The 82,523-nt window shown below is 71.8% G+C and carries 73 protein-coding genes and 1 tRNA gene; 48 read left to right on the top strand and 26 right to left on the bottom strand.

Annotation, left to right across the window (positions count from 1 at the left end; genetic code table 11):
• The 5 genes from ACH65_RS01540 to ACH65_RS01520 all read left to right on the top strand — a co-directional run.
• The coding region (locus ACH65_RS01540) for a DNA-processing protein DprA (protein WP_049620808.1) at nt 1-587 on the top strand (587 nt) is incomplete at its 5' end.
• Nucleotides 588-738: 151 nt separating this feature from the next.
• Entirely contained in the window at nt 739-3,225 is a 2,487-nt protein-coding gene (locus tag ACH65_RS01535; RefSeq protein ID WP_049620807.1) for a DNA topoisomerase I, read from the top strand.
• Nucleotides 3,226-3,798 carry an L-threonylcarbamoyladenylate synthase type 1 TsaC gene (gene tsaC, locus ACH65_RS01530; RefSeq protein WP_049620806.1) on the top strand — a complete coding sequence of 191 codons (573 nt, stop codon included), beginning with the start codon at nt 3,226-3,228 and terminating at the stop codon, nt 3,796-3,798.
• Between the two features lie 131 nt (nt 3,799-3,929).
• Nucleotides 3,930-5,297 carry an AMP-binding protein gene (locus tag ACH65_RS01525; RefSeq protein WP_049620805.1) on the top strand — a complete coding sequence of 456 codons (1,368 nt, stop codon included), beginning with the start codon at nt 3,930-3,932 and terminating at the stop codon, nt 5,295-5,297.
• A gap of 67 nt (nt 5,298-5,364) precedes the next feature.
• Nucleotides 5,365-5,994 (top strand): HAD family hydrolase, encoded by a 630-nt coding sequence (locus ACH65_RS01520; RefSeq protein ID WP_049620814.1) that lies wholly within the window; start codon nt 5,365-5,367, stop codon nt 5,992-5,994.
• 30 nt (nt 5,995-6,024) lie between these two features.
• Here ACH65_RS01520 and blaOXA read toward each other — a convergent pair whose 3' ends face one another.
• On the bottom strand, nt 6,025-6,870 hold the full coding sequence (gene blaOXA, locus ACH65_RS01515) for a class D beta-lactamase (protein WP_049620804.1): 846 nt from the start codon (nt 6,868-6,870) through the stop codon (nt 6,025-6,027).
• Nucleotides 6,871-7,016: 146 nt separating this feature from the next.
• Between blaOXA and purD the strand changes: the two genes are divergently transcribed.
• The 3 genes from purD (at nt 7,017) to ACH65_RS01500 (ending at nt 11,589) form a co-directional block, all read left to right on the top strand.
• Entirely contained in the window at nt 7,017-8,315 is a 1,299-nt protein-coding gene (purD, locus tag ACH65_RS01510; RefSeq protein WP_049620803.1) for a phosphoribosylamine--glycine ligase, read from the top strand.
• 66 nt (nt 8,316-8,381) lie between these two features.
• On the top strand, nt 8,382-9,533 hold the full coding sequence (locus ACH65_RS01505; protein WP_049620802.1) for a lactonase family protein: 1,152 nt from the start codon (nt 8,382-8,384) through the stop codon (nt 9,531-9,533).
• A 181-nt stretch (nt 9,534-9,714) separates the two neighbouring features.
• On the top strand, nt 9,715-11,589 hold the full coding sequence (locus tag ACH65_RS01500; RefSeq protein ID WP_049620801.1) for an MFS transporter: 1,875 nt from the start codon (nt 9,715-9,717) through the stop codon (nt 11,587-11,589).
• 59 nt (nt 11,590-11,648) lie between these two features.
• Here ACH65_RS01500 and ACH65_RS01495 read toward each other — a convergent pair whose 3' ends face one another.
• The 8 genes from ACH65_RS01495 to ACH65_RS01460 all read right to left on the bottom strand — a co-directional run bounded on the left by ACH65_RS01495 (nt 11,649) and on the right by ACH65_RS01460 (nt 16,616).
• A complete protein-coding gene (locus ACH65_RS01495) occupies nt 11,649-12,512 on the bottom strand; it encodes a hypothetical protein (RefSeq protein ID WP_049620800.1) in 864 nt (287 codons plus the stop codon).
• 74 nt (nt 12,513-12,586) lie between these two features.
• A complete protein-coding gene (nudC, locus tag ACH65_RS01490; protein ID WP_049620799.1) occupies nt 12,587-13,540 on the bottom strand; it encodes an NAD(+) diphosphatase in 954 nt (317 codons plus the stop codon).
• A gap of 10 nt (nt 13,541-13,550) precedes the next feature.
• Nucleotides 13,551-13,919, bottom strand: a complete 369-nt coding sequence (gene erpA, locus ACH65_RS01485) for an iron-sulfur cluster insertion protein ErpA (RefSeq protein WP_049620798.1) — start codon at nt 13,917-13,919, stop codon at nt 13,551-13,553.
• Nucleotides 13,920-13,977: 58 nt separating this feature from the next.
• Complete coding sequence (locus ACH65_RS01480) at nt 13,978-14,403, bottom strand: bactofilin family protein (protein ID WP_049620797.1); 426 nt, start codon at nt 14,401-14,403, stop codon at nt 13,978-13,980.
• 1 nt (nt 14,404) lies between these two features.
• A complete protein-coding gene (locus ACH65_RS01475) occupies nt 14,405-15,142 on the bottom strand; it encodes a DUF6776 family protein (RefSeq protein ID WP_049620796.1) in 738 nt (245 codons plus the stop codon).
• A gap of 92 nt (nt 15,143-15,234) precedes the next feature.
• A complete protein-coding gene (gene bfr, locus ACH65_RS01470) occupies nt 15,235-15,705 on the bottom strand; it encodes a bacterioferritin (protein ID WP_049620795.1) in 471 nt (156 codons plus the stop codon).
• A 110-nt stretch (nt 15,706-15,815) separates the two neighbouring features.
• Entirely contained in the window at nt 15,816-16,025 is a 210-nt protein-coding gene (locus ACH65_RS01465) for a (2Fe-2S)-binding protein (protein ID WP_082190081.1), read from the bottom strand.
• A gap of 45 nt (nt 16,026-16,070) precedes the next feature.
• Nucleotides 16,071-16,616 (bottom strand): RNA pyrophosphohydrolase, encoded by a 546-nt coding sequence (locus tag ACH65_RS01460; protein ID WP_049620793.1) that lies wholly within the window; start codon nt 16,614-16,616, stop codon nt 16,071-16,073.
• A gap of 168 nt (nt 16,617-16,784) precedes the next feature.
• Between ACH65_RS01460 and ACH65_RS01455 the strand changes: the two genes are divergently transcribed.
• From ACH65_RS01455 to ACH65_RS01375, 17 genes are all read left to right on the top strand, one after another.
• Nucleotides 16,785-16,861, top strand: a tRNA-Met gene (locus ACH65_RS01455).
• A 60-nt stretch (nt 16,862-16,921) separates the two neighbouring features.
• The gene (gene queD, locus ACH65_RS01450; protein ID WP_049620792.1) at nt 16,922-17,284 is read left to right on the top strand and encodes a 6-carboxytetrahydropterin synthase QueD; all 363 of its coding nucleotides are present in this window, start codon (nt 16,922-16,924) and stop codon (nt 17,282-17,284) included.
• A gap of 327 nt (nt 17,285-17,611) precedes the next feature.
• On the top strand, nt 17,612-17,977 hold the full coding sequence (locus tag ACH65_RS01445; protein ID WP_049620791.1) for an ATP synthase subunit I: 366 nt from the start codon (nt 17,612-17,614) through the stop codon (nt 17,975-17,977).
• A gap of 5 nt (nt 17,978-17,982) precedes the next feature.
• Complete coding sequence (gene atpB / locus ACH65_RS01440) at nt 17,983-18,816, top strand: F0F1 ATP synthase subunit A (RefSeq protein ID WP_049620790.1); 834 nt, start codon at nt 17,983-17,985, stop codon at nt 18,814-18,816.
• A gap of 62 nt (nt 18,817-18,878) precedes the next feature.
• A complete protein-coding gene (atpE, locus tag ACH65_RS01435; RefSeq protein ID WP_049620789.1) occupies nt 18,879-19,157 on the top strand; it encodes a F0F1 ATP synthase subunit C in 279 nt (92 codons plus the stop codon).
• Between the two features lie 77 nt (nt 19,158-19,234).
• Complete coding sequence (locus tag ACH65_RS01430; protein ID WP_049620788.1) at nt 19,235-19,705, top strand: F0F1 ATP synthase subunit B; 471 nt, start codon at nt 19,235-19,237, stop codon at nt 19,703-19,705.
• Between the two features lie 3 nt (nt 19,706-19,708).
• The gene (locus tag ACH65_RS01425; RefSeq protein WP_049620787.1) at nt 19,709-20,239 is read left to right on the top strand and encodes a F0F1 ATP synthase subunit delta; all 531 of its coding nucleotides are present in this window, start codon (nt 19,709-19,711) and stop codon (nt 20,237-20,239) included.
• Between the two features lie 60 nt (nt 20,240-20,299).
• Nucleotides 20,300-21,850 carry a F0F1 ATP synthase subunit alpha gene (atpA, locus tag ACH65_RS01420; protein ID WP_049620786.1) on the top strand — a complete coding sequence of 517 codons (1,551 nt, stop codon included), beginning with the start codon at nt 20,300-20,302 and terminating at the stop codon, nt 21,848-21,850.
• 111 nt (nt 21,851-21,961) lie between these two features.
• Nucleotides 21,962-22,894, top strand: coding sequence for a F0F1 ATP synthase subunit gamma (gene atpG, locus ACH65_RS01415; RefSeq protein WP_049620785.1), 933 nt, complete (start codon nt 21,962-21,964; stop codon nt 22,892-22,894).
• Between the two features lie 77 nt (nt 22,895-22,971).
• Entirely contained in the window at nt 22,972-24,384 is a 1,413-nt protein-coding gene (gene atpD / locus ACH65_RS01410; protein WP_049620784.1) for a F0F1 ATP synthase subunit beta, read from the top strand.
• Between the two features lie 103 nt (nt 24,385-24,487).
• Nucleotides 24,488-24,916 carry a F0F1 ATP synthase subunit epsilon gene (locus ACH65_RS01405; protein WP_049620783.1) on the top strand — a complete coding sequence of 143 codons (429 nt, stop codon included), beginning with the start codon at nt 24,488-24,490 and terminating at the stop codon, nt 24,914-24,916.
• Between the two features lie 183 nt (nt 24,917-25,099).
• On the top strand, nt 25,100-25,627 hold the full coding sequence (locus ACH65_RS01400) for a hypothetical protein (protein ID WP_049620782.1): 528 nt from the start codon (nt 25,100-25,102) through the stop codon (nt 25,625-25,627).
• Between the two features lie 61 nt (nt 25,628-25,688).
• The gene (gene glmU, locus ACH65_RS01395; protein ID WP_049620781.1) at nt 25,689-27,056 is read left to right on the top strand and encodes a bifunctional UDP-N-acetylglucosamine diphosphorylase/glucosamine-1-phosphate N-acetyltransferase GlmU; all 1,368 of its coding nucleotides are present in this window, start codon (nt 25,689-25,691) and stop codon (nt 27,054-27,056) included.
• Between the two features lie 365 nt (nt 27,057-27,421).
• Nucleotides 27,422-27,691 (top strand): phosphopantetheine-binding protein, encoded by a 270-nt coding sequence (locus ACH65_RS01390; RefSeq protein ID WP_049620780.1) that lies wholly within the window; start codon nt 27,422-27,424, stop codon nt 27,689-27,691.
• 135 nt (nt 27,692-27,826) lie between these two features.
• Nucleotides 27,827-28,129 carry an ApeI family dehydratase gene (locus ACH65_RS01385; RefSeq protein WP_049620779.1) on the top strand — a complete coding sequence of 101 codons (303 nt, stop codon included), beginning with the start codon at nt 27,827-27,829 and terminating at the stop codon, nt 28,127-28,129.
• Nucleotides 28,126-29,085: a lysophospholipid acyltransferase family protein gene (locus ACH65_RS01380; protein WP_049620778.1), complete on the top strand. Its 960-nt coding sequence runs from the start codon at nt 28,126-28,128 to the stop codon at nt 29,083-29,085. The genes ACH65_RS01385 and ACH65_RS01380 overlap by 4 nt, the downstream gene beginning before the upstream one ends.
• 94 nt (nt 29,086-29,179) lie before the next feature.
• The gene (locus tag ACH65_RS01375) at nt 29,180-29,614 is read left to right on the top strand and encodes a hotdog family protein (RefSeq protein ID WP_049620777.1); all 435 of its coding nucleotides are present in this window, start codon (nt 29,180-29,182) and stop codon (nt 29,612-29,614) included.
• Here ACH65_RS01375 and ACH65_RS01370 read toward each other — a convergent pair.
• The 3 genes from ACH65_RS01370 to ACH65_RS01360 are packed head-to-tail and all read right to left on the bottom strand — an operon-like array spanning nt 29,599 to nt 32,386.
• Entirely contained in the window at nt 29,599-30,402 is an 804-nt protein-coding gene (locus ACH65_RS01370) for a glycosyltransferase family 2 protein (protein WP_049620776.1), read from the bottom strand. The two genes, ACH65_RS01375 and ACH65_RS01370, sit on opposite strands and share 16 nt — an antisense overlap.
• Entirely contained in the window at nt 30,399-31,190 is a 792-nt protein-coding gene (locus ACH65_RS01365) for a beta-ketoacyl synthase chain length factor (RefSeq protein ID WP_049620775.1), read from the bottom strand. Before ACH65_RS01365 ends, ACH65_RS01370 begins: the two co-directional genes overlap by 4 nt.
• Nucleotides 31,187-32,386 (bottom strand): beta-ketoacyl-ACP synthase, encoded by a 1,200-nt coding sequence (locus ACH65_RS01360; protein ID WP_202594121.1) that lies wholly within the window; start codon nt 32,384-32,386, stop codon nt 31,187-31,189. The genes ACH65_RS01365 and ACH65_RS01360 overlap by 4 nt, the downstream gene beginning before the upstream one ends.
• 204 nt (nt 32,387-32,590) lie before the next feature.
• Between ACH65_RS01360 and hemF the strand changes: the two genes are divergently transcribed.
• On the top strand, nt 32,591-33,493 hold the full coding sequence (hemF, locus tag ACH65_RS01355) for an oxygen-dependent coproporphyrinogen oxidase (RefSeq protein ID WP_049620774.1): 903 nt from the start codon (nt 32,591-32,593) through the stop codon (nt 33,491-33,493).
• Nucleotides 33,494-33,577: 84 nt separating this feature from the next.
• Here the strand turns inward: hemF and ACH65_RS01350 are convergent, their stop codons facing one another.
• Nucleotides 33,578-34,231 carry a DUF4097 family beta strand repeat-containing protein gene (locus tag ACH65_RS01350; protein WP_064504794.1) on the bottom strand — a complete coding sequence of 218 codons (654 nt, stop codon included), beginning with the start codon at nt 34,229-34,231 and terminating at the stop codon, nt 33,578-33,580.
• Nucleotides 34,232-34,371: 140 nt separating this feature from the next.
• Here ACH65_RS01350 and gpmA point away from each other — a divergent pair, with 140 nt between their 5' ends.
• Together gpmA and ACH65_RS01340 are read left to right on the top strand one after the other, a co-directional pair.
• Nucleotides 34,372-35,115, top strand: coding sequence for a 2,3-diphosphoglycerate-dependent phosphoglycerate mutase (gpmA, locus tag ACH65_RS01345; RefSeq protein ID WP_049620812.1), 744 nt, complete (start codon nt 34,372-34,374; stop codon nt 35,113-35,115).
• Between the two features lie 109 nt (nt 35,116-35,224).
• Nucleotides 35,225-35,767, top strand: coding sequence for a CcdC protein domain-containing protein (locus ACH65_RS01340; RefSeq protein WP_049620772.1), 543 nt, complete (start codon nt 35,225-35,227; stop codon nt 35,765-35,767).
• Here the strand turns inward: ACH65_RS01340 and glnK are convergent.
• Nucleotides 35,764-36,102: a P-II family nitrogen regulator gene (gene glnK / locus ACH65_RS01335; protein ID WP_049620771.1), complete on the bottom strand. Its 339-nt coding sequence runs from the start codon at nt 36,100-36,102 to the stop codon at nt 35,764-35,766. The genes ACH65_RS01340 and glnK overlap by 4 nt on opposite strands.
• A 192-nt stretch (nt 36,103-36,294) precedes the next feature.
• On the opposite strand from glnK, the gene ACH65_RS01330 reads away from it, so the two are divergent.
• From ACH65_RS01330 to ACH65_RS01320, 3 genes are all read left to right on the top strand, one after another.
• On the top strand, nt 36,295-36,549 hold the full coding sequence (locus ACH65_RS01330) for an accessory factor UbiK family protein (protein WP_049620770.1): 255 nt from the start codon (nt 36,295-36,297) through the stop codon (nt 36,547-36,549).
• Between the two features lie 151 nt (nt 36,550-36,700).
• Nucleotides 36,701-38,200, top strand: a complete 1,500-nt coding sequence (locus ACH65_RS01325; protein WP_082190080.1) for a YifB family Mg chelatase-like AAA ATPase — start codon at nt 36,701-36,703, stop codon at nt 38,198-38,200.
• A 241-nt stretch (nt 38,201-38,441) separates the two neighbouring features.
• Entirely contained in the window at nt 38,442-40,241 is a 1,800-nt protein-coding gene (locus ACH65_RS01320) for a cation:proton antiporter (RefSeq protein ID WP_049620768.1), read from the top strand.
• Between the two features lie 118 nt (nt 40,242-40,359).
• Here ACH65_RS01320 and aceA read toward each other — a convergent pair whose 3' ends face one another.
• Both aceA and aceB read right to left on the bottom strand, forming a co-directional pair.
• Complete coding sequence (gene aceA / locus ACH65_RS01315; RefSeq protein ID WP_049620767.1) at nt 40,360-41,661, bottom strand: isocitrate lyase; 1,302 nt, start codon at nt 41,659-41,661, stop codon at nt 40,360-40,362.
• A 39-nt stretch (nt 41,662-41,700) separates the two neighbouring features.
• Nucleotides 41,701-43,332 (bottom strand): malate synthase A, encoded by a 1,632-nt coding sequence (aceB, locus tag ACH65_RS01310; protein ID WP_049620766.1) that lies wholly within the window; start codon nt 43,330-43,332, stop codon nt 41,701-41,703.
• 123 nt (nt 43,333-43,455) lie between these two features.
• On the opposite strand from aceB, the gene ACH65_RS01305 reads away from it, so the two are divergent.
• On the top strand, nt 43,456-44,484 hold the full coding sequence (locus ACH65_RS01305; protein ID WP_049620765.1) for a LysR family transcriptional regulator: 1,029 nt from the start codon (nt 43,456-43,458) through the stop codon (nt 44,482-44,484).
• A gap of 128 nt (nt 44,485-44,612) precedes the next feature.
• Here the strand turns inward: ACH65_RS01305 and ACH65_RS01300 are convergent, their stop codons facing one another.
• The 8 genes from ACH65_RS01300 to ACH65_RS01265 form a co-directional block, all read right to left on the bottom strand.
• On the bottom strand, nt 44,613-45,245 hold the full coding sequence (locus tag ACH65_RS01300; protein ID WP_049620764.1) for a LysE family translocator: 633 nt from the start codon (nt 45,243-45,245) through the stop codon (nt 44,613-44,615).
• Nucleotides 45,246-45,260: 15 nt separating this feature from the next.
• Entirely contained in the window at nt 45,261-45,854 is a 594-nt protein-coding gene (locus tag ACH65_RS01295) for a 1-acyl-sn-glycerol-3-phosphate acyltransferase (protein ID WP_049620763.1), read from the bottom strand.
• Nucleotides 45,851-46,273 carry an alternative ribosome rescue aminoacyl-tRNA hydrolase ArfB gene (gene arfB, locus ACH65_RS01290; RefSeq protein WP_049620762.1) on the bottom strand — a complete coding sequence of 141 codons (423 nt, stop codon included), beginning with the start codon at nt 46,271-46,273 and terminating at the stop codon, nt 45,851-45,853. The genes ACH65_RS01295 and arfB overlap by 4 nt, the downstream gene beginning before the upstream one ends.
• A gap of 219 nt (nt 46,274-46,492) precedes the next feature.
• The gene (locus tag ACH65_RS01285; RefSeq protein ID WP_049620761.1) at nt 46,493-47,191 is read right to left on the bottom strand and encodes a pseudouridine synthase; all 699 of its coding nucleotides are present in this window, start codon (nt 47,189-47,191) and stop codon (nt 46,493-46,495) included.
• 217 nt (nt 47,192-47,408) lie between these two features.
• Nucleotides 47,409-49,058 (bottom strand): ubiquinone biosynthesis regulatory protein kinase UbiB, encoded by a 1,650-nt coding sequence (ubiB, locus tag ACH65_RS01280; protein ID WP_049620760.1) that lies wholly within the window; start codon nt 49,056-49,058, stop codon nt 47,409-47,411.
• Complete coding sequence (locus tag ACH65_RS01275) at nt 49,055-49,705, bottom strand: ubiquinone biosynthesis accessory factor UbiJ (protein WP_049620759.1); 651 nt, start codon at nt 49,703-49,705, stop codon at nt 49,055-49,057. The genes ubiB and ACH65_RS01275 overlap by 4 nt, the downstream gene beginning before the upstream one ends.
• 70 nt (nt 49,706-49,775) lie before the next feature.
• Entirely contained in the window at nt 49,776-50,240 is a 465-nt protein-coding gene (locus ACH65_RS01270; protein WP_049620758.1) for a tRNA (cytidine(34)-2'-O)-methyltransferase, read from the bottom strand.
• A 36-nt stretch (nt 50,241-50,276) separates the two neighbouring features.
• Nucleotides 50,277-50,486, bottom strand: a complete 210-nt coding sequence (locus ACH65_RS01265) for a hypothetical protein (protein WP_049620757.1) — start codon at nt 50,484-50,486, stop codon at nt 50,277-50,279.
• Nucleotides 50,487-50,750: 264 nt separating this feature from the next.
• Between ACH65_RS01265 and ACH65_RS01260 the strand changes: the two genes are divergently transcribed.
• Complete coding sequence (locus tag ACH65_RS01260; protein WP_049620756.1) at nt 50,751-53,633, top strand: M16 family metallopeptidase; 2,883 nt, start codon at nt 50,751-50,753, stop codon at nt 53,631-53,633.
• Nucleotides 53,634-53,727: 94 nt separating this feature from the next.
• A complete protein-coding gene (locus tag ACH65_RS01255) occupies nt 53,728-54,138 on the top strand; it encodes a DUF4156 domain-containing protein (RefSeq protein WP_049620755.1) in 411 nt (136 codons plus the stop codon).
• A gap of 381 nt (nt 54,139-54,519) precedes the next feature.
• On the opposite strand, the gene ACH65_RS01250 is transcribed toward ACH65_RS01255, so the two are convergent.
• Entirely contained in the window at nt 54,520-55,575 is a 1,056-nt protein-coding gene (locus ACH65_RS01250; protein WP_049620754.1) for an aldo/keto reductase, read from the bottom strand.
• A gap of 106 nt (nt 55,576-55,681) precedes the next feature.
• Nucleotides 55,682-56,671 (bottom strand): aldo/keto reductase, encoded by a 990-nt coding sequence (locus ACH65_RS01245; protein WP_049620753.1) that lies wholly within the window; start codon nt 56,669-56,671, stop codon nt 55,682-55,684.
• A gap of 152 nt (nt 56,672-56,823) precedes the next feature.
• Here ACH65_RS01245 and ACH65_RS01240 point away from each other — a divergent pair, with 152 nt between their 5' ends.
• The 14 genes from ACH65_RS01240 to ACH65_RS01175 form a co-directional block, all read left to right on the top strand.
• Nucleotides 56,824-57,741, top strand: coding sequence for a LysR family transcriptional regulator (locus ACH65_RS01240; RefSeq protein ID WP_049620752.1), 918 nt, complete (start codon nt 56,824-56,826; stop codon nt 57,739-57,741).
• A 195-nt stretch (nt 57,742-57,936) separates the two neighbouring features.
• Nucleotides 57,937-59,118, top strand: coding sequence for an MFS transporter (locus ACH65_RS01235; RefSeq protein ID WP_237561412.1), 1,182 nt, complete (start codon nt 57,937-57,939; stop codon nt 59,116-59,118).
• The gene (locus ACH65_RS01230; protein ID WP_064504793.1) at nt 59,115-60,194 is read left to right on the top strand and encodes a LacI family DNA-binding transcriptional regulator; all 1,080 of its coding nucleotides are present in this window, start codon (nt 59,115-59,117) and stop codon (nt 60,192-60,194) included. Before ACH65_RS01235 ends, ACH65_RS01230 begins: the two co-directional genes overlap by 4 nt.
• 20 nt (nt 60,195-60,214) lie before the next feature.
• Entirely contained in the window at nt 60,215-61,384 is a 1,170-nt protein-coding gene (locus tag ACH65_RS01225; RefSeq protein ID WP_049620751.1) for an L-dopachrome tautomerase-related protein, read from the top strand.
• 40 nt (nt 61,385-61,424) lie between these two features.
• Nucleotides 61,425-61,724, top strand: a complete 300-nt coding sequence (locus ACH65_RS01220) for a putative quinol monooxygenase (RefSeq protein ID WP_049620750.1) — start codon at nt 61,425-61,427, stop codon at nt 61,722-61,724.
• Between the two features lie 40 nt (nt 61,725-61,764).
• Complete coding sequence (locus ACH65_RS01215; protein WP_049620749.1) at nt 61,765-62,343, top strand: PPC domain-containing DNA-binding protein; 579 nt, start codon at nt 61,765-61,767, stop codon at nt 62,341-62,343.
• An 11-nt stretch (nt 62,344-62,354) separates the two neighbouring features.
• On the top strand, nt 62,355-63,182 hold the full coding sequence (locus ACH65_RS01210) for an aldo/keto reductase (protein WP_049620748.1): 828 nt from the start codon (nt 62,355-62,357) through the stop codon (nt 63,180-63,182).
• 2 nt (nt 63,183-63,184) lie between these two features.
• Complete coding sequence (locus ACH65_RS01205) at nt 63,185-64,384, top strand: MFS transporter (protein ID WP_053096109.1); 1,200 nt, start codon at nt 63,185-63,187, stop codon at nt 64,382-64,384.
• 122 nt (nt 64,385-64,506) lie between these two features.
• Nucleotides 64,507-65,853, top strand: a complete 1,347-nt coding sequence (locus ACH65_RS01200) for an amidohydrolase family protein (protein ID WP_049620746.1) — start codon at nt 64,507-64,509, stop codon at nt 65,851-65,853.
• Nucleotides 65,854-66,044: 191 nt separating this feature from the next.
• Nucleotides 66,045-66,761 (top strand): gluconate 2-dehydrogenase subunit 3 family protein, encoded by a 717-nt coding sequence (locus ACH65_RS01195; RefSeq protein WP_049620745.1) that lies wholly within the window; start codon nt 66,045-66,047, stop codon nt 66,759-66,761.
• 16 nt (nt 66,762-66,777) lie between these two features.
• A complete protein-coding gene (locus ACH65_RS01190) occupies nt 66,778-68,553 on the top strand; it encodes a GMC family oxidoreductase (protein WP_237561411.1) in 1,776 nt (591 codons plus the stop codon).
• 10 nt (nt 68,554-68,563) lie between these two features.
• On the top strand, nt 68,564-69,961 hold the full coding sequence (locus tag ACH65_RS01185) for a cytochrome c (RefSeq protein WP_082190078.1): 1,398 nt from the start codon (nt 68,564-68,566) through the stop codon (nt 69,959-69,961).
• 266 nt (nt 69,962-70,227) lie between these two features.
• Nucleotides 70,228-71,922: a ShlB/FhaC/HecB family hemolysin secretion/activation protein gene (locus ACH65_RS01180; protein ID WP_064504792.1), complete on the top strand. Its 1,695-nt coding sequence runs from the start codon at nt 70,228-70,230 to the stop codon at nt 71,920-71,922.
• 51 nt (nt 71,923-71,973) lie between these two features.
• On the top strand, nt 71,974-82,523 hold a 10,550-nt coding region (locus ACH65_RS01175), incomplete at its 3' end, for a two-partner secretion domain-containing protein (protein ID WP_049620742.1).

Raw genomic sequence — 82,523 nt, 5'->3', positions numbered from 1 at the left:
CGCTGGCCCGGCGCATCGCCGACCAGGGCGTGCTGGTGAGCGAGTTCCCGCCCGGCACCGCGGCCCGCGCCGACCACTTCCCGCGCCGCAACCGGCTGATCGCGGGGTTGGCGCTGGGCACGGTGGTGGTGCAGGCCGGGTTGATGTCCGGCTCGCTGATCACCGCCCGCCTGGCGGTCGAGCAGGGGCGCGAGGTGTTCGCCCTGCCCGGCTCGATCGACAGCCCGCTGGCGCGCGGCTGCCACCGGCTGATCCGCGACGGCGCGCGGTTGGTGGAACAGCCCATGGAGGTGATCGAGGCGCTGGCGCCGGCGGCCCGGGCGCTCGGCGGCGAACTGGCCGAGCGGCTCGCCGCGGGCGCCGCCGGGCCATCCGCCGGCCCCCCCGCGGGCCCGTCCGGCTGGCGGGACGACCCGGATTACCGGCGCCTGCTCGACGCGCTCGGCCACGACCCGGTGCCACTGGACGACCTGGTGGCGCGCACCGGCCAGGGCACCGCGGCGCTGTCCTCGATGCTGCTGATGCTGGAGCTGGAAGGCATGGTCGAGGGCCTGCCCGGCAACCGCTACCAGCGCCTGCCGGGCTGATCGTGTGAACAGACTTTAAAGCGCCGCCGGCGGCAGCCGTGCGGTGCGCCTTCACGCCGCATGGCTTGACAGTCGTCGCGGGCGCATGGCTCAACTAAATATATATGGATGTCCGCCGCCCATGCGTCGGAGTCCCTCTCTCGGATACCACATGGCCAAAAACCTCCTCATCGTCGAGTCGCCCGCCAAGGCCAAGACGATCAACAAATACCTCGGCAAGGACTTCCAGGTCCTGGCCTCCTACGGCCATGTGCGCGACCTGGTGCCGAAGGAGGGCGCGGTGGACACCGCGCACGACTTCGCCATGAAGTACGAGGTGATCGACCGCAACCAGAAGCACGTGGACGCGATCGCCAAGGCGGCCGCCGCGGCCGACGACATCTACCTCGCGACCGACTTGGATCGCGAGGGCGAGGCGATCTCCTGGCACATCAGCGAGATCCTCAAGGCCCGCGGCCTCACCGCCGGCAAGCATCTGCACCGCGTGGTGTTCTCCGAGATCACGCCCAAGGCGATCAAGGCCGCGGTGGCGCAGCCGCGCCAGCTCTCGCACGACATGGTGGACGCCCAGCAGGCGCGCCGCGCGCTGGACTTCCTGGTCGGCTTCAACCTCTCCCCGGTGCTGTGGCGCAAGGTGCAGCGCGGCCTCTCCGCCGGCCGCGTGCAGAGCCCGGCGCTGCGCATGATCGTGGAGCGTGAGGAGGAGATCGAGGCGTTCAGGGCGCGCGAGTACTGGAGCGTGGAGGCCCAGCTGCGCCATCCGGATGCCGACTTCAGCGCCCGCCTGACCAAGCTCAACGGCAAGAAGTTCGAGCAGTTCGACCTCACCAGCGAAACCACCGCGATGGCCGCGCGCGCGGCGCTGAAGGAGGCCGCCGCCGGCCGCCTCACCGTCAGCGACGTGGGCAGCAAGGAGCGCAAGCGCCGCCCGGCGCCGCCGTTCACCACCTCCACCCTGCAGCAGGAGGCGGCGCGCAAGCTCGGCTTCTCCACCAGCCGTACGATGAAGGTGGCGCAGGGCCTGTACGAGGGCGTGAGCCTGGGCAGCGAGGGCAACGTCGGCCTCATCAGCTACATGCGTACCGACTCGGTGGCGCTGGCCGACGACGCGGTGGCCGAGCTGCGCCAGCTGATCGCGCGCGACTTCGGCACCAAGGCGCTGCCGGACCACCCGCAGTTCTACAAGGCCAAGTCGAAGAACGCGCAGGAGGCGCACGAGGCGATCCGTCCCACCTCCGCGCTGCGCACGCCGCGCGAGGTCGCCGCCTTCCTCACCGACGAGCAGCGCAAGCTGTACGAGCTGATCTGGAAGCGCACCGTGGCCTGCCAGATGCTTCACGCCACCCTCAATACGGTGTCGGTGGACTTCGACCTCCACAACGTCGCCGGCGGCCCCGCCGCCTTCCGTTCGACCGGTACCACCGTGGTCGATCCGGGCTTCCTCGCCGTGTACGAGGAGGGTCGCGACAGCAAGAGCGCCGAGGACGACGACGAAGGCCGCCGCCTGCCCCGGCTCAGCGTGGGCGAGCAGGTGGCGCTGTCCGACATCCTGGCCGAGCAGCACTTCACCGAGCCGCCGCCGCGCTATTCGGAGGCCAGCCTGGTCAAGGCGCTGGAGGAATACGGCATCGGCCGCCCGTCCACCTACGCCAGCATCATCCAGGTGCTGCTCAACCGCGAGTACGTGCTGCTCGACAGCCGCCGCTTCAAGCCCACCGACATCGGCCGCGCGGTGGGCAAGTTCCTCACCCAGCACTTCACCCGCTACGTGGACTACGACTTCACCGCCAAGCTCGAGGACGAGCTGGACGCGGTGAGCCGCGGCGAGGAGGCCTGGGTGCCGCTGATGCGCCGCTTCTGGCAGCCGTTCAAGCAGCAGGTGGAGGAGAAGACCGAATCGGTCGACCGCAGCGAGGCCACCGGCGCGCGCGAGCTCGGCAGCGATCCGAAGACCGGCAAGCCGGTGTCGGTGCGGCTGGGCCGCTTCGGGCCCTACGCCGCGATCGGCACCAAGGACGACGAGGACAAGCCGCAGTTCGCCTCGCTGCGTCCCGGCCAGAGCATGCACACCCTCACGCTGGAGGAGGCGCTGGAGCTGTTCAAGCTGCCGCGCAAGCTCGGCGCCTCGCCGGAAGGCGACGAGGTGACGGTGGGCGTGGGCCGCTTCGGCCCGTTCGTGAAGCAGGGCAGCACCTACGCCTCGCTGAAAGCCGAGGACGATCCCTACACCATCGAGCTGCCGCGCGCGCTGCAGCTGGTGCAGGAGAAGCTGGAGGCCATCGCCAACCGCGTGATCCAGGACTTCGGCAATGGCGTGCAGGTGCTCAACGGCCGCTACGGCCCGTACATCACCGACGGCGAGAAGAACGCGCGCATCCCGAAGGATCAGGACCCGAAGCTGCTCACCGAGGCGCAGTGCGCCGAGCTGCTCGCCGCGGCGCCGGTCAAGAAGGGTGGCCGCTTCGCCAAGAAGACGGTGGCCAAGAAGGAGCCGGCGGTGAAGAAGGCGGCGGCCAAGAAGGTCGCGGCGAAGAAGGCGCCGGCGAAAAAGACCGCCGCCAAGAAGACCGCCGCCAAGAAAGCCTCCACCAAGAAAGCCGCTGCCAAGAAGGTCGCCGCCAAGCACGCCGGAACCTGAGTGCCGCGCCGCTTCGCCCTGGCCGAGCTGGACGCCGCCGCCGCGCTGCTGCGCGCCGGCGGCGTGCTGGCCTGCCCCACCGAGGCGGTCTACGGCCTGAGTTGCGATCCGCACAACCGCGAGGCCTTCGAGAAAGTGTTCGCGCTCAAGGGCCGGCCGCCCGGACAGGGCGTGCTGCTGATCGCCGCCGCCTTCGAGCAGGTGGCGCGCTACATCGACCGCGCGGCCGTGCCCGAGGCGGTGATGGCCGAGGTCGCGGCGAGCTGGCCCGGCCCCCACACCTGGGTGTTTCCGCGCTCTGACCACGTGCCCGGCTGGGTCGCCGGCGCGCATGCGGGCATCGCGCTGCGGGTGACCGCGCACGCGCCGGCCGCCGCGCTGTGCCGTGCCTTCGGCGGCGCCCTGGTCTCCACCAGCGCCAACCCCCACGGCGCGCCGCCGGCGCGTTCGGCCGACGAGGCGGCGGCTTATTTCGGCGACGCGCTGGACGGCGTGCTCGACGCGCCGCTGGGCGGCCTGGCGCGGCCCACCACGATTCGCGATGCGCTCACCGGCGCTATCATCCGTGGCTGACCCGGCCGGCGCGCAGCGCGACGACGGCGGCGGCAGGGGGGAGTGCCACAGCATGAAGGCCACGATCCGGCGCCGCCCCGGCCGCCGACGGTGGCCGGCCATGGACGAAGGAATGGAAGCGAGGACATAGCGTGGCGATCGTCTACGACACCTACCAGCACGAAGCGCCGGCGCGGCTGCCGCTGCTGCATGCGCCGGACCCGACGCGCGTGCTGGCTTGGCGCGCCGGGCGCGCGGTCGGCGTGGCCGAGTTCCTCGCCCACGTGCGCGCCGTGGCCGCCGCCCTGCCCGCTGCCGGCGCTGCGGTGAACCTGTGCGAGGACCGCTACGCCTTCCTGGTCGCCTTCTGCGCCCTCGCCCTGCGCGGCCAGGCCAACCTGCTGCCGCCCTCGCGCGCCCCGCAGGCGGTGGCCGAGGTGATGGCCGCCCATCCGGGTTGCTATGCGCTGGGCGAACGCGCGCTCACCGCCGCACCGCCGGGCTACCAGCGCCTACCGCCGCTGGACGAGATGGCGCCCGCCGCCGTCGGTGACTGGCCGCAGCTGCCGGCCGGGCAGGTGGTGGCGGTCAACTACACCTCCGGCTCCACCGGCAAGCCGCGCGCCAACGTGAAGACCTGGCGCGCCCTCCACGCCGACACCGCTGGCAACCGGGCCATGCTGCAGGCCGTGCTGGGCGCGCGCTTCGAGCTGGTCGCCACGGTGCCGCCGCAGCATATGTACGGCATGGAGACCTCCGTGCTGTTGCCGCTGTTGAGCGACGTGGGCGTGCATGCCGGGCAGCCGTTCTTCCCCGCCGACGTGGCCGCGGCGCTGGCCGAGGTGCCGGCGCCGCGCCTCCTGGTCACCACGCCGGTGCACCTGCGCGCGCTGCTTGCCGCCGAGGTCGCGCTGCCGCCGCTGGCGGCCGTGCTCTCCGCCACCGCGCCGCTGCCGGTGGAACTGGCGCAGGCCGCCGAGGCGCGCTACGGGGCGCCGGTGCGCGAGATCTTCGGCTCCACCGAGACCGGCGCCATCGCCAGCCGGCGCACCGCGACGGAAGAAGCCTGGACGCCCTACGCCGGCGTCGCCCTGCACCCGCAGCCCGACGGCACCCTGGTCGAGGCGCCGCAGCTGGCCGCGCCGCTCGTGCTGGCCGACCTGGCGAGCCTGGCCGACGACGGCCGCTTCCGGCTGCGCGGCCGCCAGGCCGACTTGCTGGAGATCGCCGGCAAGCGTGCCTCGCTGGGTGATCTCACCCGCCGCCTGCTCGCCGTGCCCGGCGTGCGCGACGGCGTGGTGGTGCAACTGGATGAAGCCGACGCGATGGGCGTGCGCCGCATCGCCGCGCTGGCGGTGGCGCCGGGGCTGGACGAGCACGCCATCCTTGCCGCGCTGCGTGGCGCGATGGACCCGGTGTTCCTGCCGCGTCCGCTCAAGCTGGTCGAGGCGCTGCCGCGCAACGAGACCGGCAAGCTGCCGCGCGCGGCGCTGCTGGCCCTGCTGGGCGGGCGGGCCTGATCTCCCCGAGAACGCACGCCGCGCCCGCGTGGCCGGCGCCGATGCCACCCTGCGGAGCCGCCGCGCCGTGAACCTCGCCCTGTTCGATTTCGACGGCACCATCACCACGCGCGCGATGTTCGCCGACTTCCTGCACGCCGCCGTGCCGCCGCGGCGGCGCCTGCCCGCGCGGATCGTGCTGGCGCCGCTGGTCGCCGGCTACAAGCTCGGGCTGGTGCCCGGCAACCTGATCCGCGCCAGCGCCGTGCGCGTCGGGCTCGCCGGCCTGCCCGAGGCCGTCGCCGTCGAACATGGCCGGCGCTTCGCCTCGGCGGTGTTGCCCGGCGTGCTGCGCGAGATCGCGCTCGAGCGCATCGCCTGGCACCGGGCGCAGGGCGACCGCGTGATGGTCGTCTCCGGCGCGCTCGACGTCTACCTGTCGCCCTGGTGCCGCCAGCACGGGCTCGAGCTGATCTGCTCGGAACTGGAGGTCGAGGGCGGCGTGCTCACCGGCCGCTACCGTGGCGCCCAGTGCGTGGGCCCCGAGAAGGCGCGGCGCGTCGCCGAGGCGTGCGACTTGTCGGCGTATCCCGAGGTGTACGCCTATGGCGACACCCGGGAAGACTTCGACCTGCTGCGCCTCGCCCACCACCGCTACTTCCGCTGGCAGGCGTGGCCCGGGCCCGCGGCCGAGCCAGCCGCGGAGCGGGCCGGCTGAACTCGCCGGGCCCGGCGGCCGGGCGAGGGTTCAGCCGCCAGTGGCCGGCAAGGCGCCCAGCTGCGCCAGCAGCCGCTTCGCCAGCGGCACGCGCTGGGCCGCGTCGCCGGCCTGCGGCAGGTCGATGTTCATGGCGAAGAACCAGCGCCGCCCGCCGCGCTCCACCCAGCCGACGTACCAGCCCAGGTCCTCGTGCGCCGCGTTCTGCGCCGCACCCGTGCCCCAGCCGGTCTTGGCGTGCAGCACGTAGCCGGGCGCGGACTCGGTGATGCTGATGCGCCGCACGGCCTCCTGCGCGCGCGGGGAGAACGGCAGCGTGCCGTCGGCCAGCCGGCGCAGGAAATCCACCTGCTGCGCGGCCGAGATGCGCAGCCGGCCGCTGAGCCAGAACTGGTCGATGCCGCCGCCGAGGTCGCGGTTGCCGTAGCCGGCCTTGTCGAGCCAGGCCTGCATGCGTTGGGTGCCCGCGCGCCGCGCCACCTCCTGGTAGAACCACACGGTGGAATAGCGCATGCCGCTGGCCAGGGAGTTGTCGCGGTTCCACTCGGCCATGGGCGCGCCGCCGACGGTACGCACCTTACCGTCCCAGCGGATCACCTCGAACTCGTCCTTCACCGCGCCGGTGTCCAGCGCCACCAGCGCGTTGAACAGCTTGAAGGTGGAGGCCGGCAGGTAGGCGCGGCGGGCGCGTTCGGCATCCGCCACCAGCCAGGCGTCGGCCCGCTCGTCGTAGACCAGCAGGGTGCCCTTCACGTGCGCCTCGGCGAAGGCGGCCCGCCAGGCCGGCTGCTCGCGCCAGGGCGGGGCGGCGCGGGCGGCGAAACTGGCACCGGCGAAGGCGAGCAGGCAGAGGGCGAGCGAGGCGTAGCGTTTCATCGGAAATCTCCACGGCATGGGCGCGGCGCCGAGCCTAGGCCGCCGCCGCGGCAGCGGTGGGGTGCGGATCTGGCCGTACGCAGGCACACACCCGGTACAATGCCGCGCTGCGCCATCCGGCGCGACCCCATCCGGCGGAGCGAGGCATGAAAGTACTGGTGATCGGCAGCGGCGGCCGCGAGCACGCGCTGGCGTGGAAGCTCAAGCAGTCCACGCGGGTGAGCGAGGTGATCGTGGCACCCGGCAACGCCGGCACGGCGCGCGAGCGCGGCCTGCGCAACGCCGAGGTGGCGGTGACCGATCTGGACGGCCTGCTCAAGCTGGCCAAGGCCGAGAAAGTCGCGCTCACCGTGGTCGGCCCCGAGGTGCCGCTGGTGGCCGGCGTGGTGGACAAGTTCCGCGACGCGGGCCTGCGCATCTTCGGGCCCCGCGCCATCGCCGCGCAGCTGGAAGGCTCCAAGGCCTTCGCCAAGGATTTCCTGCTCCGCCACAACATCCCCACCGCGCGCTACGCGGTGTTCACCGAGCTGCATCCCGCGCTGGCCTACGTGCGCGAACAGGCCCATCAGAGCGGCGGCACGCCGATCGTGATCAAGGCCGACGGCCTCGCCGCCGGCAAGGGCGTAGTGGTGGCGCTGACCCTCGCCGACGCGGAACTCGCGCTGCACGACATGCTCGGCGCGCACGCCTATGGCGACGCCTCCGCGCGGGTGGTGATCGAGGAATTCCTCGAAGGCGAGGAGGCCAGCTACATCGTGATGAGCGACGGCCAGCACGCGCTGCCCATGGCCTCCAGCCAGGACCACAAGCGCCGCGACGAGGGCGACCTCGGCCCCAACACCGGCGGCATGGGCGCCTACTCGCCCGCGCCGGTGGTCACGCCGGCGGTGGAGCAGCGCATCCTCAAAGAGGTGATCGAGCCCACCCTGCGCGGCATGGCCGCCGAGGGCGCGCCCTTCATCGGCTTTCTCTACGCCGGCCTGATGATCGACAAGCGCGGTGCGCCCAAGGTGATCGAGTTCAACGTGCGCTTCGGCGACCCGGAGACGCAACCGATCATGTTGCGCCTGAAGTCCGACCTGGTCGAGCTGGTCGAGGCCGCGCTGGACGGCGAACTTGAGCGCACCCATGCCGTCTGGGACCCGCGCCCGTCCATCGGCGTGGTGCTGGCCGCCGGCGGCTATCCCGGCAAGGTGCAAAGCGGCGACGTGATCGAGGGCCTCGACGCCGCCGTGGGCACCGACGTGAAGGTGTTCCACGCCGGCACCAAACTGGATGCCGAGGGCCGTGCCGTCACCGCCGGCGGGCGCGTGCTCACCGTCTGCGCGCTGGGCAAGGACATCGCCGCCGCGCGCGAGCACGCCTACGAGGCGGTGGCGAAGATCCGCTTCAACGGCGGCTTCTGCCGCCGCGACATCGCCCACCGCGCGCTGCGCCGCGGCTGAGCCGTTTCCCGACCCGCGACGGCCGGTCGCCGCCGGGTCGCTCCACTCCTCTCGCAAGGCCATGCCATGAAAGCTCTGCTCGCCGTCGTCTCATGCCTAAGCCTGGGCCTGGCCGCCACCGCGGCCCACGCCCAGGTGGTGGTCTCCGCCAACGACGCGCACTCGGTGCTCAACCCCGAGGCCAAGCAGGTGCTGCCGCAGCCGCTGCACGCCGACACGCTCTCCGTGCTGGCGCCGGACGCGCAGGGGCGCTGGCGCGTGCGCGCGAGCGTCGAGGTGCCGACCAGCGTGGTCGGCCCGCCGACCGCGGTGACGGTGTCGGCGGACGGCCGCATCGCGCTGGTGGCTTCCGCCTCGCGCGCGGACGACGCCAGGCAGGCCATCACGCCGGACGATCGCCTCAGCGTGATCGACCTCGCCGGCGCCGCGCCGCGCGTGGTGCAGCAGGTGCATGCCACGCCCGGCGCCACCACCGTGCGCATCACGCCGGACGGCAGGCACGTGCTGGTCGCCGGCGGCGTTTCCGGCACGCTCTCCTGGTACCGCTTCGACGGGCAGCGGCTGAGCGAGGGCCAGGTCATCGCGCTGCCGGGTGAGCCGGGCTTCCCCGCCGGCCTCGCCATCCTGCCGGACGGCCGCCACGCCCTGGTCAGCCTGTGGAAGGGCGACCGCGTGCATGTGCTCGATCTCGACGGCGACACGGTGCGCGTGGAGCCCGAGCCGATCGCCCTGCAGCCCGGCCCGTGGACCATCCGCCTCACGCCCGACGGCCGCTACGCGGTGATCAACCTGCTCGGCCATGGCGAAGGCAAGCCCGGCGGCCTCGCCGTGCTCGACCTCGCCGCCCGGCCTTATCGCGTGGTGCAGACGGTGGCCGTGCCCAACGCGCCGGAAGGCACCGACATCTCGCCCGACGGCCGCTACCTCGCCGTGGTTTCGCAGAACGGTTCGGCGATGCCGCAGCAGAGCCCGCTCTACCACCCGCGCGGCGTCGTCACCGTGTTCGCCCTCGCCGACGGCCACCTGACCCGGCTCGCGCAGGCGCCGGGCACGCTGTGGCCGCAGGGCCTGGTGTTCACGCCCGACGGCAAGCGCATCCTGGTGCAGGGCGTGATGGACCGCTCGCTGCGCACGCTGGGCTGGGACGGCAAGGCGCTCACCGTGCAGGGCGACGCGCCGCTGCCGGGCGGCGGCGCGGACATCGAGCGCCAGCGCTGAGCGGGAGCGCCGGCCGCTGGCGTGGCGGCCGGCGAAGCGCGCGCTTCGGTTCCGGCCGCCATTCGGCCCGCGGCGGTGCACGGGGCGGACCTCGTCGCGCTCGCGCCCAAACCGCCATGCCGGCGCTGGACGGCAACGCATTCACGCTACGCTAGCGACTACTTCCAAGCCCAAGGCGCGTATGAGCCAATTCGCCCTGCTCGGCAGCCGCCGCTTCGCGCCGTTCTTCTGGACCCAGGCGCTCGGCGCGTTCAACGACAACGCCTTCCGCAACGCGATGGTGATGCTGGTGGCGTTCCAGATGGGGCTGGGCGAGCGCACGGTGGCGCTCTACACCAACTTCGCGCCGGCGCTGTTCATCCTGCCCTTCTTCCTGTTCTCGGCCAGCGCGGGGCAACTGGCGGAGAAGTTCGAGAAGACGCGCATCATCCGCGCGGTGAAGTTGTTCGAGATCGCGGCGATGGCGGTGGCGGCGGTGGGCTTCTACACGCACCACGCCGCGCTGCTGCTGGTGGTGCTGTTCCTGATGGGACTGCATTCGACGGTGTTCGGGCCGATCAAGTACGCGATCCTGCCGCAGGCGCTCGCGCCCGCGGAACTCGTGGGCGGCAACGGCCTGGTGGAGATGGGCACGCAGCTGGCGATCCTGGTTGGCATGATCGTGGGCAGCGCGCTGATGCTGATCGCGGGCGCGGGGCCGGTGGTGGTCTCGCTGGTGACGATGGCGGTGGCGGTCGGCGGCTACCTCGTCAGCCGGCGCGTGCCGCCGGCGCCGGCCACCGCGCCGCAGCTCAAGCTCAACTGGAACCCCTTCAGCGAGACGGCGCGCGTGCTGGCGCTCACCCGCGCCGACCGCGCGGTGTGGAACGCGGTGCTCGGCATCTCCTGGTTCTGGTTCTTCGGCACCGTGCTGGTGGCGCAGTTGCCCACCTACACGCGCGGCACGCTGGGCGGCGACGGTTCGGTGAACACGCTGGTGCTCACCCTGTTCTCGATCGGCACCGGCGTGGGCGCGCTGCTGTGCGAGCGCATCGGCGGGCGGCGGGTGGAGATCGGCCTGGTGCCGCTGGGCGCCTTCGGCCTCACCGTGTTCGGGGTGGACCTGCACTTCGCGCGGCACGGCGCCGCGGTGGCGCAAGGCCTGGACTGGCTGGCCTTCCTGGGCCAGCCGGGCAGCTGGCGGGTGGCGCTGGACCTCGCCCTGATCGGCCTCTCCGCCGGGCTCTACGTGGTGCCGCTGTTCGCCTACGTGCAGGCGCGCGCGCCGCGCGAGCGGCTCTCGCGCGTGATCGCCGGCAACAACATCGTCAACGCGCTGCTGATCGTGCTGGCCGCCGGCTTCGGGCTGGGGCTCGGCGCATTGGGGCTGGAGGCGACGCAGATCTACCTCGCCGTCGCGCTGCTCAACGTGGCGGTGGCGGCCTATATCTTCGTGCTGGTGCCCGAGTTCGTGATGCGCTTCATCACCTGGGTGCTGGTGAACACGTTCTACCGGGTGCGCGTGGACGGCCTGCGCCACGTGCCCGAGGAAGGGCCGGCCATCCTGGTGTGCAACCACGTGAGCTTCATGGACCCGCTGCTGCTGATGGCCAGCCTGCGGCGGCCGGCGCGCTTCGTGATGCACTACAGGATCTTCAACCTGCCGCTGCTCAACTTCGTGTTCCGCACCGCCAAGGCGATCCCGATCGCGGGGCAGCAGGAAGATCCGGCGGTGCTGCAGCAGGCCTACGAGGCGATCGACGCGGCGCTCGCCGACGGCGAGCTGGTGTGCCTCTTCCCCGAGGGCGGGCTGACCCGCGACGGCGACGTGGCGCCGTTTCGGCCGGGCGTGCTGCGCATCCTCGAGCGCCGCCCGGTACCGGTGGTGCCGATGGCGCTGCGCGGCCTGTGGGGCAGCGTGTGGAGCCGGCGCGACAGCATGCTGCATCGCGCGCGCCTGCCGCGGCGCTTCCGCGCGCGGGTGGAGCTGGTGGTGGATGCGCCGGTGGCGCCCGCGCAGGTGCGCATCGAAGGGCTAGAGACGCGGGTGCGCGAATTGCGCGGGGCGATGGCTTGAGGGATGCGTTCACGCGCGCGCCGCTTTGGCGCGGTGCCGGACGGCGGTGCCGCGGACGATCAGTTCGCCCAGCCGCCCAGCACCACCAGCGCCACCACGCACAGCCACGCCAGCAGGGCGCGCAGGAAGGTGCTGCGCATGCGCCGCAGTTCCAGCAGCGGATCGGCGCGCTCTTCGGTGTAGCCGTCGCCGCCCTCGATCTCCATCGCGATGTCGGCACAGGCGGCGTCGCCGAGGAAGCCCGGCTCCTGCCGGTACCAGCTGGTCGGCCCGGCCGTCTCGTGCCAGCGGCGCCAGGCGCCGATCACCGTTTCCCAGTGGCCAACCAGGGCCAGGGTGAACACCAGCAGCTGCGCGGGCAGCCAGTCCAGCGCGTTGGCCACGTAGCGCGCGTGCGTGGCGCCGTCGGCCGAGGCGCCGTCGTCGCGGCCCAGCGTCTGCGCCAGCCGGTACAGCAGCGCGCCGGCCGGGCCGAGCACGAAGAACCAGAACACCACGCCGAAGCGCCGGCGCAGCGCCGCCATGGCGATCACCTCGCCCACCGCATGGGCGTTCCAGACGACCTGCCCGCCCGGTTCCGCCAGCCGTTGCACGGCGGCTTCGCGTCCAGGCGGGTCGCCGGCCTGCAGGACCGCTTCGAGGTCGGCCTCGAACTCGCGCGGGCCGAAGCTGTAGAGCAGCACCAGCACGCCGAACAACAGTTGCACGAACTCGCCCAGTGGCGCGCGGCCGAACAGCCAGTCCAGCAGCAGGCACAGCAGCACCGGCGGCAGCAGGGCGAGCAGCACGCGGCCGCGGCCGGCGGTGTCGTCCAGCTGCCGCACCCAGCGGCGGAACAGCGGATCGTCGCGGCGCTGCGCGAGCTGCGGCAGCATGTGCAGCAGGCCGAGGGTGATCAGCACGGCAAGCAGGGGGACGGCCATGGTCGAAACTCCCGGGGGACGCGCTCCATTGTAGGGAGCCGGCGGCCTGATGCGCGACCGCACGGTGCGGCAGGTCAGCGCGCGACGAGCGTATCCAGCTCCAGGCCGGCGCGCTCGCGCAGCCAGTGCGCGATCAGCTGGTAGGACACCGACAGCCGCGTCGGCGTGAGCAGGCTGCCGTCGGCGAGGCCCGCGGCGATCTGCTGCGGCGTGAACCAGCGCGCGTCTTCCAGCTCGCTGTCGCGCAACTGGATGTCGCGCGAATGCGCGGTGGCGGTGAAGCCGACCATCAGCGAGGCAGGCAGCGGCCAGGGCTGTGAGGAGTGGTAGTGCACGGCCTCCACCCGCACGCCCGATTCTTCCGCCACCTCGCGGCGCACGGCGTCTTCCAGCGATTCGCCCGGCTCCACGAAGCCGGCCAGGGTGGAATAGCGGCCGGGCGGCCAGCCGGCCTGGCGGCCGAGCAGGCAGGCGCCCTCGTGCTCCACGATCACGATGATCGCCGCGTCCGTGCGCGGGAAGTGCAGCCGGCCGCAGGCCGCGTTGGTGCACCGCGCGCGGTGGCCGGACGCCACCAGCACCAGCGGCGCGCCGCAGTAGGCGCAATAGCGCGTCTCGCGCTGCCAGTGGGCCAGGCCCTTGGCGTAGGCGAACAGGCCGGCCTCGGCCGCCGGCAGCAGCAGGCCGGCGTCGCGCAGGCCGATGCGGCGGGCGCCGAGCGCGGCGGTGAGCGCGTCCGCCGGATGGGCGTCGTCGAGTGCGAGCAGGAAGTGCGGACGCCCCTCGGCGATGCCGAGCAGGCTGGCGGGAAGGTCGGCGAACAGGGCGCGGCGCTCGTTCGCATCGAGCCAGCGCAGGGCTTCGCGTTCCGCCAGCAGCCAGGTTTCGCCGGCCGGGTCGAGCAGCAGGTAGCGCGCCTCGTCCGAGAGCGCCTGCGCCTCCACCCAGTCCAACTCGTCGCGCCGCTCGGCGACGCGGTCGAGGACCAGGCTCAGCCCGGCGAAGGTGTTGGGGCGCAACGGAGCCATCCGCGCCGGATCAGATCGAGAACGAGGAGCCGCAGCCGCAGGTGGTCTTGGCGTTGGGGTTGCGGATCACGAATTGCGAGCCGGAGAGGTTCTCGGTGTAGTCGATTTCCGCGCCGGTGAGGTATTGCAGCGAGAGCGGGTCCACCAGCAGGGTGACACCGTCGCGCTCCAGCGCGAAGTCGTCCTCGGCCCGGGCCTCGTCGAAGGTGAAGCCATACTGGAAGCCCGAGCAGCCGCCGCCGCTGATGTACACGCGCAGCTTGAGGTCGGGGTTGCCTTCCTCGACGATCAGTTCGTGCACTTTGCGCGCGGCCGCCTCGGTGAACACCATGGGCGCGCCGCTGGAGCGGTAGTCGGGGATCGAGAGCAGGGTTTCCATAGGAGGGATATGCGGCTGCGGCGGGCAAGCTCAAGCTCGGGCGAGCAGGATAGCGCGTTCAGGCCGGCACGGCTTCGTCCAGCGCCGGGGCGGGCAGTTCGCGGCGGCCCTCCTCGGCCTGGTGGGCCATGCGCCCGTTGACCTGGGCGCCGGCGGCCATCTCCAGCGTGCGGTAGTGCACGTCGCCGGTCACCCGTGCCTGCGGCGCCAGTTCCAGCCGCGTGCCGGCATGGATGTCGCCCTGCACCAGGCCGTTGATCACCGCCTGCGGCACGCGGATCTCGCCGATCACCTGGCCGTGCTCGCTCAGCGTGAACACCGCCTCCCCGCCCTCGGCCAGCACCGCGCCCTCGACGCGCCCGTCCAGGTGCAGCGTGCCGCTGAAGCGCAGGTCGCCGTGGATCGTGGTGCCCTGGGCGATCAGGCTGGTGTCGAGGCTGCCGGACGTGCCGGACGGGCGTTCGCTGCGTTTGCGCTGAAGCATGTCAAATCCCCTGGGTGGTCGGTTTGTCGCCGATGGCGTCGCGCCAGGCGATCACGCGGTCGAGCGCGGCATCGCCATCGGCCTGGGCGCGGATGTGCAGGCGCAGCGGCTGGAAGTCGGCGGGCAGCACGAGCGTGGCGTGCAGCTGCTGGAAATACTTGAAGCGGAACGGCAGGCCGTCCTTCTGCGCGGCGTCGCCCAGCGCGGGCCAGTCCAGCTGTTCCACGCGGTTGCCGCGCATGCCTTCCACGCCGACCCGCAGGCGGCCGCTGACTTCCTCGCCGCGCTTGGCGTTCTGGCTGAGGTTGAGCGCGAGGTTCCAGCCGCGCGAGCCGGCCACTGGCTCCAACTGCGTGGCCTGCACGTCGAGCCCCTGGCGCTGCGCGTCGCCGCCCACCAGCTTGGCGTAGAAGCCGAGGTCGGTGCGCAGGCCGCCGATCTCGGCTTCGCGCTCGGCCAGCGCGTCGCGCAATGCCTTGGTGGCGATGGTGTTGACCTGCTCGGCGCGCTGCAGGTTGATCACCTGCTGCTTGAGGGTGTCGTTCTCGGTCGCCAGTTGCTTCAGTTCGTGGTGGTCGACGGCGGCCGGCGTGGTGCGCCAGGCCAGCGTGCCGGTGACGAGCGCGGTGAGCAGCAGGCTGCCCAGCCAGGCGGCGCCCAGCCATCGCCGGCGGCGGCGCAGGGCGTGGTCATCGTGCGGGCGCACGACGTAGCGCGGCGGTGGGCGGCGTGAGGCCATCGGGGCTACCCGGCGAAAAAAATCGGTATAGCCCGGCCGTGACGAAAGCGTCAAGGAACGGCCGCACGCTTCCGCGCGGCCGTTGGCGCAGGTCAGTCGCCGACCTTGCTCAGCAGGTAGCGTTCGGCGCCGATGTCCTTGACCACGCTGAACTGCGTTTCCAGCCAGTCGATGTGGTTCTCCTCATCGTGCAGGATGGCCTTGAAGATGTCGCGGCTGACGTAGTCGGCGATGCCCTCGCTGTGCGCGATCGCCGCGCGCAGGTCGGCGGTGGCGAGCATCTCCAGGTCCAGGTCGCCCTGCAGGCATTCGAGCACGTTCTCGCCGATGCGCAGCTTGCCCAGCGTCTGCAGGTTGGGCAGGCCGTCGAGGAACAGGATGCGCTCGATCAGCTTGTCGGCGTGGCGCATCTCCTCGATCGATTCCTTGTACTCGTGGTCGGCCAGCTCCTGGTAACCCCAGTCCTTGAACATGCGGGCGTGCAGGAAATACTGATTGATCGCGGTCAACTCGTTGTAGAGCACCTTGTTGAGGTACTCGATGACCTTGGCGTCCCCTTTCATGGGCGCGTCTCCTTGGAAGCGTTTTGTCGGCGGAGACTAGCGCATGGTGCGAGGGCGCGGCGGAACGAGAATGCTTCCGCGCGAGGGCGGAAGCGATCCGCGGGCAGGCTTCAGGCGGGGACGACCGGCAGCGACAGTGGCACCGTCTGCGCCATCGCCTGGTCGAGGCAGGCACGTGCGGCCGATTCACAGGTGCCGCAGCAGTCCGAGCAGCCGGTGCGCGCCTGCAGCTCGCCGAAGCTGCGTACACCCTCGGCCGCGGCGCGGCGGATGTCGTGGTCGGTGACGGCGTTGCACAGGCAGATGTACATGCCGTGCATTGGACTGTGAATGCGAATGATTGTCAACAACCCCTGGCGAGACGTTCAGGCAGCAGCACAGCCGCCGCCGTGGTCCGTCTGTTCGCGGCGCGGTTGGCTGCCCAGCTGGACTTCGAGCAGGGCCTCCACCACCGGCGCGAAATGGCGTAGTGCACGCTCGTACACGCTGCGCTTGAAGTTGACCACGTGGGTGGCCGGATACCAGAAATCGACCCAGCGCCAGAGGTCGAACTCGGGCTTCTCGCAGCCGTCCAGCTGCAGGGCGTTTTCCTCGCCGACCAGGCGCAGCAGGAACCACACCTGCTTCTGCCCGATGCAGACCGGGCGCTGGTGGTGGCGCACGTAGCGGCTGGGCAGGCGGTAGCGCAGCCAGCCGCGGGTGTTGGCGACCACCTCGACGTGATGGGGGGAGAGGCCGGTTTCTTCCTTCAGCTCGCGGTACATCGCTTCCAGCGGCGTCTCGTCGCTGCGCATGCCACCCTGCGGGAACTGCCAACCGTCGCGGTTGACGCGGCGCGCCCAGAACAGGCGACCGTCTGCGTTGAGCAGCACGATGCCTACATTCGGGCGGTAACCATCCACGTCGATCATGTCGCCTCCTCGGCCGGCCGAGGCCGCGAAACGGCGGCGGCCTCGTCACACGAAACGATTCAAGCACAGCCCACCGAAAGGCGGCAAGCCGAGGCTTGAATGTCGACCGTCTCTCGACTAGACTGAGCGGCTCTGTGCGGACCCATTGCGGTCTGCAGTGAAGTTTCTGGCTATGTAGCTCAGCCGGTTAGAGCACAGCACTCATAATGCTGGGGTCGGTGGTTCGAGTCCACCCATAGCCACCATCGTTTCCGGGTCCGCCTTGCGCGCACCCTTCCGGTCCGTCCGGCTGCTGGATCGGCGCCATGCACATCTTCAAGGTTTTCCAGATCGAGGCCGCCCACCGGCTGCCCAATGTGCCCGCCGGGCACAAGTGCGCGCGCCTGCACGGCCATTCCTTCCGCATCGAGATCCACGTCGCCGGCGAGCCGGATGCGACGACCGGCTGGGTGATGGATTTCGCCGACGTCAAGGCCGCCTTCGCGCCGCTGTTCGAGCAACTCGACCATCGCTACCTCAACGACATCGAGGGGCTGGAGAACCCGACCAGCGAGATGCTGGCGCGCTGGATCTTTCGTCGCCTGGAGTCCTCGCTGCCGGGTCTCGATCGGGTGGTGGTGCATGAGACCTGCACGTCGGGCGCGAGCTGCGGCCGCGACAGTTTCTGAGGCGCACACGGCGCGCCGAGGCACTGCGACATTCCGCGCATCGGTCGCCTCGCACGATGTTGCGGCGCGCCAAAAGCGCGACGGCTTTGGATGGGAGGAGGGTCTGCTCCGCAAGGCCGTGGCGACGTCGGTGCAGCGCGAAATCGCGGCCCTTCTTCCATGCTGCGACGTCGGCCGCCGCGCGCCCGCACGATGGCCCGGCGCCGCGCAGGAAGCTGCGATGCAACTTGTTCGTGCAAATGGGCGGCTGATATACTTTTCAGAATTGGATCGTGACCCGTGGCAGCAAAGGGTGACGCCTAGAGCGAAGCCGCGCGGGATCTTCACGTGCTCAACAGTCTAGTCTCCGGACGGCGTCTCGCGCTGCGCATCGTGTTGTGGCAGCTGGCCGTGGCAGCCGTGGCGGGTCTCGCCTTTCTCGCGCGAGGACGCCGCGAGGCCCTGGCCGCCGCAGCGGGCGCGCTGCTCGTCGCAGTGGGCAACGTGTTGTTGTCGGCGCGCGCCTTCGCCGGGATCAGCGTCGCTGGCCTGGCGCTGGGACGACTGCTGGCGGGCATGATCCTCAAATGGATCGCGATCATCGGAGGGCTGATCGTGATCATTGGCCAATTCAAGTTGCCGCCACTGGCCGCCATCACGGGGCTGGTGGCAGCTTACGCAATAAATCTGCTGGCGTTCAGATTCAAGGGCTGAAAGACATGGCGAGCGAGCCGCAAGACGGTCTCACCGGCTACATCCAGCATCACCTGCACCATCACACGCTGGTGCTCGGCGATAGCAGCTTCATGCAGATCCATCTGGATACGCTGCTGGTTTCGTTCGCGCTGGGGCTGCTGTTCTGCGTGTGGTTCTGGCTGCGGGCGCGCCGCGCCACCTCGGGCGTGCCGTCCAAGGGGCAGGCCTTCGTCGAGTTGGTGGTCGAATTCGTCGACACCCAGGTCAAGGACACCTTCCACGGCGACCGCCGCACGCTGACGCCGCTGGCGCTGTCGATCTTCATGTGGGTCGCGCTGATGAACGCGATGGACCTGCTGCCGCTGGATGCGCCGGGCTGGGCGGTGAAGACCGTGGCCGGCGACGAGGCCGCGCACCACACCTTCTTCCGCTGGGTGCCCACCGCCGACATCAACACCACGGTGGCGCTGGCCGCGGCCGTGTTCCTGATCATCATCGCGCATGGCGTGAAGGCCAAGGGCGGCTTCGGCTTCGGCAAGGACCTGCTGGTCGCCCCGTTCCACGCCGGCAACCCGGTGGCGCAGGTGGCGCTGATGCCGTTCAACCTGCTGCTCAACGTGGTGGAGTACCTCTCCAAGCCGGTGTCGCTGGCGATGCGACTGTTCGGCAACATGTACGGCGGCGAGTTGGTGTTCATGCTGATCGCCGGCCTCTTCGCCAGCTGGATCAGCTTCGTGCCGGGCGTGCTGTTCAACACCGCCTGGGCGATCTTCCACATCCTGATCATCCTGCTGCAGGCGTTCATCTTCATGATGTTGACCATCGTCTACATCACGATGGCGCGCGAGCACCACTAAGCTTTTCGCTGCGTTTTCCCCAGTTTTTCTTCAGCCATCCAACCGTTTCACAGGAGAACACCATGGAACTCATCGCACACGTGCAGGGCCTGACCGCCATTGCCATCGGTCTCATCATCGGCCTGGGCGCGCTGGGCGCTTGTCTGGGTATCGGCATCATGGGCTCGAAGTTCCTCGAGTCCGCCGCCCGCCAGCCGGAGCTGGTGCCGCTGCTGCAGGGCCGCATGTTCCTGCTCGCCGGCCTGATCGACGCGGCCTTCATCATCGGCCTGGCCGTGGCGCTGCTGTTCGCGTTCTCCAACCCGCTGATCGAGGCTGTCCGCGCCGCCACCGGCGGTTGATCGGACGATCGCGCCGCCGCAGCCTCGGGTTGCGGCGGATGGCGGCTTAACCCGTCACCGGAATTATCGGAAAGCCCATGAAAATCGACCTGACTTTCCTGGGCCAGATGGTCTCCTTCGCCATCCTGGTCTGGTTCACCACCAAGTTCATCTGGCCGCAGCTCAGCCGCGCGATCGAGGAGCGCCAGAAGAAGGTGGCCGACGGTCTGGCCGCGGCCGAGCGCGCGAACGCCGAACTGAAGGCGGCCGACGCCAAGGTCGAGCTCGAGATCAAGCAGGCGCGCCAGCAGGCCGCCGAGATCGTCGACAAGGCGCAGCAGCAGGCCGCGCAGATCGTCGAGAAGGCGCGCGCCGAGGCGCTGGCCGAAGCGGCGCGGGTGAAGGCCTCCGCCGAGGACGAGGTAGCCAGCATGCAGCAGCGCGCCCGCGAGGAGCTGCGCGGCTGGGTGGGCCGCCTGGCGGTGCAGGGCGCCGAGAAGATCGTGCAGCGCGAGATCGACGCCTCGGCCCACAAGGCCATGCTCGACCAGCTCGCGGCCGAGATCTAAGCCATGGCGCAGGCACTCACCCTCGCCCGTCCCTACGCCCGTGCGGCCTTCGAGCTGGCTCACGAGGCCGGTGCGCTGGCGCCGTGGTCGCAGGCGCTGGCCTTCGCCGCCGCGGTGGCGAAGGACCCGCGCGTGGCCGGTTTCGGCAACGACCCGCGCGTTGCACCTGCGCAGCTGACCGCGCTGCACCTGCCCGAGGGCGCGCCGGCCGACGGCGCGTTCGCGCGCTTCCTCGGCGAACTGGCCGCGCAGCGGCGTCTGGCGCTGCTGCCGGAAGTGGCCGAGTTGTTCGAGGAGTACAAGCGCGAGTCCGAGCAGCAGCTGCTGGTGAAGGTGACCAGCGCGATGGCGCTCGACGCCGCGCAGGCCGAGCAACTGAAGGCCTCGCTCAAGCGCCGCTTCAAGCGCGAGATCGAACTGGAAACGGCGGTCGACCCCGCGCTGCTCGGCGGCGTGGTGATCGACACCGGCAGCGAAGTGATCGACGGCTCCGCGCGCGGCCGCCTGGCCCGCCTAGCCGGCGCCCTGGCGTAACGACACGATTCAAATTCATCGGGTGCCGCGAAGGCGGCGCAGACCCAAGGATCAACGACCATGTCCAGCACCACCATCAACCCGTCCGAGATCAGCGAGCTGATCAAGACCCGCATCGAGCAGTTCAAGCTCGGCGCGGAGGCCCGCAACGAGGGCACGATCATCAGCGTGTCCGACGGCATCGTGCGCATCCACGGCCTGGCCGACGTGATGCAGGGCGAAATGATCGAACTGCCGGGCGGCTCCTTCGCGCTGGCGCTGAACCTCGAGCGCGACTCGGTCGGCGCGGTGGTGCTGGGCGAGTACCAGCACCTGCGCGAGGGCGACGTCGCCAAGACCACCGGCCGCATCCTCGAGGTGCCGGTGGGCCCGGAACTGCTCGGCCGCGTGGTCGACGCGCTGGGCAACCCCATCGACGGCAAGGGCCCGCTGGGCGCCTCGCTGAGCTCGCCGATCGAGAAGGTGGCGCCGGGCGTGATCTGGCGCCAGTCGGTCGACCAGCCGGTGCAGACCGGCTACAAGTCGGTGGACGCGATGGTGCCGGTGGGCCGCGGCCAGCGCGAGCTGATCATCGGCGACCGCCAGACCGGCAAGACCGCGATGGCGATCGACGCGATCATCGCGCAGAAGGATTCGGGCATTAAGTGCATCTACGTCGCCATCGGCCAGAAGCGCTCCTCGATCGCCAACGTGGTGCGCAAGCTCGAGGAGCACGGCGCGCTGGCCAACACCATCGTGGTGGTGGCCTCGGCCTCCGAGTCGGCGGCGCTGCAGTACATCGCGCCGTACTCGGGCTGCGCCATGGGCGAGTACTTCCGCGACCGCGGCGAAGACGCGCTGATCGTCTACGACGACCTCTCCAAGCAGGCCGTGGCCTACCGCCAGATCTCGCTGCTGCTCAAGCGCCCGCCGGGCCGCGAAGCCTACCCGGGCGACGTGTTCTACCTGCACTCGCGCCTGCTCGAGCGCGCCTCGCGCGTGTCGGCCGAGTACGTGGAGCAGTTCACCAACGGCGCCGTCAAGGGCAAGACCGGCTCGCTCACCGCGCTGCCGATCATCGAGACCCAGGGCGGCGACGTGTCGGCCTTCGTGCCGACCAACGTGATCTCGATCACCGACGGCCAGATCTTCCTCGAGACCGACCTCTTCAATGCCGGCATCCGCCCGGCCATGAACGCGGGCATCTCGGTGTCGCGTGTGGGCGGCGCCGCGCAGACCAAGATCGTCAAGAAGCTCTCCGGCGGCGTGAAGCTGGCGCTGGCCCAGTACCGCGAGCTGGCGGCCTTTGCCCAGTTCGCCTCCGACCTCGACCCGGCCACCCGCGCCCAGCTCGACCGCGGCCAGCGCGTGACCGAGCTGATGAAGCAGAAGCAGTACGCGCCGCTGTCGATCGCCGCCATGGGCCTGTCGCTGTACGCGGCCGAGAAGGGCTACCTGGACGACGTGCCGGTGAACAAGGTGCTGGCCTTCGAGAAGGGCCTGCACGCCTTCTTCGAGCAGAACCACGGCGAGCTGCTGGCCAAGATCAACGCCAGCGGCGACTGGAACGGCGACATCGAAGGCAGCTTCAAGGCCGGCCTGGACGAGTACAAGAAGACCGGTAGTTGGTAAGCCGGGAATAGAGAGTCAGGGAATAGGAAATCGGAAGAGCTCAAGGCTCGCCGCCCTATTCCCGACTCCCCATTCCCGATTCCCTCGAGCGAGCACAGCGAGCGAGAAAAGATGGCAGGCGGACGCGAAATCAAAACCAAGATCAAGAGCACGCAGAACATGCGCAAGGTGACGCGCGCGCTCGAAATGGTCTCGGCCTCGAAGATCCGCAAGGCGCAGGACCTGATGAAGGCCTCGCGCCCCTACGCGCGCCAGATGCGCAAGGTGATCGCGCACGTCGCCCAGGCCAGCACCGACTTCCGCCACCCGTTCCTGCAGGAGCGCGAGCAGGTCGCGCGCGTGGGCTACGTGGTGGTCACCACCGACCGTGGCCTGTGCGGCGGCCTGAACTCCAACCTGTTCCGCCGCCTGCTGCCGGCCATCAAGGCCTGGCAGGACCAGGGCGTGGAAGTGGACGTGGTGGCGATCGGCCAGAAGGCCGTGCAGTTCTTCAAGCGCCTGAAGGGCGTGAACCTGGTCGGCAGCGTGTCGCACCTGGGCGAGAAGCCGAAGCTGGAGAGCCTGGTCGGCGTGATCAAGGTGGTGCTGGACGCCTACAGCGCGAACAAGCTCGACCGCGTGTTCCTGGCCTACAACGACTTCGTCAACACCATGGTGCAGCGCGTGGCGATCGAAGCGCTGCTGCCGCTGCCGGTGGTGGCGGCGGAGCTGGAGGCGGTGGAGGAAGGCAAGCGCGAGGCTTCGCCGAACACCCCAGTCGCCGGCCTCAAGCTCGAGCAGCAGCACGACTGGGACTACATCTACGAGCCCGACGCCGCGACCGTGCTCGAGTACGTGCTGGCACGCTACGTGGAGTCGGTGGTGTACCAGGCGGTGCTGGAGAACCTCGCCTGCGAGCATGCCGCGCGCATGGTGGCGATGAAGGCCGCCTCCGACAATGCGAACAAGGTGATCGACGAGCTGACCCTGGTCTACAACAAGGCCCGCCAGGCGGCGATCACCCAGGAAATCTCGGAAATCGTCGGCGGCGCCGCGGCGGTGTGAGTCTCGCGATACCCATTCATTGGCGACGCTGAGGCGGCGCCGCAACAGACACTGAAAGATCCATCCGGAGCAGATCCATGAGTCAGGGCAAGGTTGTACAGATCATCGGCGCGGTTATCGACGTGGAGTTCCCGCGCGACCAGGTGCCGAAGGTTTACGACGCGCTGAAGATCGACGGCACCGCGATCACGCTGGAAGTCCAGCAGGAGCTCGGCGACGGCATCGTGCGCACGATCGCGCTCGGCTCCACCGACGGCCTGAAGCGCGGCCTGATCGCGCGCAACACCGGCGAAGGCATCAAGGTGCCGGTGGGCAAGGCCACGCTCGGCCGCATCATGGACGTGCTCGGCAACCCGATCGACGAGGCCGGCCCGATCGAAGGCCAGGCCGACTGGGTGATCCACCGCGAGGCGCCGAGCTACGACGAGCAGGCCGCCGCCAGCGACCTGCTCGAGACCGGCATCAAGGTGATCGACCTGGTCTGCCCGTTCGCCAAGGGCGGCAAGGTCGGCCTGTTCGGCGGTGCCGGCGTGGGCAAGACCGTGAACATGATGGAGCTCATCAACAACATCGCCAAGGCGCACGCGGGCCTGTCCGTGTTCGCCGGCGTGGGCGAGCGTACCCGCGAGGGCAACGACTTCTACCACGAGATGAAGGACTCCAACGTGCTCGACAAGGTGGCCATGGTGTACGGCCAGATGAACGAGCCGCCGGGCAACCGCCTGCGCGTGGCGCTGACGGGCCTGACCATGGCCGAGTACTTCCGCGACGAGAAGGACGAGCACGGCAAGGGCCGCGACGTGCTGTTCTTCGTGGACAACATCTACCGCTACACGCTGGCCGGCACCGAGGTGTCCGCGCTGCTCGGCCGCATGCCCTCCGCGGTGGGCTACCAGCCGACCCTGGCCTCGGAGATGGGCGCGCTGCAGGAGCGCATCACCTCCACCAAGAACGGCTCGATCACCTCGATCCAGGCCGTGTACGTGCCCGCGGACGACCTCACCGATCCCTCGCCGGCCACCACCTTCGCCCACCTGGACGCCACCGTGGTGCTCTCGCGCAACATCGCGGCGCTGGGCATCTACCCGGCGGTGGACCCGCTGGATTCGACCAGCCGCCAGCTCGACCCGCTGGTGATCGGCGCCGAGCACTACGACGTGGCCCGCCGCGTGCAGGGCACGCTGCAGCGCTACAAGGAGCTCAAGGACATCATCGCGATCTTAGGGATGGACGAGCTGTCGGAAGAGGATAAGCAGGCCGTGGCCCGTGCGCGCAAGATCGAGCGCTTCTTCTCGCAGCCGTTCCACGTGGCCGAGGTGTTCACCGGCGCGCCGGGCAAGTACGTGCCGCTCAAGGAAACCATCCGCGGCTTCAAGATGATCGTGGACGGCGACGTGGACTACCTGCCCGAGCAGGCGTTCTACATGGTCGGCGGCATCGACGAGGCGATCAAGAAGGGCGAGGAGATGGGCGCCAAGAAGGCGGCATGATTCGAGAGCCGGGAATCGGGAATAGGGAATCGAAGAGCGCAAGCTCGTCGCCCCATTCCCGATTCACCATTCCCCATTCCCGTCGAGCAGAGCGAGAACCCTCATGAGCCTTACCATTCGCGTCGAAGTCGTCAGTGCCGAAGCCGAGATCTATTCCGGCGAGGCGACCCTGGTGGTCGCCACCGGCGAAGTCGGCGAACTGGGCATCACGCCCCGGCACGCGCCGCTGATCACGCGCCTCAAGCCCGGCAAGGTCGTGGTGACCCAGCCCGACGGCGAGAAGGTGGACATCGCGGTGACCAGCGGCGGCATCCTGGAGGTGCAGCCGCAGGTAGTGACCGTGCTGGCCGACACCGCGATCCGCTCCGAGAACATCGACGAAGAAGCCGCCCAGCGCGCCAAGAAGGAAGCCGAGGACGCGCTGGCCAACCGCACCGATGCGCTGGAAGTCGCCGAGGCGCAGGCCAAGCTGGCCGAGGCGATCACCCAGCTGCAGGCGTTGGAGCGTCTGCGCAAGACGCTCAAGCACTGACGCGACATCTTTCCGATCCACGACGACGCCGGCCTTGAGCCGGCGTCGTCGTTTCGGCAGCATGGAGCGATGCAACGGACAGAGGCCGGCGCGCGCCGCGCGCGGCGAAGCGGATTCGCCATCGACATCCAGGCCCGCGATAGGCGCACATCGCGCCCGGCTCGTCGCATCGCGCTGCGAGGGATGCCGCTCGTCGCCGTCGTGCTGCTCGCGGCCTGCGTCGCCGTTCCGAAAACCACCTCGACGCATGCGTCGCCGCCGCCGTCGCAGGGCGATGCCTCGTGGCGGGCCGTGGAGCCGGCCGGCACGGCGCACTACCAACTGGCCCTGGGCCAGGTCGCCAGCGGCGCCGGCACGATCCAGCGCGTCGATCCGGTCTATCCGCCCTCGCAGCTTGCTGCCTGCCCGCCGCCGGTGGACGTGCAGGCCCTGCTGATCGTGGACGAGGCCGGCAAGGTCGGCGAGGTGCGCGTGGCGGACGAGGCCGCCGCCGACCCGGCGCGCCGCGCCTTCATCGCCGCCGCCCGCGCGGCCGCGACGCAATGGCGTTTCGCACCCTTGACCGTTACCCGCTGGGCGGCCGACGCCAACGGCAACAGCCATCAGGTGGACAGCGCCGCCCGTCCCTTCAGCCAGACCTACGTGTTCCATTTCGCCTGCCATGCAGGGCAGTCCTCGACGTCCGCCAGCGGCGCGGAGGCTGGCGGCTGACCCGAGCCGGAACGCCGTGGCTGCTATGCTCTCCCGCCGGTAAAACCCGAGCCTTGCCGCCATGAGCCAGCCGCCCCTGCACGTCATCGTCCTCGCCGCCGGCGAGGGCAAGCGGATGAAGTCGCACCGTGCCAAGGTGCTGATGCCCCTGGCCGGCCGGCCGCTGCTGGCGCACGTGCTGGAGGCCGCGCGGGCGCTGGCGCCGCAGGCCATCCACGTGGTCTACGGCCATCGCGGCGAGCAGGTGCGGGCGGCCTTCGCCGGCCAGGACGATCTCGACTGGGTGCTGCAGGCCGAGCAGCTGGGCACCGGCCACGCGGTGGGCGAGGCGCTGGCGCGTGTGCCGGACGGCGCGCGGGTGCTGGTGCTCTACGGCGACGTGCCGCTGACGCGGGTGGAGACCTTGCGCGCGCTCGCCGACGGCGACGCCCCGCTGGCCCTGCTCGCCACCCGCCTGCCCGAGCCGCGCGGCTACGGCCGCGTGCTGCGCGACGGCAGCGGCCTGGTGCGTGCGGTGGTGGAGGAGAAGGACGCCAACGAGGCGCAGCGCACCATCGACCTGATCAACACCGGCCTCCTCGGCGCCGACGCGGCCGCGCTGCGCGCCTGGGTGGCGCGGCTCGGCCGTGACAACGCGCAGGGCGAGTACTACCTCACCGACGTCTTCGCCATGGCGGCGGCGGAGGGCCGGCCGGCGCGCTGCGTGGAGTGCGCCGACCCCGTCGAGGCGGCCGGCGCCAACGACCCGCTGCAGCTGGCGGAGCTGGAGGCGCAGTATCGCCGCCGCCAGGCGCGCGCGCTGATGGCCGAAGGCGTGCGCCTGGCCGACCCCGCGCGCCTGGACGTGCGCGGCGCGGTGAGCGCGGGCCGCGACGTGGAGCTGGACATCGACGTGGTCCTCGAAGGCGAGGTGGCGCTAGGCGATGAAGTGCGCATCGGCCCGTTCGTGCGGCTGAAGAACGTGCGCCTCGCCGCCGGCACGGTGGTACTGGCGCATTGCGACCTCGACGGCGTGGTCACGCACGGCTCTTGCACCATCGGCCCGTTCGCGCGGCTGCGGCCGGGCACCGAGCTGGCTGCCGGCGTGCACATCGGCAACTTCGTCGAGACCAAGAACGCGCACCTGGGCGAGGGCAGCAAGGCCAATCACCTGAGCTACCTGGGCGATGCCGGCATCGGCAGCGGCGTGAACATCGGCGCCGGCACCATCACCTGCAACTACGACGGCGTGCACAAGCACCGCACCGAGATCGGCGACGGCGCCTTCATCGGCTCCAACAGCGCGCTGGTGGCGCCGGTGCAGATCGGCGCCGGCGCCACCATCGGCGCCGGGGCGGTGATCACCCGCGATGCCCCGGCGGACACGCTCACCGTGGCGCGCGCGCGCCAGACCAGCATTCCGGGCTGGCGGCGGCCGGTCAAAAAATAAAAGCGGGAGTGGCGCGGCGGCGCGTAGCGAAGCCGTTCGCGAGTGGCCGCCTGCGCGCCATGCCGGGTGTCGATCGCCACTGCTGACCGGCACCGACGACGCCAGGCCGCGCCGGTTGCGCGGAGCTTCGCCATGCGCGAGGCGTGCAACGCATCGGCGCATCGTTCGCGTATCCGCAGCGGCTGCGTGCCGTCGAACGTTTCGGTCGGCGGACTGCGGCGCCGCGTGCATCCATGCCGTCCCCCCAACACCTTCACGACACGGAACCATCGTCGCAAGGCCAGGGGCGAAGGAGGGGGCCATGCTACACTCCGCGACCTTGCCATCGGGGGAGGGCGAGTAAGTTGGGAGGTCTAGAATCGAGCATGGCAGAACAGACTGCGGCGCAGCACGAATTGGCCCGGCTGATCGTGGCGAGCCTGAACTTGGACACGATTGCGCCGGAAGAGATCGCACCGGACGCGCCGCTGTTCGGCGGCGACCTGGGCCTGGATTCGATCGACGCGCTGGAGATCGCGCTGGCGGTGTCCAAGCGCTACGGCTTCCAGCTGCGTTCGGACAACCCGGACAACCAGCGCATCTTCGGCAGCCTCGCCGCGCTGTCGGCGCATATCGAGCAGCACCGCACGGCCTGATGCCGTGGGCGTTCAGCGTCGCCGCGGCACGCTGTGGCGGCACACTGCCTGCCTTCGCCCCACGCGGCGCCGGCGCCACCTGGAGCGCGGCACGGCCGGCGCTATGCTGATCCACGCGATGCGGACGAAACTCGGATGAGTACGACTCGCTTCCAGACGGCCCTGTGCATCGGCGCCGATCACCCTTGCCTGCCCGGCCATTTCCCCGGCGACCCGCTGGTGCCCGGGGTACTGCTGCTGGATGAAGTGGCGACGGCGCTGCGCGCCTGGCGCGGGCAGCGGCTGGCGAAGGTGGCCGAGGCCAAGTTCGTCGCGCCGCTGCGGCCCGCGCAGCGCGCCGAGCTGACGCTGACCGAGGCCGGCGCGCGCGTGCGCTTCGAGATCCGGCTCGGCGAGGCGCTGCTCGCCCGCGGCCTGGTCGAGGGCGCGCCGGCATGAGCGGGCACTGGCAGTCGCAGCGCGAGGGCGGCGGGCGCTTTGCGCTGTGGCTGATCCGCATGATCGCGCTGCATGCCGGGCGCGGCTTCGGCCGCCTGGTGCTGTATCCGACCACGCTGTATTTCTTCCTGCGCCGCGCGCCCGAGCGCGCCGCCTCGCGGCAGTACCTGGAGCGCGTGCTCGGCCGGCCCGTCTCGGCCTGGCAGGTGCTGCGCCACCTCTATTTCTTCGCCGCCACCCTGTTCGACCGCATCTTCCTGCTCGCCCGCGGCGAGCGCGATTTCGACATCGAGATCGAGGGGCTGGAGCACCTGGAGGCGCGCATCCGGCAGGGACGCGGCGTGCTGCTGGTCGGCTCGCACCAGGGCAGCTTCGACGCGCTGCGGGCGATCAGCACGCGCTGCCCGCAGGTGCCCCTGCGCGTGGTGCTGGACAAGCAGAAGACGCCGGCGCTCACCGAGATGCTGGAGGCGCTGGCGCCGGGCATGGGCGAGAGCGTGATCGACGCCGCGCTGGGCGGCCCCTCCATCGCCCTGGCGGCCGACGAGGCCTGCCGCCAGGGCGCGATGGTGGCGCTGCTGGCCGACCGCGGCCGCGAGCACGAGGTGCTGCGGCACGCGCCCTTCCTCGGCCTGCCGGCGCCGTTCCCGGTCGGGCCGTGGCTGCTGGCGCAGGCGCTCAAGGTGCCGGTGGTGCTGTGCTTCGGCCTGTACCGGGGCGGCAACCGCTACCGGCTGGTCTTCGAGCCGCTGGCCGAGCGGGTGGAGATCCCGCGCCAGGGACGCGGCCCGGCGCTGGATGCGCTGATCGCCCGCTACGCCGCCCGGGTGGAGCACTACGCCCGCCAGGAGCCCTACAACTGGTTCAACTTCTACGACTTCTGGCAGCAGGACGTGCACGCGCAGGCGCGGCCGCGCCCCGATGCCGCGGTGGCGGGCGAGGGCGCCGGTGGCTGAGATGCCGTCGGCCATGTCCATCGGATGCGCGCGCGGCGTGGCCGGATGCGGTGGCGCGCCGGCCCTTTGCGGCTGCTCGTAAGGCTTCAGGCACATGCTCGACAAGACCGACTGGTCGCACCTGATCCCGCACGCCGGCGCGATGTGCCTGCTCGATGCCGTAGAGGATTGGGACGACACCCATGTCCACGCGATCGCCCTCGGCCACGCCGACGCCGCCCATCCGCTGCGCGGGTCGCACGGCCTGCATGCGGTGCACCTGGCCGAGTATGGCGCCCAGGCGAGCGCGGTGCATGGCGCGCTGCGCGCCCGCGCGCGTGGCGAGGAAACGGTGCGTCCGGGGCGGCTGGTCAGCCTGCGCGAGCTGGTGCTGGCGGTGGAATACGTCGATGCGCTGGATGGACGTCTGGACGTCCATGCCGCATGCCTCTACGCGGACGAGTCCGGCGCGCAGTACGCCTTCCGCGTCGAGCATCGGGGGCGCGTGCTGGCGAGCGGCCGCGCGGCGGTGATTCACCCGCCGGGGTGACTGGCCGCCTCCGAGGTGCCGTGCACGTCGACCACGAAAGGCTCGTCGAGCACCAGCGGCCGTTGCTGCGCGCGGCGGTGGCTGGCCAGGATGCTGCCGTAGTGGATCACCCGGCCGATGGTGTAGAGGGTGATGCGGGTGACATCCTGCACCGGCCGGAAATGGCTGAGGCGGAAGCCGCCCTGGTAGCGCGAGGCGATCGGTACCGAGACCACGCCGAGGCCTTTCTCGCGCGAGGCGGCGATCAGGATCGCCGCCTCGAACACGAAGTTCTCGGCCGGCAGGTCGACCAGTTCGAGCGCCTCGTGCGGGTACCAGCGCTGGCCGCTCTGGGTGTCCGCCACCGGCTGCGCGCAGGCCCAGGAGATGCCCCAGTCGGCCACCGCGTTGGCGCGCCGGCGGCCCTTGGGCTGCTGCTCGCGGTCGAGCAGGCGGGCGCCGACCACGATGTGGCCCGGGTAGCGCCGCGCCGCGGCGACGATGCGCGGGATGTCGCTGGCCAGGTGCTGGCCGTCGCCGTCCATGGTGAGCACCGCCTCGTAGCCCTGCCGCAGCGCCTCGCGGAAGCCGTCGCGCAGTGCCTCGCCCTTGCCTTGCCGTCGGGCGTGGCGGATCAGGGTCACCGGCAGCTCGCCGACGATGGCGGGCGTGCGGTCGTCCGAGCCGTCGTCGACCACGATCACCGGCGCGCCCAGCGCCAGCACCGAAGTCACCACTTGCCGGATCGCGGCCTCCTCGTTGAGGCAGGGGATCAGTACACACCAGCGTGGCAGGGTTGTGTCGTTCAAGCGGTCGGCTCCGTGTGGACGTCCAGCACCAGCCGCTCGGCGGCGGGCAGACGGCAGGCCCCGCCCGCCCGCGCGAGCCGTGCGAGCAGCGGCAGCGCCGCGGCACTGGCATTGTCGTGCGGCCAACCTTTCATCAGCGCTTCGGACGGCATGGAGGCCTCGCCGGGCTCAAGGCGCACATGGAGCGTCGCCAGCGTGTGCGCGTCCGGCTGCGGCGTCAATACCAGTGCGCAGGCGAACGCCGTGGCGCAGCCGGTCATGGTGGCCAGCGGCCCCTGGCCCGGCCCGTCGGCGGCGACCAGCAGCACCGGCTGCTGCCCGGCGAGCGCCTGCGCGGTAGCCTCGAGCAGGCCGGCGCCGAAGCTGGTGCGGCCGGCGCAGACCGCGGTGGAGGGCGCCCGGCAGCCGGTGGCGATGGTCCAGTAGCCGACCGGCGCGTTGTGCACGGAATTGTGGAAACGCGTCGGCGACAGCGCCGTGGGTTCCTGCGCCAGGGTGGCGCAGAGGTAGTCGGTGATGACCTGGTCGCCGTGGGCGGAGGCGAACACGCAGGCCAGTTCGGCGGCGTCCAGGCCGCTCATCGCCACCGCCTGCCCGGCCACCTCGGCGGCCAGCAGCACGCTCTCCGGTGCGCGGCGGCGCTCGTTGGGCGACAGCGCGGCCGCCGTAGGCCGGGCGCCGGGCGGCGCCGGCGGTGCGCCGTCGAGCCAGGCCCGGAAGGCGGCGAAGCCCGCCAGTTCGGCCGACCACAGGCCGATGCCGGCCACATGCACGCGCAGCGCGCTCATGTCGGGCTCCGGGCGAACGCCAGGCAGGCGTTGTTGCCGCCGAAACCGAAAGAATTGCTGAGCGCCACGTCCACCCGCCGCACCTCGCTGCGCCAGGCGAAGTGCGGGCCGCACACCGGGTCGGGCGTGGCGGCGCCGAGGTTGCCGGGCACCAGCCCGTGCTCGATCGCGAGCAGCGCGAAGGCCGCCTCGAGGATGCCCGCCGCGCCCAGCGTGTGCCCCGTGTAGCCCTTGGTGCTGCTGGCGCGGGTGCCGTCGGGGAAGAGGCGCGCGAGCAGTGAGGCCTCCACCTCGTCGTTCTTGCGGCTGGCGGTGCCGTGCAGGTTCACGTAGTCGACCTGGGCCGGCGGCAGGCCGGCGGAGGCCAGCGCCGCCTGCATGGCCTGCGCGGCGCCCAGGCCTTCCGGGTGCGGCGTGGACATGTGGTAGGCGTCGCTGGATTCGCCGTAGCCGAGCAGGCGCGGGGCCCGCGGCGCGGCCTCGGCGCGCTCGAGCAGGGCGAAGCCGGCGGCCTCGCCGATCGAGATGCCGTCGCGGTCGCGGTCGAACGGCCGGCACGGCGAGGGCGACACCAGCTCCAGCGCATTGAAGCCGAACAGCACGCTGTCGCACAGCGTGTCCACGCCGCCGACCAGCGCCGCATCGGCCAATCCGAGGCGCAGCAGGCGCTCGGCGCTGGCGAACACCTTGGCGCTGGAGGAGCAGGCGGTGGAGATGGTGAGGCAGGGGCCTTCGAGCGCCAGCGCGGCGGCCACGAAGGCGGCCAGCGAGTGTGGCGTGTGGATGGCCTCGCGGCGCAGGTCGGCGGGCAGGCGGCCGTCGGCGTCGAGCCGGCGGTAGCCTTCCTCGGTGGCGCCGATGCTCGCGGTGGAGGTGCCCAGCAGCACGGCCACGCGCGCGGCGCCGTAGTGCTCGCGCGCCGCGCGGACGCGGGCGAGGAAGCCGTCCTGCGCGAGCGCCAGCCAGGCGAGGCGGTTGTTGCGGCACTCCCAGGCGGCCAGGGCCGGCGGCAGCGGCGCGGCTTCTACGCCCTCCACACGGCCGATCCAGCACGGCAGCGGCGCGCTGCTGAAATCGTTCGGCCGCAGGGCGCCCTCTTCGGCCCGCAGCGCGACGAGCTGGGCGTCGAGGCCGAGGCCCAAGGCGGAACTGGCGGTGTAGGCGGAAACCGCCAGCGGGGCGATCGGGTGACACATCCTTTTCAGCCTAGTTGCTGGAGTCGTCCCATGCCTAGCCTGCCGGGGGCGATGTCACGGCGGCGATTCATCCTCGTGAGGGCCGCGTGAGCCCGCTGCGCGCTTCCGAACCGGCCGGCGCAGGGCGGCCGCGACGCGCCGCCGCAGCGGGCCAGGGCCGGCGCTTGCTAAGCTCCGCGCCTTCTCTCTTTAGGGATGCCAGCGATGAGCCAGCAAGCCGACCGGGCGGAAGCGTTCCTGCGCGAGTTGCAGGAACGCATCTGCCGCGCCATCGAGCAGCTCGACGGCGGCGCGCGCTTCGTCGAGGACGCCTGGACCCGCGAGGCGGGCGGCGGCGGCCGCACGCGCGTGCTGCGCGAGGGCGCGCTGTTCGAACAGGCGGGGGTGAACTTCTCGCGCGTGTACGGCAACACCTTGCCGCCCAGCGCGACCGCGCACCGGCCGGAACTGGCCGGCGGCCGCTTCATCGCCACCGGCGTTTCGCTGGTGCTGCACCCGAAGAACCCCTACGTGCCCACCACGCACGCCAACGTGCGCTACTTCGAGGCGAGCAAGGAAGGCGTGGAGCCGGTGTGGTGGTTCGGCGGCGGCTTCGACCTCACGCCGTTCTACCCGTTCGACGAGGACGTGGTGCACTGGCATGCGGTGGCGCGCGACCTGTGCGCGCCCTACGGCGAGGACGTCTACCCGCGCTACAAGCGCTGGTGCGACGAGTACTTCTACCTGAAGCACCGCGACGAGACGCGCGGCGTCGGCGGCCTGTTCTACGACGACCTGAACGAGGGCGGCTTCGAGCGCTGCTTTGCCTTCACCCGCGACGTCGGCCAGGGCTTCCTCGATGCCTACCTGCCGATCGCCGAGCGCCGCCGCGACACGCCCTACGGCGAGCGCGAGCGCGAGTTCCAGCTCTACCGACGCGGGCGCTACGTGGAGTTCAACCTGGTCTACGACCGCGGCACGCTGTTCGGCCTGCAGTCGGGCGGGCGCACCGAATCGATCCTGATGAGCCTGCCGCCGCGGGTGCGCTTCGAGTACGGCTACCAGCCGGAGCCCGGCTCGGCCGAGGCGCGGCTGGCGGACTACCTCAAGCCGCGTGATTGGGTGTGAGGGCTGGGGCGAGCAGCGAGGTCGCGGCATCGCGGCGCTGCGACCTCGCCTCGCCCGCGCCCTCAGTGCTCGCCCCTCGCTCGTTCACTGCGGCGCGGCGCCGCTGAACTTCACCGGCGTGGCGCCCTTCACCGGGCCGATCCGCGCGCTGTCGCTGACTTCCAGCGCCACCTCGCGGCGGAACTCCAGCGTGCCCTGCACCACCGCGTGCGGGCCAATCACCACGTGCGGCTTGCGGTCGCTGCCGAAGTGGAGCCAGCCGCCGTTGGGCTTGTCGACCAGGATGCCGCCTTCCACGCGCGAGTCCGCGCCCACCGTGATGTCGCCGCTGACCGTGCCGAGGCCGCCGGCCACGTGCGCGGCGTCCAGCACGATGGCGCCGTTGACGTTGGAGGTCTTGCCCAGTACCTCCGCATGGCGGCCGAGCCGGACCGCGCCGTTGACCGCCCCGACCTCGCCCTGCACGCGGCTGTCCTCGCCCAGGGTGATCGCGCCGTTGACGGTGCCCACCTCGCCGGCCTGGGCCTTGCCGCCGAGATCGACCGAGCCGTTCACCGTGCTGGCCTTGCGTACCACCGCGCCGTCGCCGACGTGGACCGAGCCGTTCACCGTGCTGACGTCGCCGGCATGCTGGCCGGCCTCGACGCGCACCGAGCCGTTGACCTTGCCGATGTCCTCCTCGGTCGCCGCGGCGGCCAGCGGCAGGGTCAGGGCGAGAGCGAGCAGGATGGGTCGCATGGGCGTTCTCCGCAGAAAGGTGCGGCTAGGATGCGCCCGTTCCGCGGCGGGTTTAGCGTGACCTTCGGCAGGGGCGGCGATTGACGGCCTGGACAGTGCGCTGCACCATCTTCGGCTTCCCCGCCTGCGACCCCGATGCCATGCACAAGCTCGTCCTGATCCGCCACGGCCAGTCCCAATGGAACCTCGACAACCGCTTCAGCGGCTGGGCCGACGTCGACCTCACCGAGCAGGGCATGGCCGAGGCGCGCGAGGCGGGCCAGTTGCTGAAGGACGCCGGCTACGCCTTCGACGTGGCGCACACCTCGGTGCTCAAGCGCGCCGTGCGCACGCTGTGGGGCGTGCAGGACGCGATGGACCTGATGTGGATTCCCGTGGTCACCGACTGGCGGCTCAACGAGCGCCACTACGGCGGCCTCACCGGCCTCAACAAGGCCGAGACGGCGGCCAAGTATGGCGAGGACCAGGTCAAGATCTGGCGCCGCAGCTACGACATCCCGCCGCCCCCGCTGGAGCGCGCCGCCAACGAGTCGGTGCACGACCCGCGCTACGCCTCGCTCGAGCCCGCGCAGATCCCCGACACCGAGTGCCTCAAGGACACCGTGGCCCGCGTGCTGCCGTACTGGCACGAGGTGCTGGCGCCGGCGATCCGCGGCGGCCAGCGCGTGGTGGTGGCCGCGCACGGCAACTCGCTGCGCGCGCTGGTGAAGTACCTCGATGGCATCTCCGACGAGGAGATCGTGGAGCTCAACATCCCCAACGGCGTGCCGCTGGTGTACGAGTTCGACGAGGAGCTCAAGCCGCTGCGCCACTACTACCTGGGCGATGCCGAGGCGATCGCCGCCAAGATGGCCGCGGTGGCCAACCAGGGCAAGGCGAAGTAAGAACTTTCGCGCGCGCATGACAGCCGTCATGCGCGCCGGCGGCCGGCCGTCAGTCGTCGCCGGCGGGCTTTGGACGTTAGGCTTGGGACATTCTCCGTCGGAGTCCGCCATGTCCCCGCACCTGCAGACCGTCCTGATCACCGCCGCCGTGATGGCCCTGGTCGTCTGGCGCCGCGCGCGCCGCCTGATCGGGCGCCAGCCGATCCAGCGCAAGCGGATGACGGCGCGCATCGTGATCCTCGCCGTGGTGGTCGTGATGCTCGGCGCCAGCGGCCTGCACAGCCCGCGCCTGCTGGAGGGCCTGCTCGGCGGCGCCGTGCTCGGCGTCGGCCTGGGCCTGCTCGGGCTGCGCCTGAGCCGCTTCGAGCGCGGGCCGGACGGCGCCGACTACTACATCCCCAATCCCTGGCTCGGCGGCGCGCTGGTGGTGCTGCTGGTCGGGCGGCTGGCGTGGCGCTTCATGACGATGCTGCCGCAGGGCGGCCAGGCCGGCTTCGACCCGGCAGCCCCCCAGGGCGCGCCGGCGCTGGGCAACAGCCCGCTGACCCTGCTGGTATTCGGCCTGCTGCTCGGCTACTACCTCGCCTACTACGCCGGCCTGCTGGTCCACCACCGGCGCTTCGAGCGGCTGCAGGCGGGGCCGGCGGCCTAGAGCGCGTCGTTGTCCAGTTCGCCCGTGCGGATGCGGATCACCTGCTCCAGCGGGCAGACGAAGACCTTGCCGTCGCCGATCTTGCCGGTGCGCGCGGCCTGCTGGATGGTCTCGACCACGCGCTCGAGCTGGTCGTCGGGCACCGCGACCTCCAGCTTCACCTTGGGCAGGAAATCCACCACGTACTCGGCGCCGCGATAGAGCTCGGTATGCCCCTTCTGGCGGCCGAAGCCCTTCACCTCGGTCACCGTGATGCCCTGTACGCCGACCTCGGCCAGCGCCTCGCGCACGTCGTCCAGCTTGAACGGCTTGATCACCGCCACGATCAGTTTCATCGCATCGATCCTCTGGTTCGCGCCCGTGACAGGGAGGCACGCGGTGCGGCGCGCATTGTGCCCGCATGGCGGCGGCCTGTCGCTCCCGTGCCGCGTGTAGGAAAATCCCTACATTCTTTGGCGGAGCATACCGATGGCGGCCCCAACAGCCCGTTACCTAGACTTCTTTCCGACGAGTTCGAGGTGCTATCCATGATGGATAGGCAGGATATCGACCAAATCGCCCTACGACTTGTCTCGTTGGTTCCGCCAGGATTGGCTCAGGCGCAGCAGGATCTGCGCGCCAACTTCCACGATGTCCTGACGCAAGGATTGCGTCGCCTTGAGCTAGTCACCCGCGAGGAATTCGACGTCCAGAGCCAGTTGCTGGCGCGCACCCGCGCCAAGGTCGACGAGCTGGAACGTCGCATTGCCGACCTCGAAGCCGAGGCGGCCCGCGGGCACTAGCTGAGAACCAAGCTCCCGGGAGCCGCCCCCGATCCGTCACCCTCACCCCGAGAAGCGATCGGGGGCGGTTATTTATACGTCCGCGTCATGGAGTCGCTCCGATGTCGAGGCATGTCAGCGGCCCCGTCGCCGGTCCGATCCAGTCGGACGCATGAGCCTGGCTGTCACCCTGAGTCGCGCCCAGGAAGGCGTGGCGGCTCCCCAGGTGATGGTGGAGGTCTACCTGTCCGGCGGCCTGCCCGGCACCCACATCGTGGGCCTGCCCGAGGCGGCCGTGCGCGAGGCGCGCGACCGCGTGCGGGTGGCGATCCAGAACGCCGCCTTCGAATACCCCAACCGCAAGGTCACCGTGAACCTGGCGCCGGCCGAGCTGCCCAAGGACGGCGGCCGCTTCGACCTGGCCATCGCGCTCGGCATCCTCGCCGCCGCGGGGCAGGTGCCGCGCGAGCGGCTGGACGATTGCGAGTTCCTCGGCGAGCTGGCTTTGTCCGGTGACCTGCGGCGGGTCAGCGGCGTGCTGCCGGCGCTGCTGCGTGCGCGGGCGCGCGGGCGGCGGATGGTGGTGCCACGCGCCAACGCCGGCGAGGCCGCGCTGGTGGCCGATGCCGACGTGCTGGTGGCCGACAGCCTGGCCGAAGTCTGCGGTTGGCTGCGCGGCGCGCAGGAGCTGGCCCTGCCGGGCGAGGCGCAACTGGAGCCCGATTACGAGGCCGGGCCCGACCTCGCCGACGTGCGTGGCCAGTTGCAGGCGCGCCGCGCACTGGAGATCGCCGCGGTCGGCGGGCATCACCTCCTGATGGTGGGGCCGCCGGGCACCGGCAAGACCATGCTGGCCGAGCGCCTGCCGGGCATCCTGCCGCCGCTCAGCGAATCGGAGGCCCTGGAGACCTGCGCGGTGCTGTCGGTGGCCGGGCAGCCGGTCGACCCGGCGCAGTGGCGGCGGCGACCGTTCCGGGCGCCGCACCACACCGCCTCGGCGGCGGCTCTGGTGGGCGGCGGCTCGCAGCCACGGCCGGGCGAGATCTCGCTGGCGCACAACGGCGTGCTGTTCCTGGACGAGTTCCCCGAGTTCAGCCGGCAGGTGCTGGAGGTGTTGCGCGAGCCGCTGGAGTCCGGCCACATCGTGATCTCGCGGGCCGCGCGGCAATCCACCTTCCCGGCGCAGTTCCAGCTGGTGGCGGCGATGAACCCCTGCCCCTGCGGCTATGCCGGCGACGCCCGCCACGGTTGCCGCTGTACCCCGGACCAGATCCAGCGCTATCGCGCGCGCCTCTCCGGGCCGCTGCTGGATCGCATCGACCTGTCCGTGGAAGTGCCGCGCGTGGCCCTGTCCGAGCTGTCGGCGCCGCGCAGCGCCTACGACGAGGATTCGGCCACCGTGCGCGCCCGGGTGGTCAAGGCCCGCCAGCATGCACTGATGCGCGCCGGGCGCCCGAACGCGGAGATCAGCGTGCGCGAGCTGGAGCGCGACTGCGCCCTGGGGCCGGCGGAGCGGCGCTGGTTCGAAGGCGCACTGGAACGGCTGGGCCTGTCCGCCCGCGCCTACCACCGCGTGCTGCGGGTGGCGCGCTCGATCGCCGACCTGGACGGCGGCGCCGCGCTGCTGGACCGCTCGCACCTGGCCGAGGCGCTGCAATACCGGCGGCTCTGAAGGCCGGGTACCTAATTTTTGAACTGACGGGTATTGACATTCCCTCCCTGGTGGCTAATATCTGCACCGACTGGTTCTCTAATGACTGGTCCCCCCGCCGCCTCGGTATCGGTCCCCCTCCCCCTCCCGCCCGATACCGAGGTCGGCCTCTTCCTTCCTCCCCCTGTTGCGACACGTCATCGCTGGACGCGATGGATGGGCCATGCTCCGATAGAGCGCGCGCAAGACCGAAGGACGACGCATGACCCTCGAACTCGGCCTGATGCTGGCAGGCATGCTGGGCATCGGCTTTCTGGCCCAATGGCTGGCCTGGCGGGTGAAGCTCCCCGCGATCCTCTTCCTGCTGCTCGCCGGCATCCTGCTCGGGCCGGTCAGTGGCGTGCTCGAACCGGACAAGCTGCTCGGCCCGCTGCTCTTCCCCACCGTGTCGCTGGCGGTCGCGGTGATCCTGTTCGAGGGCAGCCTGAGCCTGCGTTTCCACGAATTGCCGGAGATCGGCAAGGCGGTGCGCGGCCTGGTCAGCTACGGCGCCATCGCGGCCTTGCTGCTGCTGGCGCTGGCGGCGCGGCTGGTCGCCGGCGTGTCGTGGGAGGTGGCGCTCTTGTTCGGCGCGCTCACCTGCGTCACCGGCCCCACCGTGATCGCGCCGATGCTGCGCACGCTGCGCCCGAACGCGCGCATCGCCAACACGCTGCGCTGGGAAGGCATCGTGATCGACCCGATCGGCGCGCTGTTCGCCGTGCTGGTGTACGAGGCCATCGTCTCGCACCAGGAGGGCCGCACCATCGGCGTGTTCCTCGCCACCGTCGCCTGCGGCACCGCGGTGGGCGCGCTGTTCGCGTTGATGCTGGGCTTCATGCTGCGGCGCCAGCGCATTCCCGAATACCTGCAGAACTACGGCGTGCTGGCGATGGTGCTGCTCGCCTTCAGCCTCTCCAACACCATCACCCACGAGTCGGGCCTGCTGGCGGTGACCATCATGGGCATCGCGCTGGGCAACATGCGCGGCGTGCACGTGGACGACATCCTCGACTTCAAGGAAAACCTCACCACCTTGCTGGTGTCGAGCCTGTTCATCCTGCTGGCGGCGCGGCTGCACTGGCCGCTGCCGGACGGCATGCTGTGGGCGGGCATCGCCATCTTCCTGGCGTCGCAGGTGCTGATCCGGCCGCTCACCGTGCTGATCGCCAGCATCGGCAGCGGGCTGGCTTGGCGCGAGCGCGCGCTGATCGCCTGGGTGGCGCCGCGCGGCATCGTGGCGGCCTCGGTCTCGGCGCTGTTCGCGTTGCGGCTGGAGACGCTGCACGTGGCGGGCGCCAACGCGCTGGTGCCGTTGGTGTTCATCCTGATCATCGGCACCGTGGTGCTGCAGAGCGCCACCGCGCGGCCGCTGGCGAAATGGCTCAAGGTGGCCGAGCCCGAGCCGCGCGGCGTGCTGGTGTTCGGCTCCGACGAGGTGGCGCGGGCGATCGCCCAGGCGCTGCACGAGGTCGGCTTCACCGTGGTGGTGGCGGACGACGAGTGGGAAGGCATCCGCCTCGCGCGCATGGACGGCCTGCGCACCTTCTACGGCAACCCGGCCTCCTCGCATGCCGAGCGCCATCTCGACCTCACCGGCGTCGGCCGGCTGCTGGCGATGTCCACCCACCGCGAGCGCAATTCGCTGGCCTGCGTGCATTACCGCCAGGAGTTCGGCCGCGAGAAGGTCTACCGCCTGCGCAACCTGCCGCCGGAGCAGAGCAACGGCCGCGCCGCACTGCCGGGCAGCCTGCTGGCGCCGCCGCTGTTCGCCGAGGACATGACCCACGCGCGTTTCGCCGGGCTGTTGTCGCAAGGGTGGCGGATCAAGTCCACCCGGCTCAGCGCCACCTTCGACTGGCCGCACTTCATCGAGCAGTACGGCTCGGACACGGTGCCGCTGTTCGGCGTGGACGAGAAGGGCGGGCTGCGCATCGCCACCGCGCGCCACCCGCTGGACCCGCGCCCGGGCTGGACGGTGATCGCGCTGGTGCCGCCGGACGAGTCGCAAGCCGCCGCCTGATGCAACGCGACGAGGCCGCCTCCGGGCGGCCTCGTCGTTCGTGCCTTGGCGAAGAAGGATCTGCCTGACTCCTCCCCTCCACGCAGGGGAGGGAGCAAGTCGCGGGCTTTGGGCGATCTCAGGCCGCCGAAGCGTGCCGGCCGTGGAACTGCGCCTCCTCGGTGGAACCGGTCAGCGCGGTGGTGGAGGACTGGCCCTGCTGGATCGCCTGCGTCACCTGGTCGAAGTAGCCGGTGCCCACCTCGCGCTGGTGCTTCACCGCGGTGAAGCCGCGCTCGGCGGCGGCGAACTCGCGCTCCTGCAGCTCCACGAAGGCGCTCATCTGGCGGCGGGCGTAGCCGTAGGCCAGGTCGAACATGCCGTAGTTGAGGCTGTGGAAGCCGGCCAGGGTGATGAACTGGAACTTGTAGCCCATGGCGCCCAGCTCCTTCTGGAACTTGGCGATGGTGGCATCGTCCAGGTTCTTCCGCCAGTTGAAGCTGGGCGAGCAGTTGTAGGCCAGCAGCTTGCCCGGGTGTTCCTTGCGGATGGCCTCGGCGAAGGTCTTGGCGTCGGCGAGGTTCGGCACGCTGGTCTCGCACCAGATGAGGTCCGCGTAGGGCGCATAGGCCAGGCCGCGGCTGATCGCCTGGTCGATGCCGGGGCGGGTCCGGAAGAAGCCTTCCACGGTGCGCTCGCCGGTGATGAACGGGCGGTCGTTGGGGTCGACGTCGGCGGTGAGCAGGTCGGCCGCGTCGGCGTCGGTGCGCGCCACCAGCAGGGTGGGCACGCCGCAGACGTCGGCGGCCAGGCGCGCGGCGGTGAGCTTGTCGATCGCCTCGCGGGTGGGCACCAGCACCTTGCCGCCCATGTGGCCGCACTTCTTCACCGCGGCCAGCTGGTCCTCGAAGTGCACGCCGGCGGCGCCGGCCTCGATCATCGCCTTCATCAGCTCGAAGGCGTTGAGCACGCCGCCGAAGCCGGCCTCCGCGTCGGCCACGATGGGCACCAGCCAGTCGGTGCCGTCCTTGCCCTCGGCGTGGTGGATCTGGTCGGCGCGCAGCAGGGTGTTGTTGATGCGCTTGACCACCTGCGGCACCGAGTTGGCCGGGTACAGCGACTGGTCCGGATACATCTCGCCGGCCAGGTTGGCGTCGGCGGCCACCTGCCAGCCGGAGAGGTAGATCGCTTTGAGGCCGGCCTTGACCTGCTGCATGGCCTGGTTGCCGGTGAGCGCGCCCAGCGCGTTGACGAACTCCTCCTCGTGCAGCGACTGCCACAGCCGCTCGGTGCCGTGGCGGGCCAGGCTGTGCTCCACGTGCACGGTGCCGCGCAGCCGCACCACGTCCTCGGCGGTGTAGTGGCGGCGGATGCCGGCCCAGCGCGGGTCGTTCTTCCACTCCAGCGAGATCTGGTCGGCGGTGGGCGTGACGGTCTTCATGGGGGCTTCTCCGGTCGAAGGCGGGAAACGTGCGGTCCGCTAGGCGAGTTGGGCGTAGGCGGGCAGGGTGAGGAAATCGCCGAGCTGGTCGGCATGGGTCAGGCTGGACAGCAGGGCGGCGGCCTCGTCGGCGCGGGCGGCGCCGGGGTGGTCGCTGCCGCGCAGGCGGTGCGTATGGGCGGCCAGCGCCTGGTCGAACAGGGCGAGGTCGATCGGCGCATGGTCGGGGAATTCCAGCGCCTCCCCGGCCGGTGTACCCGGAGCCGGCGCATCGGCGTGATGCAGCCACTGCCACAGCTGGGCGCGGGCGATCTCGGCGGTGGCGGCGTCCTCCATCAGGTGGTGGATCGGCACGCAGCCGAGGCCGTCCAGCCACGCGGCGGTGTAGCGCAGCGCCACCTCCACGTTATTGTCGAAGCCGGCGCGGCTGATCGAGCCGGCGCAGGGACGCAGCAACTCGTCGCGGCTCACAGTCACGTCCTCGCGCAGCACGTGCAGCTGGTTGGGCGTAGGCATGTGCGCGTCGAAGATGTCCCGCGCCACCGGCACCAGCGCCGGATGCGCCACCCAGGTGCCGTCGTGGCCGGCGGTGACCTCGCGCAGCTTGTCGGCGCGCACCTTGGCCAGCGCCGCCGCGTTGGCGGCTTCGTCGCCCTTGATCGGGATCTGCGCCGCCATGCCGCCCATGGCGAAGGCGCCGCGGCGGTGGCAGGTCTTGATCAACAGTTCCGAATACGCCTTCAGGAACGGCACCGTCATCTGCACCTGCCCGCGCTCGGGCAGCAGGCGGTCGCGGTGGGCGCGCAGGGTCTTCAGGTACGAGAAGATGTAGTCCCAGCGGCCGCAGTTGAGGCCCACCGCGCGCTCGCGCAGCGCGTGCAGGATCTCGTCCATCTGGAACGCCGCCGGCAGCGTCTCGATCAGCACGGTGACCTTCATGCAGCCGCGCGGCAGGCCGAGCGCGGCTTCGGCGTGGGCCATCACCGCGTCCCACAGCGCCGCCTCTTCCATGCTCTGCAGTTTGGGCAGGTAGAAGTACGGGCCGCGATCGCGCGCCTGCAGCGCGCGGGCGTTGTGGAAGGCGAACAGGCCGAAGTCGAGCAGGGCGCCGGCCAGCGGCTGGCCGGCCACGGTGAAGTGCTTCTCCGGCAGGTGCCAGCCGCGCGGGCGCACCACCAGCACGGCCGGGTCGGCGGCCACCTGGTAGCGCTTGCCCTCGGGCGAGGTGTAGTCGATGGCGCCCGCGACCGCGTCGCGCAGGTTGACCTGGCCGTCGAGCTGGTTGGCCAGCGTGGGGGCCGAGGAATCCTCGAAGTCGGCCATGAACACCTTGGCGCCCGAGTTGAGCGCGTTGATGATCATCTTGCGGTCCACCGGGCCGGTGATCTCCACGCGCCGGTCCTGCAAGGCGGCGGGGATCGGCGCCACGCGCCAGTCGCCGTCGCGGAGGGCGGCGGTGTCGGCGCGGAAATCGGGCAGTTCGCCGGCGTCGTAGCGGGCCTGGCGCTCGCGGCGCGCTTCCAGCAGCCGGCGGCGCTCGCCGTCGAAGCGGCGGTGCAGGTCGGCCACGAAACCCAGCGCCGCCGGGGTCAGGATCGCGGCATGCGCCGCCGACACGGGGCCATGCACGTCGATGGCGCCGGAAGCGAGCTGTTCCTGGGGTACGGCCATGGTCGATCTCTCCTGTGTCGTGGGATAAAAGCTAGGCCTCGAAGGCAGTGTTTGACAAAGTAAATATTTCAATCCTTGATATTTGGTATATCAATACAATGCCTAACGCATTGAGATGAGACGATGAATTCGGCGGACAAGCCCTCCAAGCGGACCCGCAAGCCACGCCGGCCGGCGACGGCCCGGCGGGAAGCGACGGGCGACATCGCCCGGTATTACTACAAGGGCAACCGTTTCAAACAGTTGCGTGCGTTCGTCAGCACCGTGAAGCTGGGCACGCTGAGCCGGGCCGCCGAGGCGCTGTTCCTGTCCCAGCCTACCGTCAGCCTGCAGATCCAGGCGCTGGAGCGCGAGCTGGGGGCGAACCTGATGGAGCGCCGCGGCCGGCGCATCAACCTCACCGACGCCGGCGAGGCGCTATACGAGCTGGCGCGGCCGCTGGTGGAGGGCTGGGAGAGCCTGGACCACGATTTCCAGACCCGGGTGAAGGGGCTGAGCGCCGGCCGCCTGACCATCGCCGCCGGCGCCTCCACCATCCAGTACCTGCTGCCGGCGCTGGTGCGCCGCTACCGCGAGCGCTTCCCGGCCGTGCAATTGCAGCTGGCCAATGTCACCGGCAAGGACGGCCTGGCGATGCTGCGCGCGGACGAGGCGGATTTCGCCGTGGGCTCGATGCTGGACGTGCCCAACGACATCGCCTGGGCGCCGGTCTACCACTACGACCCGCTGCTGATCATGCCGCCGGACCACCCGCTGGCGCGCAAGGAGACGGTGACGCTGGAGGATCTCTCGCCCTACGGCCTGATCCTGCCGCCGCAGCGCCTGTCCACCTACCGCCTGGTGGACCTGGTGTTCCAGCGCCAGCAGGTGCCCTACAAGGTGGCGATCGAGGTGGGCGGCTGGGAGGTGATCAAGGAGTACGTGGCGATGGGCTTGGGCGTCTCCATCGTCACCAGCATCTGCATCACCGAGGCCGACCGCGGGCGGCTCGCGGTGCGCAACATGCGCGCCTACTTCCCCCAGCGCAGCTACGGCGTGGTGATGCGCAAGGGCAAGGTGCTGAGCCGCGAGGCCAAGGCCTTCGTCGACCTGGTGCAGCCGGGCCTGCTGACCTACCGCGATTACGACGAGACCGGGCACTCCGAGCGCTGAGTAGTGGCTAGACGCGGGCAAATACCTCCGGCGTAATTACGGCCAGGCGGTCGGCGGGCCGACGGGGCTCGACGGCACCGAGGGCTGAGCGCGGCAGGACGGGGTTCGCCGCGCGCGGCGAGTGCGGCTCAGGCCGGACGCTGCAAGCCCAGCCGCACGCCGAAGCCGAGCAGCACCGCGCCGCAGCCGCGATCCATCCAGGCCCCCAGGCGCGGGCGCGCGGCCAGCAGGCGGTGGATGTGTCCGCCGAGCAGGGCCAGCACCATCGCCCACGCCAGGCCGGTGCCGATGAAGCTCAGCCCGAGCAGCAGCAGGCCGAGCTGCGGATGTGCCGCGGCCGGCGCGATGAACTGCGGCAGGAAGGCGAGATAGAACAGCGCCACCTTCGGGTTCAGCGCATTGGTGAGCAGGCCCTGGCGGAAGGCGGCGGCGAAGCCCTGGCCGCGCGTGGCGGTGTCGGCGCGCCCGCCGTCGCCGCACGCGAAGAGCATGCGCAGGCCGATCCAGATCAGGTAGGCGGCGCCCAGGTACTTGAGCACGGCGAAGGCGGTGGCCGAGGCGGCCAGCAGCGCCGAGACGCCGAGCGCGGCGGCCAGCGTGTGCACGAGGCAGCCGCTGCAGATGCCCAGCGCTGCGCCCACGCCCACGCCGCGGCCCTCGCGGCCGCTGCGGGCGAGGATGTAGAAGGTGTCGAGACCGGGTGTGAGGTTGAGCGCCGCGCAGGCGAGCAGGAAGGCGCCGTAGTGCTGGATGCCGAACATGGGTGAACGCCGGGATCAATCCACGCCGCGGTGCTTGCCGCGGTAGGGTGCGAACAGCGCGCGGATGCGTTCGAGGTCGCTGTCCGGATCGTCGCCGACGTGCTGCAGCGGGCCGAGGGTGAAGGTCTTGCTGGGGTAGTCGATGAACACCGGCAGGATCGGCACGGCGGCCGCCTGCGCGATGCGCAGGAAGCCGGTCTTCCACTGCGTTACGCGCTTGCGCGTGCCTTCCGGCGTGATGCCCAGCCACATTGCCGAGTGGCCGTCGAAGCGCTGCACCATCTGGCCGACCACGTTGATCGGCGCCTTGCGGTCGATCGGGATCATGCCGATGGGCTTGAGGATCAGGCCCAGCGGCCCGTCCAGCACCTCGCGCTTGATCATGATGTTGATGTCCAGGCCCAGCGCCACCTTGAACAGCAGCCCCCACACGCCGTCCCAGTAGGAGGAATGCGGCGCGCCGATCACCACCAGCTTGGGCTCGTCGGGCAGTGTGCCGAGCAGCCGCCAGCCGGCCAGGCGCAGCAGGCCGCGCGCGAGGCGCGCGCCGAGTCGGCTGCCGCGTCGCGGGGCCCGCGGCGGCGTGGCCGGCAGGAACAGTTGGCTCATTCGTGGCTCCAGTGGCGCGAACGCCCCTGCTTGAGTTGGCCGCGCTTCTGCTTGCCGGCCAGGCGGCGTTCCTTGGAGGCGCGGGTGGGCTTGGTGGCGAGGCGCGGCTTCGGCGCCGCCAGGGCGCCGCGGATGATCTCCACCAGGCGCTCGCGCGCATCCTCGCGGTTGCGGCCCTGGTCGCGGAAGCGGCGGGCCTGGATCACCAGCACGCCCTCGTCGGTGAGGCGGCGGTCGCGGCGGGCGAGCAGCCGCTCGCGCACCGCCTCGGGCAGCGAGGGCGAATGCGCCACGTCGAAGCGCAGTTCGACCGCGCTTTCGGTGCGATTGACGTGCTGGCCGCCGGGACCGTCGGCGCGCAGGAAGCGCTCGGTCAGCTCGGACTCGGGCAGGACGATGGTGCGGCTGACGGTGAGCATCCGGGGATTTTAGCGGGCCGGAGCGGTCCGCGTCGTTGCAGGGCAGCGCAGTGCCGGAAGCGGCGCGGGTCCGGGCTTGGACGTCGTGCCAGGAAAGCATCGCATCCCTGCCCGCTATGCCGGCGCAGGCTGGTATCCGGTGCGCGCGGTCGCAAGGCGGCGCGCGCACCGCCTCGCCGCGTCCGGGCGCGCGAGGTCGATGGGCGCCTCGTGGCGCACTCAGTCCGGCAGCGCCCAGCCGAAGCGTTCGAGCAGCGCGCGGAAGGGCGCGTCCAGCGGCGCCTCCAGGTGCAGCGGTGCGCCGCTCACCGGATGGCGCAGGTTCAGCCGCCAGGCGTGCAGCAGCATGCGGTGGCAGCCGAAGTGCTGCTTGTACAGCCGGTTGTGGTCGCCGCGGCCGTGCTGGCTGTCGCCCACGATGGGATGGTGGATGTGCGCGAAGTGCTTGCGGATCTGCCGGAAGCGGCCGGTCTCCGGCTCGGCCAGCATCAGCGCGTAGCGCTGCTGCGGGTAGCGGCCGAGCGGGATCGGCACCTCCACCGTGGCGAGCCGGCGGTAGCGCGTGCGCGCCTCGCGCCGCGGGCCGGTCTCGCGCGAGCCGGGCAGCGGGTAGTCGATCAGCCCCTCGGCCGGCTCCGGCCAGCCGCGCACCACCGCGAGGTACTGCTTGCTCACTGCGCGCCCCATGAACTGCTCGCCCAGCGCGCCGGCGATGGCGGCGTCGCGCGCCACCAGCAGCACGCCGCTGGTGGGCTGGTCGAGGCGGTGGGCGAGGTGGAGCGGGCCGCCCACCTGCTCGCGCAGCAGGTCGATCAGGTAGGCCTCGGCGCGGCCGACCAGCTTCGAGCGATGCACGGGCACGCCGGCGGGCTTGTTCACCGCGAGCAGGGCGTCGTCCTGGTGGAGGATCTCGATCATGGGCGTGTCGGTCTTGGCGGTGGGGACGGGGCCGTGCGGATAGGTCGCGGTGGTGCGCGGCCTGGCCTTCGCCCACCGCCGCGCTTCGTAGGGGCGCGCCTGCGCGCGGCTGCTTTCGATCTCCCTATCGGCCAGGGCCCATCGTCGCGAAGCGGCGAGGAGCGGTCGCGCGCAAGCGTGCTCCTACACAACGGCGAGCTGCGGGCGGAGGATGTTTCTACCGCCGCCGCGGCCAGGCCAGGGCGAAGGCCAGCACGCCGCCGGTGGCCGCCGCCAGCGGCGGCCACGCGCCGTGTTGCGGGGCGAGCGTCCACAGCAGCGCCGCGCCGAGCAGCAGGCTGCCGCCGAGCAGGCCGCTGGCGAGCTGGCGGCGCAGCCGCAGGCCGGCCTCGGCGACCAGGGCGAGCTGCAGCGGGTCGGCGATCTCGCGCCGCGTGCCCTGCGCGGCCTGCCGCAGCGCGTCGCGCACCAGTTCGGGGAACTGCGGCGCGGCGTGGAACCATTCGGGCAGCCGGCGGCGGATCTCCTTCAGCGTGCGGCGCGGGCTGTAGCGCTCGCGCAGGATGCGCTTGAGCACCGGGTGCGCCACCGCCCAGATGTCGATCTGCGGATCGAGCATGCGGCCCACGCCCTCGATGTTGAGCAGGGTCTTCTGCAGCAGGATCAATTGCGGCTGCAGGGTCAGCTCGAAGCGGCGCGCGGTCTGGAACAGCTTGACCACCAGCTCGGCCAGCGAGATCTGCGACAGCGGGCGGGTGAAGTAGGGCTCGCACACCGTGCGCACCGCCGCCTCCAGCTCGTCCAGGCGGATGCTCGCGGGCATCCAGCCCGCGTCCACGTGCAGCTGGGCGATGCGCGCGTAGTCGCGCTCGAACAGGGCGATGAAGTTCTGCGCCAGCCAGTACTGGTCGGCCTCGGGCAGCGAGCCCATGATGCCGAAATCGAGCGCGATGAAGCGCGGCTCGACGGGGTTCGCCACGTCCACCCAGATGTTGCCGGGGTGCGCGTCGGCGTGGAAGAAGTTGTCGCGGAACACCTGCTCGTAGAACACCCGCACGCCCTTGGCGGCGAGCGCCCGGCGGTCGATGCCGGCGGCGTCGATGGCGGCGATGTCGTCGCAGCTCACCCCGTACACGCGCTCGAGGGTGAGCACGCGGTCGCTGGTGAGCGTCCAGTGCACCGCCGGCACGTAGAGGTCCGTGCCGCTCTCGAAATTGCGCCGGAGCAGGCTGGCGCTGGCGCCTTCGCGCTGCAGGTCCAGCTCGTTGCCGAGCATCTTCTCGACTTCGGCCACCACGTCGAGCGGGCGGATCTTGTCCGCGTTGGGGTGCCAGCGCTGCACCAGCTCGCCCAGCGCGCGCAGCAGCGACACGTCGCGGGCGATCTGCCGCTCGATGCCCGGGCGCAGCACCTTCACCACCACCGCGCTGCCGTCGCGCAGGCTGGCGGCGTGCACCTGGGCGATCGAGGCGGAGGCGAGCGGCGTCTCGTCGAAGCTCGCGTAGAGCGCGGCCACCGGCGCCTTCAGTTCGCGCTCGACGATGGCGCGGGCTTCGGCGCCAGGGAAGGGCGGCACCTGGTCCTGCAGCAGGGCCAGCTCGTCGGCGATGTCGTCGGGCACCAGGTCGCGGCGGGTGGAGAGCACCTGGCCGGCCTTGACGAAGATCGGCCCCAGCTCGGTCAGCGCGTGGCGCAGGCGCTCGCCGCGCGACAGCGCGCGCGCGCCGGGGCGCGGCCGCCCGAACAGCGGGCGCAGCAGCTTGAGCGGGCGGTACAGGTGGCTGGCCTCGACGAAATCGTCGAGCCGCCAGGCGAGCAGGATCGAGGCCACCCGCAGCAGGCGGGGCGCCGTCTTCAGCGGCGTCACGCGCGGGCTCCCCGCAGGCGCCGCTCCAGCCGCGCGAGGCGCGCCTCGAGCCGCTCGCTGCGCTCGCGCAGCGCGTCGACGCCGTCGAGGAAAGCCTCCACTTCGCCGTGCGCGGGCGCGAGCCGCGCCTCGTCGCGCAGCCAGTCGGCGCCGTCCTCGGCGAGATGGCGGCCGCTTTCCTTCGCGTGCGTCAGCGCCTCGCGCACGGCGCGCGCCAGCGGTACGCCAAGCACGTCGCCGAAGCTGCGCGCGAAGGCTTCCTCGAAGTCGGGCGCGAACTGGCTGGCCAGCTTCTCCAGCCGGCGCGCGAGGTCGGCGTCGCCGGCGATCTCCACCTTGCCCGGCGCGGTGGCCTCCTCGCCGCGGCGCAGCGCCATCGCCAGCAGGCTGCCGGGGCTGGCCGCCACGCGCAGCGCGCTGTCCTCCTGCGGCGGGCCGACGCGCAGGCGGCCCGCTTCCACGCGCACCGTCAGCGCCAGCTCCGGGCCGCGCAGGTGCAGCTGCACGCTGCGGCCGTCCAGGGCGGCGAGGCGCTGCCGGGTGTCGGGGTCGAGCGTGAGCACGTGGTCGAGCGCGCGTTCCAGCGCGCGGCCGGCGAGCTGGCGCAGCGGCCTGGGCAGCCAGGCATTGGGGGCGGGGGCATTCATCCGGGCGATTGTAGCGGGGGCATCCCGCAGCCGGGGCATCGATCGGTGCCCCGGCCTCGCCGGCCGGCGCCTACGCCGCGCCGTCGAAGCCGAGCTGCCGCCACGCCTCGTACACCGCCACCGCCACGCTGTTGGAGAGGTTGAGGCTGCGGCTGCCCGCGCGCATCGGCAGGCGCAGCCGCTGCGGCGGCGGGATCGCCTCGAGCACCTCGGTCGGCAGGCCGGCGGTCTCGCAGCCGAACAGCAGCGCGTCGCCGTCGGCGTAGCGCACGTCCACGTGGCGCGCCGTGCCGCGGGTGGAGAAGGCGAACACGCGCGGGCGGCCGAGCGCGCCGAGGCAGGCGTCCAGCGTGTCGTGCACCGCCACGCGGGCGAACTCGTGGTAGTCCAGGCCGGCGCGGCGCAGGCGGGCGTCGTCCAGCGCGAAGCCGAGCGGGCGCACCAGATGCAGTGCGGCGCCGGTGTTGGCGCACAGGCGGATCACGTTGCCGGTGTTGGGCGGGATTTCCGGGCGGAACAGGATGACGTGCAGCATCCGCCGATTATCGGCCGGATCGCCACCCCGGAGCGATCACCCCACATGCCGCGGGCACACCACGCCGTCGGGCGGCAGCATGCACCCGCCCGGCGCGGCCAGCAGCAGGCCCAGGTTGGCGCCCTTTGTCGCGCCGGCCAACTGCACCGCTTGCGGCGTGGCGGTCAGCATCGAGCCGAGGATCAGGCCGCTCACCAGCAGGCAGGCGACGAACAGGCCGTGCAGCAGGAAGGTCTCGAATTTCATGGTCGTTCTCCGTGTTGGATGTGGGATTCCCGCACGACCACTTTCGCAAGCCGCGTGCCAGCCAGTGAGTGGCATGCAACCGGTTGATTCGCTGACAGTTGTCAGATGGCGGCCGGCGCGCACCGGTTGTCCGCGGACGGCCGGCGGGCAGGGCCGGACAGGCCGGCGGACGGCCGCCGGCGCGCTCGCACCGTGCCATTGGTCATTTGCGACCGGCGGACGCGACCGCGTAGCCTCGGCGGACCCGACGTCCAGGAGGACAGCATGATCCGACCGCTCGCCCTGCTCATCGCAGGCGTCCTTGGCGCCAGTGCCGGCGCGATGCCGGCGCTGGCGGAAGCGCCGCCGGCTTCCGCCGCCGCGATTCCCGACATCGCCTACACCCGCTTCACCCTGCCCAACGGCCTCACCGTGGTGGTGCACGAGGACCACAAGGCGCCGGTGGTGGCGGTGAGCATCTGGTACCACATCGGTTCGGCCGACGAGCCGAAGGGCAAGACCGGTTTCGCGCACCTGTTCGAGCACCTGATGTTCTCCGGCTCGGAGAACCACAAGGGCACCTACTTCCAGCCGTTCGAGCGCGCCGGCGCCACCGACATGGACGGCACTACCTGGTTCGACCGCACCAACTACTTCGAGACCGTGCCCACCACCGCGCTCGACATGGCGCTGTGGATGGAGTCCGACCGCATGGGCCACCTGCTCGGCGCGATCGGCCAGAAGGAGCTCGACACCCAGCGCGGCGTGGTGCAGAACGAGAAGCGCCAGGGCGAGAACCGCCCCTACGGGCGCGTGGACCAGAACATCCTCTCCAACACCTACCCGGGCAACCACCCCTACCAGCACGACACCATCGGCTCGATGGCGGACCTGGACGCCGCCTCGCTGGCGGACGTGAAGCTGTGGTTCCACGACAACTACGGCGCCGCCAACACCACCCTGGTGCTGGCCGGCGACATCACCGTGGCCGAGGCGCGCGCCAAGGCCGAGAAGTACTTCGGCGACATCCCCGCCGGCCCGCCGGTGGCGCACCAGCGGCCGTGGATCACCCCGCTGGCCAGGTCCGCCCGCGGCGTGCAGCACGACCACGTGGCGCAGCCGCGCATCATCCGCACCTGGGTGGTGCCGCAGCTGGGCAGCGACGACGCCATCCAGCTCGACCTCGCCACCACCGTGCTCGGCGGCGGCAAGACCTCGCGGCTGTACCAGCGGCTGGTGTACCGGGACAAATTGGTGGACGACGTCTCCGCCAGCATCGCGCCGTTCGCGCTGGCCAGCCAGGTGCAGATCCAGGCCGACGTGAAGCAGGGCGTGGAGTCGGCGAAGGTCGAGGCGGCCATCGCGGACGAACTGAAGAAGTTCCTCGCCGAAGGGCCGACCCAGGACGAGCTGGACCGCGCCAAGGTCGCCAACCGCGCCGCTTTCGTGCGCGGGCTGGAGAAGGTGGGCGGCTTCGGCGGCAAGGCGGTGATCCTGGCCGAGGGGCAGGTCTACCGCGGCGATCCGGGCGCCTACAAGAAGGACCTGGCGCGGGCGCAGGCGGCCACCGTGGCCAGCGTCAAGGCGGCGTCCGACACCTGGCTCGGCAAGGGCGACTACACGCTCACCGTGCTGCCCGCCGGCCCCGGCTTCAACCCGGAGGCCGAGGACAAGGCGGTGGCCGCGCTGGGCGATGCCGCCGGCAAGCCGAGCCCGGTGCCGCCGCCGGCGCACACCTACGTGGCGGCGCCGAACGCGGTGGACCGCAGCCAGGGCGTGCCCGAGGTCGATCAGTTTCCGAGCTTGAGCTTTCCCGCGCTCCAGCGCGGCAAGCTCAAGAACGGCATCGAGGTGGTGCTGGCCGAGCGCCACACCATTCCGGTGACCCAGGTGCAACTGGTGTTCGACGCCGGCTACGCGGCCGACCAGGGCCGCAAGCTCGGCACCGCCAGTTTCACCGCGGCGCTGATGAACGAGAGCACCAGGGACCTGGATTCGGTGGACGTGTCCAAGCGCAAGCAGCGCCTGGGCGCGATCACCGACGTGGGCTGCGGGCTGGACACCTGCAGCGCCTCGCTCGACGCGCTCAACGACCAGCTGCAGCCCTCGCTGGCGCTGTTCGCCGACATCGTGCGCAACCCGGCGTTCAAGGCCGCCGACATCGATCGCATCCGCGGCCAGTGGCTGGCCGGCATCGCGCAGGAGAAGACCCAGCCCACCGGCCTCGCCCTGCGCACGCTGCCGCCGCTGCTCTACGGCGCGGGCCACGCCTACGGCATCCCGTTCACCGGCTCGGGCACGGAGGCGGAGATCAAGGCGCTCGGCGCGGCCGACCTCGCCGCCTTCCAGCAGAGCTGGCTGCGGCCGGACAACGTGAAGATCCTGGTCGCCGGCGATACCACGCTCGCCAAGATCGTGCCGCAGCTGGACGCCGCCTTCGGCGACTGGAAAGCACCGGCCGGCGCCGGCGCGGTGCCGAAGAAGAACCTCGCCGCGGTGGCCGCGCAGCCCAGGCCGCGGGTGTACCTGATCGACCGGCCGGACGCGCCGCAGTCGCTGATCCTGGCCGGCCTGCTGGCGCCCTCCACCAAGGCGCCGGACAACCTCGCCATCGGCGTCGCCAACGGCGCCTTCGGCGGCACCTTCACCTCGCGCCTCAACATGAACCTGCGCGAGGACAAGCGCTGGGCCTATGGCGCGGGCAGCATGCTGCGCGATGCGCTCGGCCAGCGGCCGTTCCTGTTCTACGCGCCGGTGCAGACCGACAAGACCGCGCCGTCGGCGGCCGAGGTGCTGAAGGAGGCGCGCGCGGTGATCGGCGAGAAGCCGCTCACCGAGGCCGAGATCGCCAAGATCAAGGACCAGCGCATCCGCGCCCTGCCGGGCAGCTTCGAGACCACCTCCGCGGTGCTCGCCGCGGTGAACGGCATCGTGCTGTACGACCGCCCCGACGACTACGTGCAGACGCTCAAGGCCAGGCTCGAAGGCGTGGGCCAGCCGGCGGCGGAAGCGGCGATCCGCGAGATCGTGAAGCCCGACGCCATGACCTGGGTGATCGTGGGCGACCTCAAGCAGATCGAGGCGCCGGTGCGCGCGCTCAAGCTCGGCACGGTCGAGGTGCTCGACGCCGACGGCAAGCCGGTGGCGGCGAAGGCGACCGGGAAGTAAGGCGGCGTTCGGGACGCCCGCGCGTCCCCGCGCTAGCATGGGGCCGGTCCGGCATGGGCCGGCCCTTCTTCATTCGTCCATCGCGGAGCTTTCCATGCGCAAGACCCTGCTGTTGCTCGTTCCCACCGTGCTGCTCGGCGCCTGCACCTGGGGCATCACGCTCGACGAGGCGGGCCGGCGCGTGCGTACCGCCTGGGGCGGCGACGTCTCCGCCTGCCGCGACATGGGCAAAGTCACCGTCTCGGTGATGAGCCGGGTGGGCCCGGTCGACCGCAACGACATCAAGGTGCGCGACGAACTGGAAGTGATGGCCCGCAACGAGGCCGCCAAGCTCGGCGCCGACACCATCAAGCCGCTGGCCGAGCCCAGCGAGGGCTCGCAGCCGTGGGGCGCCTACCAGTGCGGCGCCCGCGGCGCGCCGGCGCCGGCCCGCACCACCGCGCCGGCCGGCCAGGGCTCGACGCCACCCTCGGGCGGGACGCAGACGTTCCCGGTCAAGGGGTGAGCGGTCCCCGTTCGAAGATGAAAGAGGCGCCTGCGTGGCGCCTTTTTCGTGCCGGCGCGGGGGCGTTGCGGGTCGCTAAGGCCGGGCGGATCGCGCGGTCTGCATGCTTGCGTTGGCGTTGCCTATTGGCGTTGGCTCCCTCTCCCCGCCGGGGTGAGGGCGCTACGGAGCGCAAGCTTCCTTCTTCTACGCTCCGTCGGGCCCCTCATCCGCCTGCCGGCACCTTCTCCCCGGTGGGGAGAGGGTTCCATGCCTGGAGGGTGCGGTGGGCGCGGCGTGGCGGGGCGCGGTGGCGCGTCGGGCATGGGCGAAGGGTCTCGTGCCGAGGGCAAATGTCCATGCCTAGACGCGCGGCGCGGGCGGCCGGTTGACCGCGCGCGTTCAGCCCGCCACGTGCGGGCCGAGCAGGGCGAGGTCGGCCTCGCTCAGGCGGTCCTTGGCGGTGTTGAGCTGGTGCCAGTAGGGGTAGAGCACCGGCGGCGCGCTGACCTCGTCGAGCGTGCGGCGCTCCGCCTCGCTGAGCTTCAGGTCGGCGGCGGCGAGGTTGTCCTTGAACTGCGCCTCGGTGCGCCCGCCCACCACCAGCGACACCACGCCGGGCCGGCCGAGCAGCCAGGCCAGCGCCACCTGGGCGGCGGAGACGCCGCGCGCGCCGGCGATCGCCACCAGCGCCTCGACGATGCGCCACAGGCGTTCCTCGTCGCGGATCGGCGGCTCGTTCCAGCCGGCCAGCTTGCGGCTGCCCTCGGGCGACTGCGCGTCGCGGCGGTACTTGCCTGAGAGCAGGCCGCCGGCCAGCGGGCTCCACACCAGCACGCCCACGCCCTGGTCCACCGCGATCGGCAGCAGCTCGTACTCGGCCTCGCGCGCCTCCAGCGTGTAGTGGATCTGCTGGCTCACGAAGCGCTGGTAGTGCTCGCGCTCGCTGATGCCCAGCGCCTTCATCAGGTGCCAGCCGGAGTAGTTGGAGCAGCCGAGGTAGCGCACCTTGCCCTGGCGCACCAGGCTGTCGAGCGCCTCCAGCGTTTCCTCCAGCGGCGTGAGGCCGTCCCACTCGTGCACCTGGTAGAGGTCGATCACGTCGGTGCGCAGGCGCTTCAAGCTCGCCTCGCAGGCGCGCACCAGGTGGTGACGCGAGAGGCCGCGGTCGTTGGGGCCGGGGCCCATCGGGAAGCGCGCCTTGCTGGCGATCAGCACCTGCTGGCGCTTGTCGCCCAGGGCCTGGCCGATGATCTCCTCGGAGGCGCCGCTGGAGTAGACGTCGGCGGTGTCGAGCAGGTTCACGCCGGCGTCCAGGCACAGGTCGATCTGGCGGCGCGCCTCCTCGATGCCCACGTTGCCGACCTTGGCGAAGGCGCCCTGGCCGCCCATGGTCATGGTGCCCATGGTGAGGGTAGAGACTTTGAGGCCGGAGCGGCCGAGCAGGCGGTATTCCATGGCGGGGGATCCTTGTTGGGGCCGGGAGTCGGGAATGGTGGGGCGGGAATAGGGGCGTTCGCTACGGACGTCTGGACGTCCGTAGCGAACGAGTCCGACGCGCGCCTTAGAGCGGCGGCGCCATGAACGCCGGCGACACCGGTTCGGGCACGTGGCGGGCGAGGATGGCGTCGATCTCGGCCAGCGCCGCCGCGTCGAGCTGCCAGCCGTCCACGCCGTCCACGGCGTCGAGCTGGTCCGGGCGGCGCGCGCCCCACAGCGCGATGGTCGGGCCCTGCGCCAGCACCCAGCGCACGGCCAGCGCCAGCACGCTCTTGCCGTAGCGTTGCCGGGCCAGCGTCGCCAGTTCCTCCACCGCGGCAAGGTAGTGCGGCAGGTGTTCGGGCTGGAACTTGGGGTCCAGCTTGCGCAGGTCGTCGCCCTCGAAGACGGTGTCGGCGCGGATGCGGCCGGAGAGCAGGCCGCGGCACAGCGCGCCATAGCACAGCAGCACCAGATCGTGCTGCTTCGCGTAGGGCAGCACGTCGGCCTCGATCTCGCGTTCGAACAGGTTGTAGGGCGGCTGCGCGGCCACCAGCGGGGCGGCGCCGCGGAAGGTGTCCATCTGCTCGGGCGAGAAGTTGCTGACGCCGATCGCGCGGATCTTGCCGGCGCGATGCAGGTCTTCCAGCGCGCGGGCGGTGTCCTCCAGTGGCGTGCGCGGGTCGGGCCAGTGGATCTGGTAGAGGTCGATCACGTCGGTTTGCAGGCGGCGCAGCGAATCCTCCACCTCCTGGCGCAGGCGCGCGGGGCTGGAGTCGCGGAAGGGCGGCTTGTCCGGTCCGTCGCGGAAGGTGAGGCCGGCCTTGGTGGCGATCTGCGCCTGCGCGCGGCGGCCGCCCTGGGCCAGCGCCTTGCCCACGATCTCCTCCGAGCGGCCCTGGCCGTAGGCCGGCGCGGTGTCGATCAAGCTGATGCCGCGCTCCAGCGCGGCGTGGATGGTGGCGATGGATGCCGCCTCGTCGGTGCCGCCCCACATCCAGCCGCCGATGGCCCAGGTGCCCAGGCCGATGCGCGAACTCGTGATGCCGCTGTTACCCCATTCGATCTGTTCCAACGTCGACTCCTTCAAAGCCTGTGTCGTGAGCATTGCGGGCCGGTCGGCCGTCCCGCACCGCTTTCACGGTAAGCCCCGTCCATTGATACGTAAAATGGAAAATTGTGATGGTATTGAGCATTCAATAAGATCAATCGGCGGGCCGGGAACGCATGGACCTGAAGCAACTGGAATATTTCGTGGCGGTGGCCGAGGAGCGCCACTTCACCCGCGCCGCGCAACGGCTCAACGTGGTGCAGTCGGGCCTGTCGCAGGCCATCCGCAGCCTGGAGGGCGAGCTGGGCGGCCCGCTGTTCGTGCGCACCACGCGCAGCGTGGCGCTCACCGCCGCCGGCAGCGTGCTGCTGGACGAGGCGCACCGGGTGCTGGAGGCCGCGCGCGGCGCGCGGCTGGCGGTGACCCAGGTGCACGGGCTGGCGCGCGGGCGCCTGCGCATCGGCGCGATCCAGGGGCTGGCGCCGTTCATCGACCTGCCGGCTTCGCTGGGCCGTTTCCGCGAGGCCTTCGGCGGCATCGACATCGAGCTTTCCTTCGACGGCGCCGCGCCGCTGCTGGACGAGGTGCGCGAAGGCCGCCTGGATGTCGCCTTCACCCAGCCCGGCGACGCGCCGGTGCCGGAGCTGGCCTCGCGCCTGCTGGTGTGCGAGGGGCTGGTGGCGGTGTGCGCGCCCAAGCACTCCCTGGCCGGCGCCCGCGAACTGCCGCTGGCCGCGCTGGCCGGCGAGGTGTTCGTGGACCTCAAGGCCGACTGGGGCATGCGCCGGCTGGTCGACCAGAGCTTCGCCGCGGCCGGCCTGCAGCGGCGCATCGGCTTCGAGGTCAACGACATGAGCTGGCTCACCGAGCTGGCCGCGCAGGGCCTGGGCATCGCCCTGGTGCCCGAGTCGGTGGCGCGGGCGCGGCGCGAGGACAAGCGCCTGAAGCCCATCGCCATCGCCGAACTGCGCGAGGCGGAGGAGCCGTGCTGGGAGATCGCGGTGGCCTACCGCCAGCGCCGCGACGACGACCCGCAGGGCCGCATTGCGGCGGCCTTCCTGGAACGGCTGGTGCAGATCGCGGGCAATCTCTGAGCCGGGCGCGGCGGGCCGTGCGGCGGGGGAACGTGACGGTCATCGCAGACTCCTGCGCGTTGAAGTCGTTGCGCTGCAGCATGTATGGTAGCGCTACCAAAGCGGTGCGACGTTTTATCCCTTTCCCCGCCGATGATCCCTCCGAACGCATCCCCGACCGTCCTGCCCCGGTCGCCCGCCGGCTCGTCCGCGCCGTTGTCGGCGGGGCTGACGGCGGTGTTCGCCGCCGCCTGCGGCCTCTCGGTCGCCAACATCTACTACGCCCAGCCGCTGATCGCCCTGATCGCGCCCGCGCTCGGGCTGCACGCCGGCCTGGCCGGGCTGGTGGTGGCGCTGACCCAGCTCGGCTACGGCGCCGGCCTGCTGCTGCTGGTGCCGCTGGCCGACGAGGTGGAGAACCGGCGCCTGGTGCTGTGGCTGTTCGGCGGCGTGGTGCTGGGCCTGCTGGGGGTAGGCGTGGCGACCTCCGCGGCGGGCTTCCTGGCCGCCACCTTCGTGGTCGGCGTGTGCGCGGCGGCCACGCAGATCCTGGTGCCGTTCGCCTCGCAACTGGCGCCGGACGCCAGCCGCGGCCGCGTGGTCGGCAACGTGATGGGCGGCCTGCTGGCCGGGGTGATGCTGGCGCGGCCGTTCGCCAGCGCGGTGGCCGCGGCGTTCGGCTGGCGCGCGGTGTTCTTCGTCACCGCCGCGCTGATGCTGGCGCTGATCGTGGTGCTGGCGAAGGCGCTGCCGCCGCGCCACCCGGGCGGCGAGCGCACGCCGTACCGGCGCATCGTCGCCTCCATGCCGCGCCTCTACCTGCGCACGCCGCTGTTGCGGCGGCGAGCGTTCTACCAGGGCATGATGTTCGCCGCCTTCAACGTGTTCTGGACCGGCTCGCCGCTGCTGCTGGCGCAGGCCTTCGGCTTCGGCCAGCCGGCCATCGCGGTGTTCGCGCTGGCGGGCGCGGCCGGCGCGCTGTCGGCGCCGCTGGCCGGGCGGCTGGCGGACCGCGGCCTCACCAGGCCGGCCACCGGCGCGGCGCTGGCCGCCGCGGTGCTCGCCTTCGTCCTCGCCGGCTGGGCCGGGCATGCGCACTCGCTGGCGTGGCTGGTGCTCGCCGCGTTGTTGCTCGATGCCGCCGTGCAGGTGTGCCAGGTGCTCAGCCTGCGCAGCATCTACATGCTGGCACCGGAGCTGCGCGGGCGCTTCAACGGCCTGTTCATGACCTCGGTGTTCGTCTGCGGCGCGGGCGGCTCGGTGCTGGCCGCGGCGGTGTACACGGCGTTCGGCTGGACCGGGCTGGCGGTGCTGGGAGCGCTGTGCGGCCTCGCGGCGCTGGCGCTCTACGCCACCGAGTTCCGGCGCCTGCCGGCCGCGGCGGCGGAGGCGGCATGACGGAAGAGCTGTTCAAGCCGCGCCGCGCGCGGGCCGCCCACGCGCAGGGCAAGCGCGCCACGCTGAAGGACGTGGCCGACCGCGCGGGCGTGGGCCAGATCACCGCCTCGCGCGCGCTGCGCGAGCCGGGCAAGGTCTCGCCGGCGCTGCGCGCGCGCGTGCTGGAGGCGGTGGAGGCGCTGGGCTACGTTGCCAACCAGGTCGCCAGCGGCCTGGCCTCCGGCGCCAGCCGGGTGGTGCCGGTGCTGATCCCGACCCTGGCGCACGCGGTGTACGTGCCGTTCCTGCGCGGCGTGCACGACGAGCTGGACCGCCACGGCTACGAGGTGCTGCTCGGCACCACCGATTACCTGGAAGCCACCGAGGCCAAGCTGGTCTCGACCCTGCTCGGCTGGTTCCCGGCCGGCCTGCTGCTGGCCGGCGTGGATCACGCGCCGCCCACGCGCCTGCGCTTGCAGCAGGCGGTGGCCGCCGGCCTGCCGGTGGTGGAGTTCATGGACCTGGCCGAGGCGCCGCTCGACATGAACGTGGGCTTCTCCCACCCCGCCGTGGGCGCCGCGGTGGCCGCGTACTTCGCCGACCGCGGCTGCCGCCACATCGCCTACGCCGGCACGCAGGCCTCGCACGACCACCGCAGCACGCGGCGCCTGCAGGGCTTCCGTGCCGAGCTGGCCGCGCGCGGCCTGCCGGAGCACTACGCACTGCGCAGCGAGGAACCTTTCTCGATGGCGCTGGGCGGGCGGCTGCTGGCCGAGCTGCTGCAACGCCACCCGCAGGTCGAGGCGGTGTTCTTCGCCAACGACGACCTCGCCGCCGGCGCGGTGCTCGAGGCGCAGCGGCGCGGCCTGCGCCTGCCCGCGCAGCTGGCGGTGATGGGCTTCAACGACCTGGAGATCGCCGCCGCCATGCACCCGTCGATCTCCTCGGTGGCGGTGGACCAGTACGGCATGGGCCAGCGCGCCGCCGCGCTGCTGCTCGAACGCCTGGCCGGCGGCGCGCCGGCCGCGACGCGCCTGGACACCGGCTTTCGCATCGTCGAGCGCGCCACCACGGCCGGCCCGGGCGCCGGCGCATGAATCACACCAAGGAGAGAACGATGCTGCGTCGCCTGCTGGGCCTGTCCGTGATCGCGCTGCTGCCGTGCCTGGCCTGGGCGCAGGAGGAGGTGTCCGACCCCGCCGCCGTCCCCGCCGGCTCGCTGGAGGTGGTGGCGCGCTTCGGCGACCCGGGCCCCTCGGGCATCGTGGTGCTGCCGAACGGGCGCATCTTCGTCGGCTTCCCGCGCCACGCGCAGGACCACAAGGACGCCACCCTGGCCGAGCTGGTGGACGGCAAGCGCGTGCCGTTCCCGGACGCGGCCACCAGCCTGGCCTCCGACCGGCCCGACCGCGACCGCCTCGTCTCCGTGCACGGCATGACCTCGGACACCCGCGGCAACCTGTGGCTGATCGACGACGGCAAGCGCGCCGGCATCGCCGGCATCCCGGACGGCGCGGCCAAGGTGGTGGGCTACGACCCGGCCTCGCGCCGGCAGCTCGCCAGCGTGGTGCTGCACGCGCCGGCGCTGTTGCAGGACAGCCACATGAACGACCTGCGCGTGGACCTGACCCACGGCGCCAAGGGCACCGCCTACGTCACCGATTCCTCCTTCGGCACCACGCCCGCGCTGGTGGTGGTGGACCTCGCCAGCGGGCGCCAGCGGCGCGTGCTGGCAGGCCACGTCTCCACCGCGCCGGTGCAGGGCTTTCTCGCCATCCTCGACGGCAAGCCGCTGCGCTACGACCCCAAACACCCGACTTTCCCGATCGGCGGCGCCGACGCGATCACCCTGAGCGCGGACTCCAAGACGCTCTATTTCGCCCCGCTCACCAGCCGCCGCCTCTACAGCATCCCCACCGACGTGCTGGCGAACTTCGACGCCAGCGAGCAGACGCTGGAAGCGGCCGTGCGCGACGAGGGCGAGAAGGGCTTCGCCGACGGCATGGCCACCGACCCGCAGGGGCGCCTGTACACCACCAACGGCGAGCACGACGCCATCCTGCGCCGCTGGCCGGACGGCCATTTCGACGTGGTGGCGCGCGACCCGCGCATCGTCTGGCCCGACGGCATCTACGCCACCGGCAAGTACGTCTACGTGGTGGCCGGCCAGTGGGAGCGGCTGGCCGGCTTCAACGAAGGCAAGAACCTGCGCCGGCCGCCGTACCTGCTGCTGCGCGCCGCGCTCGACCCGGCGCCCGAGGTGGCGCCCGCGCAGGCGGCGCGCTGAGCGCCCCGGCATCTTTTCGATCCGCACCAGGAGTCATCGCATGTCCAAGGAATTCCGCGTCGTCGCCGTCGTCCAGGCCAAGCCCGGCCACGAGGAGGACGTGGCGCGCATCCTGCGCGCCGCCACCGCGCCCTCGCGCGCCGAGCCCGGTTGCCTGTTCTATACGCCGCACGCCGACCTCGACGTGACCGGCCGCTTCACCTTCATCGAGCGCTGGGTGAGCCAGGCGGCCCTGGACGAGCACGTCCAGACGCCGCACTTCAAGGCGATGGTGGAGGCGCTGGGGCCGCACATCGACGGCGAGCTGGAACTGGTGAGCCGGCTGGACCCGCTGCTCTGAACGCCGCGGCCGCCCGCCCCCAAGCGCCAAGGAGACCCGCATGCACGCCCTCGCACGCCTGACCGCCCCGGCCCTGCTCGGCGCCGGCCTGCTCGCCGCCGGGCCGGCCGCCCGCGCCGGCGAACCGGCGCAGTACATCCCCTCGCCGCAGGTGGTGCCGCACGGCAGCGCGCCGCACGCCAAGGCGCAGCTGCTCAGCGACGTGGGCGGGCGGCGCACCTACCTGCTGATCCTCTCCACCGGCGATGAGGTCTACACCGCGCTGTCCGACTTCGCCAAGGCGCACCACGTCACCGCAGCGCACTACACCGCCCTCGGCGCGGTGCACGACGTGCAGGTGGGCTGGTACGACCTCGGCCGCAAGGCCTACAAGATCATCCCGGTCGAGGGCCAGGTGGAAGTGGTGTCGCTGACCGGCGACATCGGCGTCGCCAACGGCAAGCCACTGCCGCACACCCACCTCGTGGTGAGCCGGCCGGACGGCGAGGTGCGCGGCGGCCACCTGATCCACGCGGTGGTCTCGCCCACGCTGGAAATCACTATCACGGAAGAGCCCGCCACCCTGGCCAAGAAGGTGGACGAGGCCTCCGGCCTCACCGTGTTCGATCCCAAGCCTTAAAGGAGCCAAGCATGACCGGCATCCCCGCCCTGACCCTCAACGACGGCCACGCGCTGCCGCAGGTCGGCTACGGCACCTGGCCGATGAGCGACGCCGAGGCCGGGCCGGCCGTGGCCGAGGCGCTGCGCGCCGGCTACCGGCTGATCGACACGGCCGCCGCCTACGGCAACGAGGCCGGCGTGGGCCGCGGTATCCGCGCCAGCGGTGTGCCGCGCGAAGACGTGGTGATCACCACCAAGCTGCGCGGCCCCGACCACGGCTACGACAGCGCGCTGCGCGCCTTCGACGCCAGCGCCAAGCGGCTCGGCGTCGACCATGTGGACCTCTACCTGATCCACTGGCCGCTGCCGATGAAGGACCTCTACGTGGACAGCTGGCGCGCCTTCGTGCGGCTGAAGGAAGAAGGCCGCGTGCGCTCCATCGGCGTGTCCAACTTCCAGCCCGCGCACATCGAGCGGCTGGAGCGGGAGACCGGCGTGCTGCCGGCGGCCAACCAGGTCGAGCTGCACCCGGATTTCTCCCAGGCCGCGCTGCGCGCCTGGCATGCGCAGAAAGGCATCGCCATCGAGTCGTGGAGCCCGCTGGGCCGCGGCGGGCTGCTGCACGACCCGGTGCTGGAGCGGCTGGCCGCCAAGCACGGCCGCACGGTGGCGCAGGTGGTGCTGCGCTGGCACGTGCAGCTCGGCCTCGTCACGATCCCCAAATCGCAGAACCCCGCGCGCATCCGCCAGAACCTCGCCCTGTTCGACTTCGCGCTGGACGCGGACGACCTCGCCGCCATCGCCGCGCTGGACGGCGAGCACCGCCAGGGCGGCCACCCCGACACCTGGATCGAATGAGCATGGGCACGCCACCTGCGAAGACCGGCGCGCACGGCGCCGGCTGGGCCGAGCTGGCGCTGGGCGTCGGGGGCTTCGGCATCGGCACCGGCGAGTTCGTGACCATGGGCCTGCTGCCGCAGATGGCACAGCAGCTGCACGTGTCGGTGCCCGAGGCCGGCCACGTGATCAGCGCCTACGCGCTGGGCGTGGTGATCGGCGCGCCGCTGATCGCGGTGCTGGCCGCGCGCTGGCCGCGCCGGCGCCTGCTGCTGGCGCTGATGGCCTGCTTCGCGCTGGGCAACGTCGCCAGTGCGCTGGCGCCCGGCTTCCTGTCGCTGGCGGCCTTTCGTTTCGTCACCGCCTTGCCGCACGGGGCCTACTTCGGCGTGGCCTCGCTGGTGGTGGCCTCGCTGGTGCCGCCCAAGGAGCGCGGGCGCGCGGTGGGCCGCATGATGCTCGGCCTCACCGGCGCCACCCTGGCCGGCGTGCCGCTGGCCGACGGGCTGGGGCAGTGGCTGGGCTGGCGCGCGGCGTTCGCCCTGGTGGCGGCGCTCGGCGCCCTGACCTGCCTGCTGGTGGCGCTGTGGGTACCGTTCCAGCCGGGCAACGCCAAGGCCAGTCCGGTCAGCGAACTGGGCGCGCTGCGCCGGCCGCAGGTGCTGCTGACGCTGGCGGTGGGCGCGGTGGGCTTCGGCGGCGTGTTCAGCGTGTTCAGCTACATCACGCCCACCATGACCGAGGTCGCCGGTCTGCCGGAGCGCTGGATGCCGGCGGTGCTGGCGGTGTTCGGCGCCGGCATGATCCTGGGCAACCTGGGCGGCTCGTGGCTGGCCGACCGCGCGTTGATGCCCGCCATCGGCGGCCTACTGCTGTGGAGCGTGCTGGTCTCGCTGGCCTTCGTGGCCGCCGCGCCGCACCGGTGGCTGGCGCTGCCCGGCGTGCTGCTGATCGGCACCGGCATGGCGCTGGTGCCGGCGCTGCAGATCCGCCTGATGGACGTGGCGGAGGACGCCCAGACCCTGGCCGCCGCGCTCAACCATTCCGCCTTCAACGTCGCCAACGCGCTCGGCGCCTGGCTGGGCGGCCTGGCGGTGAGCGCGGGCCTGGGCTGGGCCGCCACCGGCTGGGTGGGTGCGCTGCTGGCCGCGGGCGGGCTGGCGATCTTCGCCGTCTCGGCCGGCGCCGCGCGGCGCACCGCGCTCGCCGGCGAGCGGGCCTGAGACACGGCATGCGGCGGCCGTCGCGGGCAACCACCAGCGCCGACCGCCGCGACGCCGGCCGTTTGCCATTGCACGATGCGGCGCGCCACCCGCCCGTCACCATCCTTACGAAGGAGAACACCATGTCGATGAAACGCTACGCCCCGCTGCTGGCCCTTGCCGGGCTCGCGCTCGCCCAGGCCGCGCCGGCCCAGACGGTGGCGCTGCGCCACGCCCGCGTGATCGACGGCAACGGCGGCGCGCCGCTGGAGAACGCCACCGTGCTGATCGAGAACGGCCGCATCGCCGCGGTGGGCGCCGACGCCAGCGTCAAGCTGCCGGCCAAGGCCAAGCTGATCGACCTCGCCGGCAAGAGCGTGCTGCCCGGCCTGATCTCCGACCATTCACACTTAGGCATCACCGACGGCACCGGCGCCGGCCCGCAGAACTACAACCGCGCCAACATCGTGCGCGAGCTGCGCCAGTGGCAGCGCTACGGCGTCACCACGGTGACCTCGCTGGGCCTGAACGGGCCGCTGTTCTACACGCTCCAGCGCGAGGCGCACGCGGGCACCTTGCCGGGCGCGGACATCTTCGGCGCCGACCGCGGCATCGGCGTGCCCGCCGGCGCGCCGCCGATGAACGTGGCCGCCGACCAGCTCTACCGCCCGAGCACGCCCGAGCAGGCGCGCGCCGCAGTGGACGAGACGGCCACGCGCCACCCCAGCTTCGTCAAGGTGTGGGTGGATGACTTCCACCACAGCGTGCCGGCCAAGATGTCGCCCGAGGTCTACCGCGCCGCCCTCGACGAGGCGCACAAGAAGGGTCTGCGCGTGGCCGCCCACGTCTACTACCTCGCCGACGCCAAGCAGCTGGTGGCCGACGGCGCCGACGTGATCGCCCACGGCGTGCGCGACGAGCCGGTGGACCAGGCTTTCGTCGACGCGCTCAAGGCGCACGGCACCTGGTACATCCCCACGCTGGGCCTGGACGAATCCTTCTACATCTACGCCCAGCAGCCGGCATGGATGCAGACGGCCTTCTTCCGCCAGGCCGTGCAGCCGGCGCTGGCGGCGCAGTTCGCCGACCCCGCCTGGCGCGCCAAGGTGCTGGACCCGAAGGCGCTGGCGGTGAACCAGGCCTCGGTGAAGACCAACCAGGCCAACTTGAAGCGCCTCTACGACGCGGGCGTCAAGATCGGCTTCGGCACCGACTCCGGCGCCACCCCGCTGCGCCTGCCCGGCTTTGCCGAGCACCGCGAGCTGCACCTCATCACCGAGGCCGGGCTGACCCCGCTGCAGGCCATCTCGCTGGCCACCCGCGACGCCGCCGCGCTGCTCAAGCTCGACGACCGCGGCACCCTCGCGCCGGGCAAGCGTGCCGACCTGCTGGTGGTGGACGGCGACCCGTCGCACGCCATCGCCGATCTCGACCGCATCGAGGCGGTGTGGCAACGTGGCCGGCAGGTCGCCGGCCCGATCGCGCCATGACGGCGTGCGCGGCGGTGGTGCGGCCGCCGCGCCGGACGAGGTCCGGTAGCATGTCGCCCACTGCGCTCCGGCGCGGGCCCGCGCCGCCTCCGGCGCCACCCTGCGCCACCGTGCCTTGCACGGATGACATACCCGGGCGGCAGGATGCCGCCGAATGCAGATACCAAAGCTTTTTCCGACTAGGTGCCCCGATGTCCCCCGACGATACCTCTCCCGCGCGACGCGACTTCCTGCGCAAGTCGCTCACGCTGATCCCCGCCGCGGCGCTGGCCGGCCAGGCCGCGAGCGGCGCGGCCGCGGCCGCGCCCGGCCACGGCGCCGCGGCCGCCCGCGACTACCAGCCGACCTTCTTCACGCCCGAGGAGTGGGCCTTCCTGCGCGCCGGCGTGGCGCGGCTGATCCCCGCCGACGAGCGCGGCCCCGGCGCGCTGGAGGCCGGCGTGCCGGAGTACATCGACCGCCAGATGGCCACGCCCTATGCCAGCGGCAGCCAGTGGTACATGCACGGCCCCTTCAACCCCGACGCGCCCAAGACCATGGGCTACCAGCTGCGCCTGGCGCCGCGCGAGATCTACCGCCTGGGCATCCGCGACGCGGAGGCGTGGAGCCGCAAGCAGCACGGCAAGCCCTTCGCCACCCTGGACGCGGCCACCCAGGACGCGCTGCTCGCGCAGTTCGAGCAGGGCGAGGCGCAGTTCGAGGGCGTGCCGTCGAAGGTCTTCTTCGCGCTGCTGCTCGGCAACACCCGCGAGGGTTTCTTCTGCGACCCGGTGCACGGCGGCAACCAGGGCATGGTGGGCTGGACCCTGATCGGCTTCCCCGGCGCCCGCGCCGACTTCATGGACTGGGTGGAGCGCGACGAGCGCTACCCGTTCCCGCCCGTGTCCATCCGCGGCGAGAGGGCCTAAGACCATGGCGAAGACGATGAAGAAAGTGGACGCCGTGATCGTGGGTTTCGGCTGGACCGGCGCCATCATGGCCAAGGAGCTCACCGAGGCCGGCCTCAACGTGGTGGCGCTCGAGCGCGGCCCGATGCGCGACACCTACCCCGACGGCTCCTACCCGCAGACGATCGACGAGCTCACCTACAACATCCGCAAGAAGCTCTTCATGGACGTCTCGCGCGAGACGGTCACCGTGCGCAACACCACCGCCGACGGCGCGCTGCCGATGCGCCAGCTCGCCGCCTTCCTGCCCGGCACCGGCGTGGGCGGCGCGGGCCTGCACTGGTCGGGCGTGCACTTCCGCGTGGACCCGGTGGAGCTACGCCTGCGCAGCCACTACGAGGAGCGCTACGGCAAGAAGTTCATCCCCGAGGGCATGACCATCCAGGACTTCGGCGTGAGCTACGAGGAGCTGGAGCCGCACTTCGACTTCGCCGAGAAGGTGTTCGGCACCTCCGGCACCGCCTGGAGCATCAAGGGCAAGGTGGTGGGCGAGGGCAAGGGCGGCAACCCGTTCGCGGCCGACCGCTCCGACGACTTCCCGCTCGAGGCGCAGAAGAACAGCGTCTCCGGCACGCTGTTCGGCAAGGCCGCCGAGGCGGTGGGCTACCACCCCTACAACATGCCCTCGGCCAACACCTCCGGCCCCTACACCAACCCCTACGGCTGCCAGATGGGGCCGTGCAACTTCTGCGGCTTCTGCAGCGGCTACGCCTGCTACATGTACTCCAAGGCCTCGCCCAACGTGAACGTGCTGCCGGCGCTGCGCCAGGAGCCGAAGTTCGAGCTGCGCGCCAACGCCCACGTGCTCAAGGTCAACCTCGCCAGCGACGGCAAGCGCGCCACCGGCGTCACCTACGTCGACGCGCAGGGGCAGGAGGTGGTGCAGCCGGCGGAGCTGGTGATCCTCGGCGCGTTCCAGTTCAACAACGTGCGCCTGCTGCTGCTGTCGGGCATCGGCAAGCCCTACGACCCAGTCAGCGGCAAGGGCACGGTGGGCAAGAACTTCGCCTACCAGAACCTGGCCACCATCAAGGCCTTCTTCGGCAAGGACCAGCACCACACCAACCCGTTCATCGGCGCCGGCGGCAACGGCGTGGCCATCGACGACTTCAACGGCGACAACTTCGACCACGGCCCGGCGGGCTTCGTGGGCGGCTCGCCGATGTGGGTGAACCAGGCCGGCACCAAGCCGATCAGCGGCCTCGCCGTGCCGCCCGGCACGCCCGCCTGGGGCAGCGCGTGGAAGGCCGCCGCGGCCGACTACTACACCCACCACCTGTCGATGGACATGCACGGCGCGCACCAGTCCTACCGCGACAACTACCTCGACCTCGACCCGAACTACAAGGATGCGTTCGGCATGCCGCTCCTGCGCATGACCTTCGACTGGAAGGAGAACGACATCAAGATGAGCCGCTTCATGGTGGACAAGATGCGCAAGATCGCCGAGGCGATGAACCCCAAGGCCATCGGCGTGTACGCCAAGGACTTCGGCTCGCACTTCGACCTCTCCAGCTACCAGACCACGCACCTCAACGGCGGCGCCATCATGGGCACCGACCCGTCCACCAGCGCGATCAACCGCTACCTGCAGAGCTGGGACGTGCCCAACGTGTTCGTGCTCGGCGCCTCGGCCTTCCCGCAGGGCCTGGGCTACAACCCCACCGGCCTGGTCGCCGCGCTCGCCTACTGGTCCGCCAAGGCGATCCGCGAGCAGTACCTCAAGCACCCCGGCGCGCTGGTGCAGGCGTGAGGGAGCGCGCATGAAACGTCTGATCGCAACCCTCGTCCTGGTCGCCCTGGCGGCCTTCGCCGTGGTGCTCGCCGTGGCCCTCTGGCCCACGCACACGCGCGCCGTCGCCGCCGGCGACACCGCCTCGCCCGCCGTGGTGGAGGCCGGTCGCTACGCCGCCCGCGCGGGCGACTGCATCGCCTGCCACACCGCGCCCGGCGGCCAGCCCTTCGCCGGCGGCCTGCCGATGCAGACCCCGGTGGGCACCGTCTACTCCACCAACATCACGCCCGACCGCGAGCACGGCATCGGCGCCTACACGCTGGACGACTTCGACCGCGCCGTGCGCCACGGCATCGCCAAAGACGACCACTCGCTCTACCCGGCGATGCCGTACCCCAACTACGCCCGCGTCACCGACGCCGACCTGCGCGCGCTCTACGCCTACTTCATGCACGGCGTGCAGCCGGTGGCCGAGGCCAACAAGCCGGTGGACATCCCCTGGCCGATGTCCATGCGCTGGCCGCTGGCGCTGTGGCGCAAGCTGTTCGGCCCGGCGGTGGTCGGCCCGGACGCGGCCGCGCCGCCGGCCGGCGCCACCGCGCAGGAGGCCGTGGTCGCCCGCGGCGCCTACCTCGTCGAGGGCCTCGGCCACTGCGGCGCCTGCCACTCGCCGCGCGGCCTGGGGATGCAGGAGAAGGGCCTCGCCGGCACCGACGCCGCCTTCCTCGCCGGCGGCGCGCCGCTGGAAGGCTGGGTGGCCAAGAACCTGCGCGGCGACGCGCGCGACGGCCTGGGCGGCTGGAGCGAGGCGGAGCTGGTGCAGTTCCTCAAGACCGGCCGCACCGACCGCACCGCGGCCTTCGGCGGCATGACCGAGGTGGTGCAGCACAGCCTGCAATACCTCGGCGACGACGACCTCGCCGCCATCGCCCACTATCTCAAGAGCCTGCCGCCGGTGGACTCGCAGCAGGCGCCGTTCCAGCCCGACACGCAGGCCGCGCAGGCGCTGTGGAAGGGCGACGACAGCGCCCGCGGCGCCGGCCTCTACGTGGACAGCTGCGCCGCCTGCCACCGCACCGACGGCAAGGGCTACACGCGCTTCTTCCCGGCCCTGGCCGGCAACACCGTGGTGCAGGCGGCCGACCCCACTTCGCTGATCAGCATCGTGCTCAACGGCAACACCCTGCCGGGCCTGCACGCCGCGCCCTCGCCGATCACCATGCCGCCGTTCGGCTGGCGCCTGAGCGACCAGCAGGTGGCCGACGTGGTGACCTTCATCCGCGGCAGCTGGGGCAACCAGGCCGCCCCGGTGAGCGCCGCGGAGGTCGCCAGGCTCCGCCGCGACGACAACCGCGCCACCACCGGCACCGACCTGGGGCCGGGCTTCGGCGGTGCGGCGGCGAAGGCGGAAGCGTCGCCGCATTGATCGTGGTGCCCGGGCCGGCCGCGCAGCCGGCCCGGGCGGCCCACCGGAACACGGCGCCTCGCAATTTCTTGCCGTGTTTGTAGGGGATCGCCTAGTGCTCTTTGGGCGCAGGCCTACGCGCGTGACCGGGAGCCGGCCCGGCATAATGGGGGCTCTTCGAGAAGGATGCAGGGCTGTCCGGTGGCTGCCGGACGGCGCGGCGGGTCGTCGCTAAAGTTGCCGGCGGGCCTGCCGATACAGGCCTGCCGAGTCACAGGGGTGTGCCGATGGATGCAGGACGCGCGCTGGGGAGGCGCGTACGGGGAGGTCTGTGTTTCGCCTTGCTGGCGGCGCTTGCCGTGCAGGGCGCGGCGGCGCAGAGCGCGCTGGACCGGCAAGAGCAGCTGCGCCGCGCGCAGCGGCTGGACCAGCGCATCGAGACGCAGCAGAACGCGCCGTTCCAGGCGCTGCCGCAGGTGGCCGCCGAGCCCGCCGACGGCGCCCTGCCCAAGGAAACCCCGTGCTTCGCGCTGCACACGCTGCGCCTGGAAGGCGAGCGGGCGGAGGACTTCGGCTGGGTGCAGCGCTACCTCGACCGCTACCGCGGCCAGTGCGTGGGCCGCGCCGGGCTGGCGCTGCTGCAGAAGCGCGTGGCCAGCCTGATCCTCGCCCGCGGCTACATCACCACCCGCGTGGGCATCCCCGCGCAGGACATCGCCAAGGGCCAGTTGCACCTGCTGCTGGTGCCGGGCGTGATCCGCCGCATCCGCTTCGCGGAAGGCTCGCCGGCTTCGGACTGGCATACCGCCTTCCCCATCGGCGAGGGCGACCTGCTCAACCTGCGCGCGCTCGAGCAGGGGCTGGAGCAGTTCAAGCGCCTGTCCTCGCAGGACGTGAGCATGGACATCGCGCCGGGAGAGCAGGCAGGCGAATCCGACGTGGTGCTCACCGTGCGCCGCACGCGCCGCTGGCACGTGGCGCTCAACGCCAGCGACGCCGGCCTGCGCGCCACCGGCCGCGACCAGGGCGGCGCCGACCTGACGGTGGACGATCCGCTGGGCTGGAACGACCAGCTCACCGTCGGCCTCAACGGCGCCCTGCGCACCCACGACGACGGCGGCAGCACCCAGGGCAACCACTTCAGCTACAGCGTGCCGCGGGGCTGGTGGACCTTCAGCGGCTCCTACTCGTTCTACAAGTACCGGCAGTGGGTGGACGGCTTCATACAGCGCTTCCGCTCCACCGGCACCTCCAAGACCGGCGATCTCAGCATCCAGCGCGTGATCGCGCGGGGCACCACCAGCCGCACCGCGCTCGAGTTCCATCTCGCCACCCGCAACGCGCACAGTTTCCTGCAGGGCGTGGAGGTGGGCGTGCAGCGCCAGCGCACCGCCAGCGCGGAGCTGGCGCTGCTGCACCGGCAGTACTTCGGCCGCGCCCAGCTCGACGCGCGCCTGGGCGTGCAGCGCGGCGTGCCGTGGTTCGGCAGCCAGTGGTTCGGCTACGACCCGAACGTGGGCTACCCCACCAATCGCTACGGGCTGCAGACGCTCGACCTCGCGTTGAGCCTGCCGTTCGCCGTCGGCCGCCAGCCGGTGGCCTGGGACAGCAGCCTGCACGCGCAGCGCTCCACCGACCACCTGCCTTCGGCCGAGCTGGTGACGATCGGCGGCCGCTACACGGTGCGCGGCTTCGACGGCGAGGAGACCCTGCTCGGCGAGCGCGGCGCCTACTGGCGCAACACCTTCACCTTGCCGATCGCAGCCGCCGGCATCGCGCCCTACCTCGGCGTCGATGCCGGCCGCGTGGGCGGGCCGAGCACGCAGCCGGGCCGGCGCTGGCTCGCCGGCGGCTTCGTCGGCCTGCGCGGGAGCTATCGGCAATTCAGTTGGGATGCGTTCGCCGGCTGGGCCCTGCATACGCCGCGCGCGCTGCAGTCGAAGCGGCCGGCCACCGGGATTCAGTTGATCTACCAGTTCTGATTCTTTGCATGCGCCGCGAGGACAGCGCGCGGCTTTAGGGAGAGAAGTGCGATGGGCATCCACGGAAACGGTTCGGGCTTCATGCCGACGCAGGGCAGGGTCGCCTGGCTGCACAGCATGCTGCTGGCCGGCGCGGTGGCCGGGCTGGGCATTCCGGTGGCCTCCTGGGCGCAGGTGGTGGCCGACGCCGCCGCCAGCCAGAAGCCCAAGCTCGACATGGCGACCAACGGCGTGCCGGTGGTCGACATCGTGGCGCCCAACGCTGCGGGCGTGTCGCACAACAAGTACACCAGCTTCAACGTCGATGCGCGCGGGCTGATCCTCAACAACAGCGCGAACATCGTGCGCACGCAGCTGGGCGGCTACATCGCCGGCAACGACAACCTGCGCAACGGCACCGCCTCGCTGATCCTCAACGAAGTGACCTCGGCCCTGCCCACCCACCTGGGCGGCTACCTGGAAGTGGCCGGCCGCGCGGCGCCGCTGGTCATCGCCAACCCCTACGGCATCACCTGCGACGGCTGCGGCGTGATCAACTCGCCGCGCTTCACGCTCAGCACCGGCACGCCGGAGTTCGGCGCCAACGGCAGCCTGGAGGCGTTCCGCGTCACCGGCGGCAGCATCACCGTCGGCAGCGGCGGCCTCAACGCCTCCAACCTCGACCGCGTCGACCTCATCGCCCGCGCGGTGGCGATCAACGGCGCGCTGTGGGCCAACAACCTCAACGTGGTCGCCGGCGCCAACCGCGTGAGCTACGCCGATGCGGCTGCGCAGGCCATCGCCGGCAGCGGCGACCGCCCCGCCGTGGCGGTGGACGTGGCCGCGCTGGGCGGCATGTACGCCAACAAGATCCGCCTGGTCGGCACCGAGGCCGGCGTGGGCGTGGTCAACGACGGCACCATCGCCGCCCAGGCCGGCGACCTCACGCTGAGCAGCGCGGGCCAGGTGAGTCTGCACGGCACCACCGTGGCGATGAACCACCTGGATCTCAGTGCGCAGGGCCGCATCGACCTGGCCGGCACCACCGGCACCCAGCAGGGCGACGTGACGGTGAGCGGCGCCGACGCGCTGAACCTCGGTGGCCGCCTGATCGCCGCCGGCGCGCTGCACGCCGGCGTGGCCGGCGACTACCTGCAATCGGGCTACCTGAGCGCCGGCGGCGACGCCGTGCTGCACGCACAGGGCGACCTGCGCAACCAGGGCACGCTCTACGCCGGCGGCGGTTTCGACCTCGGCGCGGGCCGCGCCCTGCAGAACGACGGCACCGCCTACGCGCTGGGCGACGGCCGGGCCACCGCGGGCACCGTGCTGGGCGGCGGCGGCGCCAGCGTGATGCATGCCGGCGGCGATCTCTCGCTGGCGGGCGCCTTCATCGACAACGCGGGCGTGCTCGATGCCGGCAAGGCGCTGTCCGCCCGGAGCGGCGGCGATCTTGCCCTGGCGGGCGCGGCGCAAGGCATCGCCGGCGTGCAGTTGCAGGCGGCGGGCGCGGTGAGCAATCGCGGCCAGGTGGTCTCCGGCGCGGCGGTCAGCGTGCAGGCCGCCAGCGTGGACAACGGCGGCACCGTGTCCGCCACCGGCGCGCTCTCGCTCGACGCGCAGGGCAAGGTGAGCAACCAGGGCACGCTCTACGCGGGCGAGGGCCTGCACGTGCAGGCCGCGGGCCTCGACCAGTCCGGCAGCGCGCAGGCCTACGGCGCCGGCGGCGTGCAGGCCACCCTCGGCGGCGCGCTGAACAACCAGGGCGTGCTGGTGGGCGGCGGCAACCTCGCCATCACCGCGGGCAGCGTGGACAGCACCGGCCAGCTGGGCAGCCAGCAGGGCGACGTCGACCTGCACAGCGCCGGCGACGCCACGCTGGCGGGCACCACCGCAGCCGCGGGCCGACTTGCTGTGCACGCCGGCGGCCAGCTGGTGCTGGGCGGCCAGCTCAGCGCGGCCTCGGCGCAGGCCGATGCACAGGCCGTCACCAACACCGGCACGCTGTACAGCCAGGGCGCGATCGGCATCCAGGCGGCCGGCGCGCTCGGCAACCAGGGCACGCTCTACGGCGAGGGCGACCTCACGCTCACCGGCGCGCAGGCCCGCAACGGCGGCACGGTGCACGCGGGCGGCGCGCTGTCGATCAGCGGCGACTCCCTCGACAGCCAGGGCACCCTGGATGCGGGCGGCGGGCTCTCGCTGCTCAGCCGCGGCGACGCCAGCCTGGGCGGCTACGCGCAGGCCGGCGGCAACCTCGACCTCACCGCCGCCGGGCAACTGCAGAACCAGGCGCAGGTGCTGGCGGGCGGCGATCTCACGCTCAGCGCGGCACAGCTCGCCAACAGCGGCACGCTGGCCGCGACCCAGGCCCTGCACGCCACCACGCCGGGCGCCGTGCACAACGACGGCACCCTGTATGGCGGGCAGAGCCTCGACCTGCACGCGGCCAGCCTGCAACAGAGCGCCACCGGCAGCCTCGGCGGCGGCCACCTGGCGCTGACCGTGGACGGCGCACTCGACAACGCCGGCAACCTGGTGGGCAACGCCGGCCTCGACGTCCACGCGGCGCGCATCGCCAGCAGCGGCCAGCTCGGCACCACCGGCGGCGACGTCAACCTGACCACCACGCAGGGCGACCTCGGCCTGGGCGGCACCACGGTGGCGGCCGGCGCCATCAACGCCACCTCGTCCGGGGCGCTCGACCTGAGCGGCGCGCTCAGCGGCGCCGGCGTGGGCCTCGCTTCGGCGCAGGCCACGACGCTCGGCGGCACGCTCTACAGCAGCCTGGGCGCCAGCCTCGCCGCAGGCCGTGACCTCAGCCTGACCGGCCAGCTGCATGCCGTGGGCGATGCCAGCCTGCAGGCGGCCGGCAGCTTGAGCCTGGGCCACGACAGCGTCGCGCACAGCGACGGCGACCTGCACCTGACCGGCGCGGCCATCGCCCAGGACGGCACGCTCGACGCCGGCCGCGACCTCGCGCTCAACAGCCGCGGCGAGGTCACGCTGAGCGGCACCGTCCAGGCCGCGCGCGACCTCGACCTGCAGGCCGTGACGGCCTGGGCCAACCAGGGCCAGACCCTGGCCGGCCGCGCTCTGACGGCGACGGCCGGCCGCCTCGCCAACCCGGGCGTGTTGTCCGCGGGCGCGGGCCTCAACCTCGCCGTTGCCGGCGCGCTGGGCAACGACGGCAGCGTCTCGGCAGGGCAGGCTTTGCAGGCCCAGGCGGCCAGCTTCAGCCAAAGCGCCAACGCCAGCTTCGGCGGCGCCGACCATGTCGCCCTGACGGTGGCCGGCGCGCTTGCCAACGCGGGCAGCCTGGTCGGCGGCAACGGCTTGCAGATCATGGCCGGGAGCCTGAGCAGCAGCGGCCAGCTCGGCACCACGGCGGGCGACGTGTCGCTGACCACCACGCAGGGCGACCTGGCGCTGACTGGTACCACGGTGGCCGCCGGTTCGCTGGCCGCACAATCGGCCGACAACCTGAGCCAGGGCGGCGCGCTGCGCGCGGCGGGCGTGCAGTTGAACGCGGCGCAGGCGTTGCAGCTGAGCGGCACGCAGCAGAGCGACCAGGACGCGACGTTGACGGCCGGCACCACGCTGGGCCTGGATGGCGAACTGAACGTGGCCGGCAACGCCACGCTCACTGCCGGCACAGGTCTCAGCCTGACGGCGCCCAGCGTGGCGCACGCGGGCGGCGACCTCACGCTGAGCGGCGCTTCGCTCGCCAGCGCCGGCACGCTGGACGCGGGCCACGACCTCAACGCCACCAGTGCGGGTGACTTCACGCTGGGCGGCATCGCCCAGGCCCAGCACGATGTCACGCTGAGCGCCGCGGGCACGCTCACCCACACGGCGCAGACCGTGGCCGGCCGCAACCTCACCGCCACGGCGGCCACGCTCGCCAATACCGGCACGCTGTCGGCCAACGGCGCATGGAGCGCCAGCGCCAGCCAGGGCTTCACCAGTAACGGCACGCTCTACGGCGGTCAGCAGCTGACCTTGGAAAGCGGCGGCGACCTGTCCTTGCAGGGCAGCGCGCAGAGTGCGGGCGACGCGAGCCTGCACGCGGCCGGCACGCTCACCAATGCGGCGCAGACGGTGGCCAACGGCCAGTTGGCGCTGGAGGCCGACCAGGTCGCCAACCAGGCCGGCGGCGCGCTGTCCGGCGCGGGCCAGTTGACCGTTACCGCACACAGCGGCTTCGGCAACAGCGGTTCGCTCTACGGCGGCCAGGCGCTGTCGTTCAGCGGTAAAGACGTCCAACAGGATGCGGGTGCCAGCATCGCCTCGGGCGACCTGCTCAAGTTCGACTTGAGCGGTACGCTGACCAACGCGGGCAGCCTGGTCGGCGGCAACGGCTTGCAGATCACGGCCGGGAACCTGACGAGCAGCGGGCAGCTGGGCACCACGGCGGGCGACGTGTCGCTGACCACGACGCAGGGCGACCTGACGCTCGGCGGCACCACGGTCGCGGCCGGGGCGCTGAGCGCGCAGTCGGCCGGCAAGCTGAGCCAGGGCGGCGCGCTGCGCGCGGCGGGCGTGCAGTTGAACGCGGCGCAGGCGTTGCAGCTGAGCGGCACGCAGCAGAGCGACCAGGACGCGACGCTGACGGCGGGCACCACGCTGGGCCTGGATGGCGAACTGAACGTGGTGGGCAACGCCACGCTCATCGCCGGCACCGGCCTCAGCCTCACCGCGCCGGGCGTGGCGCACGCGGGCGGCGACCTCACGCTGAGCGGCGCCTCGCTCGACAGCGCCGGCACGCTGGACGCGGGCCACGACCTCAACGCCACCAGCACGGGCACGATGAACCTGGGCGGCATCGCCCAGGCGCAGCGCGACGTGGCGCTGAATGCCGGCACGCTCACCCACACGGCGCAGACCGTGGCCGGCCGCAACCTCACCGTCGGTGCGGGCAGCGCGACCCAGCAGGGCAGCTTGTCCGCCGGCCAGGCGTTGAGCCTCGACGTCGCCGGTCAGCTCGCCAACAACGGCAACCTGCTCGCCGGCACCACGCTCGGCCTCACCGCCGGCAGCTTCAGCCAGGGCGCGCAGGCGCAGGCGAGCGCGGCGCAGGGGGCGACCCTGCGCGTGCAGGGCGCGCTGGACAACGCCGGCAGCCTCGTCTCGGGGCAGGGGCTCGACATCCGGGCCGACCAGCTGAGCAGCACCGGCGAGCTGGGCACCACCGCGGGCGACGTCTCGCTCGCCACCACCCAGGGCGACCTCACGCTCGGCGGCACCGTGGTGTCGGCCGGCGCCCTGCAGGCCGGCGCCGCCGGTTCGCTGTGGCAGAGCGGCGGGTTGCGCGCGCAAAGCCTCGGCCTCATCGCCGGGCAGTCGATGCAGCTGGCGGGTACGCTGTCCACCCCGGGCGCCGCGACGTTCAATGCTGGCGGCGACCTCACGCTGGCCGGCAGCCTGTCGGCCGACGGCGATGCCTCGCTGACCGGCGGCGGCGCGCTGAACCTCGGCAACGCGGCCATCGCCCATGCCGGCGGCAATCTGCTGCTGCAGGGCGCCAGCCTGCAAAGCCTCGGCACGCTCGATGCCGGCCACGACCTTGCGGCCACCGCGGGCGGCATCGACCTGGCCGGCCGCGCGCAGGCCGCCCACGACGTGCAGCTCACCACCGCGGGCGTGCTGAGCAATGCCGCGACGGTGGTGGCGCAGGGCCGCCTCGGCCTCGATGCCGGCCGCCTCACCAACGCCGCGGCCGGTGCGCTCAGCGCGGCGGGCGACGTGCAGGCGACCGTGCAGCAGGACGCCAGCAACGACGGCACGCTCTACGCCGGCGGCGCGCTCACGCTCGGCGCCGCCAGCCTCACCCAGGGCGCTCAGGCGCAGGTCAGCAGCGGGCAGGGGCTGGCCCTCACGCTCGGCGGCGCCCTGAGCAACGCCGGCACCCTGGTCGGCGGCCAGGGCCTCAGCGTGCAGGCGGGCAGCCTGAGCAGCAGCGGCCAGCTCGGCACCACGGCGGGCAATGTGTCGCTGACCACGACGCAGGGCGACCTGTCGCTCGGCGGCACCACCGCCGCGGCCGGCGCGCTGGCCGCGCAGGCGGCCGGCACGCTGGCGCAGACCGGCACGCTCACCGCCTCCGGCCTCACGCTGACCTCGGCTGGCGACATGCAGCTGGCGGGCAGCAGCACCGACGCCGCCGGCGGCGCCAACCTCACCACGCTTACCAGCGGCGGCGCGCTGCGTAACAGCGGCACGCTGGCCAGCGCCGGCGCGCTGAAGCTCGATGCCGGCGGCCTGCTCGACAACCAGGGCAGCATGGGCGCGCAGCAGGCCGTCACCGTCAACGCCGGCGGCGCGCTGACCGGCTCGGCCGCCTCCGTCTTGCAGGCGGGCGGCGACCTCGCCGTCACGGCCCAGTCGGTCGCCAACCAGGGCAGCTTCGCGGCCGGCAGCGACTTCACCCTGCATGCCAACGGCGACGTCGGCCTCGGCGCCGTCACCCAGGCAGGCCGCACGCTGACCATCGCCACGGGCGGCGCCCTGAGCAATGCCGGCCGGTTGCTGGCGAACGGCGGCATGCAGCTCGGCGCGCAGTCGCTGAGCAACCAGGCGGGCGCGGCGATCTCCGCCGGCGGCGCCTTGAACGTCACGCTGCCGCAGGCCTTCGCCAACCAGGGCCATGTCTACGCCGGCCAGGCGCTCACGCTCAACGCGGGCAGCCTGAGCCAGGGCAGTGCCGCGCAGCTCTATGGCGCGGGCGACGTGACCCTCGGCCTCGGCGGTGCCGCGAGCAACGCCGGCAGCCTGGCCGCCAAGGGGCGGCTCGGCCTCACCGCCGCTTCCATCACCAATACCGGCGCGCTGGGCACGCAGCAGGGCGACGCGAACCTCGCGGCCACGCAGGGCGACCTCAACCTGGGCGGCAACGTTTCGGTGGCCGGCAACCTCGCGGCCAACGCCAGCGGCGCGCTCAACCAGAGCGGCGCGCTCGCCGCCACCGATGCCACGCTGGGCAGCGGCGGCAATCTCGCCATCAATGGACGTCTGGACGGCCGGAACATCACCCTGCACGGCAATGCGCTCAGCCAGTCGGGCACGGTGAGCGGCCAGGCGGTGTCGCTGGATGCGGCCTCGATCGACAACGCGGGCCAGACCCTGGCCCAGGGCGACCTCGCCCTGCACGCCGGCAGCATCAACGTGAACGGCGTGCTGGGCGCCGGTATCCGCAGCGACGGCTCGCTCGGCACCACCGGCACGCTCACCGCGATTGCCGGCACTACGCTGACCGCGCACGGCAGCCTGCTCGCCGGCAGCACGCTCGACGTGGAAGGCAACACGCTGGATCTCTCCTACGGCACCCAGCGCGCCGGCAGCAACGCCACCGTGCTGGCGAAGGCGGGCAACCTCGACCACACCGGCGCCGACCTCGCCGCCGGCGGCCTGCTCAACGCGCAGGCCAGCGGCACGCTCATCAACGCGAGCGCCAACGGGCACACCGCGCGCCTGCAGGCCGGGCAGCTCGCGCTCGGCGCCGCGGGCTTCGCCAACAACTACGGCCAGCTGCTGCAGATCGGCAACGGCGATCTCAGCCTGCAGACCGGCGGCAGCTTCGACAACACCGGCGGCCTGATCGCCAACAACGGCAACAACCTCACCCTGCATGCGGGGCGGCTGGTCAACACCAGCGGCAGCGTGCAGCTGGCCGGCGGCGGCCTGCTCGACGTCGCCAGCGCGCAAGACCTCGACAACCGCGGCGGCACGCTGGCCGGCAACGGCGCCGTGCGCGTGCAGGCCGGCAATGGGTTCGCCAACGACGGCGGCCTGGTCAACGCGCGCCAGAACGCCCAGCTCACCGCCGCCTCGCTCAGCAATGGCGGCGGCACGGTCTCCGGCGGCAGCCTGGACGTGAACCTGGGCGGCGGCACGCTCAGCAACGGCAGCGGCCTGATCCAGGCCACGGCGGGCGATGCGCACGTCTCGGCCGGCTCGTTCGGCAACGCCGGCGGCACCGTGCAGGCGGTGGCCGGCGCGTTGACGCTGGGCGTGAACGGCCTGCTCGACAACAGCTACGGCCTGCTCGGCGCCGCCGGCGGCGCGCAGCTCAACGGCTACCAGTTCGGCAACGTCGGCGGCACCGTCAGCGCGGGGTCGCTGAATGCGCAGTTCGGCGGCACCGCCGACAACAGCGGCGGCCGCCTGCAGAGCGGCGGCGCGCTGAGTCTCTACGTGGGCAGCACGCTCACCAACAACGGCGGCAGCATCGAGGGCAACGGTGGCTTCACGCTCACCGCGGGCAGCCTCTCCAACCGCGGCGGCCGGGTGGCGAACGCCAGCGGCGCGGCCACCCAGGTTTCGCTGGGCGGCAACCTGGACAACACCGGCGGCACCGTGGGCGGCCAGGGCGACCTCAACCTGGGCGCCGCCTGGGTGGGCAACGCGCAGGGCGGCCGGCTGGTGGCGGGCAACAACCTCACCCTTTCCACCGGTGGCCTCGACAACACCAGCGGCACCGCTTACGCGGGCAACACGCTCAACTTCAACAACGCCAACGCCAACGTGCGCAACGCCGGCGGCTCGCTGGGCGCGGGCCAGGCGCTCAACCTCACCCTGCACAGCCTGGACAACAGCGGCGGCACCTTGCAGGCGGGCATCAACGGCGTCGCCAACGTCGGCAACGTCAACCTCAACATCGGCAGCCTGACGGGGCAGGGCAGCATCATCGCCAACAACACGCTGGGCCTGCACGTGAGCGGCGACTACCTCCAGGCCGCCGGCTCCAGCTTCAAGGCCGACGGCGGCTTCAGCCTGGCGGTGGACGGCCAGTTCACCAACAACGGCAGCATCCAGGCGGTTACCAACTTAAGCATCAGCGCGGCCAACATCACCAACAACGCCGGCGCGCTGCTCAACTCGGCCAACACCCAGCTCAGCACCGGCGGCACCGTCACCAACGCCGGCAGCATCCAGGGCGACACCATCGGCATCCACGCCGGCAGCGTCAACAACACCGGCACCATCATGGGCGGCGGCGTCACCGTGCAGGCGGGCAGCCTGGTCAACGGCGCGGACCTGGGCACGCAGACCGGCAACGCGGCCTACCAGAGCGGCACCATCGCGGCCACCCGCAACGTGGACCTGTACGTGGGCTACCTGCTCAACCGCGACGCGCAGATCTACAGCCTCGGCGACATCAACATCGCCGGCGCGGGGCGCAACGCGCAGGGCCTGTTCGACACGCGCGCGGGCCAGGTGGACAACCTCTCCGGCTCGATCCAGGCGCAGGGCAACATCCTGATCGCGGCGAACCAGATCAACAACCGGCGGCGGGTGGCCAGCACTACCAACTACACGCTGACGCAGGCGGAGTCGCAGGCGTCCAAGCCACTGCCCGACAGCCCGCACATCTCTACGATGAGCGGGTATACCCCGGTGACAACCTGGACCGAGTACCACACCCTTTCCGAGGACGTGCTCAGCGCCGCCAGTGCGCAGAGCCAGATCGTGGCGGGCGGCAACATAGCCCTGTTCGGCTCCGTGACCAACAATGCCTCCACCGTGGCGGCGGCGCAGGCGCTTGGCATCAATCAACTGGGCATGGGCGGGACCACCGGCATGGTGGCTGGCAACGAGACGGTTGCCAATGAGGCGCTGGCCGGCGGGCGCACCATCCAGCCGGTTGCCGTCAAGCAGTATGGCACCTGCGCCGGCTCGGACGCTCAGTGCCGCGGCATGTTTTCCCTTGAGGGCACGACCACCTATACCCCAGACACTAACCCCGCCGACTACATCCACGACACCTACGCCATCCTGCCGGCCATCCTGTCCGGTAGCCAGAGCGTAGCGATCAGTGGCCAGACCATCACCAACGGCGGCGTGACCTCGGGCGGCCAGACCGTCACCAACATGCGCCTCGATCCCAATGCGCAGCGCATCGGTCTGGCCGGCGTCGGCAAGGGCAGCGCCGGCGGCGCGGGCGGCGTGACGGTGGGCGGCCAGGTGGACCCGGGCACCGGCCGCGCCGCGCAGGTGCTGGGCGGCGTGGGCCAGCCGCTGGCGGGCGTGAGCCTGCCGACCGGCGGCATCTACCACGTGCGCGGCGGCAACGGCGCCCAGGGCGCGTCGGTAAGCGCCGGCACCGCGAACGGCCAGGTGGCGACGGGCGGCGTGCAGCAGGGCACGTCGGTGAATGCCGGCGGCACCTCAGTCACGGTATCGGGCGGCCAGGCGCTCGCCGCTGGCCAGGGCACGGCGGCATCAGGCGTGGAGGCGTCGGGCACCGGCGGTCCGCTGGCCGGCGTGCCGGCTGGCGGCCAGTTCGTCAGCATTGGCAACGGCTACGTGCCCGGCGGCATCAGCGCCGTCTCGGCCGGCGATGCGGTGGCGGTCGCCACGGTCGGCGGCGGCACGTTGTCGGTCACGGCGGCGGGCGCCGCCGCCCGTGCGGTGGGCGGCCTGGGCAACGCCTACCTCACGGCGCTGCTCGGCCATGCGCCGAGCACCAACTACCTGATCGAAACCGACGCGCGCTTCGCCGACTACAGCCAGTTCGTCAGCAGCGACTACCTGCTGCAGCACCTGGGCTACGACCCGTCGAAGACCCAGATGCGCCTGGGCGACGGCTTCTACGAGCAGCAGCTGGTGACCCAGCAGGTGAC

The sequence above is a fragment of the Frateuria defendens genome, from assembly GCF_001182895.1.
Taxonomy (GTDB): domain Bacteria; phylum Pseudomonadota; class Gammaproteobacteria; order Xanthomonadales; family Rhodanobacteraceae; genus Frateuria_B; species Frateuria_B defendens.
This window is presented reverse-complemented; position numbering and strand designations above follow the sequence as displayed.

Coding starts and splice junctions, on each gene's coding strand:
- ACH65_RS01535 (WP_049620807.1), top strand. CDS start 739: ATGGCCAAAAACCTCCTCATCGTCGAGTCGCCCGCCAAGGCCAAGACG.
- blaOXA (WP_049620804.1), bottom strand. CDS start 6,870: ATGAAACGCTACGCCTCGCTCGCCCTCTGCCTGCTCGCCTTCGCCGGT.
- purD (WP_049620803.1), top strand. CDS start 7,017: ATGAAAGTACTGGTGATCGGCAGCGGCGGCCGCGAGCACGCGCTGGCG.
- ACH65_RS01505 (WP_049620802.1), top strand. CDS start 8,382: ATGAAAGCTCTGCTCGCCGTCGTCTCATGCCTAAGCCTGGGCCTGGCC.
- ACH65_RS01500 (WP_049620801.1), top strand. CDS start 9,715: ATGAGCCAATTCGCCCTGCTCGGCAGCCGCCGCTTCGCGCCGTTCTTC.
- ACH65_RS01495 (WP_049620800.1), bottom strand. CDS start 12,512: ATGGCCGTCCCCCTGCTTGCCGTGCTGATCACCCTCGGCCTGCTGCAC.
- nudC (WP_049620799.1), bottom strand. CDS start 13,540: ATGGCTCCGTTGCGCCCCAACACCTTCGCCGGGCTGAGCCTGGTCCTC.
- erpA (WP_049620798.1), bottom strand. CDS start 13,919: ATGGAAACCCTGCTCTCGATCCCCGACTACCGCTCCAGCGGCGCGCCC.
- ACH65_RS01480 (WP_049620797.1), bottom strand. CDS start 14,403: ATGCTTCAGCGCAAACGCAGCGAACGCCCGTCCGGCACGTCCGGCAGC.
- ACH65_RS01475 (WP_049620796.1), bottom strand. CDS start 15,142: ATGGCCTCACGCCGCCCACCGCCGCGCTACGTCGTGCGCCCGCACGAT.
- bfr (WP_049620795.1), bottom strand. CDS start 15,705: ATGAAAGGGGACGCCAAGGTCATCGAGTACCTCAACAAGGTGCTCTAC.
- ACH65_RS01465 (WP_082190081.1), bottom strand. CDS start 16,025: ATGCACGGCATGTACATCTGCCTGTGCAACGCCGTCACCGACCACGAC.
- ACH65_RS01460 (WP_049620793.1), bottom strand. CDS start 16,616: ATGATCGACGTGGATGGTTACCGCCCGAATGTAGGCATCGTGCTGCTC.
- queD (WP_049620792.1), top strand. CDS start 16,922: ATGCACATCTTCAAGGTTTTCCAGATCGAGGCCGCCCACCGGCTGCCC.
- atpB (WP_049620790.1), top strand. CDS start 17,983: ATGGCGAGCGAGCCGCAAGACGGTCTCACCGGCTACATCCAGCATCAC.
- atpE (WP_049620789.1), top strand. CDS start 18,879: ATGGAACTCATCGCACACGTGCAGGGCCTGACCGCCATTGCCATCGGT.
- ACH65_RS01430 (WP_049620788.1), top strand. CDS start 19,235: ATGAAAATCGACCTGACTTTCCTGGGCCAGATGGTCTCCTTCGCCATC.
- ACH65_RS01425 (WP_049620787.1), top strand. CDS start 19,709: ATGGCGCAGGCACTCACCCTCGCCCGTCCCTACGCCCGTGCGGCCTTC.
- atpA (WP_049620786.1), top strand. CDS start 20,300: ATGTCCAGCACCACCATCAACCCGTCCGAGATCAGCGAGCTGATCAAG.
- atpG (WP_049620785.1), top strand. CDS start 21,962: ATGGCAGGCGGACGCGAAATCAAAACCAAGATCAAGAGCACGCAGAAC.
- atpD (WP_049620784.1), top strand. CDS start 22,972: ATGAGTCAGGGCAAGGTTGTACAGATCATCGGCGCGGTTATCGACGTG.
- ACH65_RS01405 (WP_049620783.1), top strand. CDS start 24,488: ATGAGCCTTACCATTCGCGTCGAAGTCGTCAGTGCCGAAGCCGAGATC.
- ACH65_RS01400 (WP_049620782.1), top strand. CDS start 25,100: ATGCCGCTCGTCGCCGTCGTGCTGCTCGCGGCCTGCGTCGCCGTTCCG.
- glmU (WP_049620781.1), top strand. CDS start 25,689: ATGAGCCAGCCGCCCCTGCACGTCATCGTCCTCGCCGCCGGCGAGGGC.
- ACH65_RS01390 (WP_049620780.1), top strand. CDS start 27,422: ATGGCAGAACAGACTGCGGCGCAGCACGAATTGGCCCGGCTGATCGTG.
- ACH65_RS01385 (WP_049620779.1), top strand. CDS start 27,827: ATGAGTACGACTCGCTTCCAGACGGCCCTGTGCATCGGCGCCGATCAC.
- ACH65_RS01380 (WP_049620778.1), top strand. CDS start 28,126: ATGAGCGGGCACTGGCAGTCGCAGCGCGAGGGCGGCGGGCGCTTTGCG.
- ACH65_RS01375 (WP_049620777.1), top strand. CDS start 29,180: ATGCTCGACAAGACCGACTGGTCGCACCTGATCCCGCACGCCGGCGCG.
- ACH65_RS01365 (WP_049620775.1), bottom strand. CDS start 31,190: ATGAGCGCGCTGCGCGTGCATGTGGCCGGCATCGGCCTGTGGTCGGCC.
- ACH65_RS01360 (WP_202594121.1), bottom strand. CDS start 32,386: ATGTGTCACCCGATCGCCCCGCTGGCGGTTTCCGCCTACACCGCCAGT.
- hemF (WP_049620774.1), top strand. CDS start 32,591: ATGAGCCAGCAAGCCGACCGGGCGGAAGCGTTCCTGCGCGAGTTGCAG.
- ACH65_RS01350 (WP_064504794.1), bottom strand. CDS start 34,231: ATGCGACCCATCCTGCTCGCTCTCGCCCTGACCCTGCCGCTGGCCGCC.
- gpmA (WP_049620812.1), top strand. CDS start 34,372: ATGCACAAGCTCGTCCTGATCCGCCACGGCCAGTCCCAATGGAACCTC.
- ACH65_RS01340 (WP_049620772.1), top strand. CDS start 35,225: ATGTCCCCGCACCTGCAGACCGTCCTGATCACCGCCGCCGTGATGGCC.
- glnK (WP_049620771.1), bottom strand. CDS start 36,102: ATGAAACTGATCGTGGCGGTGATCAAGCCGTTCAAGCTGGACGACGTG.
- ACH65_RS01330 (WP_049620770.1), top strand. CDS start 36,295: ATGATGGATAGGCAGGATATCGACCAAATCGCCCTACGACTTGTCTCG.
- ACH65_RS01325 (WP_082190080.1), top strand. CDS start 36,701: ATGAGCCTGGCTGTCACCCTGAGTCGCGCCCAGGAAGGCGTGGCGGCT.
- ACH65_RS01320 (WP_049620768.1), top strand. CDS start 38,442: ATGACCCTCGAACTCGGCCTGATGCTGGCAGGCATGCTGGGCATCGGC.
- aceA (WP_049620767.1), bottom strand. CDS start 41,661: ATGAAGACCGTCACGCCCACCGCCGACCAGATCTCGCTGGAGTGGAAG.
- aceB (WP_049620766.1), bottom strand. CDS start 43,332: ATGGCCGTACCCCAGGAACAGCTCGCTTCCGGCGCCATCGACGTGCAT.
- ACH65_RS01305 (WP_049620765.1), top strand. CDS start 43,456: ATGAATTCGGCGGACAAGCCCTCCAAGCGGACCCGCAAGCCACGCCGG.
- ACH65_RS01300 (WP_049620764.1), bottom strand. CDS start 45,245: ATGTTCGGCATCCAGCACTACGGCGCCTTCCTGCTCGCCTGCGCGGCG.
- ACH65_RS01295 (WP_049620763.1), bottom strand. CDS start 45,854: ATGAGCCAACTGTTCCTGCCGGCCACGCCGCCGCGGGCCCCGCGACGC.
- arfB (WP_049620762.1), bottom strand. CDS start 46,273: ATGCTCACCGTCAGCCGCACCATCGTCCTGCCCGAGTCCGAGCTGACC.
- ACH65_RS01285 (WP_049620761.1), bottom strand. CDS start 47,191: ATGATCGAGATCCTCCACCAGGACGACGCCCTGCTCGCGGTGAACAAG.
- ACH65_RS01275 (WP_049620759.1), bottom strand. CDS start 49,705: ATGAATGCCCCCGCCCCCAATGCCTGGCTGCCCAGGCCGCTGCGCCAG.
- ACH65_RS01270 (WP_049620758.1), bottom strand. CDS start 50,240: ATGCTGCACGTCATCCTGTTCCGCCCGGAAATCCCGCCCAACACCGGC.
- ACH65_RS01265 (WP_049620757.1), bottom strand. CDS start 50,486: ATGAAATTCGAGACCTTCCTGCTGCACGGCCTGTTCGTCGCCTGCCTG.
- ACH65_RS01260 (WP_049620756.1), top strand. CDS start 50,751: ATGATCCGACCGCTCGCCCTGCTCATCGCAGGCGTCCTTGGCGCCAGT.
- ACH65_RS01255 (WP_049620755.1), top strand. CDS start 53,728: ATGCGCAAGACCCTGCTGTTGCTCGTTCCCACCGTGCTGCTCGGCGCC.
- ACH65_RS01250 (WP_049620754.1), bottom strand. CDS start 55,575: ATGGAATACCGCCTGCTCGGCCGCTCCGGCCTCAAAGTCTCTACCCTC.
- ACH65_RS01240 (WP_049620752.1), top strand. CDS start 56,824: ATGGACCTGAAGCAACTGGAATATTTCGTGGCGGTGGCCGAGGAGCGC.
- ACH65_RS01230 (WP_064504793.1), top strand. CDS start 59,115: ATGACGGAAGAGCTGTTCAAGCCGCGCCGCGCGCGGGCCGCCCACGCG.
- ACH65_RS01225 (WP_049620751.1), top strand. CDS start 60,215: ATGCTGCGTCGCCTGCTGGGCCTGTCCGTGATCGCGCTGCTGCCGTGC.
- ACH65_RS01220 (WP_049620750.1), top strand. CDS start 61,425: ATGTCCAAGGAATTCCGCGTCGTCGCCGTCGTCCAGGCCAAGCCCGGC.
- ACH65_RS01215 (WP_049620749.1), top strand. CDS start 61,765: ATGCACGCCCTCGCACGCCTGACCGCCCCGGCCCTGCTCGGCGCCGGC.
- ACH65_RS01210 (WP_049620748.1), top strand. CDS start 62,355: ATGACCGGCATCCCCGCCCTGACCCTCAACGACGGCCACGCGCTGCCG.
- ACH65_RS01205 (WP_053096109.1), top strand. CDS start 63,185: ATGGGCACGCCACCTGCGAAGACCGGCGCGCACGGCGCCGGCTGGGCC.
- ACH65_RS01200 (WP_049620746.1), top strand. CDS start 64,507: ATGTCGATGAAACGCTACGCCCCGCTGCTGGCCCTTGCCGGGCTCGCG.
- ACH65_RS01195 (WP_049620745.1), top strand. CDS start 66,045: ATGTCCCCCGACGATACCTCTCCCGCGCGACGCGACTTCCTGCGCAAG.
- ACH65_RS01190 (WP_237561411.1), top strand. CDS start 66,778: ATGAAGAAAGTGGACGCCGTGATCGTGGGTTTCGGCTGGACCGGCGCC.
- ACH65_RS01185 (WP_082190078.1), top strand. CDS start 68,564: ATGAAACGTCTGATCGCAACCCTCGTCCTGGTCGCCCTGGCGGCCTTC.
- ACH65_RS01180 (WP_064504792.1), top strand. CDS start 70,228: ATGGATGCAGGACGCGCGCTGGGGAGGCGCGTACGGGGAGGTCTGTGT.